Raw genomic sequence first — 112,054 nt, forward strand, 5'->3', positions numbered from 1 at the left:
TTCCAACAACCCCGCCGCCCAGGCATCCCTTCTCAATCATCAACAATGTCAAACAGCAAATCGTCCGCCTGCAACGGTCAGACAAAAAAACGCCGCCGAAATCCTGACTAACATCAGGCGTATCCGACTGCGTCGTTGCCCATCTTATATAGACATCGGGGCAACGCCGTCAACAGGTAATTTTACAAAATTCAGAAGCGCATATTATATCTTTAACGCGCCCTTAATACAACTTTTATCTAATACTGGAATGTCGGATTGACGAAGCCGTAAAATAGGCGTCGAATATATCCTCATCACCATCCGAAGCGCGGCGACAGCGGACGGGAAACCTCATTCAAGACAATGAAGAAGATCGATCCATCAGACCATAAAGGCAAGCCGGGCGAGAGCGCGTCCGGCAAGGCGCCTGCCCCGCAGCCCGAGATCGGGCTTGCGCTCGGCAGCGGGGTGGCGCGCGGCTGGGCCCATATCGGCGTGCTGAAACGTCTGGAACAGGCGGGATTTCGCCCCGATTATCTCTGCGGCACATCGATCGGCGCGCTGATCGGCGGCATGTATCTCGCCGGCAAGCTCGACGCCCTCGAAGAATGGGCGCGCGGCATCGGCAGCTCCGGCCTCTTTCGTCTGCTCGATATCCGCCTGTCGGGAAGCGGCCTGATTTCCGGCAACAAGCTCTTTACGCTGCTTGAGGACAGCCTCGGCGACACCCGCATCGAGGACCTGCCCATCCCCTTCGCCGCCGTGACGACGGAACTCGGCACCGGCCATGAGATCTGGATCCGCGAAGGCAACCTGGCGCGGGCGATCACCGCCTCCTATGCGCTGCCCGGCCTCTTCTCGCCGCAGAAAATTGGCGGCCGCTGGCTGATCGACGGCGCGCTCACCAACCCGGTGCCCGTCTCGGTCTGCCGCGCCCTCGGCGCCCGGCTGATTGTCGCAGTCAATCTCAACGTCGATGTCTTCGGCCTGACCAATATCGGTGATACCGAAGCGGCCTTCATGGCGGGCGAGAATGGTAACGGGCTCACCGCCCACGCCCGCTCGCCGCTCAATCTGATGAAACGGCGGTTCTTTGACAAGGACGGCCCCGAGCCCAGCATCTTCGGCGTGATGATGTCCTCGCTCAATATCGTGCAGGACCGCCTCAGCCGCTCCCGCCTTGCCGGCGATCCGCCCGATATCACGATCGCGCCGCGGCTCGCCCGATTCGGGCTGCTGGAGTTCAACCGGGCCCCCGAGATGATTGCCGAAGGCGAGCAGGCCGTCGACCGCTCCCTCGATTTCCTGCATCAGGCGGCAGACGTTCTCGCCTGATCCGCGTCAGCCCGTGGCGATGTAATCGCGCAGCGCCTCCGCTTCGCGCTCCACTTCATCGATACGGCTTTTCACAACGTCACCGATGGAAATAAAGCCCACCAGCTCACCCTCATTGAGTACGGGGAAATGGCGTATCTTGTTCACCGTCATCAGGGCCATCACCCGGTTGACGGAATCATCGAGCCCGATGGTGATAAGATCCCGCGTCATCAGCTCTTGCGCCTGGAAATCGAGACAGCTCCCCCCTTTTTCGGCGAGCGCGTGAACGATATCCCGCTCGGATAGGATCCCCTGCAAATCGCCCGATTCGCCGACCACAACCACCGCACCGATCCGCCGCTTCTCAAGAATTGAAGCGACGGTTGAGATGCTGTCCGAGGGCGAGACCGAGATAACGTCGCGCCCTTTGACTTTGAGTATACCGGCTACATTCATCGCGACCTCCTTCTCCACTGCCGAACAGGCAGTAAGTTATATTCTTCTAATATATAGCAGAAGGGGCCCGGTTACTCAATCGGGCTGCGGGGCGGTGCGCGCGGGCAACAGTCGGGCTCACCGCATCGGGAAGGGCGGCGCCGGTTCGTCCTCATCTTCCGCATCGCGCAGGGGCGGCGCAATGACGATGGTCACCTCACCCTTGACGGCGCGATCCGAGAACTGCGCCGCCAGCTCCGTCAGCGGTCCGCGGGAGATATTTTCGAATTTTTTTGTCAGCTCGATGCAGACGGCGGCGGGACGATCGCCGAGAACCTCCGCTGCAACGCTAAGGACTTTTCCGACACGAAAGGGCGATTCGAAAAAGACGAGCGCGGAAGGAATTTCGGCGAATGTCGCGAAAAGCTTTCGCTGGCGGCCCGGCCGGCGGGGCAGGAAGCCGAGAAAGGTGAAGGCCGGAATGGGGAGACCGGCGACCATGAGGGCGGTAATCACCGCGCTCGGCCCCGGCAGCGCGACCACATCATAGCCTGCCTCGATAACGGCGGCGGCCATCCGCTGGCCCGGATCGCTTATTCCGGGCGCCCCCGCATCGGTCGTGATGCCGACCGATTTGCCATCGCGCAGCAGCGACAGGATGCGGCCAACGGCCCGCTCCTCATTATGCGCATGGCAGGCGAAAATGATCGGCGGGCTCGCAAGGCCGTGCCGCTCGAAAATCTTGCGGGTATGGCGCGTATCCTCGCAGGCGAGCGCATCGACAGACTGCAATATTCGAAGCGCCCGGAGGGAGATATCCTCAAGGTTGCCGATCGGAGTCGGAATGAGATAAAGCGCCGGGCCGGCCTGATCTTCTGCATCGGTCATGACTGCCGACTAACCATATTCCGCCCGCGCGCGCAACGTCTTCCGCGCGCAAGCTCAAAAAGTCGAGAAAACCTGCTCGCGCAGCCACTGGCTGATCAGCGTCTGATCCGTGGTGACATGCCAGTAAAGAAAGAGATCGAGATTGGGCACGGTGAGTGGCAGCGGAAAAGTCCGGCAATCATACATACCTGTCATCTGCACCGGCGCCGTGACCGCAAGATCGACGGCATCGATCATGTGAAACGCCGCCTGGTAATGCTGCAGCCGAACGCTGACGTTGCGCGAGAGGCCTTGCCGCTCGAGCTCGATATCCACGATCCCGCCGCCGCGCGAGCGCGACGAGACGAGGATATGCGTCATGCCGAGATAGTCCTCAAGCGTGATTCTGTCGCGGTCCGCGAGCGGATGGCGGCGGCCGACCGCACAGACATGCGCCTCCGAGACCAGCTTGCAGTGCTTGAGCTGCGAACTCGCAAGAAGCGGGATATCCAGCGCGAAATCAATCTCGCCAAGCGACAGCCGCCGGGCAATGGACTGGCGCGGCACGCTCAACGTCTGCACCTTCAACTGCGGCGCAAGGCGGGAAAGCCTCTCAAGCAGGCGCGGCAGTAAAATTGTTTCCCCGACATCGCCAACGGCGATGCGGATGGTCTTGTCGCAGGTTAGCGGATCAAACTCGGCGTCCGCATCAATCCCTGCCTGCAGAAGCCGGAGCGCCTGCCGGACCGGCCCGATCATGCGCTGCGCCATCGGTGTCGGATTCATCCGCTTGCCGGCGTGAATAAACAGCGGATCATCGAGGCGGTCACGCAGGCGCGCGAGCGCGTTGCTGACCGCCGGCTGCGTCACATTCAGGGTGCGTGCGGCAAGCGTCAGATTTCCGTGCGTATATATCGCCTCAAATGTCAGGAACAGATTGAGATCTAGCTGATTGAGCCGCATGTCGCATCCATCAGAAATCTGAATAGTCAATTATCACAGAAATAAACTTCAATGATCCTATCGTTGCCCCTATCCTGTCAGGAGAGCCTTCAGTTTACAATAAGGACCAAATAACATGGATTTTACCTTCTCTGACAAAGTTGCCGATCTTGCCGCACGCCTTGAGAGCTTCATGGAAGCCCATGTGTATCCTGCGGAGAAAGAATACCACGACTATGTGGAAAAGTCCGCGAACCGATGGACTATTCCGCCGATCATGGAGGAGCTGAAGAAGAAGGCCCGCGCGGAGGGGCTGTGGAACCTGTTCCTTGCCGAGTTTGAGGATTACGGCGCAGGCCTTACCAATCTTGAATATGCGCCGCTTGCCGAGATTATGGGCCGCTCGCTGATCGGGCCGGAAGTATTCAACTGCAATGCCCCCGACACCGGCAATATGGAACTGCTGGCCCGCTACGGATCCGCAGAGCAGAAACAGAAGTGGCTGATCCCGCTGCTGAACGGCGAGATTCGCTCCGCCTTCGCGATGACGGAGCCTGCCGTTGCCTCGTCGGATGCGACCAACATCCAGTCCACGATCACGCGCGATGGCGATGAATATGTCATCAATGGGCATAAATGGTGGACCACCGGCGCACCCGATCCGCGCTGCAAAATCCTTATCGTGATGGGCAAGAGCAACCCCGACGCACCGCGCCATACGCAGCAGTCGCAGATTCTCGTCCCGACCGATACCAAGGGCGTCAATATCAAGCGCCCGCTAAAAGTGTTCGGCTCGGACGATGCGCCGCACGGGCATGCCGAGATTATTTTCGACAACGTGCGCGTCCCCGCATCCAACCTGATCGGCAACGAAGGCGACGGGTTTGCCATCGCGCAAGGGCGGCTTGGCCCGGGCCGCATCCATCACTGCATGCGGCTGATCGGCTGCGCCCAGCGCGCGCTCGAAATGATGTGCCAGCGCGCCGAAAGCCGCGTCGCCTTTGGCAAGAAGCTGAGCGAACAGGGTTCAGTGCGCGAGGATATCGCCCGTTCCATCTGCGAGATCGAGCAGGCCCGCCTGCTGACCCTGAAGGCCGCCGCGCGCATGGATGAGGTTTCCTACAAGGAAGCGCGCGACCTCATTGCCATGATCAAGATCATCGCGCCGACCATGGCCCAGACGGTCATCGACCGGGCGATCCAGCTGCATGGTGCTATGGGCCTCTCTCAGGACACCTTTCTCGCCGAAGCTTTTGCCTACGCCCGCACCGTCCGTCTCGCCGACGGGCCGGACCAGGTGCATATGGCCTCGCTCGGCAAGCAGATTGTCCGCCGGTATGCCAGCTGAGAGCGGCATGAATGACACTGCGGAGGGTTTTTCGAAACCCTCCGACTTTCTGCCGCTCCTGCCCTTTGGGGAGCTTCCGAGTTAAACGCGGTTCACGCCTCGACCCGCAGCGATCGCCTTTGATCGCTCAGCCCGTCGTCCGCCGCCGGACGAGGAAACGCTGCTCCCCCTCCATGACCAGTTCGCGCCGCTGATTGTGAATGGTCGATTTGATCGTCACGACGCCGGTCGTCCGCTGCGGCTTCAGATCAGTGATGACAAGTTCCGGATAGACGGTATCGCCGCAATAGACGGGGCCGAGGAAGCGTGACGACTGGTCGATAAAGGCAACCATCGCCTCACCCAGCACATGCGGGAAGAGGCCTGCGCCCGGCGCCGACTGGATCAGCACCTGAAAACCATGCGCCAGCAGTTCCGGATGCCCCTGCGCGCGGCAGTATTCAACATCATAGTGAATCGGATGATTGTCACCAGAAGCTAGCTGGAAGGCCGCGAAATTTGCATCGCGCAACGTCCGCGAGGGGATATAGAAGCGCTGACCGACCGTCAGATCCTCAAAATAGCTGGCCTCGGCATATTTATGATTATCGGGGTTAAACTGGCTTTCGGTCATGGGGTCCCTCGCTTGCTGATCAAGTCTTGTTGTTATCCGCATTTCTTTAACGGCGGCGGTCCGCTATACTTAGAACTCCTGTCACTGTAACACAAGGAGTTAGGTATGAAAGGCGACAGCGCCATTATCCGGCACCTCAATGTGATCTTGAAAAACGAGCTCACCGCCATCAACCAGTATTTCCTGCACGCCCGGATGCTGGAAGACTGGGGGCTTAAGGAACTCGGTGAGAAGGAATATCACGAATCCATCGACGAGATGAAGCATGCCGACAAGCTGATCAAGCGCATCCTCTTCCTGGAAGGGCTGCCGAACCTGCAGGACCTCGGCAAGCTGATGATCGGCGAGGACGTAAAAGAGATTCTCGAATGCGATCTCAAGATGGAGCGTGCAGGCCATACCGATCTCAAGGCCGCCATCAAGGCCTGCGAAGAGACGCAGGATTACGTCTCGCGCAGCCTGCTGATCGACATCCTTGATTCGGAGGAAGAGCATATCGACTGGCTGGAAACCCAGCTTGGCCTGATCTCAAAGATGGGCCTGCAGAATTACATCCAGTCGCAAAGTTCGTAACCGCCGGGCAGCGATTTCAGAAAAATCCGGACGCCGTGTTAACGCTATTGACAATTATTCGCACGAATTATAGTTTCTGAGAATGATTGGCATTTTTAAGAGCGAATGGGCGTTAAATGTATATTTGTCTTTGTAACGGATTTACGGATCGCGACGTCAAAAGCGCGGTTGCTTCAGGCGCCCAGCGCATCGCCAACGTCTACGAAACTTTAGGCGGCGCCCCTCAGTGCGCAAAATGCTGCACCAATATCCGTGACATCATTCGCGAGAGCATGACCGAGGGAACAGCCGGCGTTCGCCGCTGAACGAATCCGCAAGGACCGTTTCCGATTCGCATTCCCTGATTCTATTTTTTGGAAAAATCAGAAGAAATTGCCCTCACCCCATAGGGGCGAGGGAACAGTCTCTTACATGGCCTTATTATTGATTTCAGCCTTGGCCTCGGCGTACTCTTTTTTCAAGCGATCGACAAACTCTCTCACGCTCGTGACAGTCTTGACGCTGCCTATTCCTTGCCCGGAACCCCAAATGTCTTTCCAGGCTTTTGATTTCCCGGTTCCCCCGCTGCCGAAATTCATCCGGCTTTTATCTGATTCGGGGAGATTGTCCGGGTCCAGTCCGGCTCTGATGATGCTCGGACGCAGATAGTTGCCGTGAACGCCGGTGAAGCTGGCCGTATAGTGGATATCTTCACCCGTGCTTTCCACGATCATATTTTTATAGTCTTCGACCGCATTGGCTTCCCTGGTCGCGATAAAGGCGCTGCCCATATAGGCGAGATCCGCGCCCATCGCCTGGGCGGCGAGAATGGAGCGCCCGTTGGAGATCGCACCCGAGAGGGCGATCGGGCCATCGTAGAACTGCCGCACTTCGGAGACGAGGGCAAACGGGCTGAGGCGCCCGGCATGGCCGCCGGCGCCTGCGCAGACGAGAATAAGCCCGTCCACGCCAACCTCGAGCGCCTTCTCGGCATGGCGGATCGTCGTCACGTCATGCAGGATAATGCCGCCATAGGAGTGGATTTCGTCAACAATCTCGGTCGGCGCGCGGAGGCTGGTGATGATCACCGGCACCTTGTGCTTCACGCAGAGCGCGACATCTTCATCGAGCCGGGAGTTTGACTTGTGAACGATCTGGTTGACCGCGAAGGGCGCCGCCTTCTTATCGGGGTTGGCCGCCGCGTAAGAGGCAGTCTCGCTTTTGATCTGATCAAGCCACTCGTCGAGTTGGGAGATGGGGCGCGCGTTCAGCGCGGGAAACGATCCGACAATGCCTTCCTTGCACTGCGCGATCACCAGGTCGGGGCCCGACACGATGAACATCGGCGATGCAATTACCGGGAGCGAAAGACGCCCTTCCAGAACACTCGGCATTGACATGTCGCAGCTTGTCTCCCCACAACGGTTAGAAAAGAATCGCCAGGCCCGGATCTTTGCGCCCAGTTACCCGGCTTGGCCAGTTTAGTAGCATTATTTTTCAAAGATGACAAATTGTCATTATTGACAAAATTTCATTTTTTTCTTTCGCAACTGCAGCAATATTACGAAAATTCGTTATAAAACATTAGATTATTACTCATAAGCGAATTATAAAAAAAAATACACCTGACTGTTTTTATCTATCCCTGTCGCCCGGAGCAGCGTTGAAATCGGCATTTCCTGTCCGCCGCCCTGTTCTCGCCGCCGATTCACCAGTTTTTTCGCGTAGAATCACCCGTTCGGAAAATATTTCCTGGTCACGGCGACGTTCTTGCCGCCCCGGCAATGCTGCGACGCACAATGATGCGGGCGTTTTAGCGACGTCGCCGCGAAATTCCGCCCCCGTCACTTCCCCTTCATCTGGCATGAAGACTGCATATCGCTGTCACAGGTTTATTTGTTAAGTGGAGAGAGCTGTGTTGCAAGCAGGTACACTGGACGGCGAGGCCCGTGGCAGAGGTATTGAAAAACGTCGCGCATTCCGGATTTCCAATCCGGTATTGAGCGTCGAGATCGCAGGGCGCCGCTATTCGACCGTCAACTGGTCCCTCGACGGGTTGCTTTTGAACGGGTTGCCCGGAGGAGCGGAGGTTGACATGCCCGTAGACGGCATCATGGGTCCGATCGGCGCGGCCGAGATGTGCCGCTTCGCCGGCAAAATTGTCCGGCTCGATGCTGCCGGCATGACGACCGCCATCGAGCTTGATGAGAAAAGCGCAGACGTCGCCGCCCTGCTGCCGCTCTGGGTCCTGAAATACGGCGCCCGCTGAAGCTGCTCGTCGAACTTGACAATTTGCGAATATAATCCCTAATCTCTCGGGCATATGCCGGGAGACCGGTATTCCTCGACCAGCGTGACGGAAGAGACCGGCCCTGCCGGCGCCGAAGGAGCAACCGCCCCGGAAACTCTCAGGCCCAGGTACCGTCACGAATGAGGACTCTGGAGAGAATGCCGCGAAAGGCGCGCGGCGTCACCGAAGGGGTAAGCCGGATGTCCGGCGCAATCTTTCAGGTACCCGGACAGAGGGGGCATTCCGAGCAACGCGTCGAGGTCCGACGCAGGAAAAGGGGTGCCCGCGATGCCAGACGACAAACGACCTCTCATACAAGGCGCCGGGGCCGCGCCGCCGGGCGCGGGCAAGGACGTGACGTCACAGCTCGATGTCAACATCAGCGTCACCGATCTTTATACGATCGGCATCGGCCCCTCGAGTTCGCACACGGTCGGGCCGATGCGCGCCGCCAGGCGGTTCGTCGACCAGCTCGAAGCCGAGAGCCTTCTGGATGAAACGCACAGCCTCCGCGTCGAGCTTTACGGCTCCCTCGCGCTCACGGGCCGCGGGCACGCCACCGATACCGCCATTCTGCTCGGCCTGGAAGGGGCGCAGCCGTCACTGATCGACCCCGATGACATTGCGCCAAGAATAGCCGCGATCCGGCTGAGCGGCAGCATCGCGCTGAAAGGAAAGCGCTCCGTCCCCTTTCATGAGGTGGAATCACTGCTTTTTCTGAAAGACCAGCGCCTGCCTGAGCATGCAAACGGCATGCGTTTTCTGGCGTTCAATGAACGCCGCGAGCAATTGTTTGAGAAAGATTATTTTTCAGTCGGCGGCGGCGCGGTCGTCTCGCGGGAGGAGGGCGACCGGGAGGAGACGCGCGGCCATAACATCCGCCTCCCCTACCCCTTTACCTCGGGTGAAGAACTGCTCGCGATCGGCCAGCGCGAGGGGCTTTCCATCGCCGATATCATGCGCGCCAATGAGCAGAGCTGGCGATCGGATGCGGAGACCGGTGCCTTTCTCGATTCGGTTGCCGACGCGATGATGGACAGTATCCGGCGCGGCTGCATGGCGGACGGGATGCTGCCGGGCGGCCTTAAAGTTCGCCGCCGGGCGGGCGCGCTTTATCGCGAACTGATGGACAACCCCGAGCGCGCCTCGCGCGATCCGCTGACCGTGCTCGACTGGGTCAATCTCTACGCGCTCGCCGTCAATGAAGAGAATGCGGCGGGCGGGCGCGTGGTGACGGCGCCGACGAACGGCGCGGCCGGCGTCCTTCCCGCCGTGCTGAAATATTATCTCCGCTTCTGCCCCGGCGCGGGCCGCGAGGGCGGCCGCAATTTCCTGCTGACCGCCGCGGCGATCGGCTGCATCTATAAGAAGCGGGCGAGCATTTCAGCGGCGGAAATGGGCTGTCAGGGCGAAGTGGGTGTTGCCTGTTCGATGGCGGCGGGGGCATTGACGGCCGTCCTCGGCGGCACCAACGAGCAGGTGGAGAATGCGGCAGAGATCGGGATGGAGCATAATCTCGGGCTGACCTGCGATCCGATCGGCGGCCTTGTCCAGATTCCCTGCATCGAGCGCAACACAATGGGGGCCATGAAGGCGATCAACGCCTGTCGCCTTGCCCTCTCCGGCGACGGCCATCATGTCGTCTCGCTCGATGAGGTGATCGAAACCATGCGCCAGACGGGCGTCGATATGCTCAGCAAATATAAGGAGACATCGCAGGGCGGGCTTGCCGTCAATGTCGTCGAATGCTGAGCCGGCGCGTTACTCGTCCCGCGTCAGCGCCTTCTGGATATTGAGCGGCAGCGCGAAGGCGGCCTTGTGCACTTCGGGCGTATAGTAATCGGTGCTGATCCCGGCCTCGACATAGCGTGCCGCGAGCGTTGAGAGGCTCACCTTTCGAAGGCTCGCATCATCCGTCGCCCAGCCATAGGCCATGATGCCGCCGACGTAGCTCGGGATCGCGGCGAGATAGAAGCTGACATCCTGAAAAAGTCGTCCAAGCCGCTGATAGCTGGTGCGGAGCTCCTCTTCCTGAACGAAGGGAACGCCATTCTGCGTGATAATCACGCCGCCGGGTGTCAGGCAGCTTTTGCAGTCGGAGTAGAATTCCTGCGTATAGAGGACTTCGCCCGGACCATGCGGATCGGTGCTGTCGATGATGATGACATCCCACGTCTCGTCCGTCTCCTTGACGAACTTGCAGCCATCGGCGATCACCAGATCAAGGCGCGGATCATCGAAGGCGCCGCCCGAGACGCTCGGCATATATTTCCGGCTGAGCTCGACTACCGTGCGGTCGATATCGACCATGGTGACCGCAATATCGCGATATTTCATGAGCTGACGCGCCGCACCGCCATCACCGCCGCCGACGATCAGGGCGCGCCGGGCATTGCCATGGGCCAGCATCGGGACATGCACGAACATCTCGTGATAGATAAACTCGTCCTTCTCAGTCGTCTGCACCGACCCGTCGAGGGACATCACCCGCCCGAAGTTCTTGTTCTCGAAAATCATCAGGTCCTGCAGGTCGGTCTGGTCGCGATAGAGGATCTTGTCGACCTTGAGCGCGAGGTTGACGCCCGAATGCAGGCCCTCGTCAAAGAGTTGCATCAATTGACGATACCCCGCTTGATTTCGTTAAGGTGAACCGTCTCCGGCCGGAAAGCATCGCGCAGCACCGCCACCGCCTTATACGGGTCGGCCCGGCCGCACATGAAGATATCGAGCGCCATATAGCCGCGCTCCGGCCAGCTGTGGAAACTGACGTGGCTTTCCGCCAGCACCGCGACACCGGAAAGGCCGTTCGGCTCGAACGCATGAATATGGATGTGCAGGAGCGTCGCCCCCGCCGCATCGATGGCTTTGACAAGCGCGGTTTCGATCAGCTCCGGATCGTTGAACCCCTCGCTGCCCCACAAATCGACGATCAAATGCGTTCCGGCGTAGGTCAGCCCGTCTTTATGGATAAAGTAGTCGAGCCGTTCCTCTGACGCCACCTCCGGCGAAATTATTCTTTCGTCATCCTCGAGCATCTTTCCCGCGAATGCCTCCTTCAATCCCAGTCCAAAAGGTGCCGCGTTATCGCCGAGATGCCCGCCAAGTGCAAGGGAAAAGTGCCCCCGCCTTTTGTGTTTTCGAGGCGCAGCGCTTCATGTTAAGGATGATCTCCTTGTTCTGAAATGGGGAAACGCGATGCGCCATATCAAACCCGCCGACTTCACCGGAGAGAAAGCCTGGGACGCGCTGGACATCGAAAAAATCGCCAATGCGACGGTCCGCCTGCACTGGACGGACAAGCCCTATATCTGGCACGTCAATGACGGGGCGGAGGTTTTTGTCCTGCTTGATGGCCGCGTCGATATGCATGTTCGCCTCGGCGGCACGAAGAAAATAATCCGGCTCGAGCCCGGCGACATTTTTCACGCCGAAGCCGGCGACGAGCATAAGGCCGTCCCGCTGACAGAGGCGCGCATTCTTGTAATCGAGACCGAAGGCAGTATCTGACCGCGAACGGCGATATCGCTGCGAGGCCGTCTGCCTGCCATCGCGCGGCGGTTGTTTTTGTCGCCGCGCGCCCCACATACAGAGTAAATCGGGCGCCAAAGATTGGGGAATATCATGATCAAAGGACTGCACCACAATGCCTACCGATGCCGCAATTCGGAAGAGACACGGGCATTCTACGAGGATTTTCTGGAACTGCCGCTCGCCGATGCGCTGATCATCCGGACGACGAAAACCGGCCGCAAGGCGGAGGTGCTGCACACTTTCTTCCGCATGGGAGACGGCTCCTTCCTCGCGTTCTTTGAAGCGCCGGACGAGCCCTTCGAATTCAAGGAGCAGCGCGACTTCGATCTGCACATCGCCCTTGAAGTGGACATGGACACCCTCCACAGAATGTTCGCCAAGGGCAAGGAAGCCGGCATCGAGACGCGCGGAATATCCGATCACAACTTTATTCAGTCGATCTATTTCCGCGATCCAAACGGCTATGTCATCGAGCTCACGGCAAAAATCCCCGAAAAGACGCCGGCGCCCGACGTCGCCGAAAGGCAGGCGCGCGAGATGCTGGATGAATGGAATAAAGCGCGCCTGACGGCCTGATAACGCCACATTCCCCTTTTTCCGGTTGTCGGCGAGACAGCTTTGCCCATATTGTGGCAATCGTCGCTCTGGAGGGGGATGTCGATGAAGTTCAAAAGCTATCGTATGGTCAGCCTGCTGGCGCTGTTTTGTCTCGGGCTGGCGCTGCCGGCGGCCGGTGATGATCGTTACATCGGATATTATTACCCGGCGCCGGCGGAAATCGAGACCTATTGCGGCCGCATTCCCGTCCTTGACGGGATGGACAAGCGCAAGCGTGTCGGCTTCGTCATCGGCCTCAAGGATGGCGCGGCCAGCGTTCCTTACGAAGTCCCCTTCTCCATTTTCGTCAAAGGCGGAAACGCGGAGAAGCTGATTATCGTCGCCAAGCGCGAAGGCTATCTCAATTCCATCTACCGCGTCCGGGCTCTGCTCGCGGAGCTCACCAGCAACGCGCGGACGATGCCGATTTTTGAGGATACCGGCGCGCCCGAAGAACTGACCTTCCTCGACCTGCTGGCGTCTCTCGAATTTAGAAGTATCACGGTCAGTGACGGCGCGGCCTTCACGCACCAGATCAGGATGCATCCCGTTTCAGCAGCAAATTGCCAAAGCAGCCAAAGCGGTTAAGGGCGACGCAGCCCTTGAGCGCGTCATCCCCGAACGTGGAGAGGCAATGACTGCGATTTATCGTGGCTTTCGCCCCGACCTGTGCTTAGAATTAGTGCGAAATCAACAACCATCAACGAAGGAATAATAAAGATGCCCGTTAATGTAATCGCCCATATCACCGCAAAACCCGGCAAGCGGGAGGAAGTTCTTGCCGCCTTCAAGGCGAATGTGCCTGCGGTGCTCGCCGAGAAGGGCTGCATCGAGTATAACGCCGTCATCGACATGGAAGGCGTCGGCAGCTGGCAGGCGAAACTCGGAGAGGACAGCTTCGCCGTCATCGAGAAATGGGAGACGATGGACGATCTGATGGCCCATGCGGCCTCCGCGCACATGAAGGCTTACGGCGCCAAAACCAAGGACCTGCTCGACAAGCGCGTGATCCACATTCTGCAGTCTGTCTGATTGCCGCGATGCGCCGCCATGCCAACTCGCTTGTCCTGACGGCGCTATCCGCACTCCTCCTCCTGACACCCGTCCCCGCCGCAAAGGCGGAAGCTGACGCCCCGCCCGCCGAGATCAATGTTTTCGAAGCGCCCCTGATGGCGGAGATGCTGGATCATGTCTTTCGGGTGCTGAAGGCCGGCAGGTTCGTTGAGGCGGAAGAGGCGATGCGCGCGTTCACGGCGCGCTTTCCCGATCAGGCGCAAGGCGAATATCTGCTCGCGACAATTCTCGCCGTGCGCGGCAAAAAGGCGGACGCGCTCGCGATGCTGTCCGCCGCAGTGACGCATGGCTTTCGTGACGCCGCCCTGCTGCAGCGGGACGCCAATCTCGATCCGATTCGGGATGAGCCGGAATTTACCGATATCGCCGAGCGTATCCTGAACAGCCCGGCTCCGGAACGGCGCACGATGACGCACAGTGTGCCCGGCGTCATTCACGACGGCATCGCGCCGGTTGAGAGCGAAAATACCTCCGCCTTGCCACGTTTTCACACCCTCTTCACCGAGTTTGAACCGCCACGCGAAACAGGGGCTAGAGTCGTACAGACGACGGGTGACGCCGTCGCGGACCGGCTCAACCTCTGGTACAAGGAAGGACGCGCTGCCGGCAATGCGGGCGATCTCTATGACAACCGCGATCATCAGCATTCTTTATTGCCGCGCGACGCCTATCCGCAGCTTTCCCTCACCCGGTACGGCGAGGACGCGCGGGACGCCGGGGTCGACTATGGGCTGAATAATAAAATTCTCTTCAACCGGGTCACCTTCGGCAATTCGTCGACGGCCGTGACCGGCGGCGCGTTCTGGCGCAGTCAGGCGCGCCTCGCGCTGACTGATCCCGCCGGCGTCGGCCACCTCTTCCTGCAATATATCCGCAATCATCTTTATGTATATCCGGCGGTATCGGACTATGATCCGGCCGCAGGCGATGTTCTGACGGCAAACTCGCCCTACATGATCATCTCGAACGGGCGGTCAGGGTCCGACCAGCCGTTCCTTCATGCCATCGCCAGCATCCTTGCCGCCTTCCGCCCGGAGGTGAAGGCGCATCTTGCGGCGCATAACCTGATTGCGCCGACAGTCCAGATGCTGCTGCGCCAGGGTCAGGCGACGGTCAAAACATCGGCGGACTACCTCACCTACAAGGCGCATCCGCCTGTCTTCGATGCCGCAAACATCGATCTTCTTCGCATGATCGAGGCGGCGCAGGCGCTTACTATCGACGAGGTTCCGCCGATGGTGATGCTGGAGGTTCTGAAAGAAGATGGACCCCGTCCCGGCATCGATGATTTCAGCCGCTTTCGAAGCGAGGCACTCCACACGACGCCCGGGCTGATCACGCGCGCGGTCCGCTCGGCCGCCTATCGCAAGACCATGACCGTCAGCGCCGCAAAGACGGAGATCCCGCCTGGGCAAACGCTCTCCTATCACTGGACCGTGCTCCGCGGAGATCCGACCGGGATTCGCATCACACCGAAAAACAGCACCGGCAGCATCGTCGAGATCAGCGTGCCGTGGCATGCCCCCTTTGCGGCGCCGGAGCGCCCCGACCTCACAACAGCCCGGGTGGAGATCGGCGTCTTTGTCCATAACGGCAGGAATTATTCGGCGCCGGCATTCATCAATTTCCTCTATCCCGCCAATCAGCATCGGCGCTACGATGACGAAGGGCGCCTCCTTTCCATCGCGCATGACGGCGAGGAGACGGCGGGCAACTACATTGACCCGCAGGTGTTCGCACGCCGGCACTGGCGCGATGACTACAGCTACGATGCGGAAGGGGCGCTCATCGGCTGGCAACGTTCCGGCCACGGACAGGAGGAGAGCTTTACCCGTGACGGCGCGCTGATCGTGGCGCGAGATACGCTCGGCCGGGCGGTGCGCGCGGAGAGGGTGACCTACCCTCTCGCCAAGGATGCGGAAGGGCTGCCCGTCATCCGCATGGAGCGAACGGGGCAGTTCCTGATATATGAATATGCGGGCGACGGCGACCGCATCGGCCGCCCCCGCCCGCAGTAATTTTTCCTAGAAACCGATGTGCGAGCCGCCATCGATCGTGAGATGTTGTCCGGTGACGTAACTTGACGCGTCGGAGAGCAGGAAACAAACGCTCTTCACCACTTCCTCGGGCGAGGAGAAGCGCTGCAGAACGACCTGCGACATATAGGAATCGCGGAATTTGTCCGAGCGGATGGTTTCCGTCATCTCCGTCTCGACAATGCCGAAGCAGGCGCTGTTGACGCGGATCCCATAGCGTCCCCATTCCTTCGCCGCACTCATGGTAATGCCGAGCACGCCGGCTTTCGCCGCACCATAGTTGATCTGCCCAATGGTGCCGCGCCGGCCCGCGATAGAGGAAATATTGACGATCGAGCCCGGATTCTTGTCACCGTCATTGGCCCGCTCGATCATATGACGCCCGACAGCCTGCAGGCAGTAAAAGACACCACTCAGATTGACATCAATCACCTGCTGCCAGGTTTCGACCGGCATTTTGTTGATCATCGCCGCCCGCACAATACCGGCGTTGTTGACGAGGCCATGAACCGCGCCGCTCGAGGCGACGGCTTTATTCACCATATCCTGGACGAACCCGGGATCGGCAACGCTGCCGACATGTACCTCGGCATTCCCCGCGCCGAGCTTCTCGGCGACGACTTCGAGTTTGTCGCCCTGAACGTCGACGAGGATAGCCCGCCCGCCGAGCTTGACGATCAGATCGGCGGCCGCCTCGCCCACCCCCTGGCTTGCGCCGGTGACGATAATATTGCGGCCTTCCATTGACATGGGATTAATCATCTGCATTTCCCTTTTGTTGTATTCTTCATTTTTTGAAAGGATTAAGGGGCTCAGGCGGGTGCGCATCGGACGCCCGGAGCTGTCTGCATTTGAGACCCTGCCTTGATGCTCATACGAGGGCAAATCCTGTTCTTGTCATCCATACTGTGCCGCGGGGGAGAACGTAGCAAAGCAGGCCGGGATGATCAATGCCGACGTGAAAGTGATATTTCCCGCGCCGCGCGCACGAATGGCGCCGCGAAAGAATAAAGTCAGGAGAATTTTTATTGAACGAGGGGGAAAATGGTGGCTCCTCCCAGACTCGAACTGGGGACACATGGATTATGATTCCACCGCTCTAACCAACTGAGCTAAGGAGCCTCCATCGGACCCGGCCGCCGCACTGTGGCCCGGTCCGCCGAAGCCCGGTTTTTAGGGTTTTTAGAAAGCCCTGTCAAGCAAGGAAATAACAATTAAACGGCAGCCTGCCGCATCGCCTCAACAAGATCAAACGGCGCTTCCGTTCCCGCGATCCAGCCACCGCCAAGCAGCCGATCGCCCTTATACATGACACAGGCCTGCCCGGCTGAAACGCCGCCTTCGGGCGTTACGAGCTGTACCTCGGCCCAGCCATCGCCCGTCCCGAACACGGTCGCCGGCATCGGCTCCTGCGTCGAGCGGAGCTTGACCGAAATGTCCGTGCCCGCCATGTCGAGCGGGCGATCACCGATCCAGTTGACCTCGCGAAGAGTGACGCGCGCCACGAGCAGCGCCTCCGGCGGACCGACAATGACCCGGTTTCGCGCCGGATCGATCTGCACGACATAGAGCGGCACGCCGGTCGCGATGCCAAGGCCGCGGCGCTGGCCGATGGTGTAGTTGATAATGCCCGTATGGCGGCCAAGCACGGTGCCGTTCAGATCGACGATGTCGCCCGGAACGGCGGCGCCGGGGCGCAGTCTTTCAATCACGCTCGCATAATTGCCATTCGGGACGAAGCAGATATCCTGGCTTTCCGGCTTGGCGGCGACCGAAAGATTGTATTTATCCGCCAATGCCCGCGTCTCCTCCTTGGTGAGATCACCGAGGGGAAAACGCAGATAATCGGCCTGCTCCTGCGTCGTCGCAAAGAGGAAGTAGCTCTGGTCCTTGAGGCTGTATTTGCCGCGGTAAAGCCGCGCCCGTCCCCCCACCACCTCGCGGCGGATGTAATGGCCGGTGGCGAGCGCCCGCGCGCCGAGATCCTTCGCCGTCGCCAGAAGATCGTTGAATTTCACCGTCTGGTTACAACGCACGCAGGGGATCGGCGTCTCGCCGCGAAGGTAGCTGTCGGCGAACTCCTCCATCACCTGGTCGCGAAACCGGCTCTCATAGTCGAGGACATAATGGGGAATACCGATGGCATCGGCAACACGGCGGGCATCATGAATATCCTGCCCGGCGCAGCAGGCGCCCTTTTTCTGCACCGCGACGCCATGATCGTAAAGCTGCAGGGTGATGCCGACGACATCATAGCCCTGATCTTTCAACAGGGCAGCCGTCACCGAGCTGTCGACACCGCCCGACATGGCGACGACGACACGGGTATCTTCCGGCGCTGCATCAAATCCTAATGAATTCATTTCCGGCAATATAAACCGCGCCGCTCAATATGCAAGAGCGCGTCTTGCCGCACCGGTCAGAGGAAATTCAGCAGGCTTGTCCGGTTGATCGAACTCAGAACGCTGTAAGAGATATCCAGCGCGAACTGGCGCTGGTTCAGATTGGTGATCGCTTCGGCGGCGTCCACATCCTCGATATCGCTGATGAAGATCTTTGTCTGGCTGATCTGCTGGGCCAGCGCCTCGGAGGCATCTTCGATCGTGCGCTGGCTGAGCCCGTTTTCACCGCGGCGGACGGCAAGATTGTCGATCATGGTTTCAATACGGGCGATCTCGCCAACCAGAAACGCCTGATCCTCCTGCGATATCGGGGCCGCAAAGCCGTTTGACGGGCCTGTCGGCACGGGCGCGGTTGTCGGCACCGTGCCGTCCGCCCAGAGCGCAAGACGTTGCAGCACGGTCATCATTTCGAGACCGATATCCTCGGCCAGCATACCAACCTCCAGCGTCCGGTTTTCATCGATGCGAACCGACGCTTTGAGATCGTTGTTCTGAAAGATATCCGTGGGCGGCTGGCTCGCGGCGCGAAGCTCGGCGAGCGTGGAGATACCGACCGGCGGAACATCCGCATTCGATCCCGCAAAGAGATAGCCTTCGGTATTGCGGGCATTGAGGAAATTCTGCACCGATTCGAACGCCCCCTCGATGGTCGAGAGAAGCCCCTGCGGCGAGGATGAGCTGATCGCCGACATGACGGCGCCGCGAAGATCTCCCCCCGCCTTCTCCATGCCGGAGAGCGACTGGTCGTAATGGGCAAGCCGGTTCATCACCTTGCCGTTGTTCGCGGCATGCTGTTCAAGGCGGGCGAGCAGGGATTTCGAGCCGGCGAGGCTCGAAACATCCATGTGAATATCTTTATAATATTCCGCCTTGTGTCCGGTCGAGACCTGCCGCTGGGCGCTCGCGACATTGTTCTGCGCCTTCAGCATTTCATTGATGAGCGACTGGTTCTGCTGAAAGGTTGAAATACGTGTCATGGCTTTTCTCCTACACGAGGTTTACCAGAACGTCATACATCTCGCGCGCGGTCGTGATGATGCGCGCAGAGGCGTTATAGGCGTTCTGAAACACGATGAGATTGGCGAGCTCTTCATCCATATTGACGCCCGAGACTTCCTGCAGGCGGTTATGGAACTCCGTTGCGAGCGCCGAGCGATCATTGTGCAGACTGTCGGCGCGGGCCGCATCGAGCCCCGCTTTCGCAAGGATCTGCGCGGCGTAATCGCCAAGCGATACCGTGGAGCCGGTCAGCCCGCCGATGGTCGGAAAGGCGATGGAGGTTGTTGCGATTTCCTGAAAGGCGAGCGCGCCACGATTATCCGCAACTGTGATGGCGGGCGTGCCGCCGGCATCGATCCGCGCGGTCGCAAGAAGCGCAGGGTTCGCATCGATCAGCGGATTGACCGAAAAGCCGAGGCCCGCATCGGCGGGAAAGCGCAGCCCGACGCCAAACATTTCGGAGAAGGTCACGGGCGTTGCGCCGCGCTGCGAACCGTCGGCCGCAACATTTATCTGGTAACCGGAATAGCCGTTCGCCATCGTGAAGCTGAGCGCGCCCGATGCATCGAGCGAGGCGGCGGTATAGGGGCCGAGGTTGCTGTTGATCGCCGCCACGACATCCGCCATCGTGCCGCCGATTGCGCCGAAATCAAGCGTCATCGCGATCGGGCTTTCGCCGTTTGGCCCGATCAACTCAAGCGCCATGGTGCCGCTGAAGCCGTGCGCATCGGCGGCCGTCATGCCGGTGGAGAAAGACGTTCTAATATTTGTGCGGATCAGATCGTTCATTCCAAAGAACTGCGAAAATCCGCGCCCGCCGCGCTCGGACGGCGCACCTTCCTCCTGTCCGATCCCGACGCCTGTCGCCCCGCCGGAGGCCGTCATGGTGAGAACCCCGCCGGCAAGGGAAAGCGTGCCTGCGCCCAGCGCGCCGTTCACCTCATTGATCACATCCGCCATTGTCACGGTGGCGGGATCATCGAAATCGACCGTGTGGGAGGCAACAATATTGTTGTTCGCATCGAAGCTGTAGAATGTTGCCTGGCCGGTGAAGCCATGCGCATCGGTAGCAAGCACGCCGGTTGAGGCGCCCGTCAACACGGCCGGCGGCGGGACGGTGATATTCTCGTTATGAACCTTGTTGAACTGCTCCGCCACCGCGGCGGAGAGCATCCCGATCTGATTGGCGAGATGCGGCAGTTCGCTATTACGCATATCGAGCCAGCCGCGGAGTGACCCACTTTTCAGCTCCGCATCGAGCGGCAGGCCCGTCGCGGATATCGTCTTGGTTTTCGTATCATACACATTGACCGTGATCTGCTCGAACACCGTGTCGCTGCCAACATGCGCCGCCGGCGAATAGACAAGCTGGCGCGGCTGATAGTCGAGCAGCTGATGCCCGGTATCCGTCACCACAGCGACAGCGCCGTCACTCATCGGATATGTTTTAACGTCCATGATCTTGGAAATCTCGGCAAGGGCCTGATCGCGCTGGTCGAGAAGCTCGCCCGCCGGACGATTGCTGTTTGTCGCCGCGCGGATCTCCAGATTCAGCTCATGGATCCGGATAAGCGCGTTGTTAACAGTTCTGATCTCCTGCGCGATATGACCGTCCGTTTCCTTGCGGAGCGCCTGTACCTGGGTGAGCAAGCGGTTCGCCTCGATCCCGAAGCCGGCGATTTCATTGAGCACCGTCTTTCGCGCCACCGACATCGTCGGATCGATCGTCAGCGCCGCAAAGGCGGAGTTCAGGCTGTCGAGCTTACCCGTCAGGGAGCTGTTTGCGGCCGGATCGCCGAGCAGGGACTGAAGCTGGTCATAGATTTTCGCCATCGCCTTATATTGCTCCGACCCTGCGGTCGCGAGCCGAAGCTCCTTTGCGATGAACTCATCGGTGATCCGCCGGACATCGGAAACCTCGACGCCGGAACCGACCCCGTTGATGGAGACCGAACTCAGATCGACGGCCTTTCGCGCATACCCCTCCGTATTTACGTTGGCGATATTGCCCGAGGTCACATTGAGCGCGGTCTGGTTCGCCAGCATTGCGGTGACGCCGGCATTCATAATTGCATTGAGGCTCATGATTTCTGCTCCGAAGCGGCGATAACGCGTTGACGGGCGACGGCAAAATCGACCGGGATATGGCAAAAGATACCGGGCAGGCTTTTCCAAAGCGCCCCTACACCGGCCTTCATATCTCGCCCAACCTTATGATATTCAACGCGTCTCATTGCTTTTACCTGCAAATTTCGTTGCGGCAAACGGTCACCGCAATCAACTTCTCGGCAGATATCAAGCAATTATAATGCCAGTTCAAGCCGATTGCCTGGAAAGCGCCCGACGCGGAGCAGGCAGGGGGTAAGCGAAACGCCCTTATATAAGCACGGTTCCTGCCCGGCAAAAAAGTCTCGCCGGCCCGGAGAAGCACGGTCAGCACGGCCGAATTTGCCTATCCGCGCGCGCCTCCCCATTCGCTTAGATAATTGATTTTATATAGTTTTTTCTGATTTTCCAAAACTGGCCCGCCGTTTGCTTGATAACAGCCGAGTGGTCCGCCGGATGCGGCAAAAAATTATGTGAGACAAATCATGGATGTTGGTCTGATTACAGGAATGACGAGCGAGCAACCGCGCCGGGACAAGGATGTCCGGGAGGGCGGTGGGACAGGCTTTGCCGATCTCCTGAATGAGCCGGCGACGGCAAAGCGGCCCGCGGCAAAGGCGGCAGAGCGGGAAGCACCCGCTGCAGAAGGTGGCCGCGAGAAAGCGGTCGAGACGCGCGCAAAAACATCCGAGACGCCCGCCATCACTGAAAAAAAGCCCGTGCGCGCCGCGTCTGTCGAGACCAATGAGACGACTGCGCCCGCGCCGGTGCAAAACCCTGCCAATGGTGAGACGCCGAATCCGGCGGACGTATCGCTGCCCTCTTTGAGCGCGGCGGAGACTGTCCCGCCGATTGAGAGTGCGCTCCAGTCGCAGCAAAACCCCGCCTACGTAGCGGTTGCCGCGCCGGACGGGAAGGCTCCCCCAACCGGGAACGCGTCCGCCCCGGCCGGGATCGCACCCGCAGCCCCCGCCAATGCGGTGATCGCGCAACAGGAGATGGCGCCGTCCGCTTCGCCTGCGACAGCGCAACCGATCAACACCGCCGCACCCGGCGCGTCAATCGCGCCTTCGGGCGAGAATGATACCCCTGCCGCACAGATTCAACAGATTCAAGTGAACGAGGTCGTCGCACGCGGGGTGAAAGAAAAAACCCCGGCGACGGCGGGCGCGCCTTTAAATAATGCAGCGGGCGAGCCCGTAACCGATACGGCCGCCTCAAAAGCGCTCACGACCGTCCGCGGCGATGCCGAGGCGAAGATGAGTGAGAAAGATATGCTGGCGGCGAAAATCTCGGAAATGCTTCGCGACGGGAACGGCAGCATAACGGCGACGTCAGCCAAAGCCCACACCGGCCACCCGGGCCTTGCCAGCGCCGCGACATTGATGAACGCAGGCCTTGCGGCGACCCCGGCGGGAAGCGCGCCCGGCCTGGCCGCCAATCTGGTGGCCGCATCCGCTGCACCGGTGAATATGGAAGCAGCTCTTGCGCAATCGGCGGCGCCGGCCGTCGGCGGAGCGGCGGCCGCGACGCCGGATGCCGGCGGGCAGATGATCCCTGCCATCCCGACCGGCGCGGTGCAGAGCGTTGATGCGACCTCCGCGAGCACCATGAGCCAGGCCGCCAATGCGGCAAGGGCGCATCATCTACCTGTCGCGGAGCAGCTCTCGGTCCATATCAATACGGCCATAAAGGAAGGGCAGGACCGCATCAAAGTCAGCCTGCATCCCTCGGAACTCGGGCGGGTCGAGGTCAAGCTCGACATCGGCCATGACGGACGCATTCTCGCCGCGGTCGCGGTTGACCGGCAGGAGACGCTCGATCTGCTACAGCGCGACGCACGGGCGCTTGAGCGTGCGCTCCAGAATGCCGGCTTTGAGACCGGATCGAACAGTCTCAGCTTCAGCCTGCAGCAGGAACGCGGCGGCGAACAGGAGCGGCGCGAGGCTTTTGCAGGCGGCGCGGGTGCGGCCCAAAGCCTCAGCGATGAAACCGCCAGCGTCGAGATGGCGCGGCCCGCCTATGGCCGTAGCGGCCGAACTGACGGCAGCCTCGATATACAGGTTTAGGTAATTGACATTGACAGATTTCCAGAAAGTGAGTTCAAGACCATGACGGAAATATCCCCTACAGTGGCCTATCCCGGCAGCGCCGCAACAAATGCGCAGAAAAATCTTGCGAATAACTTCGACGATTTTCTGACACTGCTGACGACCCAGCTGACCCATCAGGATCCGCTCAACCCGACGGATACGACGGAATTCACCAATCAGCTGGTGAATTTCACCTCGGTCGAGCAGGCCATCGCCACAAACCAGAATCTGGAATCTCTGGTCCAGCTGACGCAGATGGCGCAGCAGAACTCCATGGCGGCAAATATGGTCAATTATCTCGGCAAGACGATTGGCACCAATCTCAACGCGGCATCGCTTAGCGGCGGGGCGGCAAGCTGGAATATCGATCTTGGCAGCCACGCCGCCAATGTGACCTATCAGATTTATGATCAGTACGGCACGATGGTCTTTAGCGAAACGAAGGACAGCGCGTCCGCCGGCAAGCAGCAGTATCACTGGAACGGCACCAGATCAAACGGTACCGCCGCCGGTGACGGCGCTTACTATCTCGTGGTCAAGGGCGAAACGCCGAGCGGCAGCAAGGTTCAGGTCGGCTACAGCTTCGAAGGCACTGCGACCAGCATCGAAACCGTAAATGGCCAGGCAGTTCTGAAGATCGGCAACGTTCCCGTCGGTCTCGATTACATCACGTCCATTACCCAGAAAAACCTGAATGAACCGTCCGCATGAGTGCGGCAACAGCAGTAGGCCGTCGTCCTTCGGGCGGGCGGTAAAATAGGAGAGAGAAAATGAGTTTGACAGCAGCAATGTTTTCCGGCGTGTCCGGGCTGGCCGCCCAATCCATGGCGATGGCGACCATTGCGGACAATATTTCGAACACCAACACCATCGGCTACAAGGGCACAAAAGCAATCTTCTCCACGCTTGTGACGGAAAGCGCGACGGACACGAACTATACGGCCGGCGGCGTGCAGGTCCATCCGCGCGCGCAGATCGACCGCCAGGGGCTCGTCAACGGCTCGACGATCGACACCCACATGGCAATTGCCGGCGACGGCTTCTTCGTCGTCAGCTCTTCCCCCAACCCGGGGGCGACCGGCGCCAACTATGTGTTTACCCGCGCCGGCACTTTCGAGCCCGACGCAAACGGCCTGCTGCGCAACGCACAGGGCTATTACCTGCAGGGCTGGGAAATTGATCCCGAAGGCAACATTCCCGCCAACCGCTCCGATCTCGCCGCGCTGACGCCGGTCAACATCACCGGCCTCACCGGTAACGCCGAGGCAACCTCCACCATCACGCTGCAGGCGAACCTTTCGGCGACCCAGGCGACGTTCGGCCCCGGCTATGTCGCGGGCGATATGGCGAACGGGACGGTGGAACCGCATTTCGTCCGCTCGTTCCAGATTTATGACAGTCTCGGCGCCGCGCACACCGTAACGCTCAATTTCCTCCGCACCGGCTCGGGCGTCACGCCCAACGAATGGACGGTGGAAATCACGGCTGACACGGACAATGACGGCACGCAGAACGTCATCACTTCCGCCATTGTCGGCTTCAACAGCGATGGCACGCTCGATATGGGGACAACAACGCTCGCCAACTCGATCAGCATTCCCTGGGCGGCGACGATGGGTATCAACTCACCGCAGGCAATTGATCTCAATTTCGGCACGGACGGCCTCTCCAACGGCCTCACGCAGTCCGGCGCGGTTTCCGAGCTTGTCTCCTCGGACGTCAACGGCGCCCTGTTTGGCGCGTTTGAATCCGTCTACATCAACGAACTCGGTGTTCTCGTCGCCAAGTTCGACAACGGCACGTCCGAGGAAATCTACAAGATTCCGATCGCCACCTTCGCCAACCCCAACGGACTGCAGAGCCGCGACGGTAACGCCTATGACGAAACCCCCGAGGCCGGCACCTTCACCCTGCGTGAAGCCACCATCGGCGGCGCCGGCAAGATAATCTCGTCGGCAACCGAAGCCTCGACCGTCGATATCGCGGAAGAGTTCACGCGCATGATCGTCACCCAGCGGTCCTACTCCGCGGCCGGTAAAATCATCACCACCGCAGATGAAATGCTGGAAGAGCTGATCCGCCTGAAGCGCTAACATTCAGCCGCGGAAAGCCTGAGCTTCATGGCGGAAAATCCCCTTTTTCGCCATGAAGATTAAATTAACCAACCTCATTAGCTGTTTGTTAAATCGCAGCGGATATGATCTCGGTTCAAGGCAAAACGTTAAGTATGAGGTAATGCGAAAATGCAATCGCAAATGGACCGCAAAGTGAATCGCATCATCGGTCTCGATGGCCAGCCGATGACGATCCATGACCTGCCGCCGAAGGATACCAAGAGGTGGGTGATCCGGCGCAAGGCGGAAGTGGTCGCGGCCGTTCGTGGCGGGCTTATCAGCCTGGACGATGCGTGCCGCCGCTATACGCTCTCCGTCGAGGAGTTCCTGTCATGGCAGAAAGCAATCGACAAACATGGTCTGCCGGGACTTCGGACGACCCGCATTCAGGACTATCGCCCGAGTGAAGCGCTTCACAAAAATGACTGATTACGCCATTCGTTAATTTCTTTTCACGTAAAGCCCGGCCCTCCGCCGGGCTTTTTTGTTGTTTCCGGGCCGTGCCCTGCCCGCATTTCACGGCCTTTTGCGCCGCCTGGACGCTGACTAGGCAAAATTTTCCGCCTGACCGGCAAATTTTGCCTGCCGTTAACCACTTGTTTATCTCCTCTGCGTATTTTTCCTAAGTCACGTCAATTTTAGGCATATTTTAATCGAGTGGGGCGTCTTGTGAACGGATTAAACCAGCTTCTCCAGAGCCTGGGAACAGTCAAAGTTGTCATATTGGGGTCCGTCGCGGTCGGTCTGATCGCGATGATCATGTTGATGGCGAGCCGGATCAGCGCTCCTGATTACGCGCTTCTCTATGGCGGACTGGAACCTGCAGATTCCGCGGCCATCGTCTCCAAGCTCGAAGCCGACAACATTCCCTTCAAGATCTCGCCGAACGGACGCGATATCCTGATCCCCGAGGATCGGGTCGCGCTCATCCGCCTGAAGATGGCCGAGGTCGGGCTGCCTAACGGCGGCTCTGTCGGCTATGAGATCTTCGACAGCTCCGATACCTTCGGCACCACCAGCTTCGTTCAGAATGTCAATTATGTGCGTGCGCTTGAGGGCGAGCTTGCGCGCACCATCAGCGCCATCAACAATGTCGCCGCGGCGCGTGTCCATCTCGTCCTGCCGAAGCGTGAGGTTTTCAGCCGCGACAAGCGCGAGGCGAGCGCCTCCATCGTCCTCAAACTCAACGGCCACGGCCGCCTGAGCGACGATCAGATTGCCGCCATCCAGCATATGACGGCCTCGGCTGTCCCATCGCTCTCGCCCTCGCATATCTCGATCGTCGATGAGCGGGGCAACCTGCTGGCGCGCGGCGATGGCAAGGAAGCACCGGGCACCGGCGTCAGCACCCAGAATGATTTCAAGCGCATCGCCTATGAAAGCCGCCTGAAGGAGCAGATCGAGCAGCTTCTCGAAAAATCGCTCGGCCGCGGCAATGTCCGCGCGGAGGTGAGCGCGGTCATGGACTTCGATCACCGCACCATCCATTCGGAGACCTATGATCCGGACAGCCAGGTCGTCCGCTCCTCCCAGCTTGTTGAGGAAAGCAGCTCGTCAAACGAAGGCATGATGAATGAGCAGGCCGTGACGGTCGCCAACAACCTGCCGGAAGCCGAGGCCGACAACGGCGCAGGAACGGGGTCTGAAAATTCCATGTCGCGGACGGAAGAAACCGTCAACTATGAAATCTCGAAAACCATCACCACCGAAGTGCGCGAAACGGGTCCGGTCCGCCGTCTTACCGTTGCCGTCCTGATCAATGACCGGACCGCGGCGGCTGTGGAAGGTGCCGGAAGCCAGCCCTCGCTTGGCCCGGCGGCGCTCGAAAAGATCGACCGGCTTGTCAAATCCGCGATCGGTTACGATGAAAAACGCGGCGACGTCGTGGAGGTGGTCAATATGCCCTTCGCGATTGTCGCCGATCCCTTCCCCGTCGGCGAAGTAGAAAGCGATACGCTTTTCCTCGGGCTGACAAAAGCCGATTTGTTCAAGATCGGAGAAATGGGCGTCCTCGTCATTGTCGCCATCCTGGCGCTGCTGCTGGTCGTGCGCCCGCTGCTTAACCGGGCGCTTGCGCTCGGCAGCGCTACGCCGGCACTGGCCGGCCCGGCGGGCGCCACTGCTGCCCTTGTCGGCACTGAACATGTCCCAGCCATCGCGCATAGCCAGAACCGGGCGTCCGCGACGCCGCAGAGCGAGACGCTGAATGAAATCGAAAGCCTTATCGATATCGACAAGGTCGATGGCCAGGTCAGGACATCGGCGCTCAACAAGGTTGCCGAAATCGTCGACAAACATCCGGATGAAGCCATCTCCATCCTCCGCAGCTGGCTCTATCACGACGCGTAAGAGGTCACTAGTTTCATGGTTATCAACGACACGAAATATCTGAACGGGACGGACAAGGCCGCCATCATGATGCTCGCGCTCGGCGAGGAGCATACGAAGGATCTGTGGACTCGCCTCGATGAGGAAGAGATCAAGGAGATCTCGCAGGCAATGTCCAATCTCGGCTCGATTTCCTCGAATGTGATGGAAGCCCTGTTCGCCGAATTTGCGAGCCGGATCTCGACGACGGGCAATATCGTCGGCACCTATGAAGCGACCGAGCGGCTGCTGACCAAAGCGCTCAGCAGTGATCGCGTCGAGAGCATCATGGAGGAAATCCGCGGCCCCGCCGGACGGACCATGTGGGACAAGCTTGCCAACGTCAACGAGCAGGTCCTCGCCAACTATTTGAAGAATGAATATCCGCAGACCGTCGCCGTCGTCATGAGCAAGATCAACCCCGGCCACGCCGCAAAAGTCCTTGCAACGCTGCCCGAGGATTTCGCGCTCGAGGTCGTGAACCGCATGTTGCAGATGGAATCGGTGCAGAAAGAGGTTCTCGACAAGATCGAGGATACGCTCCGCAGCGAATTCATGAACAACCTCGCGAAAACCAACAAGCGCGACAGCCACGAGATGATGGCGGAGATTTTCAACAATTTCGACCGCAACACCGAAGGGCGCTTCGTCGCCGCGCTGGAGGAACGCAATCGCGATTCCGCCGAAAAGATCAAGGCGCTGATGTTCACCTTCGAAGATCTCCTTAAACTCGATCCGGCCGGCGTCCAGACGCTGCTACGCAACGTCGACAAGGAGCGGCTCGGCATCTGCCTGAAGGGCGCCTCCGAGAGCCTGCGCGATCTCTTCTTCACCAACATGTCCGAGCGCGCGGCCAAGATCCTGCGCGAGGATATGGAGGCGATGGGCCCGGTCCGGCTTCGCGACGTCGATGAAGCGCAGATGGAAATCGTCAATATCGCCAAGGAACTGGCCGATAACGGCGACATTATCCTCGCCGATGGCGGCGGCGACGACGAGCTGATTTACTGAGGATGCAGGCCGCTATGGTTGTCACCACCAAATTCATGTTTGATACCGAGTTCGGAAGCGAAAGCGCGGCGCGCAAGAAAGCGCCGGAGCCGGTGGTGCATGAAGAGATCATGTTTACCGAAACCGACGTTGCGGCCGCCAAGGCCGAAGCATTCGAGAGCGGCATGCGCCAGGGACAGATGCAGGCCTTGCGGGGGATCGAGGCAACAACGGCGGAAACGGTCAGCGCCATATCCGTTCAGTTCAGCCAGCTGGTCGCGAGCCATGAGGAAAAGGTCAATGCGATCAAGGGCGACGCCGCCCGCCTTGCGTTGGCGCTGGCGTCCCGCCTCGCGCCGCGCCTGATCGACCTTGCGCCGGAGCTAGAAGTGCGCCAACTGATCGAAGAATGCCTTGTCGACCTTCATGACGAGCCGCGTATCGTGGTCCGCGCGAGCGACGAAACCTGCCAGCATCTTGCCCCCAAACTCGACGAGATCGGCAACCGCGCCGGATTTCAGGGCAAGCTGATTTTGCTGCCCGACGATGAGGCCCGCCCCGGCGACTGCCGCATCGAATGGGCCGATGGCGGTACGGAACGCCGGCTCGGCGAGATCGAGGCGCGGCTCGACGAGATGATCAGCCGCTTTGTCCGCTCGCTTACCGGCGGCGCCGAGGCAACCGACACCAACATTCGCCAGTCCGCAACTGGTTCGCTTTAAGGAGTAACGCACGTGGCAGATGAAGAACTCGATCTTGAAGATCTCGGCAAGGCAGAAACGCAGAATGTCGATCTTGCCGCATCCGATGAGACGGCACATTCCGCAATCAGCGATTTCGGTCCCGATGAAGACACCGAAATCGCCCGCACTGCGGCCGATCTCGAAGCCGTTTTCGATATTCCGGTCCATGTCACGGCCGTGCTCGGCAAGTCGCGGATGCGGGTCAGCCAGCTTTTGAAGCTCGGGCGCGGCGCGGTCATCGAACTCGACCGGAAAGTCGGTGAAGCGATTGACATCTATGTCAACAACCGCCTGGTCGCGCGCGGCGAGGTTGTCGTCGTCGAAGACCGGCTTGGCGTCACGATGACGGAAATCATCAAGACCGACCGGCGGCAGGGGTAAGCGTCCGATGGCGAAGAGGATTGATTACGCGACCGTTTTCGGGCTTTTCGGCAGCTTCACGCTGATCACCGGCGCGGTGCTGCTCGGCGGATCGCTTGCGTCCTTCTTTAACCTGCCCTCCGTCCTGCTGGTGCTGGGCGGGACGTTCCTTGTGACGATGATCAGCTTTTCGCTCTCCGAAGTGATGCGCGCGCAGAAAGTTATTTTCGGCACGCTCTTCGCGAAATCCATATCGCCGGACTACGCCGCCTATTCCATGCTGGAACTTGCCGACAAATGCCGCGGCAAGGGCGTCCTGCATCTGCAGAACTATATCCAGACGCTGGATGAAGACAGTTTCCAGCGCAAATCGCTGCAGCTTGTCATAGACGGACTGCCGGCGGATGAAGTGAGCCGCATCCTGCAAAATGACCTGAGCGGCATGATCGCCCGCCACAACTCGACGTCGGGCGTGCTGCGCAAGGCGGCCGAGGTTGCCCCCGCGATGGGCCTGATCGGTACGCTCGTCGGCCTTGTCCAGATGCTCGGTAATCTGAACGATCCGGAATCGATCGGGCCGGCGATGGCGGTTGCCCTGCTTACCACCTTTTACGGCGCCGTTCTCGCCAACATGTTTTTCAATCCGCTGGCGTCGAAGCTCGAGCGCAATTCCGCCGAGGAAGTGCTGCTGAACCGGGTTTTTATGCTCGGCGCCCAATCCATCGGCCGGCAGGAAAACCCGCGCCGTCTTGAAATGTTGCTCAACACCCTGCTGCCGCCGGCAAGCCGCGTGCAGTACTACAGCTAAGTCTTAGGAGAGTATTCGATGAGGTTGCTAATTATTGGTTCTCTGAATGGCCAGATCGGCGCTGCCAGCCAGATCGCGATGTCGCGTGGCGCCAAGGTCAGCCATGTGGATGATATCGAAATGGCGATGGCCTCGTTGCGGGCGGGCAAGGGCGCGGATATGGCGATGATCGACGTCAACCTGCCGATCCGCAATCTCGTCTCCATGCTCTCGAGCGAACGCATCAATCTCCCGGTCATCGCCTGCGGGGTGAATACGGATGCAACCGCCGCCGCCAACGCCATTCGCGCCGGCGCGAAGGAGTTTCTGCCCCTGCCGCCCGACCCCGAGCTTATCGCCGCCGTTCTCGAGGCGGTATCGCAGGAGAATAACAAGCTGGTCTTCGCCGATCCGGCCATGGGCGACGTTGTTGCCCTCGCCGATCAGATCGCCCCCTCCTCCGCCTCCGTGCTGATCAACGGAGAGACGGGCACGGGTAAGGAAGTGATGGCAAGCTACCTGCATCACAAGAGCAACCGCGCGGACAAGCCATTCGTCTGCGTCAACTGCGCGGCAATCCCCGAGAATCTGCTGGAATCAGAGCTATTCGGACATGAGAAGGGCGCCTTCACCGGCGCCATTGCACGCCGTATCGGCAAGTTCGAGGAAGCCAACGGCGGCACCCTGCTGCTCGATGAGATCAGCGAGATGGATATCCAGCTCCAGGCCAAGCTGCTCCGCGCCATTCAGGAAAAGGTCATCGACCGTGTTGGCGGCACCAAGCCGGTGCCCGTCGATATTCGCATTATCGCAACCTCCAACCGCGATCTTGCCGAAGCCGTCGCCGAAAAGACGTTCCGTGAAGACCTGCTGTTCCGCCTCAATGTCGTCACTCTCAAGATCCCGCCCCTTCGCAAGCGGATGAAGGATATCGAGGTTCTCTCGCAGCATTTTGCCAGAAAATATTCCGACGCGAACGGCCTGCCCGAGCGTCTTATTGACGCCGATGCCATGGCCAAGCTGAAAGCGAACCCGTGGAAAGGAAATGTGCGCGAGCTTGAAAATACCATTCACCGCGCCGTTCTGCTCTGTCAGGGCAACGTCATTACCGCCGATGCGATCCTGATGCCGGATGGCAGCGCGACGCCGGATGCACGCGAAATGGCCCCTCACGCGTCGGCGGCGATGCCGTCGGCAACGGTCATGCCGGCGAGCGCGCTTGTCGGACGAAAAGTGGCGGACGTTGAAAAGGATCTCATCCTCAACACGCTCGATCACTGCCTTGGCAACCGGACGCATGCCGCGAACATCCTCGGGATTTCAATCCGCACGCTGCGCAACAAGTTGAAACTTTACTCGGACGACGGGATACATATTCCGGCCGCAGCCGGTGAAAGCCGCTATCAGGCGCGCGCCTGACACCGTCCCCCTCGCGACAGTTTTTGGAAAGACGAAGTAAATGAGTGAATCCCAGTCAGCCGCAGGGAATGTCAATGGCGGAGGAGCGATCCTCGGACGCATCACGCACGCCGTCGGACGGAGCGATATTGGCCTTGCGCTTGGTGTTGTCTGCATCCTCATGGTCCTGATCCTGCCGATGCCGAGCTGGCTGCTCGACTTCAGCCTGGCCATTTCGATCACCTTCTCCGTGGTAATCCTTATGACCTGCCTGTTTATTACGAAGCCGCTCGATTTCAGCTCCTTCCCAACCGTTCTCCTCATTGCGACCATGCTGCGCCTCGCGCTCAACCTTGCCTCGACCCGCCTGATCCTTTCTGAAGGACACACCGGGCCGCAGGCCGCCGGACACGTGATCGAGGCGTTTGGCAATTTCGTCATGGGCGGAAATTTCGTCATCGGCATTATCGTCTTCGCCATTCTCGTCCTCGTCAATTTCGTCGTCATCACCAAGGGTTCGGGCCGTATCGCCGAGGTTGCCGCCCGCTTCTCTCTCGACGCCATGCCCGGCAAGCAGATGGCGATCGACGCCGATCTTTCCGCCGGCATGATCAATGAAGACACCGCCCGCAAGCGCCGCAAGGAGCTCGAGGACGAAAGCAGTTTCTACGGCTCCATGGATGGTGCGTCAAAATTCGTGCGTGGCGATGCCATTGCCGGGCTTCTGATCACCTTCATCAATATTATCGGCGGCATCATCATCGGCGTCGCGCAGGAAGGCCTTTCCTTCGCCGACGCGGCCAACAGCTACACGCTGCTCACGGTCGGTGACGGGCTTGTGAGCCAGGTGCCGGCGCTCATCGTTTCGGTCGCGGCCGGTCTTATCGTGTCGCGCGGCGGTGTGACGGGGACGACCGACAAGGCCCTGATCGGCCAGTTCGGTGGCTATCCGCGCGCCCTTGGCGTAAGCTCGGCCCTCTTGATCGGCCTCTCCCTGCTGCCCGGCGTGCCGATGCTCCCGTTCCTCTTTCTCGCAGTTGGGATCGGCTACTCCGCTTATGTCCTTAACCGCAAGCAGGAAATCAAGGCGAGTGAGGAAGAACAGCTGAAACTCGAAAGCAAGAAGGCGGCGCTGCCAGCGGAAGAGCCAATCTCGACCGTGCTTGCCATCGATGATCTTCGTCTCGAGCTTGGCTATGGCCTGCTGTCGCTCATCAATGACACCGAAGGTTATCGCCTGACCGACCAGATCAAGGCGCTGCGTCGCCAGATCGCCAGCGAGATGGGCTTCGTCATGCCAAGCGTGCGTATCCTTGATAACATGCAGCTTCCGGCCAACAGCTATCTTGTCCGCGTCAAGGAAGTTGAAGCAGGCTCCGGCGATGTCCGCCCGAACAATCTGCTGATCATGGATCCGCAAGGCAAAACCATCGACCTTCCGGGCGAGGAAACCGTTGAGCCGACATTCGGGCTGCCTGCCGTCTGGGTAGATACGGGGCAGCGTGAGGAGGCGTCCTTCCGCGGCTACACCATTGTCGATCCGTCGACGGTCATCACCACCCATCTGACCGAGATTCTGAAAGATCACATGCCCGATCTTCTCTCCTATGCGGAAACGCAGAAGCTGCTGGACGATCTGCCGAGCGTCAATCAGAAGCTGATCGCCGATCTGATCCCGACACAGATTTCGGTGAGCGGCATCCAGCGCGTCCTTCAGAACCTGCTGGCCGAGCGGATCTCGATCCGCGACCTGCCGACAATTCTCGAAGGCATTACGGAAGCGACCGGCTATTCGAAGAATATCAACATCATCACCGAGCATGTCCGGGCCCGCCTCGCGCGACAGATTTCCGCCGCCAACACCGCCGATGACGGCTATATCCCGCTCGTTACCCTGACGCCGGAATGGGAGCAGAATTTTGCCAATGCGATCATCGGCCAAGGCGACGAGCGGCAGCTTTCCATGGCGCCGAGCCAGCTTCAGACATTTATCGCACGGATGCGCGACGTGTTTGACACGCTGGCGCGCCAGGGCCACAGCCCGGTGCTGCTGACCAGCCCGGCGATCCGCCCTTACGTCCGTTCGATCATCGAGCGCTTCCGCCCAATGACGGTTGTGATGTCACAAAATGAAGTGCATCCGAAAGCCCGTCTCCGGACGCTGGCGCAAGTCTAAGGGCGTCAGGCAATGCGGATAAAGACCTATACTGCCCCGTCGATGGAAAAGGCCATCAGCCTGCTGCGCCGGGAGATGGGGCCGGAAGCGATCATCCTCTCCAGCCAGACGCTGGAAAATGGCGATATCCAGCTGACCGCCGCCGTCGAACAGTTGGACGCGCCGCCCGCGCACAATACCGACAGCTGGGCCGCCGACTGGGATAGGGACTGGCGCGCCGAGACGGATGAGACGCCGCCGCCGGCAAGTGCAGCAGTCACCAGAGATGCTACCTCGGCAAAAGCGGCACCCATTGCGCCTGAACGCGCGCAGCCGATCCGGGTCACGCCCAAAATGGAGGTGCTGGTCCAGTCCATGGCCTACCATGGCCTGCCGACACGGCTTGCGGAAATGCTGTGTCGAACCGCGCTTGCCACCCGGACGGATAATCCCGAAATGGCGCTCGCCGCCGCTTTCGACAGCCACTTCACCTATTCGTCGCGGATTTCAGGCCGCAAGGCGCCAATGATGCTGGTCGGCCCGCCCGGCGTCGGCAAGACCGTGACAATCGCCAAATTCGCCGCGGCGGCAAAGCTCGAGGGGCGGGAGTTCCGCATCATCACGACCGACATGAGCCGCGCCGGCGCAATTGAGCAGCTCAAAGCCTACACGGATATTCTCGGCTTTGATCTCGACGTCGCCGAGACCCCCGAAGCGCTGAAAGCGTTGCTGGAGAGCGGCAAGATCGCGCCGGGCGCGGACATCCTGATCGATACCGGCGGCATCAATATTTACGACGCGGGCGAGGTTGCCGCCCTCACGCGCTATATCATCGCCGGTCGCGCGGAGCCGGTTGTCGTTCTTGCTGCCGGAACCGATACGGCAGAGATGAGCGACACAGCCGAAGGCTTTGCCGCGCTTGGCGCACGGCGCATGATCGTGACACGCCTTGATACGACGCGTCGCTACGGCGGCATTTTCACGGCCGCGCAAAGCGCCCGCCTCAGCTTTTCCTACGCCAGCGTCTCGCCCTCGGTCGCGAGCGGCCTGCATAAAATCAATCCGGTTAATCTCGCCCGAATCCTGCTTCGCGATCCGACCCGTCCCGAGGTTGGCAAAGAATTTGACAAGGTAAGACCATGATCCCCACAGAAAGCCCCCTTCGCAATCGACCCGAACTGCATCCTGCGATGCGCCCGGCGGGGAACAACATCATCACCATCGCGTCCGGCAAGGGCGGCGTCGGCAAGACAGTCCTTGCCGCCAGCCTGACCCAGGCGCTCGCTAACGCCGGGAAAAAGGTTCTTCTTTTTGATGGGGACGTCGGGCTCGCCAACGTTGATATCCAGCTTGGCGTCATGCCCGAACTTGACCTCACCACCGTGATCAGCGGCGATCTGCCGCTTCAGGATGTCATTTACCGCTCAGAAGCGGGCTTTGATCTCATCGCCGGACGCTCGGGATCGGGGTCGCTCGGCTCGCTTGATATTTCGCAGCTTCGAAAAATCCGCAACGACATTGCCCTGCTCGGCGCGGACTATGACTATATCGTCCTCGATCTCGGCGCCGGGATTGATGATGCAGTCAAGACCCTCTCGCACGGGCTCGGCCCCAAACTCGTCGTGACGACCGGCGATCCGACCTCTCTCACCGACGCCTATGCCTATATCAAGGTGACGACGCAGATCGCGCCGGATGCCGATCTTCGTATCCTCATCAATATGGCGAAATCCGAGGTTGAGGGGCGCAAAATTTATGACAAGCTCCTCAGCGCCTGCCGCAATTTCCTGCATATCGAGCCACCGCTCGCCGGCATTGTCGAACAGGATGAAAAAGTCTCCCACGCCATCCGGGCGCAGGTCGGGCTCATGACGCGCTTTCCGACAAGCCGCGCCGCCGGCGCTGTCGACGATCTCGCCCGTTACATCATCCGGGGGACCGCATAGCAATGCGGTAGGCACATGAGCGGCATTCGCGCATCATCGGGCATTCCGCCCACCCTCGCAGGAAGCGCCGCCTCACCGGCGAGCGGCCAGGGATCTGTCGCAGCGATGAGCGCCGCCCCCTCGACCGGGCAGGGAAGCGGCCTTCCCGCCAACAGCGGACAGGCGCAACAACCGGAGGCATCGACACGGCAGCTTCAGGCAAATACGCTCGTAAGCGCAGTGGTGATGGCGCGCACCTCAACCGATCATCTGATCGTGCATACCGCCGTCGGGAATTTTCGCATCACGACGCCTCTACCCTTCCCCCTCGGCAGCCAGATCGCCTTCGAAGTGATTGACAATCAGGACGTCATTCTCGCCCGGATCGTGACGCTTAACGGGCGCGATATCTCGCCGCCGCTTGAGGTGCGGCTTCTGCCAACCGTCGACAAAGCCCCTCTCCCGGCGGAAAGCTACAGCCGGATTGGCCAGCTTGCCCCGCCGGCGACGCGTGCGGTTCCGCCGCTGCTTGCCGCGGCCAGTGCCGCAGCGCCCCTTGCATCATTGCCGCGGCAACAGATCCCGCCCGCTCCGCTATCGTCCGCGCCGCAAGGAGCGGCCCCGGCTTCGCCGCCCCCCACATCCGCGTTGTCGGGCGCCGTGCTGTCTGCGGCAACCGCCGCAGCCGCCGCGCAGGAGGCATTCTCGCCCGCTGAGGGTAACCGGATCGCGCCCGGGCTTTCTGCCTATCAACGCACGGCCGGAGCCGCCACAACGAACGTAGCGGATGCCGCCGTCACCGATCGTTCTCAGCTTCCGACCGCCGCGCCGGTGGCTCCGCATAGTCGCCCGCAGCTGGTGACGGCCGAGGTTGTTCGCGCTCCCGCCGCTTTGGCCGGCGCACCCGCCGGGCTTCTGCCCCTGACGGAGGGGGCGAAGCTTAATCTTATTCTCCGTTCGCACACCACGGACGCCGGCCTCACCCCGCGCGACGGTATCTATCAGGGAACGGTCATCGCGATTGCGCGCGCGCCCGAGACAACCGGCGCCGCGCGCATCACCCTCCATGCGCCCATCGGCACCCTCGCTTTCAACAGCCCGCTGCCGCCGTCGATCGGGACGACCATACAATTTGCAATCGCCGAAGAAATTGCCGCCTTTCCGCTTCCCGAGGGCGACGCCCGCATCGCAGGACGGAGAGCGCCGCAAAATTCCCTGATGGCGGACTGGCAGAATCTGCGCGAGGCGCTCAATCACGTCGCCCGCGTCGATCCCGTTATCGCGCAGAGCGTCATCCATCAGATCATCCCGCAGGCAAACGCGCGCCTGCCCAATAGCCTGCTCTTTTTCATGGTCGCGCTCAATTTCGGTGCGGTTGACAAATGGCTCGGCGCAGATTTTACGGCGGCGCTCCGCAGCAGCGGCCGGGGCGCGCTGCTGCAGGCTCTCGATGATGATTTCAAGAGCCTCTCGCGCCTGCAAAGCGACGCGGGCGGGCAGGACTGGAAAAGCCTCAATTTTCCTTTTTTCGATGGCACCAACCTTCGCCAGGTCCGTATGTTCTACCGCCGCCACGGCAGCGCGGAGGAGGATGAGCGGCCCGAAACGACGCGCTTCGTGATCGAACTCAACCTGACGCGCTCCGGCCAGATGCAGCTTGACGGGCTGTTCAAAGCGCGGAGCTTCAATCTCGCCATCCGCAGCCATGCGGAACTTGGCGAGGAGATGCGGCTGCATATCAACGCTTTGTTTAATGAGCATCTCAGTATTTCCGGGCTGAAAGGGCAGCTCACCTTCAGGGCCGGCGCGCCGTTCGCTCTCGATCCGCTGGCCGAATGGGAAGGACAGGGCAGCGAGACGGCGCCGCGCTAAGCCCGCGAGCCGTCAATCTCGTCCCAAACCATACGCCCTTTGCGTCATAGCGGCGCATGTCAACATTCAAACTTGATCGGACCCGGTCGCTACGCCATATTCGCGGCATATTTTCACTTATGGAAAGCAGGACATGTTTGTCGTTGCCGCGCTCTATAAATTCGTAAAACTTCCTGATTATGTGGAACTCCGGGACAGGCTCGACGCCCTTTGCAGGGAACAGGGCATCCAGGGTACGCTTCTGCTCGCCGAGGAGGGGATCAACGGGACGGTCTCCGGCACGCGCGCGGCGATCGACGCGCTGCTCGGTTTTCTGAAGGCCGATCCCCGCTTTGCGGATTTGCAGCACAAAGAGGCGCTGCATGAGACGCAGCCCTTCTATCGCATGAAGGTTCGCCTGAAGAAAGAGATCGTCACCCTCGGCGCGGAAAATCTCGATCCGCGGGAGGTTGTCGGCACCTATGTAAAGCCGAAGGACTGGGACGCGCTGATCAGCGATCCGGACGTGCTGCTGATCGATACGCGGAACGATTACGAGGTTGAGGTCGGCACCTTCCGCGGCGCCATCAATCCGGAGACGAAAACCTTTCGCGAATTCAAGAAATTTGTCGAAGAGAAGCTCGATCCGGTGCGCGATCAGAAAATCGCGATGTTTTGCACCGGCGGCATCCGGTGCGAAAAGTCCACCTCCTATCTTCTCACCAAGGGGTTCAGGAATGTCTATCACCTTGAGGGCGGCATTCTTCAGTATCTCGAAGACATCCCGAAAGAGCAGAGTAGCTGGGAGGGGGAATGCTTCGTCTTCGATCAGCGCGTGACCGTCAATCATGATCTTGAAAAAGGATCCTATGATCAGTGCTATGCCTGCCGGCGCCCGATCACGGAAGAGGACAAGGCCTCACCGCTTTATGAAAAAGGGATTTGCTGTCCGCGCTGTCATGACGAACTGAGTGCGGATCAGAAAAAGCGATTTGCCGATCGCCAGAAACAGATCGAGCTTGCGAAGGCGCGGAACGAAACCCACATCGGCAGCCACTAACCGGCGAGCCGACGCGCTCGCCTGATCAGGGAGCGGTCTTGATCAGCTTCTCAAGCGAGGCGAAGGAGGCTGCGGATGTAAAGGGGGCGAAGGATCCTGTCGCGCGGATTTCCTCCGCCGCACGCACCACCGCCCCGAAGGCAAGACGGGCAAAGGCAGAGCCGACACTGATGCGCCGCACCCCGGCGCGTTCCAGCTCGGCCACCGTCACGCCCGGCAGGCCGATGCCGGCGACGACATTTACGGGCTTTGATACTTCCCGGCAAACGACTTCAATCGCTTCCAGATCGGGCAGCGCCGGCGCATAGAGAACATCCGCGCCGACCGCTTCATAGCCCTGAAGGCGCGCCAGCGTGTCGGCAAAATCAGGCCGCCCGAACAGATAATTCTCCGCGCGCGCCGTCAGCATGAAGGGCCGCCCGAGCGTCGCCACAACCTCCGCGGCGGCGGCAATCCGCTCAATCGCATGCTGGCGCTCGTATATGGGATTGTCCGGATCGCCGGTCGTATCTTCGATCGTGCAGCCTGCAAGGCCGATTTCCGCCGCCCGCCGCACCGTCTCCGCCACATCTTCCGGTGAATGACCATAGCCGTTTTCAAGATCGGCGCTGACGGGCAGAGAGGTTGCTGCAATGATCCCGGCTGCATGCTCCAGCGCCTCGTCTCGGCTGATCTCCCCGATCGCGGTCCCCTTGCCCGACGAGAAAGCGAAGCCCGCGCTTGTTGTCGCCAGCGCCTCGAAGCCGAGCGCCGCCAGCATCTTCGCCGAGCCAACGTCCCACGGGTTCGGCAGAACAAACGCCTGCGGCCGCTCATGGAGTTCCTTGAAAATATCCGCCCGCGCCCGCGTCTGCCCGGTCATCTCTCACCCCCCGCGCAAAATGTTCATGGTTTGTTCATTTTGCACCATTTGGTTGTGTGCGGCAAGCAGAAACGGCGGTTTGTTAAGATTTCCGCGCCAGGCTAACGGCTGCCATGCTTTCGGCGATGGAGTTCGAGCGCGATTTCATCGAGGCTCATCTGCTCGACGCGCTTTTGTTCATAGCGCTCCCGCGCCTTATGGGCGTCGAGCGCGACCTGATATTTCTTCAGTTCCTGGTAACATTCCGCAACCTCCTCGGTCAGTTCGGCCATCTTCGCGTCGACCTCCGCGATGCTGGCGCGGATGTTATTGCTCTGCTCCTTCACGGCGGCAGCATAGCCGGCATAAGAGAAGCCGACTTCAGGATCACCGGCGGAGATTTCCTGCTCGCGCCGGTTCTGATCTTCGAGCGCGCGCAACTGCTTGACGAAGCCGAGCCGGAGCGCTTCGAAGTCCGCCAGTTCCCGGCGCTTTTCGTCGAGCTTCCATTTGCGCACCCGGATCAGGTTTTCCAGTCCCTTCATAGCTCAGTCCTTCCGTTCAGACGGCCGCGACTTCCGGCTGCTGCTGAAGAATGTCTGATAACATCCGGAAACAGTCGGAAAGTGAGGTTCGTTCCTGCTTGTGCTGGTTCATGAAATCCTCAAGCAGCGGAAAAAAGTGAATGGCCTCGTCGACCAGCGGATCGCTCCCCCGCCGATAGGCGCCGAGCCGGATCATCTCGGCCATGTCATCATAGGTCGAAAGATACTGCTTCGCCTTGCTGATCAGGGCGTTCTCTTCCTCGTTGTTGCAGCCGGGCATGGTCCGCGAGATGGATTTCAGCACGTTGATCGCGGGATAGCGTCCGCGCTCGGCGATCTGACGCTCCATCACGATATGCCCGTCGAGAATGCCGCGCACGGCATCGGCGACCGGCTCGTTGTGATCATCCCCCTCAACCAGCACCGTGAAAAGGCCGGTAATGCTTCCTTTGCCAATCCCCGGCCCCGCCCGCTCGAGCAGTTTGGGTAGCTCGCTGAAAACCGTCGGGGTATAGCCTTTGCTGGTCGGCGGCTCGCCGCCCGAAAGGCCGATATCGCGCTGCGCCATGGCGAAGCGGGTGACGCTGTCCATCAGGCACAGCACATCATTCTCCTGATCGCGGAAATATTCGGCGAGCGCGAGCGTAAGATAGGCGGCCTGGCGGCGCATCAGCGCCGATTCATCGGAGGTCGCCACCACCACGATGCTGCGCTTCAGCCCCTCTTCCCCGAGGTCATCTTTAATAAACTCCTGCACCTCGCGGCCCCGCTCACCGATCAGGCCGATCACATTAACGTCAGCCGAAGTGTTGCGCGCCAGCATCGAAAAAAGCACCGACTTGCCGACGCCCGAGCCCGCGAAGATGCCCATGCGCTGGCCGCGGCAGCAGGTGACGAAACTGTTCAGCGTGCGCACGCCAAGATCTATTTTCTCGCCGACACGCTGGCGCGAGTGGGCTGGCGGCGGGGCATTGCGGAAGGGAACCGCGCGGCTTCCCGTTTTGAGCGGCGGGCCACCGTCGATCGGCTCACCCATGGCGTTGACGATCCGGCCGAGCCAGCTCGCGTTCGGAAATACTGCCGGTTCCTGTTCCGCGATCTCCGCCTTGCAGCCGATGCCGATCCCCTCGAGCGAGCCGAACGGCATCAAAAGCGCCCGGTCATCCCGGAAGCCGACCACCTCGCCCTTCACCCGGCTGCCGTCGCGCGCGCAGAGATCGACACGGCTGCCAATACTGAGGTGCCGCTGGATGCCGCCGATCTCGATCAGCAGTCCCTGGATTGCTGCAACGCGACCGTAATATTGTGATGTCGGAAGCCGGCTGACTTCTGAAATGATGTTTTGCACGAAACGCTCCGCCGGTCCCTTTGGGAGGGCCCGTAGTTAATCTGTGAGAGCATTGTGCCTGACACCCTTTAATGTTTCGTAAATGGCGTAAATGGAGGTTAACAAAGATAGTTAATTTTTATCTTTTATTTTAACGAATTGTTAAGTTAGTTTGTTAATAATCGTTGCGTACAGGAGGTACATTAAGATGCGGGTTTTATTGATTGAAGATGATAGCTCCATGGCTCGTGGCATCGAATTGATGCTGGGCGCAGAGGGCTTCAACGTATACACCACCGATCTCGGTGAAGAGGGCGTAGACCTCGGCAAACTCTACGACTACGATATTATCATCCTGGATCTCGGCCTGCCCGACATGTCCGGTTACGACGTGCTGAAGAAACTGCGCACGGCGAAAGTGGCAACGCCGATCCTCATCCTCTCGGGTATGTCCGAGCCGGACGACAAGGTAAAAGGCCTCGGCTTCGGCGCTGACGATTACCTCACCAAGCCTTTTAACAAAGATGAACTGGTCGCGCGTATTCATGCCATCGTGCGCCGCTCGAAGGGTCATGCGCAATCGACAATCCAGACCGGCCGCCTTGTCGTAAACCTGGATTCGAAGTCCGTCGAAGTCAACGGCCAGCGTCTGCATCTGACGGGCAAGGAATATGGCATGCTGGAGCTTCTCAGCCTGCGCAAAGGAACGACCCTCACCAAGGAAATGTTCCTCAATCATCTCTACGGCGGCATGGACGAGCCGGAACTCAAGATCATCGACGTATTTGTCTGCAAGCTCAGGAAAAAGCTGGCGTCCGCGACAAACGGCGAGAACTACATCGAAACCGTCTGGGGGCGCGGCTATGTCCTGCGCGATCCTGAAGAGGCGCTGCACGCACGCGCGAGCTGACCCGCACCTCAATCCCACAAAACAAACTCCGCAGAACTTCAAATTCTGCGGAGTTTGTTTTTGCAAAAACGTGGCGCGAGTGCGCTATGCGGTTGCCGCGAGCAAGCCGCTTTCGGCGGAGGTATAGACGCCCCGCTGGCCGCTGACCGGCTTAAACCGATCGCAGATACCGAGTACGGTTTCCGCGCCGCCGAGGAACAATGCGCCGTCCGGCGCCAGGCTGTCATAGATACGGTTCAGGGTCGCGCTTTTCGTTGGCTGATCGAAGTAAATCAGGACGTTGCGGCAGAATACGACATCGAACCGGCCGAGCGCGCTGAAATCTTCCAGCAGGTTGAGCCGCTGGAATTTGACCATTGCCCGGATCGAGCTGTCGATCTGCCATAATTCGCCGACCTGCTGGAAATGCTTGACCAGAAGCTGGATCGGCAGGCCGCGCTGGACCTCGAACTGCGAATAGAGGCCGGCTTTCGCCTTCTCCAGAACTTCGTTGGAGATGTCGGTCGCGAGAATCTCGACACGCCAGCCCGCCATCTTCGCCGCCTCTTCCTTCAGCAGCATGGCAAGCGAATACGGCTCCTGTCCGGTTGAGCAGGCGGCGGCCCAGATGCGTAGCGTTTTGTTGGTCGCCCGCGCTTTCAGAAGCTGCGGCAGAACAACATCGCGGAACGTGTCGAAGGGACGGATATCGCGAAAGAAGAAGGTCTCGTTGGTCGTCATCGCTTCGGTGATTTCGGTCAGGAGCCGCTCATCACGCGTCCGTCTGACTTCGGCGGCCAGCGCTTCCAGACTGTCAAGCCCGCGCCGCCGCGCCAGCGGCGTCAGCCTGCTTTCCAGCAGATAGACTTTTTCCTCACCCAGGACCAGGCCGGACCGCGTTTTCACGATCTCGCAAAAAAGCTGGAAATCCTGACTGTTCATACCAGTCTCCCGTTGATAACGTCTTCTATGCTTTGCGGTATTTCCTGTAGCGGCAGAACCCGGTTGCAGATACCCGCATTGGCGACCGCCCCCGGCATTCCCCAGACGACACTTGTCTCTTCATCCTGAGCAATCACAATTCCACCCGCATCCGCGATTTTTCTTGAAGCCTCAAGTCCGTCCCGCCCCATGCCCGTCAGAATGACAGTCAGCAGCTGCGCGCCAAACACTGTATGAAGGCTGCGCAGCATCGGCTCGACGGACGGTCGGCAGTAATTCTCCGGCGGCTCCTGATTGAGCCGGATAAAAAGATCATCGCCCTTGCCGGCGACCGTCATATGCCAGTTGCCGGGCGCGACATAGACGCCGTCGCGGCTGACCTTCTGGCCCTGCTTCGCCTCGATGCATTCCTTATCATATATCCTGTTCAAATGCTCGGCCATGATGGCGGTAAAGGTCTCGGGCATATGCTGTGTGATAAAGATCGGCAGGCTGACCTTTCCCTTCAGCGCCTCGAACAGCTTGAAAAGCGCCTGCGGCCCGCCAGTTGACGAGCCGATCGCAATCGCCCTGGGGACAGGCGGGGATTTCAGCGGACGCAACTCGATGGGCTTTTTCTCGGCAACAAGCTTCGGCTGCACGGCCCCACCGGGCACGGGCGTACCGGATGCCGGCGCGGGCATGATTACAGGCGTGCGGGCGCGCGCCCGGCGCGTGGCGCCAAGCGCCCTGATCTTTTCCACAAGGCTCCGCTGGAACAGTTCCTTCTCATTGACGACACGCGTCGATTCCGGCTTTGCAATGTAATCCGCGGCCCCCATCGAGAGCGCCTTGAGGCTGACGTCCGCATTCCGCCGGGTCAGGGTCGACGCCATGATGACCTGCACATCCGGATCCCGTTTCACAAGTGCCGGCAGCGCCGTCAGCCCGTCCATCTCCGGCATTTCGATATCGAGGATCACAAGCTCGGGCCGCGCACGATCAAACTCGCGCAGCGCCTGCACGCCGTTGCTGGCAATGGCGACGACCTCAATATCCGCCTCCGCTTCAAGCCAGCGGGTCAGGAACCCGCGAATGACGGCAGAATCATCAACAATCATAACGCGGTAGGGCGTTGCCGCCCGGGCTCCGGATCGAGGCGCTATGGGTTGGGGCTGGATCACCTAGAGGACTCCTACCTGCGCGAATTTCGCTTCGATAATCGCCCGATCAAATGGCTTCATGATATATTCATTGGCGCCCGCCGCGATGGCTTCGCGGATATGCGCCATGTCATTTTCCGTGGTGCAGAAAATGACGATCGGCTGATCCCCGTTCTCCGTCTTGCGCAAGGTTCGTAGAAAATCGATCCCGTTCATGACCGGCATGTTCCAGTCGAGCAGGATGACATCCGGCATTTTCTCCTGACAGGTGTTAAGCGCTCCCTTGCCGTCCTCGGCTTCCAGAATACCAAAACTCAAATCCTCCAGAATGCGCCGGGCGACCATCCGGACCACTTTGGAATCATCTACAATCAGGCATGACGGCATCTAGTTTCTCCGTTTCTTTTCACGCTGCTATCGTCGAGTTACCGGCAAAATCCAGCAGCCGTTCGATTTGCAGCACAACCAGCAGCTTGTCTTCCAGGCGATAGACGCCGCCTGAAATTTCTTTCCAGCAACTATCCATGGTGACGGGGGTGGGCTGCAGCCCGTTCAGATCAAGGCTGAGAACCTCGCCCACATTGTCGATCATCAGGCTGTAGGGCTCCCCGTGGTGTTCGACAACGATGCTCATCCCCTCGCTGTCGATCGCGAGATCCGGCAGGCCAAGGCGCTTGCGCACATTGATCGCAGTAACGATCCGGCCGCGCAGATTGAGCGCCCCGGCAACTTCCGGCGGCGCAAGCGGAATTCGGGTGAGCTTCAATCCGCGCAGAACGTCATGAACCTGCAGCACCGGAATGCCGAAAAGCTGATCGGCAATATGAATTGTCACATAGTCCTGCATCTTGCTGTTGGTCATCGTGCATTTCCACTTGCTTTAAGAGTTTGTGACAGGACCGTCATCAGCGAGTCCTTGTCGAATTTGGCGACATAGTCAGAGAAACCGACGGCGCGACCGCGGTCAAAATCATCGGCGGTCGTGTGCGAGGAGAGCGCCACGATGGGCGTCTCGCTCCAGCGCTCGTCGCCATTGACCTCTTCGGCGAAGGTGAAGCCGTCCATTTCCGGCATCTCGATATCGCTGATGATGATGTCATACTGCTCGCCATGCTCCCGGCGCTTCAGCGCATCGACGCCGTTCACCGCCGTGGTGACGTCATAGCCCGCCGTTTTCAGGAGCGGCACCAGCATGTTGCGGAAAAACGGGCTGTCATCGACGAGGAGCACTTTCTGCTTTCCCTTCTGCTGCCCGAACGGGCGGGCATCGGCGGAACCGAACCAGTTGCCGAAGCACTTCTGCAGAAAATACCCGACATTCACGATATCGGTCGCGTGCCCCTGGATAACGGCGCTGCCGACATATTCATCGCTTTCGGATGCCATCTCGATTTCAAGATAGTCCTCGACAATATCGACAATCTCATCAACAAGAAGGCCCATGCTGCGGTCCTGATCGCTGAACACAAGCACCGGCTGACGGGCCTTCTCAAGGGACGGAGCCGAGCCGTCGATTGTGACGAGCGGCATCAGCTGACCACGGTACTGCACGACTTTCCGCCCGTTCGCATCCTCGATGGACGTGCTCTCGATTTCTTCAAGGCGGGCAACCAGCGACAGCGGCACGGCCTTCGGATGCGCACTTCCAGCCCGGAAGACGAGCAGCGCGGTCTTGTCGTCCTGGCGGCGGGCATCGGCTTCCGACTTCCGCTCGTTGTTCTCGGTCGAGACAATCCCGTCCCCGCACATGGCGGCGATACCATTCGGATCGAGGATCATGATCACGCTGCCATCGCCAAGGATGGTGTTTCCGGAAAAGATCGACAGGTTCTTGAGGATCGGCGCAATCGGTTTGACGACGATTTCCTCGGTGTCGAACACACGGTCGACCACGATGCCGAATACGAAGCTCGCCACCTGGATGACGACGATAAACTCTTCCTCGCCGCGGGCATCACTCTGCGCCGCCACTTCGTCGGCCGCCGTTTCCAGCTTGAGAATGTCATTGAGATGGACCAGCGGCAGCAGATGATCGCGAAGACGCAAAACGGGCGACTGATTGATCATCTCGATCGTATGGTCGCTGCTGTTGCTGGTGGAGGCGCGCACCAGTTCAAGAACGCTGGTTTGCGGAATGGCGAAGCGTTCGCCGCAACATTCGACGATGAGCGCCGAGACGATGGCGAGCGTCAACGGGATCTTGATCGTAAAGACCGACCCATGCCCCTCTTCCGAGCTGAGCGCAATGGTGCCGCCGATTTTCTCGATATTGGAGCGGACCACGTCCATTCCGACGCCGCGGCCGGAGACGTTGGTAACTTTCTCGGCCGTCGAGAAGCCGGCATGCATGATATAGCTCTGGATCTGCTGGCGGCTCATCGCGTCAACTTCGGCTTCGCTCGCAAGCCCGCTTTCAAGGATCTTCTTGCGGATTTTCGCCACGTTGAGGCCGCGCCCGTCATCGACGATCCGGATGATAATGTGGCCGCCTTCGTGATAGGCCTCCAGTGTGATCTTGCCGACTTCCGGCTTTCCGGCCGCGGCGCGCTCGGCCGGTAATTCGAGGCCGTGATCGGCGGAGTTGCGGACCATATGGGTCAGCGGGTCTTTGATCAGTTCAAGCACCTGTCGATCAAGCTCGGTCTCCGCCCCATGCATGACGAGATCGATTTTCTTGCCGAGATCATGGCTGAGATCGCGAATGATACGGGGCAGCTTGGACCATGCGTTGCCGATCGGCTGCATGCGGGTCTTCATCAACCCTTCCTGAAGCTCGGTCGTCACATGGCTGAGACGCTGCAGGGGCACGGTAAATTCGTTGTCATCCATGCCGCGAACCATCTGCATGAGCTGGTTGCGTGTCAGCACGAGTTCACTCACCATGGTCATCAGATTCTCGAGCATCTGGACATTCACCCGGATGCTCTGGTTGGCGATGCTCGATTCCTTGACGGCGCGTTCCGCCCCCGGCTTCGCGGTATCCTGCGTTTCCGGCTCGGCCTTCTGCGCTGCCGGCTGATGCATATCGGCGGGGCCTTCCGCCGCCTGAAACGCCGCTTCCAGCTCCTCAAGCGAGACTTCACCCGGGCGGAGTTCGCGCTCAAGCGGTCCTTCGGCCGCCTGGAACGCGGCTTCCAGCTCATCGAGCGACACCTCGCCGGCCTCCTCACCGCTCGAGATCGGGTGGGCCGCCGCAGGCTCGGCCGCGCCGCCAAACGCCACGGCGTTCAGACGCGCAATCAGGTCAGCGTCATCGCCGGCCGGTTCTGCCTCGGTTTCTTCGATGGTCGAGAGGATATCCTTGATGGCGTCCATTGCCTCAAGGATGATCGTTACGACATCGGCGGTGACTTTCAGCTCCTTGTCGCGGATTTTTCCAAGCACATTCTCGCCGGCATGGGCGACCGCCTCAAGGCGCGGCAGGCCAAGGAAACCACAAGTACCCTTAATCGTATGCACGAGGCGAAAAATACTGTCGATCTGGCTTTCGTCGCTCGGGTCCTGTTCCAGTGCGACAAGAGAAGCATCAACAATTCCGATGCTTTCGTTGGTTTCTGTCAGAAACTCGCTGAGAAGGTCATCCATATCCGCGTACACTTTCCGTATCTTCATGTCCCCCCGGAAACGTATTTCCCGGGATTTCCTGACGATAGAATGTCGAAGATAGGTTAATAAGCGGTTACGTGCGGTGGAGAAATCTGCGACTTTTTGCCACCTGCACCGGGCCCTGCGGCCACGGTAAAACCACCCCGAAAATTATTCACCAAAGGGAAGAACCCGCAACCGGTACGCGCAGCGCAGAAGCCGTTCAGGCGGAATGGACGGCAAGCGTTACCCGCTCTTCCTCCACGTCCTGAATGTCGAGCCGCACGCCATTGTTCGCGCAAAGTGCCATCAGATACTGAATCCCGGCATTTTGCGCGGTCAGCGTCTCCTCGTTATAGCCATTCTGAAGGATCTCCGTCACATCCTCGCGAAGGACGGCGCGCGGCCCCTCCGCCGTGAACGCGAACGACCAGCCGCCCTCCGTCGCATCACCGGAGATCGTCAGCGTTCCGCCCCGCGGCAGCGTGGCGGCGCTGATGACAGCGAGATTGCAGAGGATCTTGATCGCGTCCTTGGAGAGCATCGCTCCGCCGCCTACGCTGTCGGGCCAGTCGAGCGCGACCTTTCCATAGCTCATCAGATCGCGGCAGAGCGTGCGCGCCTCGCGGATCGAAACCTCCTGCCCCATGCCGCCGGCAAGACCGAAGGCGAGGCGATAGAACTGCAGGCGGGCCGACGCCTCGCCGGCGCTCGCGCTCACCAGTTTCAGCGCCTCGACGCGCATATCCGCATTGCCATCGTCACTTGCCAGCTCGATCCCGTTGCAGATGGCGCCGATCGGGCCGATAACATCATGGCAGAGCTTGGAGCTCATGAGGGAGGCAAGTTTCAAATCAATCATTACGCTTTCCTGTCCGCGACGTCGCGGTACGCTACGGGAGTAAACAACCTTCTGTCGGCAGGCCCGACAATGTGATAGGCTGACTATGCAACACTCCTGCCTTCCCTGTTAAGAGAAAAATCATGTTTACACGGCTTTCACCCGGTCAGTTCGTCCGTCACCCGATGGAACCCGGCTGGGGCATCGGACAGGTGCAGTCGGCCGTCGCCGATCGCGTCACCGTCAATTTCGAACATGCCGGCAAACAGCTGATCATCACCAGCGTCGTCGAACTGCTGGTGGTCAGCGACGCCGAAGCGCGGGATCGGAAAAAGCACTGAAGCGCATCCGCCCCCGTCTTGCTTTCGCCAAAATGCCGCGGCCGTGAATTCTCCTGTCATCGCGCGCTTGACCGGTCACAAAAAATCGCGGAAATTAGCGCCAACATGGTTAACAGAAGATAGGGAACCGGTGCCTGCATGTCCTCCGCTCTGGAACGAAAAACGACAGTCGGCATCATCCAGACGGGCCGTGTCGGCGGATCTCTCGGCGTGAAATACGGCGAGTATCCGGACATGTTCATCTCACTCTTCAAGGGTGAGCCCTTCGAGTACCGGATCTATCCCGCCATTGACGGCATCCTTCCCAGGCATCCACTGGAATGCGATGCGTGGGTGATCACCGGATCGAAACATGCGGTCTATGAGCCACACGACTGGATCAGCCCCCTTGAGGCGTTCGTTCGCAAGCTAATTGTCAGCGGGCAGCCGGCTGTCGGGATCTGTTTCGGGCACCAGCTGATGGCGCAGGCGATGGGCGGCAAGGTCGAAAAGTTTCCAGGTGGCTGGAACATCGGTCGCATGACGCTGCTCGATCTTCTGAACAAGCAGGAAGCGCGCCTGCATTTCACGCATATGGACCAGGTGATGGAACCGCCGCCCAATGCCGAACTGATCCTGACCGCCGACAACTGCCTGTTTGGCGGCTTCAAATATTCACCGACGTGCCTCTCGATCCAGGCGCATCCCGAGCTGACCCTTCCCTTCATGGTCGATCTGATCAACCAGCGGCGCGGCGTTCAGCTCACGACGGAGCATGCGGATGATGCCCTCGCCTCGCTCGCCGGTCCGAATGATTACGATATATACGGGCAGTGGATCGCCGATATCCTGAAAGGCGAGCGCCGGATCTGACGCAAGGCCGCATCGTCAGCGACGACGGATTTACCGGCTGAAGCCCATGCGCATTGTCATTCCGCCGCCTTCAGGGCACGCTCCTTGCGCTGCCGCCGCGCCAGCAGGCGCTCGCGATAGACAGTGTAGAGCCCGCTCACGACAATGACCGCGCTTCCGAGGATCGTCCATAAATCAGGAAATTCATTGAACACAATGATCCCGATGAGGATTGCCCAGATAAGAATGGTGTAGCGGAACAGCGAGGTGAAGCTGAGATCTCCTGTCCGCATCGTTGAAATGCTGAACTGATATCCGATCATGACGAACACCGAGGCCAGCGCGAGCAGCCCCAGGCTTTCGGTTGTCACAGGCGCCCATCCATCGAAAATCGATATGATCCCGCCGATACTCATGACGGAGAAAGAGGTCAGAAACGTGACGAGCGTAGAGGGAACAGTACCCGAAAGCCGACGCGTTGCGAGATCCCGCAAGACCACAAACAGCACGGAGATAATTGCGTAGACCGAATATTCATTAAATCCATCCGCGCCGGGCCGCACGATCATCAGAACGCCTATGAACCCCGCACAAATGGCGAAGTACCGTCGCCAGCCTACCGGTTCGCCGAGAAAAATGGCGGCACCAAGCGTCACCGCCAGCGGGAGCGACTGCAAAATCGCTGTCGCATTGGCGAGCGGCATATGAAAGAGCGCGGTCAGATAAAACGCAGCGGCATTGACCTCCCCGATCAGGCGCAAAACGATAAGCCTCCGGTCCTTTTTCGGAAGGCGCACGGTCAATATACCCTTGTAGTGGCAAAATATCGCCAGCATCAGCGTGGTCAGAATGCCACGCAGAAACATCGCCTGAAACACGTTGAGATGCTCTCCAGCGAGTTTCATGGCGGTATCATTGACGACAAAGGCGGCCATGCTGATCGACATGAAGGCCGCCCCGCGTATATTCTCCGAAAGGGGTAAACGCATCGCTCATTAGTCATTCAAAATGCGAAAAACAGCAAGCGATATTAGTGAGTGGAATAAAGAATTTAGTAATCGCCGTTTGGTGCCAGACCGGCGATGAATTCCGCTGCTGCCGCAAGGACTTCTTCCTGCCGCTCGCGCCACGGGACATGGCCGCAGCCGTCAAGGATCAGGGAGCGGAACGGACCCGATACGCCCGCCTCGATCGCATCGATTTGCGCAAGCGTTCCATAGGCGTCATCGGTTCCCTGGATAGCCAGCACCGGCGCGGTGCAGTTGGGGAGCATCGGCTCGATATTCCAATCGCGGAAGGCAGGGTTGAGCCAGGTGTCGCTCCAGCCGCGAAAGGCATTCTCGGTATTCGCGCCGTGGAATTTTTGCAGGCGCGCGCGCAGGTCGCCCTCCTCATAAGCGCGCTTCGCGGCGAGGATGCCGTCGATCGAAATCTGTTCAACCATCACATGCGGCGCCATAATAACCAGCCCGCGCGCGGGCTGTACCTCCGGCAGACAGGCATACATCAGGGCGATCGTCGCGCCGTCCGAATGGCCGATCAGGACAAAATCGCGGATATCAAAATGCTGCAAAACGGAGGGGAGGACGTCGTCCGCCTCGCGGTCCGTGTAGTCGAGCGGACGCGGCAGGTCGCAGGGATCCGATCCGCCGTAGCCTGTGCGGCTGTAGATGAGGCCTTTAAGGCCGGTCAAGGCGCATAGCCGGTCCGGGAAATCCCGCCATAAAGCGACAGATCCCAGTCCCTCATGCAGGAACACAAGAACAGTGTCCGCCGGGTCAGGCTCGCCTATGAGGCGGCACTCGATCCGGCGGCCCTTGATAATCTCTATTCGCAGATCCGCCCGCGTCACGAATTGCGGATCATGTTAACGATGCCGGAGAAATCAGCTTCTCGCCCCTCGCCCTTCACATAGCTCTCATAAAGCTCCATCGCGGCCTTGCCGAGCTGGGTGGAGGCGCCGAAACCTTCCGCGGCGTCCTGGCTGAGATGCAGGTCCTTCAGCATATTGACCGCCGAAAAGCCGGGCTTGTAGCCATTGTTGGCCGGGCTTGAGGGAACGGGTCCCGGAACCGGGCAGTAGCTCGTCAGCGACCAGCACTGGCCGGAGGCGGTGGAGACAATATCGAACATGGTCTGATGCTCAAGTCCGAGTTTCTCCGCCAGCACGAACGCTTCGCACACCCCGATCATGGAGATGCCGAGGATCATGTTGTTGCATATTTTCGCGGCCTGGCCGTTTCCGGCGCCGCCGGTGTGGACGATATTCTTGCCCATCGCGGCGAGGATTGGCTTCGCCGTCTCGAACGCGCCTTTTTCGCCGCCGACCATGAAGGTCAGGGTCGCCGCCACCGCGCCGCCGACACCGCCGCTCACCGGGGCGTCAACCATACTCTTACCTGATGCCGCAACCGCCTGTGCGACCTCGCGCGCCGTTGCAACGTCGATCGTCGAGCAGTCGATGAAGAGCGTACCCTGATCGGCCGCCGCGACAATGCCATTGTCACCGAGATAAACGGCGCGGACATGATCGCCCTTCGGCAGCATGGTCACGACAATGCCGACATTCTGTGCCGCTTCCGCAGCCGTCGCCGCGGCTGTCGCTCCTTCGGCCACGCATTTGGCGACCGCCTCCTTGGAAAGGTCGAACACCTTGACCGAGTGTCCTGCCTTCAGAAGATTGAGCACCATCGGGCCGCCCATGTTTCCGACCCCGACAAATCCTATTCTGGCCATATTCTTCTCCTTGTCAGAAAGCGGTTCCGGCGCGTGTCCGGAACCGCCATGTTGGGTTTTCCCGACGATTGCTGTTATTATTTGTGGGTCGGCATGATGAACTCGGCACCGGCCTTGATGCTGTCCGGCCAGCGCGAGGTCACGGTCTTCACCTTGGTATAGAAGCGAACGCCTTCCGGGCCATGCTGGTTGTGATCACCAAAGGCGGAGTTCTTCCAGCCGCCGAAGGTGTGGAAGGCGAGCGGCACCGGGATCGGCACGTTGACGCCGACCATGCCGACCTCGACGTTGTTCGAGAAGGCGCGCGCCACATCACCGTTGCGGGTGAAGATCGAGGTGCCATTGCCAAACTCGTGACGGTCGACCATCTCGATCGCCTCATTGAAGGTCGGGGCGCGGACAACGGAAAGAACGGGACCGAAGATCTCTTCCTTATAGATCCGCATATCGGTCTTCACATTGTCGAACAGGCAGCCGCCCATGTAAAAGCCGTTCTCATAGCCCTGCAGCGACAGCTCGCGACCATCGACGACGAGATCGGCGCCTTCCTTGATGCCAAGGTCGACATAGCCTTTGACCTTTTCCAGATGCTCGCGGGTGACCAGCGGGCCCATATCGCCATCGGCCGCGCTCGGGCCGACTTTGAGCGCGCGAACGCGCGGCGCCAGCCGCTCGACCAGTTCATCACCGGCATCGCCGACGGCAACCGCGACGGAAATCGCCATGCAGCGCTCGCCGGCGGAGCCGTAACCCGCGCCGATCAGCGCGTCTACTGCCTTGTCCATATCGGCATCGGGCATCACCAGCATGTGGTTCTTCGCCCCGCCCATCGCCTGGCACCGCTTGCCTGCGGCGGCCGCCCGGCCATAGACATATTTCGCGATCGGGGTCGAACCGACGAAGCTGACGGCCTTGATGTCGGGATGATCAAGGATGGTATCAACCGCGAGCTTGTCGCCATTGACGACGTTGAGGACGCCCTTCGGCGCCCCGGCGTGAAGCATCAGCTCGCCAAGCCGGATCGGCAGCGACGGATCCTTCTCCGACGGCTTCAGCACAAAGGTATTGCCGCAGGCAATGGCAACAGCGAACATCCACATCGGCACCATGGCCGGGAAGTTGAACGGCGTGATGCCGGCAACGACGCCAAGGGGCTTGCGCATGGAATACATGTCGATGCCCGAGGAGACGTTATCGGAGAATTCGCCTTTGAGGAGGTGCGGAATACCGCAGGCGAATTCCACAACTTCCAGCCCGCGGATGATCGAGCCTTTCGCGTCGGAATGAACCTTGCCATGCTCGCGCGAGAGAAGCGCCGCGAGATCATCGATATTATCTTCGACAAGCTGCTTGAATTTGAACATCACGCGGGCGCGGGAAATGGGAGAGGTCGCCGCCCAGCCCGGGAAGGCAGCCAGGCTGCTCGCAACCGCTTCGCCGATCTCGGCTTCGCTTGCCAGCGGCACGTCCGCCTTATGCTCGCCCGTGCTCGGGTTGTAGACGGGCGAGAAGCGGCTAGATTTTCCGGCCACATACTTGCCGTCGATGAAATGTTTGAGTTGTTCGGTCATATGGTCTGCTCCCAAATAAGATTCTTATATAGCGTTACTTTACATAGGTAAAAATGCGAAGTAATTAGATAAGAATGCACATTCCCTGTGTAAAAATGCACATCAGGTGATCGTTATATTTGACTGGAACGATATCCGTTTCTTCCTTGAGCTTAGCCGCAAAGGCCGCCTGACGGAAGTAGCTAAAGCACTGAAGGTTGATCATACAACTGTCAGCCGGCGCGTCCTTGCGCTGGAAGAAAAACTTGATGCCCGCCTGTTCGAAAGCACCTCGCGCGGCTTTGTGCTGACGGAAGCGGGCGAGCGCCTGCTGCCGCTTGCCGAGCAGATGGAAAGCGCCTCCGCCACCATTCAGGATATGGTTGGCGGCGAGAACCAGGCGCTAACCGGAACGATCCGGCTGGGCGTGCCGGAGGGGTTCGGGAGCCAGTTCCTGGTTCATGAGCTGCCCGCGTTCCAGCGCCAGCACCCTGACCTCGAACTTGAGTTCCTCGCCAATGACCGGTTCGTCAGCCTCTCGAAACGCGAAGCGGATCTTTCCATCACGCTCGGCCGGCCGAAATCGGGGCGTCTCGTCTCGCGCAAGCTGACCGACTATCGCCTGCGCCTCTATGCAACACGCGACTATCTCGCCCGCACCCCGCCGATCCGCCAGCGCGAGGATTTGCGCCACCACAATTTCATCTCCTACATCGACGAGCTGGTGCCCGATCCGCAGCTTCTCTATCTCAGCGATATCGTCAGCAACCCGACCGTCAATCTGAAAAGCTCCAGCATCATTTTCCAGTTTCAGGCGACCCTCGCGGGCGCGGGCATCGGCATCCTGCATTGCTTCGCCGCCGAGGAATATCCGGAACTGGTCGCGATCCTTCCCGACGAGATCAGCATCGAGAAAAGCTACTGGCTGAACACGCCGACTGACATTCACGATCTCGCCCGCGTAAAGGCGGTCAGCGACTTCCTGAGTGAAGTTGTCATTCGCCGCAGAAACAAGTTGCTGGGGATAAAATGATCCGCAAGAATGAATCCGCGGCCCGAGCCTGATGGACGCTCTGTAATAATCAATAACCACTTGCGCGCGGCAGGCAGCAACGCAACAGGATAAAAGAGGGGCAGGCCGATTTCCGCATCCGACGTTAACCGCCCGAGAGAGTATCTGCTGCTTTTTTTACTCGCCGGTCTCTGGGGTTCCTCCTATCTCTTCACCAGAATGGGGCTCGAATCCCTGCCGCCGACAACGCTTGTCGCGCTCCGGGTGTCTATCGCGGCGATGATCCTGCTGGCCGTCGTGTGGCGGCAGGGCTACCGGCTTCCGCGAAGCGCCCGGGACTGGGGGAATTTGGTCATCCAGTCCTTCCTCAACAGTTTCGGTGCCTGGACGATGGTCGCCTGGGGCCAGCAGTATGTCGACAGCGGCCTCGCCGCCGTCCTCAACTCCACCTCGCCGATTTTCGTCTTTCTGATTACCTGGCTGATCACGCGCCATGAAACGGTCACCGCGCTGAAAGTTACCGGCGCGATAACGGGCCTTGCGGGCGTCATCATGATTATCGGTGTTGATGCCCTTGAAAGTCTCGGCCAGCAGGTCGTCGCCCAGCTTGTGATCCTGTTTGCTGCAATGCTCTTCGGCTATGCGGCTATTCGCGGCAAGAACTTCGCGCATCTTCCGCCAACCGTGACGGCGGCCGGCGTCATGATCGTGGCAAGCGCGGTTCTGGTACCGGCCAGCCTCATCATTGACAGGCCATGGACACTCGAGCCGACGCTCCGCTCGCTCGCCGCCGTTTCCATGCTCGGCACATTCGGAACCGGCGTCGCGCTGCTGCTTTATTTTCGGCTGATCAACACGCTCGGGTCCCTGAACGCGGCAAGCCAGAGCTACCTCCGGATGGGGGTCGGCGTTCTCCTTGGCATGGTGATCTATGGCGAGCAACTCACCCTCACCGTCGCGATCGGCGTGCTTATCGCCATCATCGGGGTCGCACTGATCAATATGCCGACGCGGAAAAGCTAGGGGGGCGAAAGCTGCAGCCGTGCGCGCGCCGTCTCGATGTCTTCGGGGCGGTTGATGTTGAAAAAAGGATCCTTCCCGCGTTCGGCCATCCATTCCACCTCGCGGCTCGGATGGCGGAGAATAAAATCACGGACTTTGCGTATCTCGCCCGCGACGAGCGCGTCATGCAGGTCATCGCGAAGGGACAAGGGCCAGAGCGCAATAACCGGATGCACCCGGCCAGAGGAGCGCGCCAGAATGATCGCATCAGGGGATTTCGCCGCCGCCTCCATTAGCCGGCATGTGAGGTCCGCGGGCAGGAACGGGGTATCAATCGGCGCAGATAGCATATGGCGGGCCGGGCTCCCCTGCTGCAGGTAATAGTCAAGCCCCGTCAGGATACCGGCAAGCGGCCCGAGATACCCGCCAATCCCGTCCGGGCGGATCGCAATCGCGGGGTCAAAATCCGTCGCCGCCGGATCGTTGAGATTGAGCAGGATCTCCCCTGTCTGCGGGCGAAGCCGCGCGATGACATGCTCGAGAAGCGTCATCCCGCCAATCCTGATGCGGAATTTCGCCGCCCCGCCCATCCGCCGCGACTGTCCGCCGGCGAGGATAACCGCGGGAATATTTTCGCTCATCTCTTCCCCCTTATCTCCGCCGCTATATTGTAAATAAATTAATTACCATGTTTGTATAAAATGCCATCCAGTCGGCGCCAATGACACCGTTATGTTCGCTCAATCGACGTTTTGCGCCAAGGGGGAGCATAGATGAAATTCATCACTTTGGCCGATATCGGGCGAGGGCGCGACAACAACCTCAACCTGATCCGGATGATCGCGGCAACGGGCGTGCTCATCTCGCACGCCTGGCCTGTTACAACCGGCGATGTCAAGGATCAACCGCTGGCTTCCCTGCTTGGCGGGATCGATCTTGGCATGATCTGCGTCTATATTTTCTTCGCCATCTCCGGCTATCTGATTGCCCAGAGCTATGACCGCGATCCGAAGCTGACGCATTTCTGGACGGCGCGCGTGCTGCGTATTTTCCCGGCTCTGCTGGTCGTCCTGCTGCTGACCGCGCTGGTCCTTGCGCCGATTGTCACGGTCGCGACGGTGGATGCGGTGATGAAGGCGGCGCCCGAATATATCCTGCGCAATTTTACGCTCTTTTCGCTGCAGCAGTTTCTCCCCGGCGTCTTTCAGGGCAATCCCGTGGGCGGACCGACCAATATCCCCCTCTGGACGCTCAGTCACGAGCTTCTCTGCTACTTTTTCGCCACATTGCTCGGGCTCGCGGGCCTTCTGAAGCAGCCGCGCCTGATGCTGATCGTCTGGCTTCTCTTTCTGTTGCTCTATGCGGCGACGCTTTATCTTCAGCCGATGGAGCGGCTGGTCGCGCTCGCCAAGCTCGCCTTCCCCTTCATGATCGGGGTTCTCTACTTCGTCTGGCGCAAACGACTTCCGATGAGCTGGACGATCGGTGTCCTGCTCGGCCTGATCGCCGCAGCCTTCCACGGCAGCTTCATTTTCCGCGAGATCTTCGTCTTTGCGCTCGTCTACTGGATATTTCTTTTTGGATACCTCCTCAGAGGACCGATACGCGCCTACAATCGCCTTGGCGACTATTCCTACGGCATCTATATTTTCGCCTTCCCCATCCAGCAGCTCGTCGTTTATTACGGCATCAAAACGCCGCTGATGAATATCGCGCTGACATTCCCGCTCGCGCTCGCCTGCGCCGTGCTGTCGTGGACATTTATCGAGCGCCCGGCGCTTGCGCTCGCCCGGCGGCTGAAAACAACCCGCCCCGCGCGCATCTGAAAAGGATGCCGGCCGGCTCCGTTTCCCTAGTGACATCCGCGCATTTCCCGATATGTTACGAACATTCTTTCGACCGCTTGAGCCAGGATTGCCTTATGTCCCTTGATCGTCCCGCCCTGCTTCAGGGCATTGTAAAACTCGCCCGTGAAGCCGGAGACAGGATCCTCACAATTTATCATCAGGATTTCGATATCAAGGTGAAAGACGACAGCTCCCCCGTCACCGAGGCGGATGAGGCGGCGGAGGCGATCATTTTGACGGGCCTCGCCGAACTGACGCCCGATATTCCGGTCCTTGCTGAGGAAGCCCAGGCGGCGGGCAAAGAGCCGGACCTTTCGGGCGGCGTTTTCTGGCTTGTTGATCCGCTCGACGGCACCCGGGAGTTTATCAATAGGCGCGGCGATTTCACCGTCAATATCGCACTTGTCGAGCATGGCGTTGCGACCATGGGCGTCATTCATGTTCCGGCCCGGGAGACGACCTATTTTGCCGAAGGCCGGGGCCGCGTCTGGCGGCAAAACGGCAACGGCGCGCCCGTGCCGATCGCGGTGCGCACTGCGCCCGAGGACGGCCTTGTGGTCGTCGCAAGCCGCTCACACCGGACGCCGGAAACCGACGCCTATATCGAGAAATTCAAGGTGAAAGAGCTTATCTCGGCCGGCTCGTCCCTGAAGCTTTGTCTGATCGCGGAAGGAAAGGCGGATTTGTATCCCCGCTTCGGCCGGACGATGGAATGGGATATCGGCGCGGGTCAGGCTATTCTGGAAGCGGCGGGCGGCACCGTCGAAACCGTTGACGGTGCCCCGCTTCGATATGGCAAGGCCGGCTATGACAACCCCTTCTTTATCGCGAAGGGACGTCTCTAGCCTCCCCAGCCTCAGGCATTGACGTCAATCACGACACGGCCCTTGATCTTCCCGTTCAGGATATCGGCGGCGAGCGCCGGGAGATTGCTCATCGGCTCAACGCGCGTCATATCGGCGAACAGCGATTTGTCGAGATCGGTGGCAAGCCGGCCCCACGCCTCGATGCGTTTTTCGCGCGGCGCCATCACGCTGTCGACGCCGAGCAGCGAGACATTGCGAAGGATGAAGGGAAGCACGGTCGCCGGCAGGTCATTGCCGCCGGCAAGACCGCACGCCGCAACGGAACCGCCATATTTGATCTGCGCAAGCACCGCCGCGAGGGTCTTGCTGCCGACGCAATCGACCGCCGCCGCCCAGCGCTCCTTATCAAGCGGACGCCCTGCGCCCATGGTATCTTCCCGGCTGATAACCGACGCGGCACCCAGTTTTTCAAGATAGGGCGCGGTCTCGGCGCGGCCGCTTGATGCAATCACGCGGTAGCCGAGTTTCGCAAGAAGCGCCGTCGCGACAGAGCCGACGCCGCCGGCGGCGCCCGTCACCAGAACCTCGCCCTGATCCGGCGTCACCCCGGCTTTCTCAAGCGCCAGAACACAGAGCATGGACGTGTAGCCCGCCGTGCCGATGGCCATCGCTTCCTGCAGCGTGAAGGCATCCGGCAGCTTGATCAGCCATTCGGGCTTCAGCTTCTGCTTCTGGCTATAGCCGCCCCAGTACAGCTCCGACAGGCCATAGCCGTTGACGATGACTTTATCGCCGGGCTTGAAATCCGCGGATTTGCTTTCGACAACCGTGCCGGCAAGGTCGATCCCGCCGACCATCGGCACACGCCGTGCGATCTTCTTGCCGAGCACCGCTAGGCCATCCTTGTAGTTCAGCGTCGAATAGGAGACGTCGACCAGTACGTCCTCATCCGGCAGATCCGCCACCGTCAGCGTCTTGAAACTTGCTTTCTGTTTGCCCTCCTGGTCGTCGATGACCAGCGCCCTGAAGCTCTCGCTCATGTCATATTCCTTATTTCGTGAGTATTCCTGATTTATAGCCTGTTCACGCATTGATGAACAGCATTTCACAGGCAATTGTTTTTTAAGAATAACCCGATAGTATTATTATATAACCCTAATACAGGTTCTCTTGTCGCGTGATCGCAAAGGAGCTGGTTATGTTGGAAATTGAAAAGAAGCTGAAAGGATATGTGCTGACGACGGCGGAAATTCTTTACCATCTGCCGGACTATCCGGATTTTCTCCAAACCTATATCTGGCAGGAATATGATCTGGCGCCGAAATATCCGACCTTGCACAAATTCCTTGATTTCTGGCAGCGGGAACTGGACGGAAAGCTGCATTCCGTCCGCTTTGCCTCCAACAAACTGATCTATCCCGGCGAAATCCGCTTTGCATCCGGCAGCTACGAGCTGCACTGAATAATCGGTCAGTCGCCGGCGTCAGACAAGCGCCACCCGACCGTTTCGCCGCCAAGAAAGGGAACCAGGGCGCCGTACGCTGTTTCGATCCGCTCAAGGGCAAGGGTTTCCACCGGCTCCAGTGTTACGCGCCCCTCATTGAGCGGCAGACCGTAAAATTTCGGCCCGTTTTCGGATGCGAACGCTTCCAGATGCTGCAGCGCCCCCTCTTCTTCAAAAACGGACGCATAGCTCTCCAGCGCATATGGCGCGTTAAAGAGACCGGCGCAGCCGCAGGCCGCCTCTTTGTCCTGCACAGCATGGGGCGCGCTGTCGGTGCCGAGAAAAAACTTTTCCGATCCCGACGTCGCGGCCTTGCGAAGTGCAAGGCGATGCGTCTCCCGCTTCGCGATCGGCAGGCAGTAATAATGCGGACGGATGCCGCCTTTGAAAATAGCGTTGCGATTAAAGACAAGATGATGCGGCGTGATGGTGGCGGCGATATTTGGGCCGCCCTCGCCGACAAAGGCGGCTGCATCCGCCGTCGTGATATGTTCGAACACCACTTTGAGCGCCGGAAAATCTTTCAGCAGCGGTGTCATCACCCGCTCGATAAAGACGGCTTCGCGATCAAAAATATCGACATCCTGATCCGTCACCTCGCCGTGTACCAGCAGCGGCATACCGATCCGCTGCATCACCTCAAGCGCGGGGTGAATATTGCGAATGTCCGTAACGCCGTGGCTGGAATTGGTCGTGGCATTGGCCGGGTACAACTTCGCGGCCGTGAAAATGCTGGCGGCAAAGCCGCGCTCCAGCTCAGAGGGGTCAATGCTGTCGGTGAGATAACAGGTCATGAGCGGCGTGAAATTCGCCCCTGGCGGCAGCGCCGCCATAATCCGCTCCCGATAGGCGCTCGCAGCGGCCATCGCCGTGACCGGCGGCACTAGGTTCGGCATGACGATTGCCCGGGCGAACTGGCGCGCTGTATATTTCGCGACGGCGGTCAGCATCGCGCCGTCACGCAAATGCACATGCCAGTCGTCGGGCCGGCGCAGCGTGATCGCGGCGCGCGTGCCGGCGGGGATGATTTTTTCGCTTCCTGGCTCGCCCATGGATTGCCTGCCCTTCAAATACGGATACGCGCCCTTCATAATACGCCCCGGCGCTCTTGCCAAGGGGACGTTCCTGACTTACGTCTAAGAGAGTTTTCGTTAATGCCCCGGAGGCTTTTATTAATCATGGCGGAACTGACTGTCACCAAGCTCGATAATCGCACTGTTCTGGCGTTGACGGGAAAGGGTGTCTGGACGTTTCTTCAGAACCTGATCACCAACGACATGAAGGGGGTCAGCGAGACGATGGGCGTTTACGCCGCCCTGCTCACCGCGCAGGGTAAATTCCTCCATGACTTTTTTGTCCTGAAATCAGGCGACGCCTATCTTCTCGAAACCGCGAGCGAGCGCGTCGATGACCTGATCCGTCGCCTGACCCTTTATAAGCTGAGGGCAGATGTATCGATCGCCAAAACAGAGCGGCGCGTGTTCGCCCTCTTCGGCGCGGATGCCATACGCGCCGCCGGGCTCGATGCGGCGCCCGGCGCAAGCCGCGAGGAGGCGGAGACGATCTTCTTTGTCGATCCGCGCGAGACGTCGCTTGGCGTGCGGATTATTGCGGAGGGGGCATTCCGCCCCGAAGCGGTATTTCCGGACGCGATGGTGAGTGATGCCAGCGCCTACGAGACCCACCGGCTCAGTCTTGGGATCCCCGAGGGCGGACGCGATATCCAGCCGGAGAAAAACTTTCTCCTTGAAGCAAATTTCGAGGAACTGAACGGCGTCAGCTTCTCCAAAGGCTGCTATGTCGGGCAGGAACTTACCGCCCGCACGAAATATCGCGGCACCATCAAGAAGCGGCTTATGCGAATAGAGTATGACGGCGACCTCGCAGCCGGTGACCGGATTACCCTTGAGGGCCGAGAGGTTGGCGAAGTCAGGAGCTTTGATAAGGGTCAGGGCATGGCGCTGATCCGCCTTGACGCGCTGCAGGGGGAGGCCGCTGCGCTCGAGCCCGCGGGCATTCGCATTCAGGAGCCGGATTATCTCGATCTTTCGCAGTCCCCCGCCTGATCTCCCGCCCGATTTTCCTTGCGAGACCCGTTCTGGCCCGCTATTTTTCGGAACATATAGGGAACGGACATGAGAAGGGATCAGGATGGAACGCTGTAGCTGGTACGGGGACGATCCCCTCTATAAAGCCTATCATGACGAGGAGTGGGGCGTGCCGGAATATGACAGCCGGGCGCTCTATGAAAAACTCATCCTCGATGGGTTTCAGGCCGGGCTTTCGTGGATCACCATTCTTCGCAAGCGGGAGAATTTCAAGGCCGCCTTTGATCATTTCAACCCCGAAATCATCGCCCGCTATGACCAGACCAAAGTCGCGGCGCTGATGCAGGACAGCGGCATCATCCGCAACCGCGCCAAAATTATCGGCACCATTACCGGCGCGCGTTTGTTCCTCGAGATCGAAGAGAAGGAGGCGGGCGGATTTTCCAACCTGCTCTGGTCTTATGTCGACGGAAAACCGGTGCAGAATTCCTGGAAATTCCGATCCGAAGTGCCGGCGGAGACCGATCTCAGCCGCGCCATCTCCAAAGATCTGAAAAGCCGCGGCTTCAAATTTGTCGGCCCGACGATCATCTACGCCTTCATGCAGGCCGTCGGCATGGTCAACGATCACATGGTCGGCTGCCCCCGCCACCGCCAGCTTTCGAAGGAGTAAGCAGGTGCAGCCACGCCTTAAAGCGGAAATCTGGGTCAAGGCGCATATCCGCAAATGCGCGGTGATGAATGTGCCGGTCATGGTCGTGCGGCGCGGCGATGAAACCGCCGGGTCGGTGCTGCTCAAGATCAACCGGCTCGGCGCCGGCTGCCGGGTGCTCTCGCCAACCACGAATTTTGAGGATGGGGCGCGGCTTTGGCTGAAAGGAACGGGCAGTGACTGGGTTCTGGAAAGCGAGGCTGACGCCTATATCGAAAAGCGGGTCCGGAACGACCCCGACCTTTGGGTGCTTGAGATCGAAGATCGGGAAGGGCGGGCGTTTCTCGATGAAAAGATCGACTGAAGGGAGCGCCGGAATCGAGGATAGCGCAGTTGTCATTAGTTCGCCGTCCCCTGATTCGGACTGTCCATCGCGCCGCTTTTGCTCTATTCTTACTATATGTTCCGTGGTTTGAACCAAAAATGGCCCAATGAAACAATATCTTGATCTTCTTCGTACCGTTCGGAGTGACGGTGTCTTCAAGGCGGACCGCACCGGTGTCGGCACCTACAGTATTTTCGGCTACCAGATGCGCTTTGACCTTGCGAAAGGCTTTCCGGTCCTCACCACGAAGAAGCTGCATCTGAAATCGATCATTCATGAGCTGCTCTGGTTCCTTTCTGGCGATACGAATATCCGCTACCTAAAGGAAAACGGGGTGCGGATCTGGGATGAATGGGCCGATGAGAAGGGCGACCTCGGGCCCGTTTACGGCGCGCAGTGGCGCTCCTGGCCGCGGCCTGATGGCGGTACGATCGACCAGATTGCCAATCTCATCCATCAGATCAGGACCAATCCAAACTCCCGCCGCCTGATCGTCAGCGCATGGAACCCGGCAGAGGTGGAAAATATGGCGCTGCCGCCCTGCCACTGCCTGTTCCAGTTTTATGTCGCAAATGGAAAGCTGTCCTGCCAGCTCTATCAGCGGAGCGCCGACGTTTTCCTCGGTGTGCCCTTCAACATCGCCTCCTACGCCCTGCTCACGCATATGGTCGCGCAGGTCTCAGATCTCGAAGTCGGTGAGTTTATTCACAGCTTCGGCGATACGCATCTCTACGCCAACCATCTGGAGCAGGCGGACCTACAGCTCTCGCGCCTCCCCGGCCCGCTGCCGACGCTGCATATCAATCCCGAGGTAAAGGATATTTTTGCCTTTAAATATGAGGATTTTACCCTTAGCGATTATCACGCAGCGGCGCATATTCCAGCCCAGGTCGCGGTCTGATCGCGGATGAGTGATATTCTTCTCTCCGCCATCGTCGCCGTCTCGGACAATCGCGTGATCGGCCGCGACAATGCCCTTCCGTGGCGATTGTCGAACGATCTCAAATGGTTCAAGAGAACGACCATGGGCAAGCCCATGATCATGGGGCGCAAGACCTTTTCCTCCCTGCCGGGCCTTCTCCCGGGGCGGCCGCATATCGTTATCACCCGCGACAGCAGCTTTTCGGCTGAAGGCGCAATCGTGGTCCGCAGCATTGAGGCCGCAGTTGAAATGGCGTCAAATGAGGCGCGCCGGCTGAAGGCTTCGGAAATTGTGATTATCGGCGGCGCCGAGATCTACCGGCAAAGCCTTGCGTTCCTTGACCGGGTATATCTTACCGAGGTGCATTCCGACATCGAGGGGGATACTTTGTTCCCGGCGCTCGATCCCGCGGACTGGACGGAGACATTCCGCGAATACCACGAAAAGTCGGAACGAAACGAATTTGATCACAGCTTCGTTATTCTGGAGCGGCAGCGGCGGGCAGAAATTTAATACGGTCGCCCTCTTTCAAAATCACACGAAAACAATTATATTCAGTCTGTCGGGAAACCGACTATGGCAATAAACGTTGCATGGAATAAACGTAGCGGACCCGGGGGCGGTACCCGGCGCCTCCACCATAAAAGCAGATGCGGTACACCCCCGCCGGCTGCTTTTATGATGGGGGCGAAATAGGCTCGACGCGCGCAGTAAAGATGTAATTTTTGCCCGGTATGATACCACCGTTATCGGGTCGAAACTATAAATGCTAACGATAACGACGAAGCATTTGCCGTAGCTGCTTAATCGCACTACACGGGGTTCGGAGGGGCACCTGGCAACAGAAGCCCCTTCACTTGTTTTACAGCAGACGACGTCTGGTGGAGGTACGCCCGCGTTGGCGGGACATAACTCCCGCCGGTGCATTGGGGATGGGAGTCAGATCAGTCAATGAATGACGAAATCAATTATGCAAAGATGGTTGAAAAGGCGCTGATGGAAGTCGTCCGCGAGTCCCTCCGCCATGTTGCGCAGAACGGCCTGCCCGGTGATCAGCATTTTTATGTCACCTTCAAAACCCGCTATCCCGGCGTTGTCATTCCCGCCCATCTCGCCGAGCGCTATCCCGATGAGATGACCATCGTCCTGCAGCACCAGTTCTGGAATGTGGTTGTCGAGCCGGATTATTTCAGCGTCGATCTCAGCTTCAACCACAAACGCGAAACCCTCGTCATCCCCTTCGCGGCGCTTGCCGCATTCGCCGATCCCTCCGTCCAGTTTGGCCTGCAGTTCTCCGTTACCGTTCCGGAGCCTGAAGTTGCGCCGCTCGAGGAAACGGCTGCATCCAGCGGCGATCATGATGAGACCGGCAGCCCCGCCCCCCAGGGCGACAAGGCCGCGGAAGTCATAACCCTTGATGCGTTCCGTAAAAAATAATAATCAATAACCCGACGACCTACTCTCAATATCTCGATTGAAAGCATAACCATGCCCGAATTCCATTATCAGGAAATGTATTCCCTTGGCGCCGACGATACGCCCTATCGCAAACTGACGTCCGATCATGTCTCGACAGTCACCGTCGACGGCCGGGAGATCCTGAAAGTCGAGCCCGAGGCACTGACCCTGCTTGCCGCCGAGGCGATGCGCGACGTGGCGCATCTGTTGCGCCCGCAGCACCTGCAGCAGCTCGCCAACATCCTGAAGGATGACGAAGCATCGGAAAATGACAAATTCGTCGCGACCGAACTTCTGAAGAACGCCAATATCGCCGCCGGCATGATCCTGCCGGGCTGTCAGGATACCGGCACCGCCATCATCATGGGCAAGAAAGGGCAGTATGTCTGGACTGATGGCAAGGACAAGGAGCAGCTTTCGCGCGGCGTCTTCAAGACCTACACGGAAACCAATCTCCGCTATTCCCAGCTCGCACCGATCAGCATGTTCGAAGAGAAGAACACCGGCACGAACCTGCCCGCGCAGATCGATCTTTATGCCGTCAACGGGAATGAATATTCGTTCCTCTTCGTTGCCAAGGGCGGCGGCTCGGCCAACAAGACCTTCCTCAACCAGGCGACACCGAGCGTGCTGACGCCGGAGCGGCTGATTCCCACCATCCAGGACATGATGCTCTCGCTCGGCACGTCTGCCTGCCCACCCTACCATCTTGCGGTGGTGATCGGCGGCACCTCGGCCGAGGAGACAATGAAAACCGTGAAGCTGGCATCGACCAAATATTATGACAATCTGCCGACCAGCGGGAATGAGCATGGCCGCGCTTTCCGTGATCTCGGCATGGAAGCCGAAATCCACAAAGTCGCGCAAGGTCTCGGGATCGGCGCACAGTTCGGCGGAAAGTATTTCTGTCACGACGTGCGGGTCATCCGCCTGCCCCGCCACGGCGCGAGCGTCCCCATCGGCATCGGCGTCTCCTGCTCGGCGGACCGCCAGATCAAGGGCAAGATCACGCCCGAAGGCGTCTTCCTTGAGCAGCTTGAGACGAACCCCGCGAAATATCTGCCGGAAGTTACCGACAAGGATCTCGGCGGCAAGGTCGTCGAGATCGACCTCAACCGGCCCATGAAAGAGATTCTTGCAACGCTCAGCCAGTATCCGATCCGCACCCGCCTCAGCCTGACCGGCACGATCATCGTGGCCCGCGACCTCGCCCACAAGAAGCTGCGCGAAATGCTGGAAGCGGGCGAAGACCTGCCGCAGTATTTCAAGGATCACATCATTTATTATGCGGGCCCCGCCAAGACACCGGACGGCTACGCTTCCGGCTCGTTCGGACCGACGACGGCCGGGCGCATGGATGCCTATGTCGATCAGTTCATGGCCGCCGGCGGCAGCATGATCATGCTCGCCAAGGGCAATCGCTCCAGGGTCGTTGTCGATGCCTGTAAAAAGCATGGCGGCTTCTATCTCGGCTCGATCGGCGGTCCCGCCGCCATTCTCGCCCAGAACAACATCAAGAAGGTGGAAGTTCAGGCATTCGAGGAGTTCGGCATGGAGGCCATCTGGCGGATCGACGTCGAGAATTTCCCCGCCTTTATCGTCACGGACGACAAGGGGAATGACTTTTTCGCCCGGACGTAACGTGACCGGGGATGACGCAGCGCCGGAGCCGTCCCCTCCGGCGCAAATTGTCAAATACTCCGTCAGCCTTGCCGGCCACCGGACCAGCGTCTCGCTGGAGCCGAAGTTCTGGGAATTGCTCCAGGCGAGCGCGCGGCGGCGCAACATGAGCATCAATGCGCTGGTCTTTGAAATCGACCAGTCCCGCGCCGGAAATCTTTCGAGCGCCGTTCGCCTCTATGTCCTTGATGAACTGATCCGTCACGCCGAGATTGACTCAAGCGACACTCCGTAGCTATCCTTGCAGCGGAATAATGTTCCATTCATCCTCTGACGGACAAATGTTCAGGGCAGCCTTCCATGGGTGACGTCGTCAATCTGAATCAGTTCCGCAAAAAGCGGAACCGCAAGGAAGCAGAAGACAAGGCGCGGGATAACCGTGTCAAATACGGCCGCACGGGGTTTCAGAAGAAGCTCGAACGGCTCGAGAACCAGCGCAAGCTCACTGATCTGGAGCGAAAAAAGCTGACCCGCGAGGATCATGACGACGACGATCCGCCGAGTGCCAGTTAGCGTTTAATTTACCTTCTCCAACTTAAAATCAAATTGCCGTCATAGAATTGACGCATCCTTCTTCCATACAGGGATTGCGACACAAAGATGTTCGCATGAGGAGGTATCAATGGAATTTGAGGTACAGAAATACCCCGAGCCCACTTTGAAGGATCTGTTTGCGGATCCGGTCATGCTGGCCGTTCTCAAACGCGATGGTCTCACGGTCGACGACGTCAAGCTTGTCGTCAGCCGGTATCAGAAACGCGTGGCGCCCCGCTCTTTCTAGAGACGGCTGCCGGGCGCCGGCGTCTCCCCTTTTTACTTCTTTTGTTGTGCAGCACTGTCCGCTCGTGTTATTATCCGCGCGACCATTTTGATGCTGAAGACAGAACGGAAGTGACAAAGGAGACGACCGGACGTGACGGCAGCAACCAGATACAAGAAAAAATCCGCGACCATCCGAGGGCTGAAAATGGCCTACATTGAGGAGGGTGAGGGCGATCCGATTGTATTTTTGCACGGCAACCCGACGTCCTCCTACCTGTGGCGCAATGTGATGCCGCATCTGGAGGGTCAAGGCCGGTTGATCGCACCCGACCTTATTGGCATGGGCGATTCCGAAAAGCTGGAAGACAGCGGGCCCGACAAATACAGCTACCGCGAACATCGGGCGTTTCTCGATGATCTGCTCGGCTATCTTGACGTAACGCGCAATGCCACCTTCGTCGTGCATGACTGGGGATCCGCCCTCGGCTTCGACTGGGCCTATCGCAATCAGGCGGCGATGAAAGGCATCGCCTATATGGAGGCGATCGTCACGCCCATCGCAAGTTGGAACGACTGGCCGGACGCCGCGCGCAACATCTTTCAGGCGTTTCGCAGCCCGGCCGGGGAAGAACTCATTCTGGAGAAAAATATCTTCGTCGAACGGGTGCTGCCCGCATCCATCCTTCGCAAGCTGGAGGATGATGAAATGCGCGAGTATATACGCCCCTTCCGCAACGCCGGGGAAGACCGCCGCCCCACCCTGACGTGGCCGCGCGAGATCCCCATTGAGGGGGAACCTGAAGAGATGGTCGCGCTCGTCTCGGAATATTCCTCATGGCTGACCCAGACCGATCTGCCGAAACTCTTTATCAACGCCGATCCGGGCTCTATCCTGATCGGCCCACAGCGCGAATTCTGCCGAACCTGGCCGAACCAGACCGAGGTTACCGTCAAGGGGCTGCATTTCATTCAGGAAGACAGCCCCGACGATATCGGCCGGGCCGTGTCGGAATTCGTCGCGCGTCTCTAATGTGTCATCTCTACCAGCAGGAAATAACGTGGAAAAAAAGCCGGTAAAACTCAATGCGCTCCAGAGTAAGACGCTCATGATCCTTCAGATTCTTGCCCAGAATCCGGACAGCAGCAGCCCCGTCGGCGAAAGCGGTGAAGTCCGGATCACCCGCCTTCCCCATGCGCATGGCAATCATATGCATGTCGGCCAGTATGTCGTGGCAAGCCGCGACGCGAGCGGCCTCGCCAACAAATCGGTGTGGGCGGCGCTCAGCCGGAAAGGGCTGGTGCGCGAGAACTGGGAAGAGGAAATCATTCTGACGCCGGAAGGCCTCAACTTCCGAACGGGCCTTGAGAAGAATTTCGCTTCCGCCTCGGACCACTAAGCAGGCCCGGGAGGCGCGGAATGTCCTCGGAGATAGACAGAAGGCTGACAACGATCCTTTGCGCTGATGTGGCGGGATACAGTCGGCTTATGAATATCGACGAGGAGAGAACGCTCGCCCGCCTCAAAAAGACCCGCGATATCTTTCTCGACCATATCGGCCGCCACGGCGGACGCGTGATCAACATGACGGGAGACGGCCTCCTCGGCGAGTTTCCAAGCGTCGTTCGCGCCGTGGAATGCGCGGTCGAGGTGCAGAATATTCTCAACCGGGAGGGCCGCACCCAGCCGCCGGCCAAGCGGATGCTCTATCGCATCGGCATCAATGTCGGCGATATCATGGTCGATAAGGACGATATTTTTGGCGACGGGGTCAATGTGGCGGCGCGGCTGGAAGCCATGGCTCCGGTCGGCGGCATTTGCATTTCCGGCTCGGCTTTCGAGCAGGTCAAGCACCATCTGCCGCGCGAATTCCGGTTTCTCGGCAACCGGGAAGTCAAGAACATCGCCGAGCCCATCCCCGTTTACTCCCTTATTCTCAGCGAGGCACCGGCCACAGCAGCGGCCGAGGCGCCGCGGGCGGAAGCATCATTTGATGAGGCGGGAGACACGCAGTTCCACGTGAAGGCGGCGCAGCAGGCGAGATTTTATCACCGCGCGATGATGTATGGCGGGATCATTCTCCTCCTCTTCATCATTAATCTCAGCACGTCGACGGATTACTGGTGGTTTCTCTGGCCGACCGGCGCGCTCGCTTTCGTCCTGCTGATGAACGCGATCAGGGTTTTCGGCAAGGGCCATTATTCCCGCGACTGGCATGAGCGGAGGGTCCGCGACATGAAAGCCCGAAAGCGGCCGGACGGTCGCTAGGATTCGTCCACCACGATTTTTGACGCAATCTCATCGAGCGCGCGGATATCCGCTGTCGCATAATTCTCAAACGCAATAGTCGGCCCGCCAACGGCCTGCAAGCTCAACGTCGCGGTCCCGTCGATGACCGACAAATCCCAGCTGTCGCCGCGCCCGCGCTCCTCCGCCAGTAAGCCGAGGCTGTCAAAAAGCTGATCGAGATTGATATGGTCCTCCGACACATCGAAGTCGGTGATGATCGTCTGGCCGTCGCTGACCGAGGTGAAATAGAACACATCCGCCCCCGCGCCGCCGCTCAAACTATCATTCCCGCCATTTCCGAAGAGCGCGTCATCACCGCCGAGGCCGGACATCACGTCATCGCCCGCCGTGCCAAAAAGCGTGTCGCCGAAGTCCGTGCCCGCAATCATCGCAGTCCGCGCCCCAAAGCTCGCAAACGCAGCGACATCGCCAACGCCCGTGTCCACGAAGGTGAATGTGAGGGAGGTACTGCTGGTATCCCCGTCGCCATCCGTCAGGACATATTCGAAGCTGTCAACCGCGCCCGCTTCCGTGCCGGGCGGCGCACTATAGACATAGTTGCCCGCCGCATCGATGGAGAACTCCCCGTTCAGCAGGGTGTCTATGACAAGCGGATCGCCATTCTGCGGGATCTCATATTCCTCCCCGTTATAGATCAGCGCCGTGAGCCGCGCGCCATCCGCACCGGGATTGTCGACGGAGCCGGAACTTACGACGTTATCCATCTCCACCACCGGAACCATATCGACCAGCACCGCGGCGAGATCCGCAGGATCGGTCACGATAACCGGATCATCGCCGGCGTTTTCGACTTTGGCGAGTTCAACGGCGCTCGCATCATTGCCAAGGCCGATTGCAACCACCTCGATATCATTGCTGTCGACAAATTGCTGCCACCCGTTGCCGCCCGCCGTCGGAACAGCCTGACCGTTACTCGGCTCGCCGTCCGAAATGAAATAGACGGTCGTCGTATAACCGTCCAGCCCCGGATCGGCGAGCTGCGCGGAAAGTATCCCCTCGGCACCCGTCGGGGTGTTGGCAAGCGCGGCGGCGTAATTTGTCGGCCCGCCCGGTACCAGATTATCGGCATCCATGACGAAGGCCCGCGCCTCCTCGATGGAACTGCCGGTATAGGCGATCGAGGCGGCCGAGGAGAAGGCGAGAATGGTGATATTCATCTCCCGCGCGGCGCCCGCATATTCGGACAGCATCTTTTCAACGGCGCCGCGCAGCAGCTGGATACGGCTCTCGTCGCTGCCGGGGGCGATCTGCGCCATAGAACCCGACATGTCGAGAACGAACAAAAGATTATAGTCGGGCAGCGGGACTGCCGGTAGCTCTACCGCATCCGGGCTCGCAACAGGCATGTCATCGAGGATCGTCGCGGTGAACGAGCCGCTCGCCGCCGTCCCGTCCTGATCAGTGACGGTATAGGCAAACGACAGATCGAGACTGTCCGCAGTCTCCGCATGGTCAATCGCCTCTTTCAGGGTGAACGTATATCGATACCCCTCGCCTTCCGGATCCGGCCCGAAATCGAGCGAAAAGACCGGGCGGGCCGCCCCCTCTAGCGGCACAGCCATGGCGGCAATGCGCATCGTCACCCCGTCAGGCAATGTCGAAACCGAATAGACGACCGGATCGCCATTTGATGAGAGCGTCGGCAGACTGTCGAGATCGAGCGTGACGCTTCCCGCGCCGTCAAGACCGAAATCAACGGGAACGGATCCGCTCACCACGGCATCGGCGGGCGACGGATCGGTGCCCTCCGGCAGGGCCTCTTCGGAAATGACCACAGATGCGACCGTCCCGAGGGTCGGTCCGCTGTCGGCGATATGCACCGGCAGGACGCCGGATGCCGTGACGCCGGTCGGCCCCGTTACCGTGAAGGCGAGATCAAAGCCGATCATGTCAAGATTGGCGCCGTCCGCATCGAGATGATCAATCGGCTGCAGAAGCGTGAAATCATAGGATCCGTCGATATTGAGCGTCGCCGTGAAAACCGGGACGCCATTCGCCGACCCCGTCACCGTGTTGGTGCCAAGCCCGCCAAGGACAACCGGATTGCCCCGCGATGTCAGGCCAAGGCTCGCAAAGTCCGCCTGCACGGCATCGAATGACACGGCCACGATCTCCCCGGTAATCCCGATGGAGCCGTCGTTTATGGCGTCGCCCTCTGCTGATTCCGTGACGTCCGCGGGCATTGGCTCGCCAATTTCGATAGGAATATAGTCGTTATCCTCGATAACAATGCTGATGCCCTCGGAGCCGTTCGCGACGACAACATTGCTCGACCCGCCGACCAGCGTGAGCGTGAGGGTTTCCGCTGCTTCAACGATATTGTCATCAAGAAGGGTGATATTGACGACCGCCTTGGCGCCGGGCGCGAGCCCGGTTTCGCCGCCTTCAAAAAGGACGGTCTGCACGCCGTCGGTGAGATAGTCGGTGCCCGCCGTCGCCGTTCCGGTGATCACATAGTTGACCGCGACGGTCACACCCGGCGCAACCGCCTTGTCGAGCGTCAGCTCGAAGGAAAGAACGCCAGCACTCTCATCGGCGCTGACAATTTCGCCCTCGACGATGGGCACGCCGCCGATGGTGGCGTTTGAGAGGGTGACAATGCCGATATCGTCATCGGTAATCACGACCATCGCCTGGCTGGACGCCACATTGATGTTCGCATTCTGCGCGCCCGTCAGCGCGATGACAAAGAATTCGACGTCCTCGATCACGTCATCGTCGACGACGCTGACGGTAAAGGTTGCGCGCGTCGCGCCGGCGGGAATAACAATCTGCCCGTTATTGCCCCCCTCGACAATATAATCAAGGCCGCCCGGCAATCCTGTATCCGCCCCGGAAGCCGAACCCGCGCGAATCTCATAAGTAATGGTCACCGGCACGTTGGTCGGTTCGCTCAGGCTGATCACGATCTGGAAGCTCTGCGTACTGCCGGTTACCGGATCCGCGATCGAAACGACATTGAGGCTTGTTTGAGGCCCAAGCCCGGTAATTTCCTGCAGGTCGCGCAGCCGGTCGAGATCGAGATCGGTTTCCCCGAGCAGATCGCCCGACTTCAGAAGATCGCCGACAACGAGGCCGCCATCAATCCCGCCATCCACGAACGGATTGAACCCGGCTCCGCCGCCGTTTTGCGAGCGCCGGCCGCCCTCCGGATTGATCCTGTCGGGATCGAAATCCTCCTCATCCCTGAACCAGTTCGGATTGATCAGCCGAAGGACATCGCCGTAAAGGTCGATCGCCTGCTGGTCGCTGAGCAGGAACGGCTGGCTTGGTGCGATGGAATAGCTGGTGACGATGACCGATTGATTCGGCAGCGTCAAAAGTTCGGAGCCGGCTTCGTTGGTAACGACAATCGCCCCGGTGAAAAGGGTAAAAACCGATTCCTCCCCGATACTCCTGACCTCGCCCGACCAGCTGGTGCCGCGGATACCAATGGTGCCGACGGGCGTCCTGACATCGACATTTTCCGGCTCGTCCTTGGCGATCTGCCCGCTGATGAGAGAGAAAATCCCCTGGAGCAATGAAATACCGAACTTTCCGCTTCCGGCCGACGGATTGTAGATCAGCTCATCCAGCACCGCCCGCCCGTTCTCATTCATGGAAAATTGCGTGTCATCGAGAAATACGATCGTGAAGGAGGAGCCGCTGCCGGTCTCTATGATATCGCCCTGATAAACGGCGGCGCCTTCGACAAGGTCCGAGGTCGTCCCGTCGGCATGGCGGGCGCTGACCGTGCCTTCAAGCCGGACAACCTCGCCGATCGGGCCGCCCGCGTCGGACTGCACCGTCGCCGATTGCGCGAGAGGCCCGGGGCCTGAAAGTTTGCTGACAAGGTCGGAGGGGAGGCGCGCGCCGCCTGCGGTCACAAGATCGGCGCCGGGGCCGGAGGCAAAATAATCATGAATGGTAATAAAGTCGCCATCCTCGGCAATCAGCCGAAGGTCAACGCCGTCCCGCACGAATTCTGCAACGAGCGGCTTCAGTTCATCGCCAAGTTGCAGTGATCCCGCTTCGGGCGCTTGATAGTCTGCAAGCGGGCGGCCCTCAAGGACAGACGATACTTCCTGTTTCATATAAGAGAACCTCTGGTCGGAAGAAATTTATTGCCATTCGAATAATGCCACGACAGAATTTAGCACCCCTCCCCGGAACCGCGGCTTGAGGGGCGATCAGGGAAAGACGGGAATAAAGATAAAAAAAGATCTAAGCACTCTGGTTTCAACCGACTGAGTATGCCACATTTCAAACATATTTCATAAAATTTTTCGCATGTATAGTTAACGGGAAAATTTTACAGCGATTTACTGACAATTTTCGCGTTGGCGGACATAAAAACGGGGGGACGGTGGCCACATCCATGCGAACAAGAAATCCGCTCGCGCGTCTTTCTTTCGTCGGCCTCAGTCGCGTTTGGGCGCTTCTCCTGCTGGCCACAGCGCTTTTTCTGCAGATTTACGATCCCGTCGTCCTTTCCAGCTTTCGTGATCGTATTTTTGACATCTACCAGCAGTCCCACCCGCGCGAGCCGCAAAGCCCCCGCCCCGTCATTGTCATCGATATCGACGAGCAGAGCCTGCTGCATCTCGGCCAATGGCCGTGGCCGCGAACACTGCTTGCGGAACTCGTCGACAAGCTGACCGAAATGGGCGCGGCGGTTATCGGCTTCGATATTCTGTTTGCCGAGCCCGATCGCCTGTCGCCGGATAAGATGCCAGAGAATATACAGGATCTTCCGCCGGATATCGAAGAGCGGCTTCGCGCGCTGCCCTCCTTCGACGATATCTTCGCACAATCGATTGCCGAAAGTCGGGTTGTTCTCGGGATATCGGTTATTACAAACGTCACGGGCGCGAACAATCTCGGGCTGAACCGGATTCCGTCTTTCGCGATCCTCGGGCCGCACCCGCGAAAATATCTAAAGGGGTATCCGGCGCTCATCGGGAACATTGAGGTGCTCGACGAAGCCGCCAAAGGACGCGGCATGATCAGTCTTGCGCAGGATTTCGATGGCATCGTCCGGCGCGTCCCTCTCGCCAACCGCGTCGGCCATCAGATCATCCCCTCCCTCGCCCTTGATATGCTCCGCGTCGCCACGGAGCGCAATGTGATTATCCAGGCGAGCGATAACGGTATCGTCGGTTTCAAGGTGGCGGGAACGCTCGTGCCGACCGATACGCGCGGGCGCATCCGCATCAAATATGCCGAATATGATCCGTCCCTCTATATCTCCGCGCTCGACGTAGTGACGGGCGCCGTTGACCCTGCCCGCATCAGCGGCAAGCTCGTTCTCGTCGGCACATCGGCGACCGGGCTGAAGGATCTGCGCGCCTCCCCTCTCATGGCGAACCTGCCCGGGGTGGAGATGCATCTGCAGCTGCTCGAAAATATCTGGACCGACAGCTATCTGTTCCGGCCCGACTTCATCGCCATTTTTGAATGGACCGGCACGCTTGTCACGGGGTTACTGCTGATCCTTCTTGCACCGCTGGTCGGGGCGCGGACGACGCTCGGGCTTCTGGTCTTTATTTCCGTGACCGCGATCGGCTCGTCGATTTTCTTTTTCGTCTATAAGTCTATCCTGATCGACGTGAGCTACACGCTTCTCGTCTCGATCCTCGTCTATATTACGATGGTCTATTCCAACTACCGGGGCACGGAACAGGAGCGAACGCGCATACGCAATGCCTTCGCGCATTATCTCTCGCCAGAGCTCGTCGAGCGGCTTTCGGCCTCACCCGAAAGCCTCGTTCTCGGCGGCGAGGAGCGCGAGATGACCTTCATGTTCTGCGACGTGCGCGAATTCACGGTCATTTCCGAGGCCTATCGCCACGATCCTCGCGGCCTCACCCATCTGATCAACCGCTTCCTGACGCCGATGACAGACGAAATTCTGAGGCACAACGGCACGGTCGATAAATATATGGGCGATTCGATCATGGCCTTCTGGAATGCGCCGCTCGAAAATCCGCATCACCCGAAGGATGCAGCCGACGCCGCGCTGCAAATGCGCGTTCGCCTCGTCGATCTCAATGCGAAGCTGAAAGAGGAAGCCGAAGCCGAGAATCGCCCGTTCAAGGCGCTGCGCATCGGCATCGGGCTCAATACCGGGGTCTGTATCGTCGGCAATCTGGGATCGGAGCAGCGCTTCGATTATTCGGTGCTCGGCGATCCCGTCAACCTCGCCTCGCGCCTCGAAGGGCAGACGAAGGAATATGGTATCAGCCCCATCGTCGGCGAAAGCACCGCCGCCGCGATACCCGATTATGCTCTCATCAAGCTCGATCTGATCGCCGTTAAAGGCAAGGAGGAAGCCGTCTTTATCTATGGCCTTTTCGGCGATGCGGAGCATGCAACGCGCACCGATTTCCAAAGCATGAAATCGTTGATCGAAGGCTTCCTTGCGCTATATCTCGACCGCCGGTGGGACGACGCGTTGCAGCAGCTCGACCGGATCGCGGAGACGAACGAGCGTCTTGCCAAATATGCCGCCCTCTTTCGCATGCGTATCCAGGGCTTCCAGGCCGAGCCGCCGCCGGAAAGCTGGGACGGCGTCTATCGGGCAACTGAAAAATAGCCGCAAGAGGAGAAGCGGCGCCGGCGTCAGCCTCAGATATCAGGAAAAGCTGAGGCCGGATGCCGCCGAAAGATCGCGCAGCGCCTGCGCTTCGCTGACCACCTTGATGGTTGTCATCCCCATCGCGGCCGCCGGCTTCAGGTTGATGCCGAGATCGTCGAGATAGACCACTTCCTCCGGCGCAACGCCCATCTGCTCGCAGGCATATTCATAGATTTTCGGATCGGGCTTGCGAAGTCCGATCTTGCTGGATTCGATGACTTGCGTGAACAGCGCCATCACCTCGCGCACGGCGGCCTGCGACGCGGCATCGCGCGCCATGCCCGGCCCCTTGCCCGAGGCGACATTATTGGTGAGGCAGGTGCAGTTGTATTTTTCGCGGCAGATGTTAAGGGCATTGACCATGTTGGGCCGGACGGCGCCGCCGAGGAGCGCGATAATATCCGCGCCGGCAACCGAGTGGCCAAGCGCCGCGCATTCCGCTTCAAAAAGCCTGTCGAACTGGTCCAGCGTGATTTCGCTTCGTTCAAACTGCGCCCAGGCGTTCGTGTCAGGGTTGGTCGCATTGATTTTCCGGATGAAGTCTTTCGGCAGTCCCCGCTCGATTTCGAATCGGGCGAACGCTTCGAATGGGCTCGTCGTCAGAACGCCGCCGAAATCCCACAGGATGGCTTTTATCATGTTGAGAATATACCTTTGAGAATACACCATTTGGCGATGCCGAAACTTGGCCCCGCACCGCATTATCATTCTTGCTTTCGTCAGATAGTGACAGCCGTCCGTTATCCTGTCAAACATCAAGACAATTGAATTCGCAAGTAGAAATATTAGCTGTAAAATGAAACGGTAACCAAATCAACATACCCCTGCCGGTCGGAGCATCCCCATGAATAAAGTGATTGCGAGTATCCTGTTTCTTGTCGTCACGACGTCGAGCGTGGCCGCTTTCAAGGCTGAGGACGTTGAAAAGCTGAGCGCGACCCGCAGTTGCGGCGGCTGCGATCTGCGCGGCGCCAAGCTTCAGTACCAGGAGTTGAGAGAGGCACAATTAGCCGCGGCAAACTTCCGCGATTCATTCCTGAAGCACGTCGATTTCAGCAACGCCAACCTTGCCGGCGCCGATTTACGGCGCTCCGACATGGAAAAGGCCATCCTGATATCGGCCAATCTGGAGCAGGCGATCTTGCAGGATGCCGATCTCGAAAAGGCGATGATGGCAAACGCTACCTTGAGCCGTGCCGACCTTCGCAATGCGGATTTCGACAGCGCGGAAATTGAAGGCGGCATGTTCCAGGATGCCGACATCCGCAACGCCAATTTCAAACGTGCCAGGCTCGCGGATGCGAATTTCACCGGCGCGAAAATGTCGGGCGTCAACTTCAAGCGCGCGGTGATGATCGGCGCGACAATGACCCGGGCCGAGCTTACCAATGCGCAGTTCATTCGGGTCGATCTTTCAGGCGCGCGCCTTGATCATGCGGATATCCGCTACGCGAACTTCTACCGCGCCAATCTAACGAATGTGGATTTCTCCGGCTCCCGCCTCGCGGACGCCCTCTTCTGGGGCGCCAATCTTTCAGGGGCAAACCTGAAAGACGCGAGAGGACTGAAGCAGGAGCAGATCGATGCCGCCTGCGGCGATGACAAGACGCGCCTTCCCGGCAAGCTCAAAGTCGCGAAATGCACCTCCTGACCACCGCGAGATGACGTCGCACCGCGGTTGTTGTCGTTGCGGGGTCCGCGCGGATTCCCGGCGCTACTCCGCAGCGCGGGCGGGAATGATTTTTCCGGGGTTCATGATGTTATCGGGGTCCAGCGCCTGCTTCAGCGCCGCCATCACCTCGACAGCCTCGCCATGCTCAAGATGCATATATTTTATCTTGCCAAGGCCGATGCCGTGTTCGCCCGTGCAGGTCCCGTCCATGGACAACGCGCGCTCGACCAGCCGGGCATTGATCCGCTCGGCCTCCGCCATTTCCGCAGGATCTTCTTTTCTGATCACAAAGCAGAGATGGAAGTTGCCGTCGCCGACATGGCCGACAAGCGGGGCAACGAGGAAGCTCTCGTCCAGATCCTTCTTGGTCTCGCGAATGCAGTCGGCGAGCCGGGAGATCGGCACACAGACATCGGTCGCCCAGAGTGATGCGCCCGGGCGAAGTGCGATGGCGGCATAGGCCGCGTCGTGCCGCGCCTGCCAGAGCTTTGTGCGCTCCTCGGCCTGCGTCGTCCATTGGAAGTCGCCGGCGCCGAAGTCGCGGCAAATCGCGCTCACCTGCTCCGCCTGCTCGCGGACCGAGGCATTGCTGCCGTGAAACTCCAGGAACAGCGTCGGCTGAACCGGCAGATCGAGCTTTGAATAGCGGTTGACGGCGTCGACCTGAACATCATCAAGAAGTTCGATGCGCGCGACGGGGATACCGTTCTGGATCGTCTGGATCACCGATTGCACGGCGCCCTCGATATCCGGGAACGACACCGTCGCGGCGGAAATCGCCTCCGGAATGCCGTAAAGACGGAGCGTGATCTCGGTGATGATGCCGAGCGTCCCCTCCGCACCAATGTAGAGTTTTGTCAGGTCATAGCCAGCGGCGCTTTTCTTGGCCCGGTGGCCGGTCGAGATGATGCGCCCATCCGGCAACACGACCTTGAGACTGAGAATATTCTCGCGCATCGTGCCATAGCGCACCGCGTTTGTGCCGGAGGCGCGGGTTGACGCCATGCCGCCAATCGATGCATCGGCGCCCGGATCCACGGGGAAGAAGAGCCCGGTATCGCGCAAATACTCATTGAGCTGCTTTCGCCGCACACCGGGCTGAACCGTGCAGTCGAGATCCTCGGGACTGACGCGCAGGATCGCATTCATGTGGTTGAGGTCGATCGAAATCCCGCCCGCAACCGCGTTGACATGCCCTTCGAGCGACGTGCCTGCGGCGAAAGGGATAACCGGCACCTTATGTGCGGCGCAGATCCTGATGATCGCCGAAACCTCTTCAGTGCTCGTCGCAAAACAGACCGCATCCGGGGCCTCAACCGTGTGCCAGCTTTCATCCTTGCCGTGCTGGTCGCGCACCGCGGCGGCGGTCGAGCAGCGATCCCCGAGCAGTTTCGAAAGCTTGGCTATAACCTGATCTATCTCCGGATGTTTTTCCGCCATCTTGCGTTCCCTTTCTGTCGACCACTCTGGCCAGCGGGTATTATTGCCCGTATCATACAGGCAAACCGCCGCGTAAAGGAAGAAGAAGAATAGGAAGTTCGCTTATGAGTAACTCCGCATTGACGCGCCTGCATGAACAAACGGTCCTGCCGGAATGGATCGACAATAACGATCATATGAATGTCGCCTACTATGTTCTGATATTCGACAATTCGCTTGATATCCTGCTCGACGAGATTGGCCTGACGCGCGCCTATCGGAAGGCGTCCAACTGCACGGTCTATGTCCTCGAAACGCATGTCTGCTACCTGCAGGAGGTAAAGAAAGGCGATCCGCTGAGCATTTTCGTGCGCGTCCTCGACTGTGATGAGAAGCGGATGCATCTTTTCTTTGAAATGCGTCACCGCGATGACGGCTTTCTCGCCGCGACATCGGAGCAGATGGTGATGCATCTCGACAGGGCGGGACCGGCGCCGAAAGCGGCCGCGATGCCCGCCGCGATGCAACAGGCGCTGAATGCGCGAAAAGACCGCTTCAAGGGTGTGTCCTACCCAAGCCAAGCCGGAAAGGTGATCAGCATCCGCCGCAAGCAGGCGTAGGCCCGCGCCGATCAGGCCGCTTTGCTATTGCCGAGTTTGCCGATCAGGTAATCGACATTGTCGCCGTCGAATTCATCCTGGAAATGCGTCAGTACGCGCTCGATCACGCGGTTGCGGTAGCGTTCCCGATCGCCGGGGGTGCCGTCGAAATCAAGCTCCGCCGCAACATCCAGGCCAACCCGCATGATGTCCTGCAGGCCGCCGGGAATATTGGATTTTTCGCAAAGCCGTTTGAGCCCGTTGCCACCCGCATCATTGACCAGAATATGCACGTTGGAGACGGCGATATTGGCATATTTCGCCATCGCCGTTTCGAAGAAGTCCACATCCCCGACACAGAGCGCCCGGAGAATAATGGTCGGCGTCAGCCGGCCGTTGGCGTGAAGCTGATCGATCAGTTCGACGAGTTCCGCATGGCTTGCGCCGTCCTTGATAAAGCCAATCATGGTTTTCTCGCGGCTTTCAAGGATAATGTCCGTCGCCAGTCCGGGCGGCATCTCGTGGTGGGTGACCAGATGTTCACGCAGCTTGTCCGAGACCATGCTGACGAGGCGCTCGGTTACCGTGATCGGCAAGGCGGCCCGGCGGACCATGGGCGCCTTGACTTTATCACTGTCCTTAAACTGGTTAAGCACTTTTACATAGGTGTTTTCAGAAATTTCCGCGCCGTCATTCTGCATCAGCGTTGCGACGACATCTTCCGATCCCGCCTCGGCGAGCCGTTCCGAGACGAGCTCCGAGACCGTGCTGCGACGGGCGATCGCCATCTGGTGCAGGTCGGATTTCTGGCTGATGATCTCAAGCAGATCCTCGTCGCTGAGCGCGGTTGAATAGCTCAGCATCGGCGTTGCGACATCGGCGATATCGCTTGCGAGGGTTTTGACGATGTCACGGGGGAGATCGGGAACGAGTTTCAGCGTCTCCGCGAGTGTCTGACGCACGAGCACTTCGGCATCATTTACCAGCAGGCGGAAGATCGCTTCGGCTTCCCGCCGCTCCGCCTCCGTGAAGGCTGATCCGCTCATCCCGCCGGCGATCTTTTCAACCGTTGCCGCCCGCGCCGCCGCCGAGCGGTCCGTCAGCAGCCGCTCGACATCCGCAGGACTTAAAGAACCGTTCGTAGACACATTGGCTCCCGTCATTGACATATCTCGAACCTTCACTGTCGCGAAATTCTGTTAAGATAGTCTTAATCGGATGCCTGCCGCTCCGCGACAATATGCCCCCTGTTATCACTCTCCCCGCTATGATATCCGGACTCCTGAACATGGCGATGCGCCGTGGAAGATGGAGGTTATTATGAAGAGAATGAATGTAGTGGCAGTCGGGCTTTCTCTTGCCCTGTCCCTGACGGCGCTGCCGGCGCTGGCATCGGGGGACGCCGCGAAAGGTGAGGATATCTTCCAGAAGAAATGCCAGAGCTGCCATACCGCGGAAGAAGGCGCCGGCGCCAAGGTGGGGCCTAACCTGCACGGTATTTTCGGGAATAAGTCGGGCACCGGAGCGGACTATAAATATTCGAAGGCCATGATCGAGGCGGATCTCGTCTGGGACGAGGATACCCTCGACAAATATCTCGAGAAGCCCCGCAGCTTCGTCAAGGGGACGAAGATGAGCTTCGTCGGGCTGAAGAAGGAAAGCGAACGCGAAGACGTTATTTCCTATCTCAAAACTCTCGAATAAGTTCCAAAATTTATTTTTGGTCGGAAAAAGGTCTGGATTTCCAGACCTTTTCATTTTGCCTCCGACCCTGCATCGCGGTTCAGATTATATTGAAAATGTTGTGACAGCGCGCCTATTGTGCTTTCATGAGGTGTTCATAAATTAGCAATATAAGCTTTTGCTGATTCCGTCGCATTTTGTAAAAATTAATACCTTCTTTACATCCACCGCTTATAAGTTGGTGATGAGACATTCAACTTTCGCGGCGGCGCGGGCCGCGGGAACAAAAACCGAAAGAGAACAGTGCATTGACGATAAAAGGTTTAGCTTCCCGGCAGATCAAAAACCGAGATGTCACTGGAAGGGCGACTTCCGGGGCCGAGCGCGGACGCGTCCTCAGACTGAATTACAGCAAGCTCAAACTTCTCATTCTTGAACGCGGGACCGAGATTCTCGACTTCTGTCGCAGCATCGATATCCCCGTCAGCGGCCACGAGACGACCTATGACGAATCCATCGCGAAGGATATTTCGGCCGGTGTTTATAATTGTATCATCGTAGACGGTGCGGATGAAAATGACATCTGCATGCATATACTGACCTCGGTCGCAGGCGAGCCGCCGTTCCTGCCGGTTATCGTCATCGATGGCTCGCTCGGCTACCTGCGCCAGGGCGCATCGGAGTGTGTCGCGCGCTCGGAACTCAGCGCCGACCGGCTTGAAACCGCGCTTTTCAATGCTGACAGGCTATGCAAGCTGAATAATCGCACCACCATCCTCGAGATGGAGCTCTCCGCCTTTATCGAAGAGGATCCGCTGACCGCGCTGCCTGGTCGCAGCAAGTTCCGGATGCGGATCGCAAAGGCCATCGAAAAGGCGCATGCCCTCAAAATCCCGGCCTCGCTGATTATTCTCGACATCAACAATTTCCGCGTCCTCAACGAGATCCGCGGCCATGACTTCGGCGATGAGGTCCTGAAGCGCGTCGCGACGCGGCTGATCGACATTGCGCCGGACAACTCCATCATCGGCCGCCTCGGAGATGACGAGTTCGCCCTCTTCGCCCTCGACCAGAGATTTGTCGATCCGGTCGACAGCTACGCATCGCGGGTGCTGCAGGAGATTCGCCAGCCCTATATCATCGACAGTCAGAAAACCGATGTCAGCATTTCCATGGGGCTCGCCAATCTGAATGATCACGACACGGCCGACAGCCTGTTCCATAAATCCGTTGCCGCCCTTTATGCGGCGAAGCGCAAGAAAGTCTCGACGGTCCTCTATACGCATGAGGATGACTTTATCAGGCGGCGACAGCTCCGCCTTGCGCAGGACCTGCCCGAAGCCATCGCCCAGGATCAGCTGCTGCTCAACTACCAGCCGATCGTCCGCATCTCGGATCAGCGGGTCATCGGCGTCGAGGCGCTGGTCCGCTGGAAGCATCCGAAGCAGGGTCTTCTCTTCCCCGACACCTTTATTCCGCTCGCCGAAGGGTCCGGCTCGATTGAGGCGCTGACCGAATGGGTGCTGGAATGCGCGATCCGGCAGGGCGCATCGTGGCTCGAAAACGGGCTCCGGCTCTCCGTCTCCGTCAATATTTCGGCGCTGATCCTGCACAATCCGACCTTCCCGGACATGGTGGATCGCAAGCTGAAGAAAACCGGCTTCCCGGCGGAATTGCTGAAGCTTGAAATCACCGAAAGCGCGATCATTTCAGATGTCAACCGGGCGCGCGAGGTTGTCTTCAAACTGCATGATCTTGGCGTTTGCCTCTCGATCGACGATTTCGGCACGGGCTACACGTCGCTCGCATATCTGCGCAAGCTGCCCGTCGATGAGATCAAGATTGACAAGAGCTTCGTGCTCAACATGTCCCGCGTCGCCGATGATGAGGTGATTGTTCATACGCTGCTCGATCTTGCCCGCAATCTCGGCTTGTCGGTGGTTGCCGAAGGGGTCGAGGATGCGCAGATCTGGCGCATGCTGGAAGAACTCGGCTGCGATGCCGCGCAAGGATATTTCATGAGCCGGCCGATTGACCTTGATACATTTTCGGACTGGATGAAGACGCAAAGCTGGAAGCTCGAACTCGAATAGCCGATTTTTCACCAACATCCGTTTGACGTCGCCTTCGATATCCCTGAAAATAAATAAAAAGCAGGGAGCAGGAGATGTCAGAATTCGGCCCGGACGTCCTCATCAACGACGCCGCCTTTATCCACCCGAGCGCGCAGATCTATGGCAAGGTGCGCATTGAAAAAGGCGCCTCGCTCTGGCCCTACACGGTTATCCGCTCGGAATCCTCGGAAGTCGTCATCGGCGAATATACCAATATCCAGGATTTCGCGATGATCCATATCGGCAGCAATTCACCGACGATTATCGGCGCGCACTGTTCCATCACGCACCATTGCACGATCCACGGCTGCACCATCGGTGACAACTGCCTGATCGGAATCAACACGACGATCATGGATGATTGCGTGATCGGGAACAACTGCATCATCGCCGGGCATAGCTTCCTCAAGGAAGGAACCGTCATTCCCGACAACTCCATCGTTATGGGAACGCCCGGGAAAGTCGTCCGCACGCAGAACAATTACACCCGCTGCCGGATGAATGCGTTTCTCTACTATCGTAACGCCCTCGCCTATGCCCGCGGGGAGCACCGGGAATGGGCATCCGATGAGTGCATGAAACAGGTGCAGATCGAACTTGAAAAGCTGCAGGCGGAGCAGGACCGGCTGGAGAAAAAAGACGCATTGCCGGACTGAGGCAGATCAGCCAGACGGGACGAAAGACTCCATGAAAGAAATGCACAATCCCTATCTTATGTTTCTTGGCGACGTCGCCGATCAGCTCGCCGCCAAAACGGCGAAGGGGATTGTCGACTGGCGTCCTGACTGGTGCAGCGGCCAGCTTCGGCTCCCCGGCTGCAAAGCCGATCTCGGCATTGCCGACATGGGCATTGCAGAGGCGGTCGAGAACGGGGCGAGGACCATGATCGTCGGCATCGTCAATTCAGGCGGCTTTCTCCCCGACCACTGGATTTCCGTCATCACGGAGGCGCTCGACGCCGGGCTCGATGTCGCGAGCGGATTGCATATCCGCCTTGGCAGCATCCCCGAGATCAAAGCCGCCGCCGAGCGTAACGGCCGCACCCTCTTTGACGTGCGCCATCCGACCCAGACGATCCCGACCGGCAAAGGCACGCCCCGGAGCGGCAAGCGCCTGCTCGCCGTCGGCACCGACTGCTCCATCGGCAAGATGTACACCGCGCTCGCCCTTGAGAAAGAAATGAAGGCGCGCGGCATGAAAGCCGACTTTCGCGCCACCGGACAGACGGGCATCTTCATTGCCGGGTCGGGCATCTCCATCGATGCGGTCGTCGCCGATTTCATCTCCGGCGCCGTGGAAATGCTCTCTCCCGCCAATGATGCGGATCACTGGGACCTGATCGAAGGTCAGGGCTCGCTCTTTCACGCATCCTACGCCGGCGTCAGTCTCGGCCTTCTGCACGGCGCACAGGCCGATGCGCTTATCCTCTGCCACGAGCCGACACGCATCCATATGCGCGGCCTGCCGCATATGCCGATCCCGGGGCTTGAGGAATGTATGGAGCTCAATCTGGCCCTAGCGCGGCTCACCAACAAAAACGCCGCCTTCTACGGTATCGCCATCAACAGCTCCGGCCTGCCGGAGGAGGCGCGCACCGATTATCTTGCCAGCGTTGAGAAAAGGCTGGGCCTGCCGACCGTCGATCCGTTCCGCGACGGCACCGCCCGCATCGTCGACAATCTGCCATGAGCAAGCGCTCGCTTGCTGCGCGCGCGGAAAGCTGGCCCATAAAAGGCAGCTTCCGCATCAGCCGCGGCGCTAAAACCACTGCCGAAGTTATCATTGTGGAGATCACGGAAGGGCAGGTTACGGGGCGGGGCGAATGCGTCCCTTACGCCCGCTACGGCGAGAGCATCCGCTCGGTTCTCGGCCAGATTTCCTCCGTCCGCGCCTTTGTCGCGGATGAGTTGACGCGCGACGGGCTGCTGACCGTCCTGCCGCCCGGCGCCGCGCGAAACGCAATCGACTGCGCGCTTTGGGATCTGGAAGCGAAGCTTACCGGCAACAGCGTCGCCAAGATCGCCGGCATTCGCGCCCCCGGACCGGTCGTCACCGCCTACACGCTGTCGCTGGATACGCCGGAGAGAATGGGCGAGGCGGCGAAGGCAGAACAGCACCGCCCGCTCCTCAAGCTGAAACTCGGCGGCGCGGGCGATCTTGAGCGGGTTGCCGCGGTGCGCGCGAGTGCGCCAAGGGCCCGGCTGATTGTCGATGCCAATGAGGCCTGGGATGCCGATATGATGGTGGACTATTGCCCGCGGATGGCCGATTTTGGCGTCGAGCTTATCGAGCAGCCACTCCCCGCAGGCGATGATGCCATTCTTGGCGATATTGATCGGCCTGTCCCCATCTGCGCCGATGAGAGCGCCCATGATACCGCAACACTCAACGAGGTCGCGGCGCTCTATGACTTTATCAATATCAAGCTCGACAAGACTGGCGGGCTTACTGAGGCCCTGCTGCTCGCCGAGGCGGCGCGCGGCTACGGGCTCGGCGTGATGGTCGGCTGTATGCTCGGCACCAGCCTTGGCATGGCGCCCGCGCTCTATCTCTCGTCTTTCGCGCGCTTCATTGATCTCGATGGGCCTTTGTTGCTTGAGAAAGATCGCGAGAACGGTCTTACCTTCGATGGCAGCATTCTGCATCCGCCGACATCGGCGCTTTGGGGATAGCGAAGAGAGCGCGGCGCGATGCGCCGCCGCTCTCCCCCATTATTTCTTATCAGCGGCCGTTGAATTCCGGCGCGCGCTTCTCGACGAACGCCGTCGCCGCGCCCTTGTGATCCTCGGTCTCAAACGCGCGGATCATCTGGTTTGCTTCCCAGTCGAGCACGTCGGTGAGGGTGCCGTGGGAGGCCGTTGCAATGTTCTTCTTCATATAGCCGATGGCAACGGTTGGCAGGGAGGCGAGACGTTTGGCAAGCGCCGCTGCCGCCGCCGGGAGTTCCGCCGCCGGAACCGACTTGTTGACGAGGCCGATTGCCTCCGCGTCCTTGCCCATCAGCACATCCGCGAAGAAATAAAGCTCCTTCGTCTTTGCTTCGCCAAGCATCTTGGTTACGAAATAGGAGCCGCCGAAGTCGCCCGACAGGCCGACCTTCGAGAAGGCCGTCGTGATTTTCGCCTCATCCGCCGCGATCCGCATATCGCAGGCCATGGCGAGCGAAAAGCCCGCCCCGGCCGCCGGCCCCGGAATGACCGCGAGGGTCGGTTTCGGCATCTCATAAAGCGTCGTGCACATGCGCATCCGGTTGCGCAGCTCCTGGATACGGTTGTTCAGATCGACCTTCTCCCCGGCCTTGGCGGCAAAGCTCTTGACGTCGCCGCCCGCCGAGAAGGCGTCGCCTGCTCCCGTCAGGACAACCGCCCGGACGGATTTATCCACAGCGAGCCGCTCGAACGTCGCCGTCATCTTCGCCATCATATCAGGCGTGAAGGCGTTGCGCGCCTCGGGCCGGTTCATGGTGACGGTTGCAATGCCGTCTTCGATTGTTTCCAGAAGGACATCTGACATGTTTTTTTCCTTAGTTTTTGGTTAGCAATGAAAGCTGCGTTCGGCAGGATGCGGCTTGCGGCAGGCACCGACAGCGTTGTGACTAATTCCCTGAATTCTTTTTCCGGCATCGTGACACCCTTTAAAATAATTGGCAACCACCCACATTACAGAAAACGGCCGCACGCGCGGGCGTCTGCACCCTCTCACCGCCCGCGCAATGGCGGCGAGAAAAATTGTGCGACTGCGAAAGGATCGCTTGCCAATCACGCGACGACCTGTATACTGCGGCGCTCTTTTTCTCAGGCGAAGAAAAATTTATGGAAATTCGGAACGTCGCGATTATTGCCCATGTCGACCATGGGAAAACGACCCTTGTGGATGGTCTCTTGAAGCAGAGCGGCACCTTCCGCGACAACCAGAAAGTCGCCGAACGGGCCATGGACAGCAACGACCTCGAAAGAGAACGCGGCATTACGATCCTTGCAAAATGCACCTCCGTTGAATGGGGTGGCTATCGCCTGAATATCGTCGACACGCCGGGTCACGCCGACTTTGGCGGCGAGGTGGAACGCATCCTCAATATGGTGGACGGCGTCGTCGTCCTGGTCGATGCGGCCGAAGGCCCGATGCCGCAGACCAAGTTCGTGACGCAAAAGGCGCTCAGCATTGGCCTGCGCCCGATTGTCGTGATTAACAAGGCCGACCGTCCCGACGCCCGCGCCGATGAGGTGCTGGACGAGTGTTTCGATCTGCTCGTGGCGCTCGATGCAACCGAAGAGCAGCTCGATTTCCCGGTCCTCTATGCCTCCGCCAAGGAAGGCTGGGCCGTGACCGACCTTTCCGAGCCGCGTGAGAACCTGCACCCGCTGTTTGATCTGATCGTCCGCCATGTCAAGGCGCCGGACGTGGATGTAAACGCGCCGTTTCGCATGCTTGTCACGACGATTGAAAGCAACCCCTATCTCGGACGGCTGCTTACCGGACGGGTGGAAAGCGGTGTGCTGCGCACAAACGATCCGGTAAAGGGCCTCAGCCGCAAGGGCGGCAAGATTGAAGACGCGCGGATCAGCAAGATCATGGCCTTCCGCGGGCTGGAACGCGAGACCATTTCGGAAGCGCGCGCCGGTGATATCGTTTCCGTCGCGGGCCTCATGAAGACGACGGTCGCCGACACGCTCGGCACGCCAGACGAGACCGAGCCACTCGATGCGCAGCCGATCGATCCACCGACCATCTCGATGACATTCGCCATCAACTCCTCCCCGCTCGCGGGGCGCGACGGCGACAAGGTGCAAAGCCGCGTCATTCGCGCGCGCCTTCTGAAGGAAACGGAAGGCAACGTCTCGATCCGCGTTGAGGATAGCCCCGAAGCCGATTCCTATATCGTCTCCGGCCGCGGCGAGTTGCAGCTTGGCGTTCTCATCGAAACCATGCGCCGCGAAGGCTTCGAGCTTTCGATCAGCCGCCCCCGCGTTCTCTATCGGACCGGCGAGAACGGGGAACGGCTGGAGCCGCTCGAAGAAGTCGTTATTGACGTCGATGACGAATTTTCCGGGATTGTCGTCGAGAAGCTTGCGCTTCGCAAAGGCACGATGACCGATATGCGGCCCTCGGGCGGCGGCAAGACGCGCCTCACCTTCCTCTGCCCGACGCGCGGCCTCATCGGCTATCACGGCGAATTTATGACCGACACGCGCGGCACCGGCATTATGAACCGGCTGTTTCATTCCTATGTGCCGCATAAGGGCGAGATTCCGGGACGGCGGAACGGCGTTCTCATTTCCAATTCGGCCGGCAAGTCTGTTGCCTTCGCGCTCTGGAACCTCGAAGCACGTGGCTTCTTCTTCATCGGCAGCGGCGTTGACGTCTATGAAGGCATGATCATCGGGGAGCATAACCGGCCCAACGATCTTGAAGTCAACGCGCTGAAGGCCAAGCAGCTCACCAATATTCGCGCCGCCGGCACCGACGAAGCGGTGCGGCTGACGACGCCGCGCAAGCTCTCGCTCGAGCAGGCGATCGCCTATATCGATGATGACGAGCTGGTGGAAGTGACGCCGCAGAATATTCGCCTTCGCAAACGCCATCTCGACCCGAACGAGCGCAAGAAAGCCTCGCGCGACAAGATCGCAAGCTAAGCAAAAGGGGGCCCAAGGCCCCCTTTTTTAATAGACATGGAATGTGCGCGACAATGGCGCCTGCGCTATTCCAGCCCTTCCAGCGCCTCCTGCAGCAGCAGGTAGACCTTGCCCACATCGGCGGTGATAAAGGCATCCGACAGAAGCTCGGAATGATCGACATTGCCGGCTTCCGTCATAATTTCGCGGAACTCGGCGACATACTGATCGGCAAAGCGGCGGAAATCCCCGCTGTCGCGATAGCGGGCGCGAATTTTCTCCGCATCGCGCGCCTTCAGGAGCTTGCGGGTGAAAATCCCCTTCTCGCCCTTGCGATAGCGGCGCCACAGATCCTCGGACAGGCTGCTGTCAAGGATGCGGTTGAGATCGATCGTCAGGGAGTTCAGATTCTCCATGATGAACGCCGTCGACTTCATGAATTGCTCGTTGCGGGTGCGGCTTTTCTTCTCGGCCAGCCGGTCCGCCTCGAGTTTCGCTTTCGCCGCCGCCGTCGTCAGGCTCATCATTTGTTTTTCGATCCGCTGGCCGGATGTGCTGGCCTCTTCCGCCGCCGTCTCGGCCGCTTTCCTGAAGGCCTCGCTTTCGCTCTTCAAAAGACCGGCAGACTGGTTGAGCTTCTCCTCCACCTGACGGATAGAGAGAGTGAGCCGCTGCTGCTGCGTTTCAAACTGCTCGCCGAGGAGACGCGCGCTCTCATTGGCCTTGGCGGTGAAGCGGATGAGGTCCTCGGCCTGCCCGTGGAACAGCGCCGCGGCGTTGGAGCCTGCGGATTTCACCTGCTGGCTCGCATCCGAGATTTTCGCGGTCACGCGGTCGAGATCCTCATGGATATGGCGACGCGCTTCGTCGATTTCCGTCTTGTGCTTGGCCAGCGCGCGATCGGCGTACTGAATGCCCTTGATCATCAGTTCGCTCGCCTTGGCAAGTTCGATGGAGCGGCGGTGGAACCGCTCGGTCGCCTCGGAGGCCTGCTCGACGGAGCTGTCGAGCATATAAGAGCGCTCGGAGAGCGTTTTCTCCACGGTTTCCACCTGCTCGGTAAGCTGCCTTGCGATATCGGCGAGCGCCTGCGTCTCCTGCTGGAGGATCTCCTCCATCGCCTCGGCATGGTTCTTGGCGCGGACGGAAATATCGGCAAGCTCTTCCATATGCACCTTGGCAGAGCCGCTCGCCTCGCTGATATGCGAGAGCGAGGTGCGGGTGACGTCGGCAAGACGGCTGCCCTGACCTTCTGCGCGCGCCGCCGCCTTGTGGAGTTCCTCTATATGCGTCGTTGCCTGATCGCCCATGGCGCGAAGCTCGGCGGACGCGCGTTCGGCAGTCTTGGCAAGCTCGGCCGTTTGTGAATAGGCCGCTTCGCCGGACTGGCGCGCCTGCAAGGTCGCCCGCTCGGCCGTTGCCATAAAGTCCTGATGATAGCGGATCGTCTCCTCGATCGCGGCGGCAAGCTTGCTCTTGGAGTAGTCTGCGCTCGCGCTGATCTCCTTCTGCTGCTTGACCAGCGATTCACTGGCGGAGACAAGCGTGCGCGACACCTTGTCGGCGCTGACTTCCATATCGGTGCCTTCTTTGCGCAGCTCCTCCCCGGCTTCGCGCATCCGGCTCGCCATCGCGTCGGAGATTTCCTTCAGCCCCTCGACCTGCCGTTGCAGGCCGCCGCCAATCTCCAAGATGCGGTTGTTTGTCTCAACGCTCGTCCGGTTGAGCAGGTCGAGATCTTTCTCCAGCCGTCCGCTGATCTCGCGCGACATATCGAGGATCTGCTGCGATGCCTGTTCAAAAACGGCGATCTGGTTGCGAAGCTGTTCCTGGATAAGGGTCGTCCGCGCGCCCGTCGTCTCGGACGCATCATTGAGAAGGGCGGCGTGACCGGCCAGCTTTTCGCCAAGCTGATCGGCATTGCGCAGGGATTTCTGTCCCGCTTCATCGAGCAGCGCCTGCCCCTCGCGGAGCTTCTGATCAACTGCGTTCAGGCTCTCGCTCGCCGCCGTTAAAATCGTATCAAGTGACAGGGTCTCGTCCTTCAGCTTGCGGCTTGAGAGCAGCATCTGCTCCGTCATTTCGCTTGCCCGGAGGGACAGTTGCTGCGTGCTCTGCTGCACCTGCTCGGCCGAGGTACGCGCGCCCGTCTCCGCCTCGCGCGCCATCTGGAGCAGACCGCCTTCGCGGCTTGCAAGCTGGTCGAGCGCCCGCTCGACTTCCGCCATACTGTTGGCGAGCGTATTGCGAAGCGCCGTGAGACGCGTTACGCCCTCATCGCTCGCGATGCTGAGATCGGTCGTGCTTTGCAGCAGGATATCAGCGGTTTTTGCAAGCTCGGCCGACGAGGATCGCGAAATTTCCTCAATTTCCTGCCCGCGCTCCCCAAGCTTCGCCGCGCCCTCATCGAGCTTCGCGCGAAGCCGCTCGGCCGCGCCTTCCAGTTGGATAATCTCGGCGCCCAGCGCCTCTTTAGCGTCGGTGGTATTGGCAAGGGTCCGGGAGGCATGCGTGAATATCTTCTCGCTGATCTCGGCCAGCAGGCGCGCAATATCCTGCGACTTCGTATCGGCAGCGGCGATCGCCCTCTCCAGTGTCCCGATCTGCGCCGTCAGCGCCGCCTGCACCGCGATGCTCCGGCTCTCCGCGTCCCCAGCCGCCGTCTCAAGGCGGCTCGACTGCACTTTGATGGCGTCGTTCAGCCGCAGCCCCTGTTCATCGATCCGCTCGATCAGGTCGCGGACATGCGCTTCACGCGCCTCCAGCTCCGTCTTGAGACGGTCGGATGTCTGCAGCAGGTTGTCGGCGGCGACCCCGGCGGAGGTGCCCTGTTTCTCCAGCGCGCCGGTCACTGTCTCGATCCGGGTTGCGGCCGCGTCCGTCGATGTCTGAAGCGCTTTTGAATGCCTCTCCAGCGCTTCGGTAAGACGGGCGACCCGGGCTTCCGCTTCCGCACTCGGATAGCCGAGGCTGGCGAGGAGCTGGTCGAGCGCGTTGCCCTTGAGGCGCGCTTCCATCCCGCGGTTGAAATACCCCAGCAGCAGCCATAAAAATGCAAGCGGCGCGAAAGCGCCGAGCAGCAGAATACCAAGGTCGAACGGTGCGAGGGTGAGGATCTCGGGCCAACCGATTCTTGTCCAGATGTAAGCGCCTGCGGCGACAAGCCAAGCGATAGTCAGCACAACACCCGCGCCAAAGAGTTTGGCAGCTCCGGACAAGCCTTTGTTTTCTGTCATTTTTTGCGGCACGCTAATATTCTTCGCCGGCAGCACATTCTCGCCGCCGCGAACATCGATATTCTGATGTTTTTGTAACATCACCCCTCTCCTACCAAACTCACAGAGAAAGGTTCCGCAAAACCTTTCCGGCGTCAAGTTTTCTCATCCGCCGGAAAGGCCGGTAAGATCACGAAAATGCGTGCAACAACACTTACTTGATGACGCCCTGTTTGGTCAGATCGTCAATCGTTTCCGCGGCAATTCCCCAGTCGAGCATGGCTTCACGCGTATGCTCACCCGGCAGGCACGGCGGGCGCTGGATCGTTGCCTCGGTGCGGCTGAAGCGCGGCGCCGGTGCCGGCTGGACGACCCCTTCATATTCGACGAAGGTCTTGCGATGCACGTTGTGCGGGTGCTTCGTCGCTTCCATGATCGAGAGGACGGGCGCGTAGCAGACGTCGGTGCCGAGCATGATCTCGTCCCACTCGTCACGGGTCTTGCTCTTGAACACCTCGGTCAGGCGGGCCTTGATGATCGGCCAGCTCTTGGGGTCAAGCTGCGGCGGCAGATCTTCCTTGTCAAGGCCGGTGCGCTCCAGCAGTTCCTTGTAGAATTTCGCTTCGATGGAACCGAGCGAAATATGTTTCCCGTCGCGGGTCTCATAGACATCGTAATAATGTGTGGCGCCATCGAGCAGGTTGACGCCACGCTCATCCTTCCAGTGACCGGCGGCCATCATGCCGTAGAACATGGTCATCAGCGACGCCGCGCCGTCAACCATTGCGGCATCGACCACCTGCCCTTTGCCGGACTTCTGCGCTTCAAGCATGCCCGCAACGAGGCCAAGCGCGAGATAGAGCGCGCCGCCGCCGAAGTCGCCGACGAGGTTAAGCGGCGGAACCGGCGCCTCCCCCTTGCGGCCAATGGCATGCAGCGCACCCGAGAGCGCGATATAGTTGATGTCGTGACCGGCAGCGTTGGCCATCGGGCCTTCCTGACCCCAGCCGGTCATGCGGCCGTAAACCAGCTTCGGATTGCGCTTCAGCGCGTCATCGGGGCCAAGGCCGAGCCGCTCCATCACGCCGGGGCGAAACCCTTCGATCAGCGCATCCGCCTGCTCGATCAACTTGAGAACGACTTCCCGTCCCGCATCCGTCTTCGTATCGACGGAGATCGAGCGCCGGCCGCGCATCAGAAGGCTATTGCGAGAGGTCGGCATGCTGCCGAGCCCCGGATCTGCCAGCCGGTCGATACGAACGATATCCGCGCCGAGGTCCGCGAGGAGCATGGCGCACATCGGTCCCGGCCCGATACCACCCATTTCAACGATTTTATATCCCGCTAATGGTCCCATTCTTATCCCTTTTCTTAAATTTTAAGACCCGTATTCGTGGCCAATCTAAACTGAAGCCGTTTCGACTGTCATCCTTAATCTATCGAGGCGATCTGTAAAGTGCGGAGGCGCAGGCAGATTAAAATAGCGACGAGGCAGCTTAGCGCCATAAAGAAATAGGCGCTCCCGCCAAAGGCGCTGTAGAGATATCCCGAGAGCAGCATCTCGCCGCCCATGATGAGACCAAGGGAAACGGCCGTGTAAAGACCCTGGGCGCGCGCCGAAAGCTCGACCGGGATTGCCGTGCCGATCATGCGCATGGCGCCAAGATGCGCGGCGGCAAATGTCACGCCATGCAGCATCTGAACGCCAAGCAGGACGGGAACGCCGGGCGTCAACCCCATGATGACCCACCGGATCGCCCCCGCAACCCCACCAAGCAGCATCAGTTGAACCGGGCTGAACGACGCAAAGAGGCGCTTTGAGAAAGCGAAGAGCAGCACTTCGACCACGACGCCCTCGGCCCACAGGAAGCCGATCATTCCGTCACTCAATCCCTGCTGCTGCCAGTGCAGGGTGCCGGCGCTGTAGAGAACGGAATGGCTGCCCTGGATCAGGCCGCAAGCGATCAGGAATATCATGAACGGGCGATTTTCGAGCAGCAGGCGAAAGCCCTTCGCGCCTTCATGACGCCGCGCAACGCTGATTTCCGGCAGCATCACACAGCAGAGGAAGAGCAGCAGATACGCCACCGCAAGCAGCACCGGGATGAAATCGGGAGACCGGTCCGTCATCACCAGCCCGCCGGCGTAGGCGCCCGCAATAAATGAAATCGAGCCCCAGAGACGGATGCGCGCATAGTCGATATTTCGTGTCCGGGCGAGCGTCAGCACGAGATTGTCGCCAAGCGCGGTGAAGGAGGTGATAAACACCCCGATCGTGAGCGCGAGAAAGAAAATCTGCCAGAAGCCGTCGACGAAGAAATAAAGCTGGAACAGGCCGAGACAGAGGGCGGACATGAGGACAAGCGGGGCGCGCCGGCGACCGAAATAATCGGCGATGGCTGTCATAACAGGGGTTATAAGAATTTTCGCCCAGATCGGGGCCGACAGCACGATGCCTATTTCCCCGGCGTCGAGCCCCATATGCGACAGCCAGACAGGCCAGAAGGGCAGCTGAAAGCCGACGATCAGGAAAAGCGCGATATAGAAAGGCACAAGCCTGAGCGCCAGTATGAAATCAGCCGAGAACAAAGGGGACACGCTCAACGCCTTTCGTCTGCGAGAAGGCCTATCTCTAGATGCGCCTTCGCCGTCTGTAAAGCGCCCGGCGCGACGCGGATAATCAATTGCGTAACATCGCATTCTCTGGCTAAATGACGACGAGCAAAGCGCAAGGGGAGCGCAACCTTAGGGAAGAGGTCGAAACATGGGCAAAATAATCGGCGGCGTCATTGTCGCGCTAATTGTCATCATTGCTGTCGCGGCCGGCGTCTTTTACTTCAATCTCGACAGGGTGATCGTCGCGGGCGTCAAGGAATACGGCTCCAAGGTGACAAAAACCGACGTCGTGCTTGAAAATGTCGACCTTGATATCTTCGGTGGCAAGGTCGCGCTCACGGGATTCAGCGTCGGCAATCCGGCCGGCTTTTCGCAGGATCCCGCGATCCGCTTCGACAGTGTGTCGGTCGATGTGAATATCAGGGAGACGAGTGACAAGGTCATCCATATCCGCGAGATCCGCATCGATAATCCGGCGGTCCTCTATGAGGTCAACCGAACAACCAACAACCTGACGGCGCTGCAGCAGAATGTCGACGCCTTTATGAAGGAACACGGCCTCGCCGGCGGGGAGCAGAAGGCGGAAAGCTCCTCTGAAGGGCCGAAACTCATCATCGACAATCTTTTCGTTACCGGCGCAATGGTTTCCGTGCGCGCCCCGATGCTCGCCGGGCAAAAAATCGAAAGCGGCGTACCCGCGATCCATCTTGCGAACATCGGCAAGGATGACGGCGGCGCGAGCCCCGGCGAGGTGGCCGCGCTGCTCATCGACCAGCTCACCGGCCAGACGATGAATGTGCTCGAAACGCTCGGTATCGGCAAAAACCTCGATTCGCTTCTCACCAATGCCGGCGACCTCGTCAATAAATCAGGCATCGGCGCGGCCGCGGGCAAAGCCGGCGATGCGGCAAAAGACATCACGAAGGGCGCGGGCGATGCACTCGGCGGCGCCGGGGGCGCGGTGAAGAAACTGTTCGGCAACTGAGCGCACAAGTAATCACACGATCAGAATAGACAGATGGACACCGTAAACGACAATATTGAGACCGTCTCCTACTGGGTCGAGCTTGCGACCGAGTTCGCCGTCAAATACGGCTTTCAGATTCTCGGCGCGATCGTCTTCTTGCTGTTCGGCCTCGTTGTCGTCAACTGGCTCGGCAATCGGCTGATCGCGCTGATGCTGCGGCGGAATATTGATATTACGCTCTCGCAGTTTATCGGGAGCGCTCTCAAGCTCGCGCTTGTCGTCCTTTTGATCATTATCACGCTCGGCAATTTCGGGGTCAGCATCGCGCCGCTGATTGCGCTTGCCGGCGCCGTCACCTTCGGTGCGACGCTCGCCCTGCAGGGACCGATCTCCAACTTCGGCGCGGGCGTCGCCATCATCCTCACCCGCCCGTTCGTTGTCGGCAACGTCATCACGGTCCGCGGGGTGAGCGGCGTCGTCAATAAAATCTCGCTCGGCATGACGTTTCTCACCGGCGAGGATGGCGAACAGATCGCCGTTCCGAACAAGGAAATTGTCGGTCAGGTTATCGTCAACTCAATGGAAATGCGCATCGTCGAGAGTCACTTCTGCATTCCCGCCGATGAAGACCCGGCGCGCGTCGTCACCCTCGTACAGGACGCGGTTGCTAAAATCGTTACCGATAAAACACCGCAGCCGCCACAGGTCGGCATTCAGGATTTTACCTATGGCGGCGTCGTGATCGGCGTGCGCGCCTGGGTTCCGGGTCTCAAATATTTCGAAGATCGCTATAACATCAACGCCGCGATTTACAGGACGCTGAAAGAGAATAAAATCGAGTTGATGAAGGTGGCGACCGGAAGCCTTGCCCTGCCGCAATTGAACGAAGGGAACGGATCGGCCGTACCGCCCCCGACCCTCTGAGAGACGGCGCCCGGGGTCCCCTCGCGCAGTGGGGGATGCCATAAGGCGGCAATCAAGGGCCACCAGATCGCGACACTGAAAAGCGAGGAGACTATTAATGAAATATCTTGTGATGATCGGGCTTTCGCTTTTCCTGGCGGGCTGCGGATCAAGCTTCTCGATCAACAATCCGAATCCATACAGCACCTATAACTACGACATGTCGAGTTGTTGCGAGCAGGGCAATATGCCGCGCTATTAATTGAAAAACAAAAAGAGGGGGAGACGATGCAGGAAGTCAGGCTGACACATGCGTTCGACATGCGGCTTACAGTGGAAATGCCGCCGCTAAATCTTGGCGAAACAGCGATGGGCGGGCGCGTGATCGCGACGGTGACGGGCGGCGAGATTACCGGCCCGCTGCTGCAGGGGAAAGTGCGCGGCGGCGGCGACTGGCTGCTCACGCGTCCGGACGGCGTCACGCAGCTTGACGTGCGGCTCACTATTGAAGCGGCGGACGGCGCCCTCATTTACGTTCGCTATGAAGGCTTCCGCCACGGCCCGGCCGATGTAATGGCGCGGCTTATGGCGGGCGAAGCGGTGGATCCGTCGCTTTATTATTTCCGCGCCCAGCCGCGCCTTGAAACATCCGCGCCGGCGCATCTTTGGGTGAACCGCCACCTCTTCATCGCAACGGGTGTGCGCGAGCCGGAGGGGCCGGTCTACAGCGTTTACAAGGTGGAATAGCAACAGGGCCGACGGCGGGCGGCTATTTAGTTAGCTATTCGCAGGAACCATCCCACGGAATAGTGACAAAGGTCGTCTTGCCGTTGGCACCCGGAAAATCCCTGAACAGCGCATCGAGAATCTCATCGAACACGCCCGCCACCGTCGGGCAGTGACCGGTCGACTGCGCCCGCCCTTCATAAATCCGCGGCGGCGCATCCACCCCGGCATACTTCCCCTCGATTATCTCAAGGGCGATGAAGCGGTTATATTCCACCCACGTGCGGGTATCGTAGCGGCGGTTGAAGGTGCCGCCATAATAGAAAGGGCTGCCGTAATAACCGAGACCGAAGGTCGGCGAGGAAGTTGTCGCCGAATAGGTTTCGGTCCCGTCGACGCCATAGGAGACCTCGGCGATGTAATCGGGGTTGGCGATGTCTTCAACGACGGTAAAGCCGACATGGCGCAGCTTCTCGGCAATTTTGGGGCGGTAATTCAGGAATTCGAGGCTTGTTTCCCTGGTTGGCGGGCTTGGGCGAATGACAATTGTCTTGCCGCCCGCCGCCTGCAGCTCCGGCGTATGAAAGGCGGTTACATTGGCATCGATGCTCGGCGCGGCGCATCCCGCCATCACAAGAAGGGTAACCAGCAAGACGAATATTCTCATCTCAATGTCTCCTCAACCGAGGGCGCGTCCGTTTAATATGGCCGCAAAAATGCGCCTCTTCAACCATTGGGCGAGGCGTAAAATACGCCACGCGGAATTTTAGCGCATTAACCATACAGCCGATAGTTTTTTACTTGAGCTCATAAATTTGCTATCATTCGCATCAGAATTTTGGTCGCTGCAACAGCTGTAGCGACAACGACCAGACAACGCACCCGTTCCATCCGCCGCAAAAAAGGCGGAGCCGGACGAGGTCGTAGCCTGGTTGACCGGCATATATATTCCGCTCAGAAAATATCAGTTTCTGGGCAGCATTAAGGCAGTCTCGAAATGAAAGTGGACCTTGTAGGCAAGCCGGCGTTTCTCTCTGATGTCAGATACGGAGACCTGTTCTATACCCAGTTCGAACGGGCTATCTTCCCCTGCATCAAAGCATTCCTCGTTATGAATGATGCGGAGATTCTTGATTATGCCGTGACATTCATGCCTTCCGATCGCGACCGCACATATCTGCCCCGGCTGCTCGAGGAAAAGGGCCTGCAGAACAAGACCGTCTATTGCGTCGCCGACACCTCCTTCAGGCCGCTGATCTCGGAAGCAACCATGCTAATGGACATCGGCTACTGGCCGAAGCCCGGCGACGTTATCGAGAGCCCGGAGGCAACCTATCTGACGATCAAGTCCGGCCGGATGCCGCACAAGCTCATCTATCTGAACGTCGCAACGGGAGAACTTGTCACTACCCCGCCGCGGGCGCCTTTCACCTTCGTCACGGACTGGAAAATCACCCTCGACCAGCCGCAGGGAGAGCAGACGCTGATCCAGTTTCCGCTCGGCAGCCCCGTGCTGCTCCGCAACGCCGTGGTCCAGTAGCAGGCATCACGGCCATTCGCCTGCCTGTCGGGGCAATTGTTACGCAGGTCGTCACAGAAGGTTGTCGTCGCTCGAAGTCCCGCACCATCTATCCCGAGGTTCTGAAATGCCAGATTCAAAATCGCCGCAATCTCGTGGTCTTTTTCATCCGCCATTGACCGCAGAGGAACTGGCGCGCGTGCCCTATGAAGTACTGGCAACACATTTGTCCCAACTTGTGCTTCAATATGCTCGGCCGCAAGATCCGCAAAATCAGACGCCCGAGCCGGATTCTCCGCCACGCATACTCCCTCTCCAGCCGCTCGATACCTCATTTCCTCCGCGAGATACCCAGAAGAAAACTCCGTAAATAGGGTCTGCCGTCCCGGATCTCTTGCAGCCACGGCGCGAAGGTTCCCAGCAAAGCTGAGCTGGATTATTGATATGTCAAAGGTTTGGGAATGGTGGGCGTAACAAGATTCGAACTTGTGACCTCTGCGATGTCAACACAGCGCTCTAACCAACTGAGCTATACGCCCTTGTCCGCAGGAAGTGCGGCAGGATTTGGCGACTTATAATGTGCCGCGGTGGTCATTGCAAGCCTAATTGTGACCCTGCAAACAGAAAGAAGGGCACGCGCTCATCACGACAGAGCCCTGTCTTCGAGCGCATTGCGGACGGCCTCCACGAGCGAATTGAGATGAAACGGCTTCGAGAGCACCTTGCTGACGCCATCCACCGTATTCAGCGCCTCCATCGCGACAGCCGAGAAGCCCGTAATGAAAATAACCGGCAGGTCCGGCGCCTTTTCGCGTGCATGGCGGGCAAGCTCGATGCCATTCATTCCCGGCATCACGAGATCCGAAATCAGGATATCGAACTCGGCGGCGTGAAGCGCGGGCAACGCTTCGTCGCCATCGCTGAAGGCCAGCACCTCATGGCCGGCATTTTCCAGGCTGCGGGCCAGAAACGGCCGCAGATTGTCGTCGTCTTCAGCAAGTAAAATACGGGCCATTGCGAAATCCGCACAATTCTCATTAAATAGGCTCGCGAGTTAGACTATACTATCGGACGTGGCTGACAATAAGCTACGGGATATTTTTCTCGCGCGCCGAGAGGAGAACATCTTGGATATGACGGCCCTTGCATCCCCGCTTACCATTCAGTGGCCCGACGACTGGCGCATTCCGTTTGTCTTTTCGTCGCCCCACAGCGGCCGTGACTATCCGGATGATTTCATCAGAAGTTCCATGCTCAGCTTCGCAAAACTCCGCCAGTCCGAGGATTTTCTGGTCGATGAGCTGTTCTCAAGCGCGCCGCTATATGGCGCACCGCTGCTGCGCGCAGAGTTCCCCCGCGCCTATTGTGACGCAAACCGGGAAGCCTTTGAGCTCGACCCGCATATGTACACAACACCGCTGCCCGATTATGCCCTGACGGAGAGTCCGCGGCTTGCCAGCGGCATCGGGACGATCCCCCGCGTTGTCGGCGCAGGGCAGGAAATCTACGCGGGGAAACTCGATTTCAGCGAAGCGCAACAACGCATCAATCAATGCTATTTCCCCTATCACCATGCGCTTCGCCAACTGCTGGATGAGGGGCGCCGGAAATTCGGCTTCGTCTATCTGATCGACTGCCACTCGATGCCCTCAACGGCCTGCACGGAGACCGGCGGCAGATCGCGGTTTCGGAAAAGCCGCCCCGATATCATTCTTGGTAACCGCTATGGCACGTCCTGCGGCGCCCAGCTTTTCAATAGCGTGCTCAGCCGTTTTGAAAGTTTCGGCTACCATGTCGGAATAAACACGCCCTATGCCGGTGGCTTCATCACGTCACACTACGGCCGGCCGGACCGCCATGTGCAGGCACTTCAGATCGAAATCAACCGCGGCCTCTACATGAACCAGAACAGCCTGACCCCGACCGCCGGCTTCACCCGGCTTAAACAAAATCTCGACCAGTTTATCTCGGAACTGAGCGCGGACTACCGTTCCCTCCTGACAGCGTAACCATATGACGACAGATACCCCGCTTCTTATCCGGCCATCGACCTCGCAGGACATGGCTTTCATTACGGCAATATACGCGGAAAACGTGCTGAACGGTCTCGGGACGTTCGAGATCGAGCCGCCGGATGAAGTGGAAATGACGGCCCGGCGCAACGCTATCCTGCAGCACGGCCTGCCCTATCTCGTTGCGGACCGGGGCGGCGATGTTGTGGGCTTCGCCTACGCCAATCTCTACCGCCCCCGCGCCGCCTATCGCCATACCGTGGAGGATTCGGTCTATATACGCGATGGCCAGCGCGGAACAGGGATCGGCAAGGCGCTTCTCTCGGAAGTGATCAATCTCTCCCGCGCGGCCGGCAGGCAGCAGATGGTGGCCGTGATCGGCGATAGCGGCAACCGCGGCTCGATCAATCTGCACAAGTCCCTCGGCTTTCGACTTGTCGGCATTCTCGAAGCGGTCGGCTACAAGCATGATCGCTGGGTAGATACCGTCATCATGCAAAAAAGCCTGAAAGTCAGCGACTGATCCGAAAACTGGCGCAGTTATTGCTTCTCCTTAAATCAGGAGGACAAAATGCGTATCTTGATCGGACTGGCAACCTTAACCCTTTGTATCCTTGGCATCGCGCCGCTCGCTGTCGGCAGCGTCATCGCGAAGGCCCCGGAATTTGCCGATACCTGCGCCGAAGCGGTGAGCGCGGCGGAGCGGCAATACCGTCTTCCAAAGCGGCTTCTGACTGCCGTCTCGCTTACCGAGAGCGGACATTGGCACAAGGAGAGGCAGGAAATGATTGCCTGGCCGTGGACGGTTTATGCCGAGGGGCGCGGGCGGTATCTGCCGAGCAAGGCCGCCGCGATCGAAGAAGTGACAGCTTTGCGTGCGAAGGGCGTTCGCAACATCGACGTCGGCTGCATGCAGATCAACCTCCACTATCATCCCGATGCGTTCGAGGATCTCGAAACGGCATTTGATCCGGAGAGCAACACCCGCTATGCGGCCGAACTGCTCAGCAGCCTGCAGGCCGAAAGCCGCTCATGGAACGTCGCGATCGCGCATTACCACTCCCGGACCAAGAAATATAACGTCCCCTACCGGCAGAAAGTGCTATCGATCTGGGAGAAGGAGCGCCGCAAGGACGCGAGCGCGCGGATGGCCAACGCCCGCAAGGCGCACCAGCTGAAACGCGAGGAACTTGCCGAGCGCATCCGCGAGGCGAGCGAGCGGAGATTCAGCAAGGAAAACCAGGCGCGCCTCAATCGCAGCGGAAACGGAAGCGGACAGTCATCCTGACTTCGCGGCCGATGCCTCCCACTGGCGCAGGCTCTCCTTCCGCTCCAGCCCCCAGCGGTAGCCGTGCAGCTTGCCATCGGTGCCGATAACCCGGTGGCATGGCACCAGCAATGAGACAGGGTTGGTCGCGCAGGCCCGCCCGACCGCCCGCGCGGCGTTGGGCGCGCCAATCTCCGCAGCGAGATCGCGGTAGGTTTTCGTCTCTCCGGGCGCGATATCAAGTAGCGCCTGCCAGACACGGCGCTGGAACGCGGTGCCATACATGTCGAGGGGAATATCCGGCACCGTCACTGTCTTCTGCTCAAGGAAATGGACGATCTTTGCCGCCCAGTCGGCGAGCCGCCCGATATCGGCGGCAATCTCCGCCTTCGGAAACTCTTCCTCCAGCTCCCGTAGCAGCGCGCGATCATCCGGGCCGAAGTACACCGCACAGACGCCGTGGCGCGTCCCGGCGATCAGCATCCGGCCAAGAAAGCAGTCAACGATGGCATAGGCAATCTCCGCTCCCGCCCCACCCTTTGCGTAGGATGCGGGCGTCATGCCCAGCCGGGCGCGCGCTTTTTCATAAAGGCGGGAGGAGGATCCAAAGCCGGCGCCATAAGCCGCCTCCGATACCGTTTCGCCCGCGCGGATATTCTCCTTGAACCGCGCGACGCGGCGATTGTCATAATATTCGAGCGGCGAGAGCCCGAGAATTTTTCGAAAGCTTCGCGCAAGATGGTCTTCGCTATAGCCCGTCTCCGCTGCCATCTGCTGCAGGGTGAGCTTGCCGGCATCCGGCCCCTGCAGATGCTGTTCGATCATGCGGCAGACCTGCCGGGTAAGCGAGAGCGCCGGGTCGGCGATTTTGACGAGATCCGGGCGGCAGCGGCGACAGGCGCGAAACCCGGCCGCCTCCGCAAGCTCGGGAAGCTCGAAAAGACGGATGTTCTCCATCTTCGGATTGCGCGCCGGGCAGGACGGGCGGCAGTAAATCCCGGTCGTCCTGACCCCGTACACAAAGCGGCCGTCGGCGCTTCTGTCGCGGGTCATAATGGCGGTAATTATGGCGTCTTGTGTCATTGCTTCGATCCTGTCTGTAGCTTCAGGACACAGTCTAGAAGCCCGGCCGGGGCGCGCCTATCCGTTTTCCGACGTGAATACGGATCTTACCCTCAGATCGTCGTCTCTTCCAGTTTGGGTTCGTTCTTTTCCTTCGGCGCCGGGTTCTTGCGCTTGATGATGATATCGCCGTTTTCATTCATCACCGGCGCTTCATACTGCGGAAGCGATGAAATAAACGCGCCGAGCGCCTCCATCAGGCGGCTGATCCCTTCGAGCGCCATATCGCCGGGCGGAGATTCCTTGTCTTCGGCAAACGCCGGCTGGGCGAGACTGAGGAACAAAAGCGCCGCGGATGCCGTCATGATACGCTTCATCGCATTTTCCTCCTGCGCAGAGTGAAGCAGACATTGCCCTATGTAGTCATTCATCGGCCTTTGTCATCGCCTGAGTATACCATAAAGTCGCTGCAGGGACGGAGCGCTTTGAAAGGACAACGGTGTTTGCACTTATCATCATGGTGGACTGGTCGGCTGCGGCAAGCCCGGGGCCTTCCCGCCCGAGAGCCGATCGCTGCTGGATCGCCTGGGCGGCGGGCGATGCGGTCTCAGAGCCGGAATATTTCCGCACCCGGGCGGACTGCATGGCGCGGATCATTGCGCTGCTGCGCCGGCATGACGGGCCCGCCTGCGTCGGCTTTGACTTCCCCTTCGGGTATCCCGCGGGTAGCGGCCTCGGCGGCGGGCGAGACGCGGCCCGCCGTATCGCGCGGCATCTGACCTCTGACGATGCGGATCAAAACAATCGCTTCGCGGTCGCCGCGCGCCTCAATGCGGAGCTGTCAGGCGGTCCGGGGCCCTTTTGGGGCTGTCCCGCCGCTGCCACGTCGGCGCATCTCTCGATGACGAAACCGGCCTTTCCCGTTGCCGGCATTTCCGAATGGCGGATCGCTGAGCGGTTTTTGAAAGAAACGCACCGCCGCCATTCCATCTCCAGCGTCTGGAAGCTCTACACCACCGGATCCGTCGGCAGTCAGGCGCTCACCGGCCTTCGCGAACTCGCCCTGCTTGCGGCGACGGACGACCTTGCGCCGCGAATTCGCTTCTGGCCCTTCGAGACCGCTTGGGAGAAAGCGCTGGACGGCATCATCCTCACCGAAATCTGGCCATCACTCTACGATCACACAGCTTATGACCATCCGATCCGTGACGCTCGGCAGGTGCTTGCCGCGCGCGACTCGCTCCTTGCCGAAATGGCGGCGGGGAGAGCGCCGCAGGCATTCGCCGCGCCGTCCTGGCTCGATGCAACTGCGGAGGCGCTCTGCCGCACGGAAGAGGGGTGGATCCTCGGCGTCCGTTAGATCAGGCATCAAGAGAATCTAACAATTCCGCGCGGGTCAGGCGAAAGTCGGAAGCGATCCAGCGCGCTTCGAGCCCATGAAGGAGAGCGCCAAGTTCCGCGCCGGGCGCCATTCCGCGCGCCAGCAGATCATGGCCGGAGACGGGGAATTCCGGCCGCACCCAGCATGCCGCGGCGTCAAGATACGAAGCAGCATCGAACGCCGCCCCGTCAACTGATGCAAGCAGCAGCGTCTGATCGATGAAGCCTTGCGCGCCGATCTGGTAGAGGAGCGCGCGGCGCGCCTTCTCGCTCATCCCTTCGCGCAGTTCGCCGCCGCACATGAGCGCGAGGCGCTCCTTCTGATGATTGGAAAAGCGAAGCCGCGCGGCAACGCGGAGCACCGCTTCCCTGTCGCCCCCGAGAAGCGCAGCGAAACGGAGCAGCGCATCGCTTTCCGGATACCGGGCGATCAGACGCGACGCCCGTTCGATATCGCACGTCTCTTCCGTCACCGCGGCAAGAACACCGGTCTCCGCCATCAGGTGAAGCGCCGGCACCGGGTCGGGCGTTGCCAGCAGAAGAAGCATTTCTTTCTGCACCCGCTCCGCCGAGAGGGCGCCAAGCTCGCCCGCCGATTTCCGGCACGCGTCAAGCGCATGCGCATCCGCCTCCCCCCGCCCGAAGCGCGCATGGAAGCGGAAATAACGCAACACCCGAAGTCGATCCTCACGGATGCGGTCATCGGCGCTGCCGATAAAGCGGACGCAGCCGAGGGCGAGATCGGCAAGCCCGCCGACGGGATCAATGAGCTCGCCTTTGGGATCGAGATAGAGAGCGTTGAAGGTGAAATCCCGCCGCGCGGCATCGAGTTCCCAGTCATGGGTGAAAGCAACCTCGGCATGGCGGCCAAAGGTCACGAGATCACGCCGCAGGGAGGTAATCTCGAACGCGCGATCATCGCAGACGGCGGTCACCGTCCCGTGATCGAGCCCCGTCGGAACGGCCTTGATCCCGGCGCGCTCCAGCCCCTGGATAACCGCGCCGGGAAGGAGATCGGTAGCAATGTCGATATCGCCGCTTGCAATGCCGAGCAGCGCATCGCGGACGCAGCCGCCAACAAACCGGGCATGCCCGCCCTCCGCTTCGAGCGCCGCCAGCACCGCCTCGGTCTCCGGCCAATGCCGCCAGGGCGGCGGCTCGGTGGAAAGATCGACAAGGCCGATGCCCAGGGTCATGGCAGTATCACTCTTGTTCTTCAGCCGGCAGGATCTGCGAGTCGATAAGGCGGCCATCTTCGAAGCGGGGCGGCACATAAACGGTTCCCTCGCGCGGGGATCCGCTGACCAGCCCAAGCGTGATCAGGCTCACGGCCATCAGCAGAAGGCCGATCATTGTCGTGACCGCAAGCGACACTTTGCCCCATTTCTTGTCTCCGCCTGCGCGCGCATTGAAATAGAGGTAAACAGCGTAAACGACGAACGGAAGCAGCAACGGGATCAGATGGAAAAGAATGCTCCGGATCATTTGGCAGAAACCCTCTCCGACAAATCCTTGATCATACCGGCAGTTGCCCCCCAGATATAATAATCACGAAAGGGAATGGCATACCAGAAGCGCTCAACGCCATTGTGAAAGCCGCTGTGCTTCTTGCGATTTGCGGCGTCGAGCAGAAATTCGAGCGGAACCTCGAAGATCTCTGAAACCTCACCCTCTTCGGCGCGCAGATCAAACGGCGGCCGGACCAGCCCGACGACCGGCGTCACGCAGTAGCGCGTAACGGTAATATATTGCGTGAGCCCGCCAATCACCTCGACGCGCGCGGGGTCGAGCGAAATCTCCTCTTCGGATTCGCGAAGCGCGGTCGCAACAGCATCCCGGTCTTCCGGATCCGCCCGGCCGCCCGGAAAACTGATCTGCCCGGCATGGCGGGAAAGATGCGTCGCCCGGCGGGTGAGGATAACGCTCATCCCTCCCTCCCGCATCACGATCGGCACCAGAACGGCCGCCGGCGTGAAGCCCTTGCTTCTGTCCGGTGCGGTCTCGGGATTGAGATCGTGATCGCCGCGCACCTTGTCCCCCGGCGGCGGCGTTTCGGAATGACCGGCCGGGACAGGATCAAGCGCACGGCGGATCCGCATTATCAAATCTTTTTGTTCACTTACCAAAAATGTCATCGACCAAACCAAGCTCAAAAAACTGGCCGCTGCTCCAGAACCCGAAGCGGGCCTCCCTATCAATATTTTCTTCTTCCGCCAGGTTTACAAGGTCGTAAAAGACCGGTCGGTTAATCAGCGCGTCAAGATTAGCCCGCACCCGCACATAAGGCGAGGGCTCCTTTGTTTCGGGGTCGATCTCCAGGCGGAACGGATGCGCCTCGTCGACAATCACGAAATCGTCAACATTTGTGCGAAAGCTGATCACGCGCTCCCGCCCTTTGCCTTCAACGAACATTTCGACCGCAATGAAGGGCACATCTTCCACCGTGATCCCGATCTTTTCGACCGGCGTCACGAGATAGTATCTACCATCGTCGTCATAGCGCAGAACGCCGGAAAACAGCCGCACAAGTGGCTTTCTGCCAATGGGCGAGCCGAGATAATACCAGGTTCCATCGCGCGCAATGCGGATGTCGAGATCGCCGCAGAAATCAGGGTTCCACAAATGAACGGGCGGATGTTTCTGCCCTTCTATCTGTTTGAGGATGGCGTTGAGGCCATCTTGCGTTTTCTCGTTTGTCATAATTTTGGCCTGAATTCGTGTTTTTTTGATACTATATTCAGGATAACCTCCGCTGGCTACCGGCACGCCAGTCGAGATTACTCAAATTTCACCGAGGATGACAGACTCACATGAAAACAACGGGTGATAGCGATCAGCGAATCCTCGAACGGGTCACTGACCTGTCGGGACGACTCTCCAGCCTGAAAGCCGGGATTGGTGACTTCATCTTCGGTCAGGATGAAGTTATTGAATTAACGCTGATTACCCTGCTGGCAAGAGGCCATGCGCTATTGATCGGGGTGCCGGGGCTTGCCAAGACCCGGCTGGTCGAGACCCTCGGCGGGGTGCTCGGCCTCGATGACAAGCGGGTGCAGTTCACGCCCGACCTGATGCCCGCCGATATCCTGGGATCGGAAATTCTGGAAACGGCCGAGGATGGCAGCCGCTATTTCAAATTCCTGCGCGGGCCTATTTTCGCGCAGATCCTGATGGCGGACGAGATCAACCGCGCCAGCCCGCGCACACAGTCCGCGCTGCTGCAGGCGATGCAGGAGGAGATGGTCACCGTTGCCGGCCAGACATATCCGCTACCGACGCCCTTCCATGTGCTCGCGACGCAGAACCCGATCGAGCAGGAAGGCACCTATCCCCTTCCCGAAGCCCAACTCGACCGCTTCCTGATGCAGATCAATGTCGGATATCCGGACCGCGAGACTGAGCGCCGCATCCTGCTGGAGACAACCGGCAATGAGCGACCCCGCCCGCGGCAGATCCTGTCACCGGAAGAACTTATCGCCGCGCAGCATCTGGTACGCGAAATTCCGGTCAGCGACACGGTGATAGATGCCATTCTCCGTCTGGTGCGTGAAGGACGTCCGGGCGAGAGCAGTAACGAACTTGTCAATCGCTACGTCTCATGGGGTCCGGGACCGCGCGCGAGCCAGGCGCTGATCCTCGCGGTTCGGGCCCGCGCCCTGCTCGACAGGCGCCTCAGCCCGTCGGTCGATGATGCGATTGCGCTCGCCAAGCCCGTGCTGCAGCATCGTATGGCCCTCTCCTATGCGGCCCGCGCAGAAAATATCACGATGGATCAGATCATCGAGTCACTCGTCGCTCCGTTACTGGAGTAGGATATGTTCGGACTGCGCCGGGAAGCTCTCCAGAAACAAGATCAACGGTCGGATGCGGAACGGCTTGTCCAGGCCCTTCCGCCGCTGATTCTGGCGGCCGAGCATCTTGTCAACGCCTTCGATATGGGCGTGCACGGCCGCCGCCGCGCCGGCACGGGCGAGGATTTCTGGCAGTTCAAGCAATATGGCCCCGATGATCCGGCAAGTAGCATCGACTGGCGCCAGAGCGCCAAGCGCGAACATGTCTATATCCGCCAGAAGGAACAGGAGACCGCCGAAACCGTCTGGATATGGCGCGACCAGTCCCCGACGCTCGATTATCGCTCGGACGCGGCCGGGCAAAGCAAGATGGAGCGCGCGTCGCTCCTCGCCCTTGCCCTCGCGCTGTCCCTCTCGAGGAGCGGCGAAAAATTCGGCCTGCTCGGACAGGCGGAGAAGGCCTCGACCGGCCCTTCAAGCTTCAACCGGTTCACGCAGCGCCTGATGCAGGCCGAGACGCCATCGCTTGCATCGCTCGCCAGGTCGGAGGGGCTGTCGAACCGCTCAACCATCGTGCTGATAAGCGACTTTCTCATCGCGCCCGAAGAAATCTCAAGCATCGTCCGCTCATTCGTCGCCCTCGGCTGCCACGGCTTCCTCCTGCACATCGCCGATCCGGCAGAGGTGGAGCTTCCCTTTCAGGGGCGCACGCGGTTTCTTTCGCTTGCCGATGATGGGAGCCTCACCCTCGGCCGCGTTGAGGCGGCGCGCGAGGAATATCAGTCGCTCTTTAACGCCCATCGGCGAGAGATTGCGACGCTGGCGGAACGGATGTCGTGGGATTATGCCTTTCATCGCACCGACAGCCCGGCGAGCGAGGCCTTTGCGCGTCTCTACAGCGCGCTCAATATCCGCAGGAGCTGAGACATGACGGCGCTCGCTTCCCTCACCTTTCTCTATCCGTGGGTGCTGGCGGCCCTGCTGACGCTACCGCTTATCTGGTGGCTGCTCCGTATCGTTCCGCCGCAGCCAAAATCTGTCCGCTTTCCGGCAATGCTCTTCCTCTATCGCCTGAAAAAGGACGAGCAGTCGTCGGCCACGACGCCGTGGTGGCTGCTGCTGCTTCGCCTGGCGATCGCCGCGCTTGTCATTATCGCGCTCGCCGGCCCGACCCTCAATTATGCCGAGCAGACGCGCGGTGAGGGCGAGGTCATTATCCTGATTGATGACGGCTGGACATCGGCGCAGTCATGGGACGAGTTGCAGGCGACGTTCGACAAGCTGGCGGAAGAGAACATGCGCGACGGGCGGCAGATGTATGTGGTTGCCGCCTCCGCCGTGCAGGGCGAGGCGACGCCGGCCCTGCAGCCGCTCACCGATCGGCAGGCATTCGGCATCGCGTCGGCGCTCGAGCCGAAGTCCTGGACCACCTCCTATAGCGACCTGCCCGCCCTGCTGCCCCGGCTCGAAGCCTTTTCAAACCCGGAGTTTATCTGGCTCTCAGGCGGCATTCTCCCCGATGACGGCGCGCCGGCGCTGCGGGAGTTTCTCGGCGCCCTTGCCTCGATCGGTCCCCTCACGATCTATCACGCGGGTGAGCCGGCAATCTCACCCATCATCAAAACCCCAACATTCGCGGGGGAACAGCTTACCGTCCCGCTTGTGCTGCCGACGGGCGCCGAGGCCATAAGCGGCACCCTGACCGCCCGCGCCGGATCGGGGCAGATCCTTGCCGCGACGCCTTTTGCATTTGACGCCGCCAAGACGGAGGCCGACGTCGCCTTCAACATCCCCAACCAGATCCGCAACGATATCCGCCGGCTCGAAATCAGCGACGCCGGGAATGCGGGCGCGGTCTTCCTGCTCGACCAGCGCTGGCAGCGGCGACAGGTCGGGCTGGTCAGCAGCGAGGCAACGCAAATCGAGCAGCCGCTGCTTGAGGAGGTTCATTATCTGACGCAGGCGCTGGCGCCATTTTTTGATATCACGCG

At 59.6% G+C, this 112,054-nt stretch carries 112 protein-coding genes, 2 tRNA genes, 1 other RNA gene and 2 riboswitches (1 of these 117 cut by a window edge); of the genes, 70 read left to right on the forward strand and 45 right to left on the reverse strand.

Annotated elements, in window-relative coordinates; all coding sequences use genetic code 11:
- Together V7Z56_RS10805 and V7Z56_RS10810 are read left to right on the forward strand one after the other, a co-directional pair.
- Positions 1 to 262 (forward strand): hypothetical protein (locus V7Z56_RS10805; RefSeq protein ID WP_334129453.1); only part of this gene is annotated, 262 nt, incomplete at its 5' end.
- 83 nt (positions 263 to 345) lie between these two features.
- Positions 346 to 1,317 carry a patatin-like phospholipase family protein gene (locus V7Z56_RS10810; protein WP_334129454.1) on the forward strand — a complete coding sequence of 324 codons (972 nt, stop codon included), beginning with the start codon at positions 346 to 348 and terminating at the stop codon, positions 1,315 to 1,317.
- Between the two features lie 6 nt (positions 1,318 to 1,323).
- On the opposite strand, the gene V7Z56_RS10815 is transcribed toward V7Z56_RS10810, so the two are convergent.
- From V7Z56_RS10815 to V7Z56_RS10825, 3 genes are all read right to left on the reverse strand, one after another.
- Complete coding sequence (locus V7Z56_RS10815; RefSeq protein WP_334129456.1) at positions 1,324 to 1,755, reverse strand: CBS domain-containing protein; 432 nt, start codon at positions 1,753 to 1,755, stop codon at positions 1,324 to 1,326.
- Between the two features lie 117 nt (positions 1,756 to 1,872).
- Positions 1,873 to 2,622, reverse strand: a complete 750-nt coding sequence (gene rsmI, locus V7Z56_RS10820) for a 16S rRNA (cytidine(1402)-2'-O)-methyltransferase (protein ID WP_334129457.1) — start codon at positions 2,620 to 2,622, stop codon at positions 1,873 to 1,875.
- Positions 2,623 to 2,676: 54 nt separating this feature from the next.
- Positions 2,677 to 3,564 carry a LysR family transcriptional regulator gene (locus tag V7Z56_RS10825; RefSeq protein ID WP_334129458.1) on the reverse strand — a complete coding sequence of 296 codons (888 nt, stop codon included), beginning with the start codon at positions 3,562 to 3,564 and terminating at the stop codon, positions 2,677 to 2,679.
- A 115-nt stretch (positions 3,565 to 3,679) separates the two neighbouring features.
- Here V7Z56_RS10825 and V7Z56_RS10830 point away from each other — a divergent pair, with 115 nt between their 5' ends.
- On the forward strand, positions 3,680 to 4,891 hold the full coding sequence (locus tag V7Z56_RS10830; protein WP_334129460.1) for an acyl-CoA dehydrogenase family protein: 1,212 nt from the start codon (positions 3,680 to 3,682) through the stop codon (positions 4,889 to 4,891).
- A 127-nt stretch (positions 4,892 to 5,018) separates the two neighbouring features.
- Here the strand turns inward: V7Z56_RS10830 and V7Z56_RS10835 are convergent, their stop codons facing one another.
- Positions 5,019 to 5,504, reverse strand: coding sequence for a MaoC family dehydratase (locus V7Z56_RS10835; RefSeq protein WP_334129461.1), 486 nt, complete (start codon positions 5,502 to 5,504; stop codon positions 5,019 to 5,021).
- Positions 5,505 to 5,609: 105 nt separating this feature from the next.
- Between V7Z56_RS10835 and bfr the strand changes: the two genes are divergently transcribed.
- Both bfr and V7Z56_RS15700 read left to right on the forward strand, forming a co-directional pair.
- Entirely contained in the window at positions 5,610 to 6,077 is a 468-nt protein-coding gene (gene bfr, locus V7Z56_RS10840) for a bacterioferritin (protein WP_334129462.1), read from the forward strand.
- 116 nt (positions 6,078 to 6,193) lie between these two features.
- The gene (locus tag V7Z56_RS15700; RefSeq protein ID WP_443023794.1) at positions 6,194 to 6,382 is read left to right on the forward strand and encodes a (2Fe-2S)-binding protein; all 189 of its coding nucleotides are present in this window, start codon (positions 6,194 to 6,196) and stop codon (positions 6,380 to 6,382) included.
- A gap of 102 nt (positions 6,383 to 6,484) precedes the next feature.
- Here the strand turns inward: V7Z56_RS15700 and V7Z56_RS10845 are convergent, their stop codons facing one another.
- Complete coding sequence (locus tag V7Z56_RS10845; RefSeq protein WP_334129463.1) at positions 6,485 to 7,456, reverse strand: NAD(P)H-dependent flavin oxidoreductase; 972 nt, start codon at positions 7,454 to 7,456, stop codon at positions 6,485 to 6,487.
- Positions 7,457 to 7,971: 515 nt separating this feature from the next.
- Here V7Z56_RS10845 and V7Z56_RS10850 point away from each other — a divergent pair.
- Positions 7,972 to 8,325 (forward strand): hypothetical protein, encoded by a 354-nt coding sequence (locus V7Z56_RS10850; protein WP_334129464.1) that lies wholly within the window; start codon positions 7,972 to 7,974, stop codon positions 8,323 to 8,325.
- Between the two features lie 78 nt (positions 8,326 to 8,403).
- A riboswitch (glycine riboswitch) is annotated at positions 8,404 to 8,490 on the forward strand.
- 3 nt (positions 8,491 to 8,493) lie between these two features.
- Positions 8,494 to 8,581: riboswitch (glycine riboswitch) on the forward strand.
- Positions 8,582 to 8,634: 53 nt separating this feature from the next.
- Positions 8,635 to 10,098: an L-serine ammonia-lyase gene (locus V7Z56_RS10855; RefSeq protein WP_334129465.1), complete on the forward strand. Its 1,464-nt coding sequence runs from the start codon at positions 8,635 to 8,637 to the stop codon at positions 10,096 to 10,098.
- 9 nt (positions 10,099 to 10,107) lie between these two features.
- On the opposite strand, the gene speE is transcribed toward V7Z56_RS10855, so the two are convergent.
- Together speE and speD are read right to left on the reverse strand one after the other, a co-directional pair.
- Entirely contained in the window at positions 10,108 to 10,959 is an 852-nt protein-coding gene (gene speE / locus V7Z56_RS10860; RefSeq protein ID WP_334129466.1) for a polyamine aminopropyltransferase, read from the reverse strand.
- Positions 10,959 to 11,405 carry an adenosylmethionine decarboxylase gene (gene speD, locus V7Z56_RS10865; RefSeq protein WP_334129467.1) on the reverse strand — a complete coding sequence of 149 codons (447 nt, stop codon included), beginning with the start codon at positions 11,403 to 11,405 and terminating at the stop codon, positions 10,959 to 10,961. Before speD ends, speE begins: the two co-directional genes overlap by 1 nt.
- 136 nt (positions 11,406 to 11,541) lie before the next feature.
- On the opposite strand from speD, the gene V7Z56_RS10870 reads away from it, so the two are divergent.
- The 5 genes from V7Z56_RS10870 to V7Z56_RS10890 all read left to right on the forward strand — a co-directional run bounded on the left by V7Z56_RS10870 (position 11,542) and on the right by V7Z56_RS10890 (position 15,566).
- On the forward strand, positions 11,542 to 11,853 hold the full coding sequence (locus V7Z56_RS10870; protein ID WP_334129469.1) for a cupin domain-containing protein: 312 nt from the start codon (positions 11,542 to 11,544) through the stop codon (positions 11,851 to 11,853).
- Between the two features lie 114 nt (positions 11,854 to 11,967).
- A complete protein-coding gene (locus V7Z56_RS10875; protein WP_334129470.1) occupies positions 11,968 to 12,453 on the forward strand; it encodes a VOC family protein in 486 nt (161 codons plus the stop codon).
- An 84-nt stretch (positions 12,454 to 12,537) separates the two neighbouring features.
- On the forward strand, positions 12,538 to 13,062 hold the full coding sequence (locus tag V7Z56_RS10880; protein ID WP_334129471.1) for a hypothetical protein: 525 nt from the start codon (positions 12,538 to 12,540) through the stop codon (positions 13,060 to 13,062).
- Between the two features lie 132 nt (positions 13,063 to 13,194).
- Positions 13,195 to 13,506 (forward strand): putative quinol monooxygenase, encoded by a 312-nt coding sequence (locus V7Z56_RS10885; protein ID WP_334129472.1) that lies wholly within the window; start codon positions 13,195 to 13,197, stop codon positions 13,504 to 13,506.
- A gap of 8 nt (positions 13,507 to 13,514) precedes the next feature.
- Positions 13,515 to 15,566 carry a TPR end-of-group domain-containing protein gene (locus V7Z56_RS10890; RefSeq protein ID WP_334129473.1) on the forward strand — a complete coding sequence of 684 codons (2,052 nt, stop codon included), beginning with the start codon at positions 13,515 to 13,517 and terminating at the stop codon, positions 15,564 to 15,566.
- A gap of 6 nt (positions 15,567 to 15,572) precedes the next feature.
- Here V7Z56_RS10890 and V7Z56_RS10895 read toward each other — a convergent pair whose 3' ends face one another.
- The 5 genes from V7Z56_RS10895 to flgK form a co-directional block, all read right to left on the reverse strand.
- Positions 15,573 to 16,346 (reverse strand): SDR family NAD(P)-dependent oxidoreductase, encoded by a 774-nt coding sequence (locus tag V7Z56_RS10895; RefSeq protein ID WP_443023795.1) that lies wholly within the window; start codon positions 16,344 to 16,346, stop codon positions 15,573 to 15,575.
- A gap of 283 nt (positions 16,347 to 16,629) precedes the next feature.
- Positions 16,630 to 16,706, reverse strand: a tRNA-Met gene (locus V7Z56_RS10900).
- A gap of 92 nt (positions 16,707 to 16,798) precedes the next feature.
- Positions 16,799 to 17,947 (reverse strand): tRNA 2-thiouridine(34) synthase MnmA, encoded by a 1,149-nt coding sequence (mnmA, locus tag V7Z56_RS10905; protein ID WP_334129476.1) that lies wholly within the window; start codon positions 17,945 to 17,947, stop codon positions 16,799 to 16,801.
- A 56-nt stretch (positions 17,948 to 18,003) separates the two neighbouring features.
- Entirely contained in the window at positions 18,004 to 18,963 is a 960-nt protein-coding gene (locus V7Z56_RS10910) for a flagellin (protein ID WP_334129478.1), read from the reverse strand.
- Positions 18,964 to 18,973: 10 nt separating this feature from the next.
- Positions 18,974 to 21,070: a flagellar hook-associated protein FlgK gene (gene flgK, locus V7Z56_RS10915; RefSeq protein WP_334129479.1), complete on the reverse strand. Its 2,097-nt coding sequence runs from the start codon at positions 21,068 to 21,070 to the stop codon at positions 18,974 to 18,976.
- Between the two features lie 506 nt (positions 21,071 to 21,576).
- On the opposite strand from flgK, the gene V7Z56_RS10920 reads away from it, so the two are divergent.
- The 15 genes from V7Z56_RS10920 to trhO all read left to right on the forward strand — a co-directional run bounded on the left by V7Z56_RS10920 (position 21,577) and on the right by trhO (position 38,934).
- Positions 21,577 to 23,160 carry a flagellar hook-length control protein FliK gene (locus V7Z56_RS10920; protein WP_334129480.1) on the forward strand — a complete coding sequence of 528 codons (1,584 nt, stop codon included), beginning with the start codon at positions 21,577 to 21,579 and terminating at the stop codon, positions 23,158 to 23,160.
- A gap of 42 nt (positions 23,161 to 23,202) precedes the next feature.
- Positions 23,203 to 23,895 carry a flagellar hook assembly protein FlgD gene (locus tag V7Z56_RS10925; protein WP_334129481.1) on the forward strand — a complete coding sequence of 231 codons (693 nt, stop codon included), beginning with the start codon at positions 23,203 to 23,205 and terminating at the stop codon, positions 23,893 to 23,895.
- A 59-nt stretch (positions 23,896 to 23,954) separates the two neighbouring features.
- Positions 23,955 to 25,277, forward strand: coding sequence for a flagellar hook protein FlgE (gene flgE / locus V7Z56_RS10930; protein ID WP_334129482.1), 1,323 nt, complete (start codon positions 23,955 to 23,957; stop codon positions 25,275 to 25,277).
- Between the two features lie 162 nt (positions 25,278 to 25,439).
- On the forward strand, positions 25,440 to 25,727 hold the full coding sequence (sciP, locus tag V7Z56_RS10935) for a CtrA inhibitor SciP (RefSeq protein WP_443023796.1): 288 nt from the start codon (positions 25,440 to 25,442) through the stop codon (positions 25,725 to 25,727).
- Between the two features lie 240 nt (positions 25,728 to 25,967).
- Positions 25,968 to 27,647, forward strand: coding sequence for a flagellar basal-body MS-ring/collar protein FliF (fliF, locus tag V7Z56_RS10940; RefSeq protein WP_334129484.1), 1,680 nt, complete (start codon positions 25,968 to 25,970; stop codon positions 27,645 to 27,647).
- A 15-nt stretch (positions 27,648 to 27,662) separates the two neighbouring features.
- Positions 27,663 to 28,676 (forward strand): flagellar motor switch protein FliG, encoded by a 1,014-nt coding sequence (gene fliG / locus V7Z56_RS10945; protein ID WP_334129485.1) that lies wholly within the window; start codon positions 27,663 to 27,665, stop codon positions 28,674 to 28,676.
- Between the two features lie 14 nt (positions 28,677 to 28,690).
- Positions 28,691 to 29,377, forward strand: a complete 687-nt coding sequence (locus tag V7Z56_RS10950; RefSeq protein WP_334129487.1) for a FliH/SctL family protein — start codon at positions 28,691 to 28,693, stop codon at positions 29,375 to 29,377.
- Positions 29,378 to 29,482: 105 nt separating this feature from the next.
- Positions 29,483 to 29,779: a flagellar motor switch protein FliN gene (gene fliN / locus V7Z56_RS10955; RefSeq protein ID WP_443023800.1), complete on the forward strand. Its 297-nt coding sequence runs from the start codon at positions 29,483 to 29,485 to the stop codon at positions 29,777 to 29,779.
- Positions 29,780 to 29,786: 7 nt separating this feature from the next.
- Entirely contained in the window at positions 29,787 to 30,566 is a 780-nt protein-coding gene (locus tag V7Z56_RS10960; protein WP_334129489.1) for a motility protein A, read from the forward strand.
- 18 nt (positions 30,567 to 30,584) lie between these two features.
- Positions 30,585 to 31,964, forward strand: coding sequence for a sigma-54-dependent transcriptional regulator FlbD (gene flbD, locus V7Z56_RS10965; protein ID WP_334129490.1), 1,380 nt, complete (start codon positions 30,585 to 30,587; stop codon positions 31,962 to 31,964).
- A 40-nt stretch (positions 31,965 to 32,004) separates the two neighbouring features.
- Positions 32,005 to 34,119, forward strand: coding sequence for a flagellar biosynthesis protein FlhA (gene flhA / locus V7Z56_RS10970; protein WP_334129491.1), 2,115 nt, complete (start codon positions 32,005 to 32,007; stop codon positions 34,117 to 34,119).
- A gap of 12 nt (positions 34,120 to 34,131) precedes the next feature.
- The gene (locus V7Z56_RS10975) at positions 34,132 to 35,241 is read left to right on the forward strand and encodes a hypothetical protein (protein WP_334129492.1); all 1,110 of its coding nucleotides are present in this window, start codon (positions 34,132 to 34,134) and stop codon (positions 35,239 to 35,241) included.
- On the forward strand, positions 35,238 to 36,044 hold the full coding sequence (locus V7Z56_RS10980; RefSeq protein ID WP_334129493.1) for a nucleotide-binding protein: 807 nt from the start codon (positions 35,238 to 35,240) through the stop codon (positions 36,042 to 36,044). The genes V7Z56_RS10975 and V7Z56_RS10980 overlap by 4 nt, the downstream gene beginning before the upstream one ends.
- Before the next feature lie 15 nt (positions 36,045 to 36,059).
- The gene (locus V7Z56_RS10985; RefSeq protein ID WP_334129494.1) at positions 36,060 to 37,895 is read left to right on the forward strand and encodes a hypothetical protein; all 1,836 of its coding nucleotides are present in this window, start codon (positions 36,060 to 36,062) and stop codon (positions 37,893 to 37,895) included.
- Positions 37,896 to 38,028: 133 nt separating this feature from the next.
- Positions 38,029 to 38,934 carry an oxygen-dependent tRNA uridine(34) hydroxylase TrhO gene (trhO, locus tag V7Z56_RS10990; RefSeq protein ID WP_334129495.1) on the forward strand — a complete coding sequence of 302 codons (906 nt, stop codon included), beginning with the start codon at positions 38,029 to 38,031 and terminating at the stop codon, positions 38,932 to 38,934.
- Between the two features lie 25 nt (positions 38,935 to 38,959).
- Here trhO and V7Z56_RS10995 read toward each other — a convergent pair whose 3' ends face one another.
- From V7Z56_RS10995 to fliI, 3 genes are all read right to left on the reverse strand, one after another.
- Positions 38,960 to 39,796 (reverse strand): isocitrate lyase/PEP mutase family protein, encoded by an 837-nt coding sequence (locus V7Z56_RS10995; RefSeq protein ID WP_334129496.1) that lies wholly within the window; start codon positions 39,794 to 39,796, stop codon positions 38,960 to 38,962.
- Positions 39,797 to 39,897: 101 nt separating this feature from the next.
- A complete protein-coding gene (locus tag V7Z56_RS11000) occupies positions 39,898 to 40,320 on the reverse strand; it encodes a flagellar FliJ family protein (protein ID WP_334129498.1) in 423 nt (140 codons plus the stop codon).
- Positions 40,321 to 40,336: 16 nt separating this feature from the next.
- The gene (fliI, locus tag V7Z56_RS11005) at positions 40,337 to 41,668 is read right to left on the reverse strand and encodes a flagellar protein export ATPase FliI (protein ID WP_334129499.1); all 1,332 of its coding nucleotides are present in this window, start codon (positions 41,666 to 41,668) and stop codon (positions 40,337 to 40,339) included.
- Between the two features lie 187 nt (positions 41,669 to 41,855).
- Here fliI and ctrA point away from each other — a divergent pair, with 187 nt between their 5' ends.
- A complete protein-coding gene (gene ctrA, locus V7Z56_RS11010; protein WP_334129500.1) occupies positions 41,856 to 42,557 on the forward strand; it encodes a response regulator transcription factor CtrA in 702 nt (233 codons plus the stop codon).
- Positions 42,558 to 42,641: 84 nt separating this feature from the next.
- Here the strand turns inward: ctrA and V7Z56_RS11015 are convergent, their stop codons facing one another.
- The 6 genes from V7Z56_RS11015 to V7Z56_RS11040 all read right to left on the reverse strand — a co-directional run bounded on the left by V7Z56_RS11015 (position 42,642) and on the right by V7Z56_RS11040 (position 49,067).
- On the reverse strand, positions 42,642 to 43,478 hold the full coding sequence (locus V7Z56_RS11015) for a CheR family methyltransferase (RefSeq protein WP_334129501.1): 837 nt from the start codon (positions 43,476 to 43,478) through the stop codon (positions 42,642 to 42,644).
- Complete coding sequence (locus tag V7Z56_RS11020; RefSeq protein WP_334129502.1) at positions 43,475 to 44,578, reverse strand: protein-glutamate methylesterase/protein-glutamine glutaminase; 1,104 nt, start codon at positions 44,576 to 44,578, stop codon at positions 43,475 to 43,477. Before V7Z56_RS11020 ends, V7Z56_RS11015 begins: the two co-directional genes overlap by 4 nt.
- A gap of 63 nt (positions 44,579 to 44,641) precedes the next feature.
- On the reverse strand, positions 44,642 to 45,007 hold the full coding sequence (locus tag V7Z56_RS11025) for a response regulator (RefSeq protein ID WP_334129503.1): 366 nt from the start codon (positions 45,005 to 45,007) through the stop codon (positions 44,642 to 44,644).
- A 19-nt stretch (positions 45,008 to 45,026) separates the two neighbouring features.
- Entirely contained in the window at positions 45,027 to 45,482 is a 456-nt protein-coding gene (locus V7Z56_RS11030) for a chemotaxis protein CheW (RefSeq protein ID WP_334129504.1), read from the reverse strand.
- Positions 45,479 to 48,205, reverse strand: coding sequence for a chemotaxis protein CheW (locus tag V7Z56_RS11035; protein ID WP_443023801.1), 2,727 nt, complete (start codon positions 48,203 to 48,205; stop codon positions 45,479 to 45,481). Before V7Z56_RS11035 ends, V7Z56_RS11030 begins: the two co-directional genes overlap by 4 nt.
- 223 nt (positions 48,206 to 48,428) lie before the next feature.
- Complete coding sequence (locus V7Z56_RS11040) at positions 48,429 to 49,067, reverse strand: histidine phosphotransferase family protein (RefSeq protein WP_334129506.1); 639 nt, start codon at positions 49,065 to 49,067, stop codon at positions 48,429 to 48,431.
- Between the two features lie 122 nt (positions 49,068 to 49,189).
- Here V7Z56_RS11040 and V7Z56_RS11045 point away from each other — a divergent pair, with 122 nt between their 5' ends.
- Together V7Z56_RS11045 and V7Z56_RS11050 are read left to right on the forward strand one after the other, a co-directional pair.
- Positions 49,190 to 49,387 carry a DUF3553 domain-containing protein gene (locus V7Z56_RS11045; RefSeq protein ID WP_334129508.1) on the forward strand — a complete coding sequence of 66 codons (198 nt, stop codon included), beginning with the start codon at positions 49,190 to 49,192 and terminating at the stop codon, positions 49,385 to 49,387.
- A gap of 138 nt (positions 49,388 to 49,525) precedes the next feature.
- The gene (locus tag V7Z56_RS11050) at positions 49,526 to 50,239 is read left to right on the forward strand and encodes a type 1 glutamine amidotransferase (protein ID WP_334129509.1); all 714 of its coding nucleotides are present in this window, start codon (positions 49,526 to 49,528) and stop codon (positions 50,237 to 50,239) included.
- A gap of 56 nt (positions 50,240 to 50,295) precedes the next feature.
- On the opposite strand, the gene V7Z56_RS11055 is transcribed toward V7Z56_RS11050, so the two are convergent.
- The 4 genes from V7Z56_RS11055 to V7Z56_RS11070 all read right to left on the reverse strand — a co-directional run bounded on the left by V7Z56_RS11055 (position 50,296) and on the right by V7Z56_RS11070 (position 54,525).
- Positions 50,296 to 51,207, reverse strand: coding sequence for a DMT family transporter (locus tag V7Z56_RS11055; protein WP_334129510.1), 912 nt, complete (start codon positions 51,205 to 51,207; stop codon positions 50,296 to 50,298).
- A 62-nt stretch (positions 51,208 to 51,269) separates the two neighbouring features.
- The gene (locus V7Z56_RS11060) at positions 51,270 to 52,070 is read right to left on the reverse strand and encodes an alpha/beta fold hydrolase (RefSeq protein WP_334129511.1); all 801 of its coding nucleotides are present in this window, start codon (positions 52,068 to 52,070) and stop codon (positions 51,270 to 51,272) included.
- Complete coding sequence (gene mmsB / locus V7Z56_RS11065; RefSeq protein WP_334129512.1) at positions 52,067 to 52,954, reverse strand: 3-hydroxyisobutyrate dehydrogenase; 888 nt, start codon at positions 52,952 to 52,954, stop codon at positions 52,067 to 52,069. The genes V7Z56_RS11060 and mmsB overlap by 4 nt, the downstream gene beginning before the upstream one ends.
- A gap of 77 nt (positions 52,955 to 53,031) precedes the next feature.
- The gene (locus V7Z56_RS11070) at positions 53,032 to 54,525 is read right to left on the reverse strand and encodes a CoA-acylating methylmalonate-semialdehyde dehydrogenase (protein WP_334129513.1); all 1,494 of its coding nucleotides are present in this window, start codon (positions 54,523 to 54,525) and stop codon (positions 53,032 to 53,034) included.
- 106 nt (positions 54,526 to 54,631) lie between these two features.
- Here V7Z56_RS11070 and V7Z56_RS11075 point away from each other — a divergent pair, with 106 nt between their 5' ends.
- Positions 54,632 to 55,537, forward strand: a complete 906-nt coding sequence (locus V7Z56_RS11075; protein ID WP_334129514.1) for a LysR family transcriptional regulator — start codon at positions 54,632 to 54,634, stop codon at positions 55,535 to 55,537.
- 147 nt (positions 55,538 to 55,684) lie between these two features.
- Positions 55,685 to 56,539: a DMT family transporter gene (locus V7Z56_RS11080; protein WP_334129792.1), complete on the forward strand. Its 855-nt coding sequence runs from the start codon at positions 55,685 to 55,687 to the stop codon at positions 56,537 to 56,539.
- Here V7Z56_RS11080 and mobA read toward each other — a convergent pair.
- A complete protein-coding gene (mobA, locus tag V7Z56_RS11085; RefSeq protein WP_334129516.1) occupies positions 56,536 to 57,159 on the reverse strand; it encodes a molybdenum cofactor guanylyltransferase MobA in 624 nt (207 codons plus the stop codon). The two genes, V7Z56_RS11080 and mobA, sit on opposite strands and share 4 nt — an antisense overlap.
- A 132-nt stretch (positions 57,160 to 57,291) precedes the next feature.
- On the opposite strand from mobA, the gene V7Z56_RS11090 reads away from it, so the two are divergent.
- Complete coding sequence (locus V7Z56_RS11090) at positions 57,292 to 58,344, forward strand: acyltransferase family protein (protein WP_334129517.1); 1,053 nt, start codon at positions 57,292 to 57,294, stop codon at positions 58,342 to 58,344.
- 95 nt (positions 58,345 to 58,439) lie between these two features.
- Entirely contained in the window at positions 58,440 to 59,210 is a 771-nt protein-coding gene (gene cysQ, locus V7Z56_RS11095; RefSeq protein WP_334129518.1) for a 3'(2'),5'-bisphosphate nucleotidase CysQ, read from the forward strand.
- Positions 59,211 to 59,221: 11 nt separating this feature from the next.
- Here cysQ and acuI read toward each other — a convergent pair whose 3' ends face one another.
- On the reverse strand, positions 59,222 to 60,211 hold the full coding sequence (gene acuI / locus V7Z56_RS11100; protein WP_334129519.1) for an acrylyl-CoA reductase (NADPH): 990 nt from the start codon (positions 60,209 to 60,211) through the stop codon (positions 59,222 to 59,224).
- 158 nt (positions 60,212 to 60,369) lie between these two features.
- On the opposite strand from acuI, the gene V7Z56_RS11105 reads away from it, so the two are divergent.
- Positions 60,370 to 60,633, forward strand: coding sequence for an usg protein (locus tag V7Z56_RS11105; RefSeq protein ID WP_334129520.1), 264 nt, complete (start codon positions 60,370 to 60,372; stop codon positions 60,631 to 60,633).
- Between the two features lie 8 nt (positions 60,634 to 60,641).
- Here the strand turns inward: V7Z56_RS11105 and pyrC are convergent, their stop codons facing one another.
- The gene (pyrC, locus tag V7Z56_RS11110; RefSeq protein WP_334129522.1) at positions 60,642 to 61,727 is read right to left on the reverse strand and encodes a dihydroorotase; all 1,086 of its coding nucleotides are present in this window, start codon (positions 61,725 to 61,727) and stop codon (positions 60,642 to 60,644) included.
- Positions 61,728 to 61,853: 126 nt separating this feature from the next.
- Here pyrC and ygfZ point away from each other — a divergent pair, with 126 nt between their 5' ends.
- The 14 genes from ygfZ to V7Z56_RS11180 all read left to right on the forward strand — a co-directional run bounded on the left by ygfZ (position 61,854) and on the right by V7Z56_RS11180 (position 70,848).
- Positions 61,854 to 62,741: a CAF17-like 4Fe-4S cluster assembly/insertion protein YgfZ gene (gene ygfZ, locus V7Z56_RS11115; RefSeq protein ID WP_334129523.1), complete on the forward strand. Its 888-nt coding sequence runs from the start codon at positions 61,854 to 61,856 to the stop codon at positions 62,739 to 62,741.
- Between the two features lie 85 nt (positions 62,742 to 62,826).
- Positions 62,827 to 63,396, forward strand: coding sequence for a DNA-3-methyladenine glycosylase I (locus V7Z56_RS11120; RefSeq protein ID WP_334129524.1), 570 nt, complete (start codon positions 62,827 to 62,829; stop codon positions 63,394 to 63,396).
- A gap of 4 nt (positions 63,397 to 63,400) precedes the next feature.
- Positions 63,401 to 63,739: a DUF1491 family protein gene (locus V7Z56_RS11125; RefSeq protein WP_334129526.1), complete on the forward strand. Its 339-nt coding sequence runs from the start codon at positions 63,401 to 63,403 to the stop codon at positions 63,737 to 63,739.
- 127 nt (positions 63,740 to 63,866) lie between these two features.
- Positions 63,867 to 64,661 (forward strand): thymidylate synthase, encoded by a 795-nt coding sequence (locus tag V7Z56_RS11130; RefSeq protein ID WP_334129527.1) that lies wholly within the window; start codon positions 63,867 to 63,869, stop codon positions 64,659 to 64,661.
- 6 nt (positions 64,662 to 64,667) lie between these two features.
- Positions 64,668 to 65,195, forward strand: a complete 528-nt coding sequence (locus tag V7Z56_RS11135) for a dihydrofolate reductase (RefSeq protein ID WP_334129528.1) — start codon at positions 64,668 to 64,670, stop codon at positions 65,193 to 65,195.
- Positions 65,196 to 65,204: 9 nt separating this feature from the next.
- Positions 65,205 to 65,540, forward strand: a transfer-messenger RNA (tmRNA) gene (ssrA, locus tag V7Z56_RS11140).
- A gap of 93 nt (positions 65,541 to 65,633) precedes the next feature.
- Positions 65,634 to 66,119: an SspB family protein gene (locus V7Z56_RS11145; RefSeq protein WP_334129529.1), complete on the forward strand. Its 486-nt coding sequence runs from the start codon at positions 65,634 to 65,636 to the stop codon at positions 66,117 to 66,119.
- Positions 66,120 to 66,170: 51 nt separating this feature from the next.
- The gene (locus V7Z56_RS11150) at positions 66,171 to 67,781 is read left to right on the forward strand and encodes a fumarate hydratase (RefSeq protein WP_334129530.1); all 1,611 of its coding nucleotides are present in this window, start codon (positions 66,171 to 66,173) and stop codon (positions 67,779 to 67,781) included.
- Positions 67,759 to 68,055 (forward strand): ribbon-helix-helix domain-containing protein, encoded by a 297-nt coding sequence (locus tag V7Z56_RS11155; RefSeq protein ID WP_334129531.1) that lies wholly within the window; start codon positions 67,759 to 67,761, stop codon positions 68,053 to 68,055. The genes V7Z56_RS11150 and V7Z56_RS11155 overlap by 23 nt, the downstream gene beginning before the upstream one ends.
- Positions 68,056 to 68,120: 65 nt before the next feature.
- A complete protein-coding gene (locus V7Z56_RS11160; RefSeq protein ID WP_334129532.1) occupies positions 68,121 to 68,333 on the forward strand; it encodes a DUF4169 family protein in 213 nt (70 codons plus the stop codon).
- Positions 68,334 to 68,442: 109 nt separating this feature from the next.
- On the forward strand, positions 68,443 to 68,601 hold the full coding sequence (locus V7Z56_RS11165) for a hypothetical protein (protein WP_334129533.1): 159 nt from the start codon (positions 68,443 to 68,445) through the stop codon (positions 68,599 to 68,601).
- Between the two features lie 132 nt (positions 68,602 to 68,733).
- Entirely contained in the window at positions 68,734 to 69,612 is an 879-nt protein-coding gene (locus V7Z56_RS11170) for a haloalkane dehalogenase (RefSeq protein WP_334129534.1), read from the forward strand.
- A 28-nt stretch (positions 69,613 to 69,640) separates the two neighbouring features.
- Positions 69,641 to 69,979, forward strand: coding sequence for a hypothetical protein (locus V7Z56_RS11175; RefSeq protein ID WP_334129535.1), 339 nt, complete (start codon positions 69,641 to 69,643; stop codon positions 69,977 to 69,979).
- 20 nt (positions 69,980 to 69,999) lie between these two features.
- Complete coding sequence (locus V7Z56_RS11180; protein ID WP_334129536.1) at positions 70,000 to 70,848, forward strand: adenylate/guanylate cyclase domain-containing protein; 849 nt, start codon at positions 70,000 to 70,002, stop codon at positions 70,846 to 70,848.
- On the opposite strand, the gene V7Z56_RS11185 is transcribed toward V7Z56_RS11180, so the two are convergent.
- Positions 70,845 to 74,963 carry a Calx-beta domain-containing protein gene (locus V7Z56_RS11185; protein WP_334129537.1) on the reverse strand — a complete coding sequence of 1,373 codons (4,119 nt, stop codon included), beginning with the start codon at positions 74,961 to 74,963 and terminating at the stop codon, positions 70,845 to 70,847. The two genes, V7Z56_RS11180 and V7Z56_RS11185, sit on opposite strands and share 4 nt — an antisense overlap.
- A gap of 284 nt (positions 74,964 to 75,247) precedes the next feature.
- On the opposite strand from V7Z56_RS11185, the gene V7Z56_RS11190 reads away from it, so the two are divergent.
- A complete protein-coding gene (locus V7Z56_RS11190) occupies positions 75,248 to 77,464 on the forward strand; it encodes a CHASE2 domain-containing protein (protein ID WP_334129538.1) in 2,217 nt (738 codons plus the stop codon).
- 39 nt (positions 77,465 to 77,503) lie between these two features.
- Here V7Z56_RS11190 and V7Z56_RS11195 read toward each other — a convergent pair whose 3' ends face one another.
- The gene (locus V7Z56_RS11195) at positions 77,504 to 78,145 is read right to left on the reverse strand and encodes an HAD-IA family hydrolase (RefSeq protein ID WP_334129539.1); all 642 of its coding nucleotides are present in this window, start codon (positions 78,143 to 78,145) and stop codon (positions 77,504 to 77,506) included.
- A 205-nt stretch (positions 78,146 to 78,350) separates the two neighbouring features.
- On the opposite strand from V7Z56_RS11195, the gene V7Z56_RS11200 reads away from it, so the two are divergent.
- Positions 78,351 to 79,157 carry a pentapeptide repeat-containing protein gene (locus V7Z56_RS11200; RefSeq protein ID WP_334129540.1) on the forward strand — a complete coding sequence of 269 codons (807 nt, stop codon included), beginning with the start codon at positions 78,351 to 78,353 and terminating at the stop codon, positions 79,155 to 79,157.
- A gap of 63 nt (positions 79,158 to 79,220) precedes the next feature.
- Here V7Z56_RS11200 and V7Z56_RS11205 read toward each other — a convergent pair whose 3' ends face one another.
- Positions 79,221 to 80,618: an FAD-binding oxidoreductase gene (locus V7Z56_RS11205; protein WP_334129541.1), complete on the reverse strand. Its 1,398-nt coding sequence runs from the start codon at positions 80,616 to 80,618 to the stop codon at positions 79,221 to 79,223.
- A 104-nt stretch (positions 80,619 to 80,722) separates the two neighbouring features.
- Here V7Z56_RS11205 and V7Z56_RS11210 point away from each other — a divergent pair, with 104 nt between their 5' ends.
- Entirely contained in the window at positions 80,723 to 81,217 is a 495-nt protein-coding gene (locus V7Z56_RS11210; RefSeq protein WP_334129543.1) for a thioesterase family protein, read from the forward strand.
- An 11-nt stretch (positions 81,218 to 81,228) separates the two neighbouring features.
- Here the strand turns inward: V7Z56_RS11210 and V7Z56_RS11215 are convergent, their stop codons facing one another.
- Positions 81,229 to 82,359, reverse strand: a complete 1,131-nt coding sequence (locus tag V7Z56_RS11215; protein ID WP_334129544.1) for a DUF2336 domain-containing protein — start codon at positions 82,357 to 82,359, stop codon at positions 81,229 to 81,231.
- 157 nt (positions 82,360 to 82,516) lie between these two features.
- Between V7Z56_RS11215 and V7Z56_RS11220 the strand changes: the two genes are divergently transcribed.
- The 5 genes from V7Z56_RS11220 to dgcA all read left to right on the forward strand — a co-directional run bounded on the left by V7Z56_RS11220 (position 82,517) and on the right by dgcA (position 87,665).
- Positions 82,517 to 82,900 carry a c-type cytochrome gene (locus tag V7Z56_RS11220; RefSeq protein WP_334129545.1) on the forward strand — a complete coding sequence of 128 codons (384 nt, stop codon included), beginning with the start codon at positions 82,517 to 82,519 and terminating at the stop codon, positions 82,898 to 82,900.
- A gap of 287 nt (positions 82,901 to 83,187) precedes the next feature.
- The gene (locus V7Z56_RS11225; RefSeq protein WP_334129546.1) at positions 83,188 to 84,972 is read left to right on the forward strand and encodes a putative bifunctional diguanylate cyclase/phosphodiesterase; all 1,785 of its coding nucleotides are present in this window, start codon (positions 83,188 to 83,190) and stop codon (positions 84,970 to 84,972) included.
- 74 nt (positions 84,973 to 85,046) lie between these two features.
- Positions 85,047 to 85,649: a gamma carbonic anhydrase family protein gene (locus V7Z56_RS11230; RefSeq protein ID WP_334129547.1), complete on the forward strand. Its 603-nt coding sequence runs from the start codon at positions 85,047 to 85,049 to the stop codon at positions 85,647 to 85,649.
- Between the two features lie 31 nt (positions 85,650 to 85,680).
- Positions 85,681 to 86,682, forward strand: coding sequence for an N-acetyltransferase DgcN (gene dgcN, locus V7Z56_RS11235; protein ID WP_334129548.1), 1,002 nt, complete (start codon positions 85,681 to 85,683; stop codon positions 86,680 to 86,682).
- Complete coding sequence (dgcA, locus tag V7Z56_RS11240; RefSeq protein ID WP_334129549.1) at positions 86,679 to 87,665, forward strand: N-acetyl-D-Glu racemase DgcA; 987 nt, start codon at positions 86,679 to 86,681, stop codon at positions 87,663 to 87,665. The genes dgcN and dgcA overlap by 4 nt, the downstream gene beginning before the upstream one ends.
- Before the next feature lie 49 nt (positions 87,666 to 87,714).
- On the opposite strand, the gene V7Z56_RS11245 is transcribed toward dgcA, so the two are convergent.
- On the reverse strand, positions 87,715 to 88,506 hold the full coding sequence (locus V7Z56_RS11245) for an enoyl-CoA hydratase (protein WP_334129550.1): 792 nt from the start codon (positions 88,504 to 88,506) through the stop codon (positions 87,715 to 87,717).
- A gap of 299 nt (positions 88,507 to 88,805) precedes the next feature.
- Between V7Z56_RS11245 and typA the strand changes: the two genes are divergently transcribed.
- Entirely contained in the window at positions 88,806 to 90,626 is a 1,821-nt protein-coding gene (gene typA, locus V7Z56_RS11250) for a translational GTPase TypA (protein WP_334129551.1), read from the forward strand.
- Between the two features lie 65 nt (positions 90,627 to 90,691).
- Here the strand turns inward: typA and V7Z56_RS11255 are convergent, their stop codons facing one another.
- From V7Z56_RS11255 to V7Z56_RS11265, 3 genes are all read right to left on the reverse strand, one after another.
- Positions 90,692 to 93,922 (reverse strand): hypothetical protein, encoded by a 3,231-nt coding sequence (locus tag V7Z56_RS11255; protein WP_334129552.1) that lies wholly within the window; start codon positions 93,920 to 93,922, stop codon positions 90,692 to 90,694.
- 112 nt (positions 93,923 to 94,034) lie between these two features.
- A complete protein-coding gene (locus V7Z56_RS11260) occupies positions 94,035 to 95,177 on the reverse strand; it encodes a CaiB/BaiF CoA transferase family protein (RefSeq protein WP_334129553.1) in 1,143 nt (380 codons plus the stop codon).
- Between the two features lie 74 nt (positions 95,178 to 95,251).
- On the reverse strand, positions 95,252 to 96,418 hold the full coding sequence (locus V7Z56_RS11265; protein WP_334129554.1) for an MFS transporter: 1,167 nt from the start codon (positions 96,416 to 96,418) through the stop codon (positions 95,252 to 95,254).
- Positions 96,419 to 96,584: 166 nt separating this feature from the next.
- Between V7Z56_RS11265 and V7Z56_RS11270 the strand changes: the two genes are divergently transcribed.
- The 4 genes from V7Z56_RS11270 to V7Z56_RS11285 all read left to right on the forward strand — a co-directional run bounded on the left by V7Z56_RS11270 (position 96,585) and on the right by V7Z56_RS11285 (position 99,053).
- Positions 96,585 to 97,421: a hypothetical protein gene (locus tag V7Z56_RS11270; RefSeq protein ID WP_334129555.1), complete on the forward strand. Its 837-nt coding sequence runs from the start codon at positions 96,585 to 96,587 to the stop codon at positions 97,419 to 97,421.
- Between the two features lie 33 nt (positions 97,422 to 97,454).
- Positions 97,455 to 98,327, forward strand: a complete 873-nt coding sequence (locus V7Z56_RS11275) for a mechanosensitive ion channel family protein (protein ID WP_334129556.1) — start codon at positions 97,455 to 97,457, stop codon at positions 98,325 to 98,327.
- 97 nt (positions 98,328 to 98,424) lie between these two features.
- Positions 98,425 to 98,568, forward strand: a complete 144-nt coding sequence (locus tag V7Z56_RS11280; protein WP_334129557.1) for a hypothetical protein — start codon at positions 98,425 to 98,427, stop codon at positions 98,566 to 98,568.
- A 26-nt stretch (positions 98,569 to 98,594) separates the two neighbouring features.
- Positions 98,595 to 99,053, forward strand: a complete 459-nt coding sequence (locus V7Z56_RS11285; protein WP_334129558.1) for a DUF3237 domain-containing protein — start codon at positions 98,595 to 98,597, stop codon at positions 99,051 to 99,053.
- Positions 99,054 to 99,087: 34 nt separating this feature from the next.
- Here V7Z56_RS11285 and V7Z56_RS11290 read toward each other — a convergent pair whose 3' ends face one another.
- On the reverse strand, positions 99,088 to 99,699 hold the full coding sequence (locus tag V7Z56_RS11290; RefSeq protein ID WP_334129560.1) for a hypothetical protein: 612 nt from the start codon (positions 99,697 to 99,699) through the stop codon (positions 99,088 to 99,090).
- A gap of 330 nt (positions 99,700 to 100,029) precedes the next feature.
- On the opposite strand from V7Z56_RS11290, the gene V7Z56_RS11295 reads away from it, so the two are divergent.
- Complete coding sequence (locus V7Z56_RS11295; protein ID WP_334129561.1) at positions 100,030 to 100,572, forward strand: hypothetical protein; 543 nt, start codon at positions 100,030 to 100,032, stop codon at positions 100,570 to 100,572.
- Between the two features lie 441 nt (positions 100,573 to 101,013).
- On the opposite strand, the gene V7Z56_RS11300 is transcribed toward V7Z56_RS11295, so the two are convergent.
- Together V7Z56_RS11300 and V7Z56_RS11305 are read right to left on the reverse strand one after the other, a co-directional pair.
- Positions 101,014 to 101,090, reverse strand: a tRNA-Val gene (locus tag V7Z56_RS11300).
- A 104-nt stretch (positions 101,091 to 101,194) separates the two neighbouring features.
- Complete coding sequence (locus tag V7Z56_RS11305; protein ID WP_334129562.1) at positions 101,195 to 101,566, reverse strand: response regulator; 372 nt, start codon at positions 101,564 to 101,566, stop codon at positions 101,195 to 101,197.
- Positions 101,567 to 101,684: 118 nt separating this feature from the next.
- On the opposite strand from V7Z56_RS11305, the gene V7Z56_RS11310 reads away from it, so the two are divergent.
- The 3 genes from V7Z56_RS11310 to V7Z56_RS11320 are packed head-to-tail and all read left to right on the forward strand — an operon-like array spanning position 101,685 to position 103,851.
- Positions 101,685 to 102,560, forward strand: a complete 876-nt coding sequence (locus V7Z56_RS11310; protein ID WP_334129563.1) for an N-formylglutamate amidohydrolase — start codon at positions 101,685 to 101,687, stop codon at positions 102,558 to 102,560.
- A gap of 4 nt (positions 102,561 to 102,564) precedes the next feature.
- Positions 102,565 to 103,086, forward strand: a complete 522-nt coding sequence (locus V7Z56_RS11315) for a GNAT family N-acetyltransferase (protein ID WP_334129564.1) — start codon at positions 102,565 to 102,567, stop codon at positions 103,084 to 103,086.
- 48 nt (positions 103,087 to 103,134) lie between these two features.
- Positions 103,135 to 103,851 (forward strand): transglycosylase SLT domain-containing protein, encoded by a 717-nt coding sequence (locus V7Z56_RS11320; protein ID WP_334129565.1) that lies wholly within the window; start codon positions 103,135 to 103,137, stop codon positions 103,849 to 103,851.
- On the opposite strand, the gene V7Z56_RS11325 is transcribed toward V7Z56_RS11320, so the two are convergent.
- Positions 103,843 to 104,913, reverse strand: a complete 1,071-nt coding sequence (locus tag V7Z56_RS11325) for a bifunctional transcriptional activator/DNA repair enzyme AdaA (RefSeq protein ID WP_334129566.1) — start codon at positions 104,911 to 104,913, stop codon at positions 103,843 to 103,845. The genes V7Z56_RS11320 and V7Z56_RS11325 overlap by 9 nt on opposite strands.
- A gap of 92 nt (positions 104,914 to 105,005) precedes the next feature.
- On the reverse strand, positions 105,006 to 105,269 hold the full coding sequence (locus V7Z56_RS11330) for a hypothetical protein (protein WP_334129567.1): 264 nt from the start codon (positions 105,267 to 105,269) through the stop codon (positions 105,006 to 105,008).
- Between the two features lie 122 nt (positions 105,270 to 105,391).
- On the opposite strand from V7Z56_RS11330, the gene V7Z56_RS11335 reads away from it, so the two are divergent.
- Positions 105,392 to 106,252 carry a hypothetical protein gene (locus V7Z56_RS11335; RefSeq protein WP_334129568.1) on the forward strand — a complete coding sequence of 287 codons (861 nt, stop codon included), beginning with the start codon at positions 105,392 to 105,394 and terminating at the stop codon, positions 106,250 to 106,252.
- Between the two features lies 1 nt (position 106,253).
- Here V7Z56_RS11335 and V7Z56_RS11340 read toward each other — a convergent pair whose 3' ends face one another.
- The 4 genes from V7Z56_RS11340 to V7Z56_RS11355 are packed head-to-tail and all read right to left on the reverse strand — an operon-like array spanning position 106,254 to position 108,972.
- On the reverse strand, positions 106,254 to 107,468 hold the full coding sequence (locus V7Z56_RS11340) for a CCA tRNA nucleotidyltransferase (RefSeq protein ID WP_334129569.1): 1,215 nt from the start codon (positions 107,466 to 107,468) through the stop codon (positions 106,254 to 106,256).
- A gap of 7 nt (positions 107,469 to 107,475) precedes the next feature.
- Positions 107,476 to 107,757: a DUF6111 family protein gene (locus tag V7Z56_RS11345; protein ID WP_334129570.1), complete on the reverse strand. Its 282-nt coding sequence runs from the start codon at positions 107,755 to 107,757 to the stop codon at positions 107,476 to 107,478.
- Positions 107,754 to 108,371, reverse strand: coding sequence for a CoA pyrophosphatase (locus tag V7Z56_RS11350; protein WP_334129571.1), 618 nt, complete (start codon positions 108,369 to 108,371; stop codon positions 107,754 to 107,756). Before V7Z56_RS11350 ends, V7Z56_RS11345 begins: the two co-directional genes overlap by 4 nt.
- Before the next feature lie 16 nt (positions 108,372 to 108,387).
- On the reverse strand, positions 108,388 to 108,972 hold the full coding sequence (locus V7Z56_RS11355; protein WP_443023802.1) for a DUF1285 domain-containing protein: 585 nt from the start codon (positions 108,970 to 108,972) through the stop codon (positions 108,388 to 108,390).
- Positions 108,973 to 109,082: 110 nt separating this feature from the next.
- On the opposite strand from V7Z56_RS11355, the gene V7Z56_RS11360 reads away from it, so the two are divergent.
- The 3 genes in view from V7Z56_RS11360 to V7Z56_RS11370 are tightly spaced (at most 3 nt apart) and all read left to right on the forward strand, a layout consistent with a single transcriptional unit that may run on beyond the window.
- Complete coding sequence (locus V7Z56_RS11360) at positions 109,083 to 110,084, forward strand: AAA family ATPase (RefSeq protein WP_334129573.1); 1,002 nt, start codon at positions 109,083 to 109,085, stop codon at positions 110,082 to 110,084.
- 3 nt (positions 110,085 to 110,087) lie between these two features.
- Positions 110,088 to 110,987 carry a DUF58 domain-containing protein gene (locus V7Z56_RS11365; RefSeq protein ID WP_334129574.1) on the forward strand — a complete coding sequence of 300 codons (900 nt, stop codon included), beginning with the start codon at positions 110,088 to 110,090 and terminating at the stop codon, positions 110,985 to 110,987.
- 3 nt (positions 110,988 to 110,990) lie between these two features.
- On the forward strand, positions 110,991 to 112,054 hold the 5' end (the start) of the coding sequence (locus V7Z56_RS11370; protein ID WP_334129575.1) for a DUF4159 domain-containing protein. The gene runs 1,702 nt beyond the window's last position; the window shows 1,064 of its 2,766 coding nt (coding positions 1-1,064); its start codon is at positions 110,991 to 110,993; the stop codon falls past the right edge of the window.

Origin of the sequence: Sneathiella sp. (assembly GCF_036844445.1) — a bacterium.
Lineage (GTDB): Bacteria > Pseudomonadota > Alphaproteobacteria > Sneathiellales > Sneathiellaceae > Sneathiella.

Excerpts from the sequence above, each read along its gene's own strand:
- V7Z56_RS11270 (WP_334129555.1), top strand. The coding sequence starts at position 96,585 with ATGGGCAAAATAATCGGCGGCGTCATTGTCGCGCTAATTGTCATCATT.
- bfr (WP_334129462.1), top strand. The coding sequence starts at position 5,610 with ATGAAAGGCGACAGCGCCATTATCCGGCACCTCAATGTGATCTTGAAA.
- V7Z56_RS10890 (WP_334129473.1), top strand. The coding sequence starts at position 13,515 with ATGCGCCGCCATGCCAACTCGCTTGTCCTGACGGCGCTATCCGCACTC.
- V7Z56_RS10925 (WP_334129481.1), top strand. The coding sequence starts at position 23,203 with ATGACGGAAATATCCCCTACAGTGGCCTATCCCGGCAGCGCCGCAACA.
- V7Z56_RS11245 (WP_334129550.1), bottom strand. The coding sequence starts at position 88,506 with ATGTCAGATGTCCTTCTGGAAACAATCGAAGACGGCATTGCAACCGTC.
- V7Z56_RS11260 (WP_334129553.1), bottom strand. The coding sequence starts at position 95,177 with ATGGGACCATTAGCGGGATATAAAATCGTTGAAATGGGTGGTATCGGG.
- V7Z56_RS10895 (WP_443023795.1), bottom strand. The coding sequence starts at position 16,346 with ATGATTAATCCCATGTCAATGGAAGGCCGCAATATTATCGTCACCGGC.
- speE (WP_334129466.1), bottom strand. The coding sequence starts at position 10,959 with ATGCAACTCTTTGACGAGGGCCTGCATTCGGGCGTCAACCTCGCGCTC.
- V7Z56_RS11280 (WP_334129557.1), top strand. The coding sequence starts at position 98,425 with ATGAAATATCTTGTGATGATCGGGCTTTCGCTTTTCCTGGCGGGCTGC.
- V7Z56_RS11020 (WP_334129502.1), bottom strand. The coding sequence starts at position 44,578 with ATGATTGTTGATGATTCTGCCGTCATTCGCGGGTTCCTGACCCGCTGG.
- V7Z56_RS10845 (WP_334129463.1), bottom strand. The coding sequence starts at position 7,456 with ATGTCAATGCCGAGTGTTCTGGAAGGGCGTCTTTCGCTCCCGGTAATT.
- V7Z56_RS10910 (WP_334129478.1), bottom strand. The coding sequence starts at position 18,963 with ATGACACGTATTTCAACCTTTCAGCAGAACCAGTCGCTCATCAATGAA.
- V7Z56_RS11200 (WP_334129540.1), top strand. The coding sequence starts at position 78,351 with ATGAATAAAGTGATTGCGAGTATCCTGTTTCTTGTCGTCACGACGTCG.
- trhO (WP_334129495.1), top strand. The coding sequence starts at position 38,029 with ATGTTTGTCGTTGCCGCGCTCTATAAATTCGTAAAACTTCCTGATTAT.
- V7Z56_RS11330 (WP_334129567.1), bottom strand. The coding sequence starts at position 105,269 with ATGAAGCGTATCATGACGGCATCCGCGGCGCTTTTGTTCCTCAGTCTC.
- V7Z56_RS10870 (WP_334129469.1), top strand. The coding sequence starts at position 11,542 with ATGCGCCATATCAAACCCGCCGACTTCACCGGAGAGAAAGCCTGGGAC.
- V7Z56_RS11220 (WP_334129545.1), top strand. The coding sequence starts at position 82,517 with ATGAAGAGAATGAATGTAGTGGCAGTCGGGCTTTCTCTTGCCCTGTCC.
- mobA (WP_334129516.1), bottom strand. The coding sequence starts at position 57,159 with ATGAGCGAAAATATTCCCGCGGTTATCCTCGCCGGCGGACAGTCGCGG.
- V7Z56_RS10920 (WP_334129480.1), top strand. The coding sequence starts at position 21,577 with ATGGATGTTGGTCTGATTACAGGAATGACGAGCGAGCAACCGCGCCGG.
- V7Z56_RS10950 (WP_334129487.1), top strand. The coding sequence starts at position 28,691 with ATGGTTGTCACCACCAAATTCATGTTTGATACCGAGTTCGGAAGCGAA.
- V7Z56_RS10995 (WP_334129496.1), bottom strand. The coding sequence starts at position 39,796 with ATGACCGGGCAGACGCGGGCGCGGGCGGATATTTTCAAGGAACTCCAT.
- ygfZ (WP_334129523.1), top strand. The coding sequence starts at position 61,854 with ATGGCGGAACTGACTGTCACCAAGCTCGATAATCGCACTGTTCTGGCG.
- pyrC (WP_334129522.1), bottom strand. The coding sequence starts at position 61,727 with ATGGGCGAGCCAGGAAGCGAAAAAATCATCCCCGCCGGCACGCGCGCC.
- V7Z56_RS11310 (WP_334129563.1), top strand. The coding sequence starts at position 101,685 with ATGACGGCCCTTGCATCCCCGCTTACCATTCAGTGGCCCGACGACTGG.
- V7Z56_RS11350 (WP_334129571.1), bottom strand. The coding sequence starts at position 108,371 with ATGCGGATCCGCCGTGCGCTTGATCCTGTCCCGGCCGGTCATTCCGAA.
- V7Z56_RS11070 (WP_334129513.1), bottom strand. The coding sequence starts at position 54,525 with ATGACCGAACAACTCAAACATTTCATCGACGGCAAGTATGTGGCCGGA.
- V7Z56_RS11195 (WP_334129539.1), bottom strand. The coding sequence starts at position 78,145 with ATGATAAAAGCCATCCTGTGGGATTTCGGCGGCGTTCTGACGACGAGC.
- V7Z56_RS11155 (WP_334129531.1), top strand. The coding sequence starts at position 67,759 with ATGACTTTTTCGCCCGGACGTAACGTGACCGGGGATGACGCAGCGCCG.
- V7Z56_RS10885 (WP_334129472.1), top strand. The coding sequence starts at position 13,195 with ATGCCCGTTAATGTAATCGCCCATATCACCGCAAAACCCGGCAAGCGG.
- V7Z56_RS11290 (WP_334129560.1), bottom strand. The coding sequence starts at position 99,699 with ATGAGAATATTCGTCTTGCTGGTTACCCTTCTTGTGATGGCGGGATGC.
- V7Z56_RS10835 (WP_334129461.1), bottom strand. The coding sequence starts at position 5,504 with ATGACCGAAAGCCAGTTTAACCCCGATAATCATAAATATGCCGAGGCC.
- V7Z56_RS11340 (WP_334129569.1), bottom strand. The coding sequence starts at position 107,468 with ATGACCCTGGGCATCGGCCTTGTCGATCTTTCCACCGAGCCGCCGCCC.
- V7Z56_RS10815 (WP_334129456.1), bottom strand. The coding sequence starts at position 1,755 with ATGAATGTAGCCGGTATACTCAAAGTCAAAGGGCGCGACGTTATCTCG.
- V7Z56_RS11345 (WP_334129570.1), bottom strand. The coding sequence starts at position 107,757 with ATGATCCGGAGCATTCTTTTCCATCTGATCCCGTTGCTGCTTCCGTTC.
- flgK (WP_334129479.1), bottom strand. The coding sequence starts at position 21,070 with ATGAGCCTCAATGCAATTATGAATGCCGGCGTCACCGCAATGCTGGCG.
- V7Z56_RS11210 (WP_334129543.1), top strand. The coding sequence starts at position 80,723 with ATGAGTAACTCCGCATTGACGCGCCTGCATGAACAAACGGTCCTGCCG.
- V7Z56_RS11190 (WP_334129538.1), top strand. The coding sequence starts at position 75,248 with ATGCGAACAAGAAATCCGCTCGCGCGTCTTTCTTTCGTCGGCCTCAGT.
- V7Z56_RS10975 (WP_334129492.1), top strand. The coding sequence starts at position 34,132 with ATGCGGATAAAGACCTATACTGCCCCGTCGATGGAAAAGGCCATCAGC.
- V7Z56_RS15700 (WP_443023794.1), top strand. The coding sequence starts at position 6,194 with ATGTATATTTGTCTTTGTAACGGATTTACGGATCGCGACGTCAAAAGC.
- V7Z56_RS11215 (WP_334129544.1), bottom strand. The coding sequence starts at position 82,359 with ATGACGGGAGCCAATGTGTCTACGAACGGTTCTTTAAGTCCTGCGGAT.
- dgcN (WP_334129548.1), top strand. The coding sequence starts at position 85,681 with ATGAAAGAAATGCACAATCCCTATCTTATGTTTCTTGGCGACGTCGCC.
- V7Z56_RS11145 (WP_334129529.1), top strand. The coding sequence starts at position 65,634 with ATGAATGACGAAATCAATTATGCAAAGATGGTTGAAAAGGCGCTGATG.
- V7Z56_RS11150 (WP_334129530.1), top strand. The coding sequence starts at position 66,171 with ATGCCCGAATTCCATTATCAGGAAATGTATTCCCTTGGCGCCGACGAT.
- rsmI (WP_334129457.1), bottom strand. The coding sequence starts at position 2,622 with ATGACCGATGCAGAAGATCAGGCCGGCCCGGCGCTTTATCTCATTCCG.
- V7Z56_RS11255 (WP_334129552.1), bottom strand. The coding sequence starts at position 93,922 with ATGTTACAAAAACATCAGAATATCGATGTTCGCGGCGGCGAGAATGTG.
- V7Z56_RS11165 (WP_334129533.1), top strand. The coding sequence starts at position 68,443 with ATGGAATTTGAGGTACAGAAATACCCCGAGCCCACTTTGAAGGATCTG.
- typA (WP_334129551.1), top strand. The coding sequence starts at position 88,806 with ATGGAAATTCGGAACGTCGCGATTATTGCCCATGTCGACCATGGGAAA.
- V7Z56_RS10825 (WP_334129458.1), bottom strand. The coding sequence starts at position 3,564 with ATGCGGCTCAATCAGCTAGATCTCAATCTGTTCCTGACATTTGAGGCG.
- mnmA (WP_334129476.1), bottom strand. The coding sequence starts at position 17,947 with ATGAATTCATTAGGATTTGATGCAGCGCCGGAAGATACCCGTGTCGTC.
- V7Z56_RS11055 (WP_334129510.1), bottom strand. The coding sequence starts at position 51,207 with ATGCGTTTACCCCTTTCGGAGAATATACGCGGGGCGGCCTTCATGTCG.
- V7Z56_RS11365 (WP_334129574.1), top strand. The coding sequence starts at position 110,088 with ATGTTCGGACTGCGCCGGGAAGCTCTCCAGAAACAAGATCAACGGTCG.
- flbD (WP_334129490.1), top strand. The coding sequence starts at position 30,585 with ATGAGGTTGCTAATTATTGGTTCTCTGAATGGCCAGATCGGCGCTGCC.
- V7Z56_RS11160 (WP_334129532.1), top strand. The coding sequence starts at position 68,121 with ATGGGTGACGTCGTCAATCTGAATCAGTTCCGCAAAAAGCGGAACCGC.
- V7Z56_RS11000 (WP_334129498.1), bottom strand. The coding sequence starts at position 40,320 with ATGAAGGGACTGGAAAACCTGATCCGGGTGCGCAAATGGAAGCTCGAC.
- V7Z56_RS10985 (WP_334129494.1), top strand. The coding sequence starts at position 36,060 with ATGAGCGGCATTCGCGCATCATCGGGCATTCCGCCCACCCTCGCAGGA.
- ctrA (WP_334129500.1), top strand. The coding sequence starts at position 41,856 with ATGCGGGTTTTATTGATTGAAGATGATAGCTCCATGGCTCGTGGCATC.
- V7Z56_RS10880 (WP_334129471.1), top strand. The coding sequence starts at position 12,538 with ATGAAGTTCAAAAGCTATCGTATGGTCAGCCTGCTGGCGCTGTTTTGT.
- V7Z56_RS11050 (WP_334129509.1), top strand. The coding sequence starts at position 49,526 with ATGTCCTCCGCTCTGGAACGAAAAACGACAGTCGGCATCATCCAGACG.
- V7Z56_RS11185 (WP_334129537.1), bottom strand. The coding sequence starts at position 74,963 with ATGAAACAGGAAGTATCGTCTGTCCTTGAGGGCCGCCCGCTTGCAGAC.
- V7Z56_RS11205 (WP_334129541.1), bottom strand. The coding sequence starts at position 80,618 with ATGGCGGAAAAACATCCGGAGATAGATCAGGTTATAGCCAAGCTTTCG.
- V7Z56_RS11355 (WP_443023802.1), bottom strand. The coding sequence starts at position 108,972 with ATGACAAACGAGAAAACGCAAGATGGCCTCAACGCCATCCTCAAACAG.
- flgE (WP_334129482.1), top strand. The coding sequence starts at position 23,955 with ATGAGTTTGACAGCAGCAATGTTTTCCGGCGTGTCCGGGCTGGCCGCC.
- V7Z56_RS11040 (WP_334129506.1), bottom strand. The coding sequence starts at position 49,067 with ATGATTGATTTGAAACTTGCCTCCCTCATGAGCTCCAAGCTCTGCCAT.
- V7Z56_RS11360 (WP_334129573.1), top strand. The coding sequence starts at position 109,083 with ATGAAAACAACGGGTGATAGCGATCAGCGAATCCTCGAACGGGTCACT.
- V7Z56_RS11090 (WP_334129517.1), top strand. The coding sequence starts at position 57,292 with ATGAAATTCATCACTTTGGCCGATATCGGGCGAGGGCGCGACAACAAC.
- V7Z56_RS10810 (WP_334129454.1), top strand. The coding sequence starts at position 346 with ATGAAGAAGATCGATCCATCAGACCATAAAGGCAAGCCGGGCGAGAGC.
- flhA (WP_334129491.1), top strand. The coding sequence starts at position 32,005 with ATGAGTGAATCCCAGTCAGCCGCAGGGAATGTCAATGGCGGAGGAGCG.
- V7Z56_RS11130 (WP_334129527.1), top strand. The coding sequence starts at position 63,867 with ATGAAACAATATCTTGATCTTCTTCGTACCGTTCGGAGTGACGGTGTC.
- V7Z56_RS11120 (WP_334129524.1), top strand. The coding sequence starts at position 62,827 with ATGGAACGCTGTAGCTGGTACGGGGACGATCCCCTCTATAAAGCCTAT.
- V7Z56_RS11045 (WP_334129508.1), top strand. The coding sequence starts at position 49,190 with ATGTTTACACGGCTTTCACCCGGTCAGTTCGTCCGTCACCCGATGGAA.
- cysQ (WP_334129518.1), top strand. The coding sequence starts at position 58,440 with ATGTCCCTTGATCGTCCCGCCCTGCTTCAGGGCATTGTAAAACTCGCC.
- V7Z56_RS11305 (WP_334129562.1), bottom strand. The coding sequence starts at position 101,566 with ATGGCCCGTATTTTACTTGCTGAAGACGACGACAATCTGCGGCCGTTT.
- mmsB (WP_334129512.1), bottom strand. The coding sequence starts at position 52,954 with ATGGCCAGAATAGGATTTGTCGGGGTCGGAAACATGGGCGGCCCGATG.
- V7Z56_RS10960 (WP_334129489.1), top strand. The coding sequence starts at position 29,787 with ATGGCGAAGAGGATTGATTACGCGACCGTTTTCGGGCTTTTCGGCAGC.
- V7Z56_RS11285 (WP_334129558.1), top strand. The coding sequence starts at position 98,595 with ATGCAGGAAGTCAGGCTGACACATGCGTTCGACATGCGGCTTACAGTG.
- V7Z56_RS11135 (WP_334129528.1), top strand. The coding sequence starts at position 64,668 with ATGAGTGATATTCTTCTCTCCGCCATCGTCGCCGTCTCGGACAATCGC.
- V7Z56_RS11295 (WP_334129561.1), top strand. The coding sequence starts at position 100,030 with ATGAAAGTGGACCTTGTAGGCAAGCCGGCGTTTCTCTCTGATGTCAGA.
- V7Z56_RS10875 (WP_334129470.1), top strand. The coding sequence starts at position 11,968 with ATGATCAAAGGACTGCACCACAATGCCTACCGATGCCGCAATTCGGAA.
- V7Z56_RS11325 (WP_334129566.1), bottom strand. The coding sequence starts at position 104,913 with ATGACACAAGACGCCATAATTACCGCCATTATGACCCGCGACAGAAGC.
- sciP (WP_443023796.1), top strand. The coding sequence starts at position 25,440 with ATGGACCGCAAAGTGAATCGCATCATCGGTCTCGATGGCCAGCCGATG.
- fliG (WP_334129485.1), top strand. The coding sequence starts at position 27,663 with ATGGTTATCAACGACACGAAATATCTGAACGGGACGGACAAGGCCGCC.
- V7Z56_RS11320 (WP_334129565.1), top strand. The coding sequence starts at position 103,135 with ATGCGTATCTTGATCGGACTGGCAACCTTAACCCTTTGTATCCTTGGC.
- V7Z56_RS11025 (WP_334129503.1), bottom strand. The coding sequence starts at position 45,007 with ATGCCGTCATGCCTGATTGTAGATGATTCCAAAGTGGTCCGGATGGTC.
- V7Z56_RS11035 (WP_443023801.1), bottom strand. The coding sequence starts at position 48,205 with ATGGATGACCTTCTCAGCGAGTTTCTGACAGAAACCAACGAAAGCATC.
- V7Z56_RS10830 (WP_334129460.1), top strand. The coding sequence starts at position 3,680 with ATGGATTTTACCTTCTCTGACAAAGTTGCCGATCTTGCCGCACGCCTT.
- dgcA (WP_334129549.1), top strand. The coding sequence starts at position 86,679 with ATGAGCAAGCGCTCGCTTGCTGCGCGCGCGGAAAGCTGGCCCATAAAA.
- V7Z56_RS10980 (WP_334129493.1), top strand. The coding sequence starts at position 35,238 with ATGATCCCCACAGAAAGCCCCCTTCGCAATCGACCCGAACTGCATCCT.
- V7Z56_RS11180 (WP_334129536.1), top strand. The coding sequence starts at position 70,000 with ATGTCCTCGGAGATAGACAGAAGGCTGACAACGATCCTTTGCGCTGAT.
- V7Z56_RS11030 (WP_334129504.1), bottom strand. The coding sequence starts at position 45,482 with ATGACCAACAGCAAGATGCAGGACTATGTGACAATTCATATTGCCGAT.
- V7Z56_RS11105 (WP_334129520.1), top strand. The coding sequence starts at position 60,370 with ATGTTGGAAATTGAAAAGAAGCTGAAAGGATATGTGCTGACGACGGCG.
- V7Z56_RS10855 (WP_334129465.1), top strand. The coding sequence starts at position 8,635 with ATGCCAGACGACAAACGACCTCTCATACAAGGCGCCGGGGCCGCGCCG.
- V7Z56_RS11315 (WP_334129564.1), top strand. The coding sequence starts at position 102,565 with ATGACGACAGATACCCCGCTTCTTATCCGGCCATCGACCTCGCAGGAC.
- V7Z56_RS11230 (WP_334129547.1), top strand. The coding sequence starts at position 85,047 with ATGTCAGAATTCGGCCCGGACGTCCTCATCAACGACGCCGCCTTTATC.
- V7Z56_RS11015 (WP_334129501.1), bottom strand. The coding sequence starts at position 43,478 with ATGAACAGTCAGGATTTCCAGCTTTTTTGCGAGATCGTGAAAACGCGG.
- V7Z56_RS11275 (WP_334129556.1), top strand. The coding sequence starts at position 97,455 with ATGGACACCGTAAACGACAATATTGAGACCGTCTCCTACTGGGTCGAG.
- acuI (WP_334129519.1), bottom strand. The coding sequence starts at position 60,211 with ATGAGCGAGAGCTTCAGGGCGCTGGTCATCGACGACCAGGAGGGCAAA.